Origin of the sequence: Roseivivax marinus (assembly GCF_900109705.1) — a bacterium.
In the GTDB taxonomy this organism is placed as follows: Bacteria; Pseudomonadota; Alphaproteobacteria; order Rhodobacterales; family Rhodobacteraceae; genus Roseivivax; species Roseivivax marinus.
On the sequence record NZ_FOAI01000001.1, the window covers coordinates 57,672 to 168,936 of the forward strand.

A 111,265-nucleotide genomic window follows, 5' to 3' on the forward strand; every position below is an offset into this window, starting at 1 on the left:
TTGCGGCGGGGCGGTGGCGACGACGGAATTTCGGGCGGTTCGCCATGTTCATCCTGCCCATCCTCTCGGGTGCCCGGTCGGTGCGGGTCTGTCGGGATCTGCTCCGAGCCGTTTCACCACGAAACTCCGTCAGAAATGGGACCTTTTCGCGGGGATTGTAGCCCCGCGCGGCCCTCGCGCGCCGTCCCCGCGATCAGAACCCGAAGAGACCGGCCTCGTCCACCGCGCGCCGCAGGAAGGCCTCTCGGTCGGTTTCGGGCGTCCAGCCCAAGACCTCGCGGGGCTTGTCGTTGGCGAAGGGCGACAGGTGCGCGCGGCTCTTCCAGTCCCGCAGGGAGGGCCGCAGCGCGTCGCGCCGTCCCAGCGCGTGGCGCTTGAGCGCGGTCTTGACCGCGTCCGCCGCCCAGAACGCCGTGAGGTTCCCCGGCGCCACCCGGATCCGCGCGTTGAGCCGGGCGTGGATCGCGTCGAAATAGTCACGCGCGCTCAGCATCGGCGGGCCGACGAGGTTGAAGTCCTCGCCCACCGCGCCGGGATGCGCGGCCATGCGGATCAGCCCGTCCGCCACGTCGTCGTTCAGCACGAAGGGCAGGCGGTTGTCGCCCCGCCCCCAGAGTCGCACCGCACTGGCGCCGTGCCATCGCCCGATGCCCCAGTGCTGGAGCGGCCCGCCCGGACCGACCACGATGCCGGGCCGCGCGATGGTCAGGGGCAGGCCCCTCTCGCGGTGCAGCGCCATCAGCTGCGCCTCGCACTCGGCCTTGGAGCGGGCATAGAGGTTGCGATCGGTCATGTCGGCACCGAAGCCCGTGGCCTCGGTGATCGTCGCGGACGGGTCCGACATGTCGTAGCTCGCGATGGTGCCGGTATAGACCAGCCGCGCCACCCCCGCCTCGAGCGCGGCCTCGGCCACGGTCACGGCCGGGCGCACGTCTCTTTCCAGGCAGTCGTCCCAGCTGGAGCCGAGCGCCCGGGCGAGGTTGTAGACCTCGCGCACGCCGTCCATCGCCGCGACCAGCACCGCCCGGTCGGTGAGCGAGGCAGACACGGTTTCGACGCGGTCGGGCAGATCGGGGAACGGTCCGTGCCGCCCGCGCGAGAGAACCCGCACGTCGCGGCCCTGCGCCACGAGGGTCCGTACCAGAGTGCGGCCGATGAAACCGGTCCCGCCGATCACCAGCGCATCCGGTTTCGGAGCGCGCGTCCGGACGGCGGGTGCCTTGGGGGTCAGCTCTGCCGGCGACAGTTTCGCCAGCGCGTCGTCGAGGGCTTGCATGACGTGCACGGCCGCGTCGGCGGCGAAGCGGGGATCGGGCGCGGGCGTGTCGGCCCTGCCGTGGATCGCCGCGCACATGCCTCGGAAGCTGCGGGCGTAGGGGCTCTGGCGGTTGAGCGACCGGCTGTGGACAGCGGCATTGGTGACACCGGCCCGGAGATGCTGACCGGCAAGGTCGAGCTGTCGGCGCAGCGGGTTCAGGATCAGGTCAGAGGTGTTCTCGCGGTCCACGACCAGCGTGTGGGCGGCGTAGTCGAGGCGCGCCCGGCCGGAGGAGCCGCGCAGGGTTACGGCGCGGTCGTCCACCGTCTCGACCAGCGACAGCCGCAGGGTGACGTCCACGTGGCCGGCGCGGGCGAGGATGCGCATCCCCTGCGGACGTGGATCGCCGCCGGGCAACTCCACAGGGTGCGACAGCACGGTCGCCTGCACATCGAGCGGGCCGAAGAGGTCCACCGCGAAGGCGGCCAAGTGGGGGCCGATCTCGAGCAGGAGGTTCTTGGGCTCGCGCAGCGGCCAGATGCCGTAGGGACCCGACCGCAGCGGTGCGAAGGGCAGCGCCCAGCGGATGTCTGCCTCGGCGATCCGGCCGAGCGCGCCCTCGGCCACCAGCCGCTTGAGCCGCAGGTAGGACGGCAGGCCGAGGAAGTTGTGCCCCGGGTGAAACCGGACCCCCGCTGCGCGCGCGGCCTCGGCCAGCTGCCGGGCCTCGTCGGCGCTGGTGGCCACTGGCTTTTCGATCAGGGTATGCAGCCCGGCGCCGAGACATGTCAGACCGAGGTCGAGGTGCAGGTGCGGTGGCGTCAGGACGTGGACCGCGTCGCAGGCCCGCGACTCGATCAGGGTCTCGAGTGCGGAGAAGATGCGTGCGCCATGACGATCGGCCAGCGCGCGGGCGGCGTCCGCGTTCGGGTCGCAGACCGCCGTGATCTCGACCCCCGGCGTGGCGGCAAGGGCGGCGGCGTGCCAGTCGGCGATGTAGCCGGCGCCGATCAGTCCGACGCGGGTGGGGATGGGCATCTCGGGCCCTCCTACTTGTATTCGATCAGGCGCATATCGGCGCGTGTGAGCCGGCGCAGATGAAACCGCGCCATGCCGATGAGGTTCGGACCTTTCGACAGGACGAGCAGCGCGCCCATCGCCCGGGCATCACCCGGCGGCACCCCGTCGCGCAGAAGCGCGCGGGTCGAGCCGCGCCAGTTCCACGCCCAGGCGAACGGGGCGATCAGCAATGCGGCGGGATGCAGCGCCATCGCAAGGACCAGCGCGACCAGCGGCACCGCCAGTGCGTAGACCAGCGCGCGGCGGCGTTCGGTCACGAAATAGTCCGGATGGAGGTGGCCCACCTGCGCGAAGCCATGGCCGGTGCGTTCGGCCCGCCGCCACCATTGAGCGAATCGGGTCATGGCGGCGTCGTGATGCGTCATGTCCCGCGCGATCCGCTCCAGTCGCCAGCCGGCCTTGCGCAGGCGGGTGCAGAACTCGTCGTCTTCGGCGGCAATCACGGTGGCGTCGAAGCCGCCGACCGCGCGGAACGCCTCGGCCCTCACCAGCATGTCGCCGCCGCAGGCCGCGATTTCTCCCGCCGGTCGCCGCCATTCCCAGTCGCAGAGACGGTTGAGCAGGCTCGCGCCCGGATGCCTCTCGCGGCGCCAGCCGGTGACGAGGGCAAGGGACGGGTCGGCGTCCAAGTGCGCGGTCGCGACCGCGATCCAGCCCGGTACGAGGGCACAGTCGCCGTCGATGAACTGCAGGTGGTCGGGGGGCGGCTGTTGAGCCAGTGCGCGACGGGCCCCGGCATTGCGGGCGCGGGCCGCGGTGAACGGCGTTTCGGCGTCGAGAATAACCACCTCGGCCCCCGCCGCGTGCGCGGCCGCGACGCTGTCGTCGGTCGAGCCAGAGTCGACGTAGATCACGCGCCGCGCCTCACCCTGCGCTGCATCGAGTGCAGCACGCAGCCGGGCGCCCTCGTTGCGGCCGATGAGGATGAGATCGACGACGCTCATCTCGTGGGCTCCGGGCGTTTGCGGGGCGTTTCACCGTTCTCGTAGGCCCGGATCAGATGCGACAGGCGCCGTGCCTCCCGGCCGGCATCGAAGCCCGCCGCGACGGTCGCGCGGCCGGCGTCGCCCATGCGCTTTCGCGTCCCGGGATCGGCCAGCACCTCCGCGACGGCGGCGCGCAGGGCGTCGGCGTCGCCGGGCGGCACGAGGCGTCCGTGGGTGCCGTCCTCGACCAGTTCGGGGATGCCGGCGATCCGCGTGGCGATCACCGGGAGGCCCGCGGCCATGGCCTCCATCAGAACCACCGGCACGCCCTCGGCAAAGCTCGGCAGCACGAAGAGGTCGGCGGATTTCAGTGCCTCGGCAACCTCGGCCTGCCCGCGATAGCCCGCGAAGGTGCAGCGGTCGGCGATCCCCAGCCCGGTCGCGCGGGCCTCGAGAGCCGCGCGGTCGGGCCCGTCGCCGATCAGGGTCAGGTGCAGGTCAGGATGGTCTGCCGCCAGTGCCGCTACCGCCTCCAGCAGGAGAGGCACGCCCTTCGCTGCCGCCATCCGCCCGACGAAGAGCAGCCGCGCGCCGCCGCTCGTGTCACGCGGTTCTGCGTAGCGGTCCGGTTCCACGCCGCAATGGATCACGTGCAGGCGCGGCCAGTCGGCTTCTGTCGCAAAGCACATGGTTTGCGCCCGCGCATAGTCCGAGATGCAGGCCACGAACCGCGACCGGGCGGCCTTGGCGTCGATGCGCCAGTGGTCGGGCGCGAAGAAGATGTCGGGGCCGTGGATGGTGAAGCTGAAGGGAATGCCCGACAGCGTCGAGGCCAGCATGGCCACCGTGCAGGAGGCCTTTGCGATATGGTTGTGCAAGTGCGCGACGCCGTTCTCCGCGAGGTGTTGCGCCAGTACGGCGGCCTCGGCGAAGTAGATCAGCTGGTATAGATGTCCCCGCCAGCCGGGTGGCGCGGTGCGCCACGCGAGCGCCAGAGCCGCGAAGTAGCGGCGGGGTGCGCGCAGCCAGCGCAGGTGGGCGCGCAGGCTGGTGCCGGGTCGGGCCGTGGTGGCGAGAACGTGGAAGGTCGATGCCTGCTCGGCGCGCTGTTCGGGGCCGACGAGATGCTCGGGCCCCGTGCGCCGGATCGAGCAGGTCAGTACCTCGTGCCCGGCGGCGCGCAGGCCCGCCACCTCGCGCTGGACGAAGGTGTCCGACGCGCGCGGATATTCCCCGGTCAGAACGGCGACGCGTGGCAGGCTCATGTCGCCTCCGACCGGCAGGCGACGGCGATCCGGTCCTCGAAAGACCCGCGGTCGCGGTCGGGAAAGGCCGCGCGCAGGGCGTCGTTCGGCCAGCGCAGAGGCATGTAGCGGGCGCGCAGTGTCGCTGCACGCAAGAGGCCCGGGCGGCTCTCGATGCCCGACAGCGCGCGAGCGACCGGCAGCAGGGCGCGCCAGGGGGCGGACACGGCCGGGCCGCAGGCGCCGTGTGTCCGGAGAGCGCGGACCATTCCGGCCCGGTCGGGCAGCGCGTCGTCGAGCAGGTTGAGATCGCCAAGGCCGCCCGGGGGCGGCGTTTCGGCAGCGTCGAGGCAGGCGCGGGCGACGCGCTCCACGTCGACCACCGGCACCTCGCCACCTCCGCCGAGGCGGAGCGTGAGCGGCCCGAGCCGCGCTCCGAGATGTGCGGTCCAGGTGCGGCCCGGCCCGTAGATCGCGCCGGCCCGGAATAGCCACGCCTCCGTGCCCGAGCGCTTGGCCCAGGCGCACAGGTCGCGGTCCTGGCGGGCCTTCGCCGCGGCGTATGCGTCAGGCGCGGTCTCCCCGGTGACGAGCGGGGTGGCCTCGGTCACGAGGCCCGACCCGTCATCGGCGAGCGTGCTCACGTCGTAGACCGCCACGGAGCCCAGCAGGACCACGCGGGCGATCCCTGCCTCTTCGGCCGCAGCCAATAGCGCCCCTGTCGCACGGTGGGTGTCGCGGTCGTGGGCGCGCGCGTCGTTGCCCATGTGTCCGGCGGCGTGGATCAGGGCGTCGGCCCCGTGGAGCGCGCGGGCTAGGGGGGCGCCTCCCTCTGCAAGGTCGAGGCGATGCACCTCCCCCTCGGTCGCGCCCTTCGGTACTGCGCCGCGCCGCAGGATCGCGCGCACAGACAGGCCGCGTCGCTGCGCTTCGCGCACGATTCGCTTGCCTATGAATCCGCCGGCGCCGGTGATCGCGATGGTCCTCACCGCGCCCACGGCATCGGCTCCATCGGAGGGCAGGTCACCTGCATGGTTTGGGCGCCCGAATGCTCTCCGGCGTTCTGGATCGCCAGCGTCACCTCGGTCAGGTGCACCGCGAAGGTCCCGGAAAGGCGGCTTTGGCGGCCCTCGCGGACGGCGTCGAGCATCTCGACGGGGCCAAGGAGGAAATCCATCGCCGCCGCGCCCCAGCGTTTCACCTTCGGAGGCGTGGGGCCGGTCAGGCGGATGCGGCGGGGCAGGGGCCATTCCATGAGGCGTCGCCGCACCGTCACACGCCGGGCGAAGCGCACCGGTGCCCCGTTGTCCCACGCGGCGTTGCAGCTCAGGACTCCCGCATCCCCGATCACGCGGATGCGGTGATCGTGCGGCGCGACGATGGAGCAGGTCAGCCGCGCGACCATGCCGGTGTGGAAGAACAGCGTCGCGACGGAGAGATCGGGTGCCATCGGACCGGCGCCGGTCTTGTCGGGCACGGTCTCGGCCGAGGCCGCCACGACCGTGCGGACCGATCCGAACCACGCGATCAGCCACGCGAGGTAGTAGCCCGCGTGTTCCAGCGTGCAGCCCGTGCGGAACTCGTCCTCGAAGGGCCAGGGCGCGCCGCTTTCCGAGATCCACTTGCGGTAGGCCGCTTGCGACACGAAGCCGTCGTCGAGCTCGGCGTAGATGGCACGCGGCGTACCGGCGATGCCGGAGCGCAGCGCGTGGCCCAGCGTCTGAGCCGCCTCTCCCAGCACCGAGCAGGGGGCCGACCCGAGTTGCAGGCCCTTCTCGCGCGCTGTCTCCGCCAGCTCGATCGCGTCCTCCACGCGAAGGGCCAGCGGTTTTTCGCAGTAGACGTGGTGCCCGGCGGCGAGGCAGGCGGCGTTGATCTCGAAGTGCGCGGACGGATTGGTGAGGTTCAGGACCAGCCCCTCCGGCGGAAGGGCCGCGAGCATCGCGTCGAGGCCGGAGGCCGCGGGCACGTTCCAGTGGGCGGAAAAGGCGGCCAGCCGGTCGGCGTCGCGATCCCACACGGCGGCAACGCGCAGGCCCGGATGCAGTCGAAGCGAGCGCATGTAGAGGTCGGCCACGAAGCCGCAGCCGACAAGACAGATCGTGCCTTCGGTCATCTTTGCCCCATTTCGGGAGCGATGTGGCCCGGTCCGACCATGCTTGAGGTGCCTCGATTCGGGGTTCGAACGCCTGCTCGTCGGCAAGACCATGAAAACGTGGCTTCAATAGGACCGGAAGGGGTCGCGGGACAGCCCAGAAAACGACACATTTTCCGCGCGATGTGATAGCGGGTGTGCGGGGCGGCAAAGCGGGCCGACCGGAGAGACGCATGGAATTTCATACCGGGGACGGAGCGGTGCGGGTGAACGTGCCGGATCTCGCCGCGCTCGAACGGGCGGTGGCGGAGCGGATCGACGCGCGGGCAGGCTTTGCCGTGGCCACGCTGAACCTCGATCACCTCGTCAAGCTGCGGTCGGATCAGGGCTTTCGCGCGGCCTATGCGGCCCATGACCTTGTCACCGCGGACGGCAACCCGATCGTGTGGCTGTCGCGCATGGCGGGGCGGCGGGTGTCGCTGGTGCCGGGCTCGGACGCGATCCTACCGCTCGTGCACGTCGCCGCGGCGGCCGGCGCGCCCGTGGGCTTCGTCGGCACCACCGCGCCGGCGCTGGACAGCGCGGCGGACTACCTCGAGCGACGGGTGCCTGGCCTGCAAGTGGCGGCGCGGATCGCGCCCGCGATGGGTTTCGACCCCGAGGGGGACGCCGCGGACGCGGTGCTCGACGCGCTCGAGGATGCCGGGGTGCGGCTGGCCTTCGTGGCCCTCGGCGCCCCCAAGCAGGAGAGGTTCGCGGCGCACGGCCGGCGCCGCCTGCCGGGAATGGGCTTCGCGTCCATCGGTGCGGGGCTCGACTTCTTCGCGGGAACGCAGGTTCGCGCCCCGGTTCCGGTGCGCGCCGCGGCGATGGAATGGGCCTGGCGCGCGTTGGGTGATCCGCGCCGTCTCGGCCCGCGATACGCGGCCTGCGCGGCGATCCTGCCGGGGCTCGTGACAGAGGCGATCGAGATGCGCAGACGCTCCGAACCCTAGTCGCGGCTTGGCCTTCCCGTCCGGAACCCCCATATGCGGCGCCAGACCAGAAGGAAGGACGCCATGAGCGAAGATACATTCCCGGGCTGGCACGGCACCACGATCGTGGGCGTGAAGAAGGACGGCCGCGTCGTCGTCGCCGGCGACGGACAGGTCAGCCTCGGGCCGACCGTCATCAAGGGCACGGCCCGCAAGGTGCGGCGGCTGTCGCCCGGAGGTTCGGACATCGTGGCAGGCTTCGCCGGCTCGACCGCCGACGCCTTCGCGCTGCTGGAACGGTTGGAGACCAAGCTGGAAGCGACCCCGGGCCAGTTGCAGCGCGCGTGCGTCGAGCTGGCCAAGGACTGGCGCACCGACAAGTACCTGCAGAAGCTCGAGGCGATGCTGATCGTGACCGACGGTGCCGAACTCTACGTCGTCACCGGTGCGGGCGACGTGCTCGAGCCGGAGGACAACGTGGCCGCCATCGGCTCGGGCGGGAACTACGCGCTCGCCGCCGCGCGGGCGATGATGGACACCGATCGGGACGCCGAGGCCATCGCCCGCCGCGCGATGGAGATCGCCGCGTCGATCTGCGTCTACACCAACGGAAATCTCACGGTCGAGACGCTGGACGCCTGACCGCCGGGCCGGCGCCGCCGCTGCGACACGCCGCGCGCGCCCCGGCCCGACTGCACGAAAGGACATCGAAGATGACCGACCTCACCCCGCGCGAGATCGTATCGGAACTGGACCGCTTCATCATCGGCCAGAACGACGCCAAGCGCGCCGTGGCGGTGGCGCTGCGCAACCGCTGGCGGCGCAAGCAGCTCTCCGACGACATCCGCGATGAAGTCTATCCCAAGAACATCCTGATGATCGGCCCCACCGGCGTCGGCAAGACCGAGATCAGCCGGCGTCTGGCCAAGCTGGCGCACGCGCCGTTCACCAAGGTCGAGGCCACCAAGTTCACCGAGGTGGGCTATGTCGGCCGTGACGTGGAGCAGATCGTGCGCGACCTCATGGACGCGGCGATGACCATGACCCGCGAGCGGATGCGCGAGGACGTGAAGGCCACCGCCCACGCCGCCGCCGAGGACCGCGTGATCGCCGCCATCGCCGGCGAGGACGCCCGCGAGAGCACGCGCGAGATGTTCCGCAAGAAGCTGAAGGCCGGCGAGCTCGACGACACGATGATCGACCTCGACGTGAAGGAGACCGCCTCGCCGTTCCCGGCGATGGAGATCCCCGGCCAGCCCGGGCAGGGCATGGGCGGCATGAACCTCGGCGATATCTTCGGCAAGGCGTTCGGCGGGCGCACCACGCGCAAGCGTATGACTGTCGCCGACAGCTACGAGACCCTGATCCAGGAAGAGGCGGACAAGCTTCTCGATGACGAGGCGGTCAAGATTTCCGCTCTCGATGCGGTCGAGCAGAACGGCATCGTCTTCCTCGACGAGATCGACAAGGTCTGCGCCAAGTCCGACGCGCGCGGCGGTGACGTGAGCCGCGAGGGCGTGCAGCGCGACCTGCTGCCGCTGATCGAGGGGACGACCGTCAGCACCAAGCACGGCCCGGTGCGCACCGACCACATCCTGTTCATCGCCTCGGGCGCGTTCCACGTAGCCAAGCCGTCGGACCTGCTGCCCGAACTTCAGGGCCGTCTGCCGATCCGGGTGAACCTGCGCGCGCTCAGCGAAGAGGACTTCGTCCGCATCCTGACCGAGACCGACAACGCGCTGACGCGGCAGTACACGGCGCTGATGGCCACCGAGAAGGTCGAGGTCAGCTTCACGGAGGGCGGCATCAAGGCGCTGGCCCGCATCGCGGCGGAGGTGAACGCCTCGGTCGAGAACATCGGCGCTCGCCGGCTCTACACGGTGATGGAGCGGGTCTTCGAGGAGTTGTCCTTCATCGCGCCCGACAAGGCCGGAGAGACCGTGGAGGTGGACGAGGCCTTCGTCGAGAAGCACCTCGGCGATCTCAGCCGGTCCACCGATCTCAGCCGCTACGTGCTGTAAGCGGGGCCGGACTCCCCGGGGTGTTCGCCAGGCGCGGCATCCGACGTGTTCTGGAGATCAACGCCCTCGCAGCAATCTGCGGGGGCGTTTTCATCCCGGATCAGCCCGAAGGGCGGCCGGAACGAAAGTCTAGCCCAATCCATCAACGACAATCGAGTTCAGGCTCGAGCCGGAACGCCGCAGGACTGCGAGCGTCTGGAACTCATCGGAATTCCAGAATGACAGCGCGTGCTCACGGTCGGGGAACTCGATGATGAAGGCCGCGTCCGGCAAAGGGTCGTCACCTTCCAGACGTGCGGGTTCGCCGCCACGAACCCGGAACGCCCCCTTATGCCGCGCTACGAGGTCGGGGATCCGCGAGAAGTATTCATCCATCCAGTCACGGCTTTGAATTGTCATCTGGCCGATGATGAATGCTGGCATTCGAACCTCTCCCTCGTGGACGGGTCTTGGTTCTCGCAGCGTAGGGGGCACCCATTCGCCCGGCAACACAGGCGAACCGAGCGTTGCTCTTTCCGCGCGACGCGCGGTGCGGTCGCAAAATGTGGAAGCGGCATCTGCGTGGTCCGAGGCTTCGCGAGCATCCAAACGTTCGATGAGGGGGTCTAGGGGGTCTTCTTGATCGCCGGGATGTGTCGCTGTCTCCGACGTTTTCGTCCATTACTCCGCGCGGTCGCAGTTCGCGGTTCCGGGGGTGATCCGCAGGCGCGCCGCGCTTTTCGGGCTCAACCGTAACGCTGAGGTCCGCGCGGACCCCGAGAAGGGAGCCTCTGGGGCCGATCAACTGACAGGGGAACAGACGACAACAGGTCTGGTGTCGGATCTTAGCGCTGTTTCTCATCCAATGGTGTTTTGTGCTGGCCTGTCCACGGGCGGGGCCATTCACGCAGGGTCTTGTAAAGCATTCCAGTTCAGTCGGTTACCAGGCCCTCGGTCGTGCTTGTGCGCCTCGCCTGCGAGCCAAAGGCAGGTGCCGGACCCGTTTCGGATCGCCCCCGTGATCGTGACACGCACTGGTGGAATGTCTTACTTGATGCACACGCTGACCTTGCGTCATCCTGCTGTCACTGCCTTTGACCGATCCGAATTCATTTTAATGCAGGAGACTTTCCCATGCTTGATAAGCACCCCGCACCGAGACAGCCCGCCCGCAGTGCCGGACCGGTTCAGCCGCCCCTTCCGCCCAATCGCCAGCAGGACGCCAGCGACCGTCGTGCCAAGGCCAGCGCGCTGCACGGGACAACGGCATTCGTCGCGCCCGAAGTGAACGGCGACGAGGTCACTCCCTACCTGTTCAGCTTTACCAAGGGCCTGCGGCATTCACGCCAAGGCATCGTCGAGGATCCCGCCCATTTCGAAACGTTCCGCTCCGGAACGGCATCGCCGGACCCGGGCGTGTTCGGGACCGTGCCGATCAACACCGATCCCACGGTGTTCGAAACCCCGGCGCCCGCGGGACTCGCCGGGCCGATCCGCAAGTGGGAAAGCCCGACCGCGGGCCATGCCTTCGTGCTTCAGGGCCCCGATCCGATGTCCATCGGAATGCCGCGTGCACCTGCCGCGCGCAGCGCCGAGCTCGCCGCCGAGATGGCCGAGGTCTACCAGATGGCCCTCTTGCGGGATTACCCGGTCGCCGCCTTCATGGACGAGGACCTCGTCGCCGCGCTCGACGATCCGTTCGCGTCGCAGGCGCTTTCGGACGTCTCCGACGCGGCGTCGCGGCTCGCTGGCCTGCGCTGGTTCTGCGGCGAGGCCGAAGACAACGATATCGACGATGCCGAGAAGCGCACCCGTCGGCGCTTCGGCCAGACCCAGACACCCCGCAACATGTTCCGTGGCATCGGCGAGGGCACCCATGACGGCCCGTTCGTGTCGCAGTTCATGGTCGTCGGTTCCAAGTCGGGCGGCGGCGAGGGCCGCCAGAGCGGTCACATCCGCTACGGAAACCAGCGCGTGCCGCAGACTGTGCGTATGGCGCGCCCCGGGCGTGACTTCATGACCTCGTGGAACGACTGGCTGGACGTTCAGAACGGCTACAACGCGCGTCACGGGCTGGAGCTTGCCGGGCACGATGCCGAATACCTCGGCGACACGCACCGGCCGCTGACCACGCTGCGGGATCTCGCGACCTACGTGCATGATGACGCGCTCTATCAGGCATATCTGAACGCGGCGCTGATCCTGCTGTCGGAGGGCGCGGCCGTGGACCGCGGCATCCCCTACCACGGCGGGGCGACGCGGACCTTCGGCGGCAACCAGGCGCCTTTCGCGATCTTCGGCGGGCCGCACCTGCTGACGCTCGTGACCGAGGTTTCGAGCCGAGCGCTGAGGGCGGTCCGGGCGGCCAAGTTCTCGGTCCACCGGCGCTGCCGTCCCGAGGTCCTCGCGGCGCGCTTCCACACGGTGTTCTCGGGCTACGATCCCAGCGGCACCGGCGCCTACGACGACGGCAATCCGCACGAACAGGCCGCCCGGCAGATGCTGTCGGACGACATCGCCTCCTACACGCACCCCACGGACGAGGACCCGCAAGAGCCGTCGCTCTACGACATCCTCTCCGACATTCGGGCGCACAACGCGGCCCAGAACGGCGCGGACGCGGCGCCAAGCTGGCTTCTGCCGATGGCCTTCCCCGAAGGCTCGCCAATGCACCCGGCCTACGGTGCGGGCCATGCCACGGTGGCGGGCGCCTGCGTGACGGTGCTCAAGGCCTTCTTCGAGATGGGCGACTACGGCAGCCGGACGCTTTTCGTGGACCCGGCGGCCGACGCGCCGGACGCGCGCAAGGCCTACGTGCCGGTGAGCGCGGGCCCCGACGATCCCGGCGGATTCCTCAAGGCGCTCGACGTGCCGGGCGGACTGACCCTTGTCGGGGAGCTGAACAAGCTGGCGTGGAACATCTCCAACGCGCGCAACATCGCCGGGGTGCACTACTACACCGACTACATCGAGTCGCTGCTGCTGGGCGAGGCGATCACCATCGGCATCCTGCGCGAGCAGATGTGCACCTACGACATGCGCGAGCAGGTCGAGATGACGCTGCCGCTCTTCGTGGAGCGCACGCTGCCGGACATACTGCTGACCGGCCCGGACGGCACGGCCTCATCGATCCAGCCGGGGGAACTGGTGAAGGAAATACGGATCCTGAGCGACGGCCGGATCGAGAAGGTGCACTGACGCAGCCTTAACCCGGAACGGAAAACGCCCCGCACATGCGGGGCGTTTTTTAATGTGTCGGGGATTGGGGCCGATCAGGCCTGCCACCACCGCTCCGCGAGGCGCGAGTTGTCCATCTGCCAGAGATTGCCGATGGTCTCGGGTGTGGCGATCTTGTTCGACACGGCCTGCACCCAGTTCGCGAACATCGGGATCACGACCCCGCCGTCGTCACGCAGGATGCGCTGCATCTCGCCGTACATGTCGGCGCGCTTGGCCGAGTCGAGTTCGGCGCGGGCCTCGAGCAGCAGGCTCTGGAAGCGCTCGCTGTTCTCGGCGCCCCACTGGCTGTCGTTCCACGCCACGCCTTCCTGGTAGGCGGACGAGAACATCCAGTCCTCGGTCGCGCGGCCGGACCAGTAGCTGGCGCACCACGGCTTCTTGATCCAGACGTTCGACCAGTAGCCGTCCGCGGGCTCCTGAACGACGTTGATGTTGATGCCGGCCGCGGCTGCGGAGGCCTGATAGAGCTGGGCCGCATCGACCGCGCCCTCGAACGCCGCGGACGAGGCCGACAGGTCGATCGACAGCGACTCCATGCCCGCCTGCTTGAGGTGGTACTTGGCCTGGTCGGGATCGTAGGGGATCGGCTCGAGCTGGGCCATGTACTGGTTCGCGGGGCCGATCGGGCTGTCGTTCGCCACCTGGCCATGACCGAAGAGAATCTTCTCGACCATCTCCTCGCGATTGATGCCGAACTTGAGGGCGCGGCGCACGTTCACATCGTCGAAAGGCGCGACGTTCGTGAGCATCGGGAAGGTGTAGTGCTGGTTGCCAGTCACCTCCTGGATGCGTGTGCCCGGGTTCTGGCGCAGCAGTTGCTCGGTCTTGAAGTCGATGCGGTTGATCGCATCGACCTGTCCGGTCAGCAGCGCGTTCATGCGCGCGGTGTTGTCGTTGATCGCGATGAACTCGATCTCGTCGAACCAGCCGGCCTGGCCGTCCTTGTAGTGGCTGTCGACGCGCTGGCCGACCCAGCGCACGCCGGGGTCTAGGCTGACGTTCTTGTAGAGACCGGTGCCGATGCCCTGTGCGATGGCTTCCTCGATCTGGCCCGCGGGATAGATCAGCAGGTGATAGTCCGACATCAGATAGGGGAAGTCGGCATTTCCCGCGTCCAGAACGAACTGGACCTGGTGCTCGCCCAGCTTCTTCATCTCGACGATGGGCTCGACCAGCGGCGCGGCGCCGGACTTGGCGCCCTCGGCCACGTGCATCTGCAGCGACTCGATCACGTCGTCGGCGCCGAAGCTCTTGCCGTTGTGGAAGGTCACGCCCTGGCGCAGATTGAAGGTCCAGGTCTTGGCATCCGACGAGGCTTCCCAGTCGGTGGCCAGCTCGCCCACGAGGCTGCCGTCGGCGGCGACCTCGGTCAGGCTGTCGAACACGGCGCCCTGCGCGGCCGAGATGATGAAGACGTCCGAATGCGTCCGGCCGTCCCAGCTGTCCGAAGTGTTGGCGCCCGAGAGGCCCACGACCATGCGGCCGCCGCGCTTGGCTTCCTGCGCGCGCAGCGGCAGGCCGGTGGCTGCCAGCACACCGGCGGCGGCGCCGGTCTGCAGAAGGCCGCGTCTGGAAATCGTTCTCATCGTCTTGCACTCCCTGGTTCTTGGTGCGGGGCGCATGGCCCCGCGCAGTCCGTCATGTCGGCGGGCCGGTCAGCCCATCTTGTCCACCGCCGCGTCGCCGATGTTCTCGCGCCCGCGTTCATCGAGCAGGCGGTTGAGCCAGTCGGGGTCCATCTCGGGGACCGAGCTGAGCAGCAGGTCGGTGTAGGGGTGATGCGGGGGGGTGAACATCTCAGTTTTCGGCCCCTGCTCCACGACCTCTCCGTCCTTCATCACCACCACCTCGTCGGCGATGGCGCGCACTGTGGCGAGGTCATGTGTAATGAACATGTATGACAGTTTGCGCTCATCCTGAAGCCGTGCCAACAGCTTGAGGATGCTCTCCGCGACAAGTTGATCGAGCGCCGAGGTGACCTCGTCGCAGATGATGAAGCGCGGTTCGGCGGCCAGCGCGCGGGCGATGCCGATGCGCTGTTTCTGTCCGCCCGAGAGCTCCGAGGGCAGGCGGTCGATGTACTCCGACGCCGGCAGTTCCACCTCGTCGAGCAGCTTCTCGACCTCGCGGCGGCGGGCGCGGCCCTTGATGTCCCGGTAGAACTCGATCGGCCGGCCGAGGATCTGGCCGATGGTCTTGCGCGGGTTCAGCGCGGTGTCGGCCATCTGGTAGATCATCTGCACCTGGCGCAGCTGTTCCTTGCTGCGCTTGCGGTAGTCGAGCGGCAGGTCCCGCCCGTCGAGCCGGATCACGCCGTTCGTCGGCGGCAGGAGGCCCGTGATGCAGCGCGCGGCGGTGGACTTGCCCGAGCCGCTTTCACCAACCACGGCGACGGTGCGGGCCTCGTGGATGTCGAAGCTGACATCGTGCAGCACCTGTGTCTTGCCGTAGGAGGCGTCGATGCCCGAAACCGAGATGACCGGCACCGCGTCGGCGGTCGGCGCGGGCTTGGCCGGACGCTCGAAGCTGCGGACCGCCCAGAGCGACCTGGTGTAGTCCTCCTGCGGGGTGTCGAGCATCTCGCGCGTGGAGGCCTCCTCGACTTCGTCGCCACGGAACAGCACCTTGATGCGGTCGGCCATCTGGGCGACCACCGCGAGATCGTGGGTGATGTAGATCGCCGCGGTGCCGAACTGCTCGACGATGTCGCGGATCGCGGTCAGCACCTCGATCTGGGTGGTCACGTCGAGCGCGGTGGTCGGCTCGTCGAAGATGATGAGGTCGGGACGGCAGGACATGGCCATTGCCGTCATCGCCCGCTGCAACTGGCCGCCCGACACCTGGTGCGGGAAGCGGAAGCCGATCTCCTCGGGGTTCGGGAGGCGAAGCTTGGCGTAAAGCTCCATCGCGTCCGCTTCGCTCTCTTTCCTGGACATGACGTCGTGGCGGACGGGGGCCTCGGTGTGCTGATCGATCAGCTTGTGCGCGGGGTTGAAGCTCGCCGCAGCGGACTGGGCGACGTAGGCGATGCGCTTGCCGAGAAGGCGGCGCTTGACGCTCATCCGGGCGTTCACGAGGTCGATGCCGTCGAACTCGACGGAGCCGTCGGAGATGCGCACGCCGTCGCGGGTGAAGCCCATCGCCGCGAGTCCGATGGTCGACTTGCCCGCGCCGCTTTCGCCGATCAGGCCCAGCACTTCGCCCTTGTGCAGGTCGAGGTCCACGCCGTTGACGATCTGGGTCCATTCCTCGTCGGACCGGCCTTCGAGCGTCAGGTTTCGGATCTTCAGCAGCGGCTCTGCCATGATGTCAGTCCTTCAGCCCCGAAGAGCGGTGCAGCATCCAGTCCACCACGAAGTTCACCGCCACGGTCAGCAGCGCGATCGCCCCGGCCGCCATCAGAGGCAGCGCGGCCGCGAGCGGCGAGAAGGCGGCGAAGTTGATGAACTGCGCGAGGTCGCGGACCATCGTGCCCCAGTCGGCCAGGGGCGGCTGGATGCCCACGCCGAGGAACGACAGCGCCGCGATGGTCAGGAACACGAAGCAGAAGCGCAGCCCGAACTCGGCCAGAAGCGGCGCGGTGGCGTTGGGCAGCACTTCCTTGAAGATCAGGTAGCCCAGACCCTCGCCGCGCAGCTTGGCGGCCTCGATGTAGTCCATCACCACGATGTTCTGGCCCACGGCGCGCGCCAGCCGGAACACGCGGGTAGAGTCGATCACGGCGATGATGAACACCATGTATAGCGTGAGCTGCCATTGCTGGCTTCCGGCCCACGCGCTGGCGATGGTCATCAGCAGGAGCGCGAAGATCAGGGACGGGATCGCCATCAGCACGTCCACGAGCCGCGCGAGGATGTTGTCGAACCAGCCGCCGATGATGGCCGCGAGAAACCCGAGCGACCCGCCGAGGAAGAACGCGATGCAGGTGGTCGCAAAGGCGATGCCCACGGTGTTCTGCGCCCCGTAGATCAGCCGCGAGAGCAGGTCGCGGCCGATCTGGTCGGTGCCCAGCGGATGCGCCGGATCGCCCCCGGTTGCGGGGTTGCCGCCGGGCAGCATGTTCACCGTGCCCACCACCTCTGACTGTCCATAGGGCGCAAGCACCGGCGCGAAGATCGCGAGGATCGCGTAGACGAGGATCGCGAGGATGCCGAAGGACGCCGTCAGCGGCATCTGCCGGAACGCCTTGCGGGTCACGCCGGGGCCGACATGCCGCCCCACGAGGCGGAACAGGAATGCCGCGATCGCCGCCGCGACGAAGAACTGCACCGCCCAGCGGAAGAACACCGCGCCGGGCTGGAACCACAGCCAGAGGCCACCTGCCACGGCCGCGACGGCGACCATGTAGCCGAAGGCCACGGTGAACGGCATGTCGCGGAAATAGGGGCGGTTTTTCGTGACGGCCGTCCCCGCCGCGCGGAACGCCCACGCTGCCGCCAGAAGTCCCGCAAGGATCAGGAATGCCCAGAGCCATCCGCTCATTTCGGGTGCCTCACGCGCGGGTTGGACAGGATCGACAGGATGTCGGCCAAGAGGTTCAGCAGGATGTAGGCGGCCGCGAAGATCAGGCAGCAGGCCTGCACCACGGGGATGTCGCGGATCTTCACGCTGTCCACGAAGAGCTGGCCGATGCCGGGATAGACGAAGACGACCTCCACGACGACGACGCCGGTGATCAGATAGGCGAGGTTCAGCGCCACCACGTTGATGATCGGCGCCAGCGCGTTCGGCAGCGCGTGGCGAACGATCACGTGCATGGGCTTCATGCCCTTGAGGCGGGCCATCTCGATGTAGGGGCTGGCCAACAGGTTGATGATCGCCGCGCGGGTCATCCGCATCATGTGCGCCGTGACCACTAGCGTCAGTGTCAGGGCGGGCAGGAGCGTGCGCTGCAACCGCTCGCCCAGCCCCATGCCGTCATAGATGTTCGACAGCGACGGCAGCCACGGGTTCAGCACCGCGAGAAACAGGATCAGCACGTAGGCGAGGAAGAACTCCGGCGAGCTGATCGAGGTCAGCGCGAAGATATTGGTGCCCTTGTCGAAGGCGGTGTCGCGGTAGAGCGCGGCAAGGATACCGAGCCCGACCGCGAAGGGCACCGCGATCAGCGCGGTGACACCGGCGAGGAACATCGTGTTCTCGAACCGCGGCGCGATCTGCTGCATCACCGTGGTGCCGCGCGCCGCGCCTTCGCCCACGAAGCTCGCGAAGTTGGCCTGCGCGAACGAGGTGCCGAGATCGCCCTGCACCGCGCCTGCAAGCCAGTCGAAGTATCGCAGGACCACCGGCTGATCGAGACCGAGGTCGCGGCGGATCGACTCGACCGCCTCGGGCGTCGCGCCTTGGCCGAGGATCACCTGCGCGAAGTCGCCGGGCAACAGGTTCACCGCCGCGAAGATCACGACGGAAACGACGAAGAGTGTGAGGATCCCGAGCGCGAGCCGTTGCAGGATTATTGTGAGAACGTTGGACACGAACCGGGCTTATTGTGCTTTCGGAGTGGCGCGTAACTTACCCCAATACCGTGCCGTGTAAAGCAGGACGGCGCGTCCCGACATCAAAGCGTCGCTATTGGGCGATTTCGTCCATCGCCCGGACAAGCTCGGCGCTGACGCCCGGCTCGGACAGCGCGTGCCCGGCATTTCGGATCATCCGCAGGTCGCCCGCGGGCCAGGCCTGGGCGAGGTTCCACGCCCGCACCGGGGGGCAGATCATGTCGTAGCGGCCCTGTACGATGACGCCGGGAATGTCGGCGATGCGGTCGGCGTGCTTGAGGATCCAGCCGTCCTGGTCGAGAAAGCCGCGATGGGTGAAGTAGTGGTTCTCGAGCCGTGCGAAGGCGCGCGCGTAGTCGCCCGGCGCCTCGCCGCCCTGACCGCTGGAATGGACCGAGGCAAGCGCGTTTTCCCAAGACGACCACGCGCGGGCGAACTTTGTCTCGATCCGCATGTCGCCCGAGAACAGCCGCCGGTGATAGGCCGCGATGAAGTCGTCGCGCTCGTCCTCGGGCACGAGGTCGGTGAACCGCGCCCAGGTCTCGGGCCAGAACATCCCCGCGCCGCCGCCGTAGAACCAGTCGAGCTCGGCCTGCGTCATCAGGAACACGCCGCGCAGGACGAGGTGGGTCACCGCCTCGGGATGGCTGATCGCGTAGATCAGCGCCAGCGTCGCACCCCAGGAGCCGCCGAAGACGATCGACGGGCCGAGGCCCAGTTCGGCGCGGATGCGCTCGATGTCGTCGACGAGATGCCAGGTGGTGTTGTGCTCGACGCTTGCATGAGGACGCGAGCGCCCGCAGCCGCGCTGATCGAACAGGATCACGCGATATACCTTGGGATCGAAATAGCGGCGCATGGCCGGCGAGCAGCCGCCGCCCGGACCGCCGTGCAGCACGATGACCGGACGCCCCCGTGGATTGCCGCATTGTTCGACATAGATCGTGTGGCCGTCGCCCACGTCCAGCATCCGCTGGTCGAACGGGTCGACGGGAGGGTAGAGGTATTGCACAGCGCGCTTTTGACCGAGGTCTCTGTCCATGCCCAAGCTATATGAGAAACCCGGCCCGAATGACCATGAGAAAGTCCGCGAGATGATGTCACGCTCTGTCGATCCAGCCGAGGTCGCGAAGTTCGATGCCATGGCCGCCGAATGGTGGGATCCGAACGGTCCGGGGCGGCCTCTTCACATGATGAACCCGTGCCGTCTGGACTACATCGTGGCGCAGGCGGCGGGCGAATTCGGCCGCGACCTGTCGCAGGCCGCGCCGCTTTCGGGGCTGCGGGCGATCGACGTGGGCTGCGGCGGCGGGCTTCTGTGCGAACCGCTTGCGCGGCTCGGGGCCGAGGTCACAGGCGTCGATGCCGCCGAGGCCAATGTCCGCGCGGCGGCAGCCCATGCCGAAGCCGGCGGGCTCGGGATCGATTACCGCGCGACCACGGCCGAGGCGTTGGCCGAGGGCGGGGCGCAGGCCGAGATCGTTCTTGCGATGGAGATCGTGGAGCACGTGGCGGACCCGGCGGAGTTCCTCGCCTCGGTCGCATCTCTGGTCGCTCCGGGCGGTCTGCTGATCGTGTCCACCCTCAACCGAACGGCGCGGGCCTTCGGAGCCGCCGTCGTCGGCGCGGAATGGATCATGCGCTGGCTGCCGCGCGGCACGCACGACTGGTCGCGCTTCATCGCGCCGGACACGCTCGAGGACATGATCCGCGCGGGCGGACTGGAACCCGTGGATCGCAAGGGCATGGTGCCCGACCTCGCGCGCGGTGGCTTCCGGTTGTCGGATCGCGACCTCGCGGTGAACTACGTGGTCACGTCGCGCCGCGAGGATGGCTGAGCGTCCGTGCGCTCCAGTCCCTGACGCAGGGCGCGCAGTACCGGCAGTGTGGCACGGACACGGGCCGGGTCCAGCGGGCCGGCCGCCTCCGCGAGGAACGGCGCGATGGCGGCGAACGCCGCGTCACGAGCACGCCTGCCGGCAGGGCTGATTGACACCCGCTTCTTGCGCGCATCGTCCCAGTCGGGGCGGATGTGCACGTAACCGGCAAGATCCAGACGCGTGAGCGTGTTGGTCATCGCACCGCGGGTCAGGTGGAAGGCGCGCGCCAGCTCCGCCGGTGTCCGCTCCGCGTCCGCGCGGGCGAGGTGGTTCAGCACCGAGACGTGGCTGAGTTCCATCCCGGCGGGCAGCACCCGCGCGATGCGCGAGCGCAGCAGCTGGTCCGTGGCGAGGATTTCGCTGACCAGCGACACCGCGAGGAGATCGCCCCGCTCGTCAGTCATGCCGCCCCCGGTCCCGCGCGGCCCGGCGCATCCGCTCAGGCCGCCAGCAGCGGGTCGAGCTTGCCGGCGCGTTCGAGCGTGTAAAGCTCGTCGCAGCCGCCCACGTGGGTGTCTCCCACGAAGATCTGCGGGACGGTGCGCGCCCCCTTGGCGCGGTCGATCATCTCGGGCTTGCGCTCGGGGTCGGCCCAGACGTCGATCTCGGTGAAGGTGATGCCCTTCTGGGTCAGCAGTCGCTTGGCGGCGTGGCAGAAGCCGCACATCGGGGAGGTGTAGATTTCCACGCTTTGCATGGTGGGTCCTTTCGTCGCGGGTTTCCCCGGATCTAGGGCTCTTTGGCGACGCGTGCCAGCGCAGCGATGCAGACCTCGGTTGCGCCAGCATCATGCGCCGCCTCCGTGGCGGCGGCGAAGGTCGCGCCCGAGGTCATCACGTCGTCCACCAGAAGCACCGGGCGCCCGGCCAGCAGGGTGCCGCGCGGCCCGGCCGTGATCGCCCCCGCGAGTGTCGCGAAACGATCCTCCCGGCCGAGCCCGTCGAGCACGGGGGTCGCCACGGGCCGTGCCAGCGCATCGGACACCACGGTGCGGGCGAGGCGTCTGGCCAGCGCCGCCGCCAGCAGCGCCGACTGGTTGTAGCGCCGCCACAATAGCCGCCAGCGGTTCAGCGGCACCGGAACGACCACCGTGTCGGGCCGGATGAGCGGCGTCACCGCCCGGGCAAGCCAGCCAGCCGCGGGGACCGCGATATCGTGCCGGTCGCCGTGTTTCAGGCCCAGCACCAGGCGCCGTCCCGTCGCGCGGTAGAGCAGCGCGGCGCGCCCCGCCCGCCACGGGCGCGGCGCCACGAGGCAGTCGTCGCACAGGACGCCGTGGCCGTCCGCCTCGCCGGGCAGGGGGGTGCCGCAGGTGTCGCACACCAGTCCCGAGATGAACGACGTATCGCGCCAGCACGGCCCGCAGAGGCCGAAATCGCTGTCGACGAGCCCGCCGCAGCCAAGGCACCGGGGCGGGTAGATCAGCCGTATCGCGGTTTGCAAGGCCGCCGCGCGCATCCTATTTCCCAACCATGACGGACACTCCGACCCTGACAGACCGAGACGCGTTGACCCGCTTCCGCGCCCGGGCCCGCGCCACCACTGACGGCCCCGCGCTGTTCCTGCACGAGATCGCCGCCGACGATCTCCAGGATCGCCTTGCGCTGGTTAAGAGGTCGTTTACCGCGCCCGCCGTGGTGACGCCGTTCCCCGAAGTGTGGGCCGAACGGCTGCCCGGCGCGACGGTCGTGCCCGACGACGAGGTGCTCGCGCTCACGCCCGGGGCGCACGACCTCGTGCTGCACTCGCTCGCGCTGCACTGGGCCGACGATCCGGTAGGCCAGATCATCCAGGCGCGGCGCGCGCTGAAGAACGACGGGCTGTTCATGGCCACCGCGTTCGGGGGGCGCACCCTGTCCGAGTTGCGCGCGGTTCTGGGCGAGGCCGAGATCGAGGTGACAGGCGGGCTTTCGCCGCGCGTCGCGCCGATGGCCGACATCCGCGACCTCGGCGCGTTGCTGCAGCGTGGCGGCATGACGCTCCCGGTGGCCGACAGCTTCGCGATGACCGTGCGCTATCGCACGGCTCTCCACCTCATGCGCGACCTGCGCGCCATGGGGGAGACCAACGCGCTGGCGCAGCGACACCGTCACCCGACGCGCCCTGCGGTGATCCGCCGCGCCGCCGAGCTCTACGCCGCGCATTATGCCGACGACGAAGGCTACGTGCCCGCGACTTTCGAATTCGTGGCGCTGACAGGATGGTCGCCCGACGCCAGTCAGCCGCAGCCGCTGCGGCCGGGCTCGGCCCAGGCGCGGCTGGCCGACGCGCTCGGCGCCGACGAGACGCCACTCAAAGATTGAACCGGACTGCCGGTCCGATACGTATCAGACCGGGAGCAACAGGACAGGACACGACGATGCTCGACGCTACCAAGGCCGCGACCAGGCCGGACCACGCCCCGGCGGACCATCCCAAGATCGCCGCCGAAAAGGTGGGCATCCTGCTCGCGAACCTCGGGACGCCGGACAATTACGACTACTGGTCGATGCGGCGCTATCTCAACGAGTTCCTCTCGGACCGCCGTGTGATCGACTACTCGCCGTGGCTGTGGCAGCCGCTTCTGCAGCTTGTGATCCTGTCCAAGCGCCCGTTCTCGAGCGGCGAGGCCTACAAGTCGATCTGGAACGAGGACAAGGGCGAGAGCCCTCTGATGACGATCACCAAGGACCAGACCGCCAAGGTCGCCGCCGCCATGAAAGAGCGGCACGGCGACAGGGTCGAGGTCGATTTCTGCATGCGTTACGGCAACCCGTCGACCAAGTCCAAGGTTCGCAAGCTGGTCGAGGCCGGCTGCCGCAAGATCCTGTTCTTCCCGCTTTACCCGCACTACGCGGGCGCCACCTCGGCCACGGCGAACGACGCGTTCTTTCGTGCGCTGATGTCCGAGACGTGGCAGCCCACCGCGCGCACCGTGGACCCCTATTTCGAACATCCGCTCTACATCGAGGCGCTCGCGCAGTCGATCGAGCGGGCCTACGCCAAGATGGAGACGCGGCCCGACATCCTCGTCTGCTCCTATCACGGCGTGCCCAAGCGCTACCTGCTGGAGGGCGATCCCTATCATTGCCAGTGCCAGAAGACGACGCGCCTGCTGAAGGAGCGGCTCGGCTGGGACGATACCGAGATCACCACCACCTTCCAGTCGCGCTTCGGCCCCGAGGAATGGCTCAAGCCCTACACCGTCGAGGAGGTCGCCCGGCTCGCCGAGGAAGACGGCAAGAAGAACATCGCCGTTTGCGCGCCGGCCTTCTCGGCTGACTGCATCGAGACGCTCGAAGAGATCAACGAGGAGATCAAGGAGAGCTTCGAGCACGCGGGCGGAGAGCACTTCACGTACATTCCCTGCCTCAACGACGATGACGCCCATATCGAGGCGCTGACCGCCGTCATCGAGGAGAATCTCGAGGGGTGGGTCGAGCGGAGCTGATCGCGGCGGATTCGCCACGTTCGCCGCGCCTTCGCCTCCGATCCGTCACCAAATGGGGCGGGCGTCCGTCCACCGTGTCACTCTGGGCAACAGCCGGGCGCGGTGGGGTCATGGGACTTTCACCTTTCCGGCGTTCAGATCACGCTTCGACGGATCGCGGCGGAAAGGGTTCTCCATGGCCCGACGGACGACAGAACAGAGGGACGGATTGCTGACGGCGCTCGGGCGGCGGATCGCCCGTCTGCTCATGCGCGGCGACGCGCGCGGGGGCACCAACGTGCCCTCGGACCTTGCGAAGCTACGCGACACGCTGCGCCCCGGCGACGTGCTGCTGGTGGACGGGCAATCCCTTGTCGGTCAGTCGGTCAAGTACCTCACCCAGTCCACCTGGTCGCATTCGGCGCTGTATGTCGGCGATGCGGGTGCGCTCGGTGCCACGGGCGCGGACGGCCTGGAACTGGTCGAGGTCAACCTTGGCGAAGGCTGCGTCGCCGCGCCCTTGTCGAAATACGCAAGCTACAACACCCGGGTCTGCCGGCCCGTGGGCCTCACCGAGGCCGAGCGGCGGGACGTGGCGCGGTTCATGGTCGAGCGGATCGGCACTGCCTATGACCTGCGCAACATCTTCGACCTCGCGCGCTTTTTCCTGCCGCGGCCGCCGGTGCCGCGGCGCTGGCGGCGACGGATGCTGGCGCTGGGTTCGGGCGATCCCACGCGGGCGATCTGTTCCTCGCTGATCGCACAGGCCTTCGCAGCGGTCGGTTACCCGATCCTTCCGAGGGTGCAGGAAGTGCGGCTGCGGACCCGCGATATCGGCACTCGGCGCGAAATCCTGCACATCCGGCATCATTCGCTCTACGCGCCGCGGGACTTCGACCTGTCGCCCTATTTCGAGATCGTGAAGCCTCACCTGGCCCAGGGGTTCGACCCGCACGCACTGGTCTGGGCGCATCACGTCCCGGACGAGGTCGGCGGGGCCGAGGCGCTTCAACTCGCCGCGGAGTAGGACGCCGGAACGAGAAAAGGCGGCGCCGAAGCACCGCCTTTCCTCATGTCGATACCGGATCCGATCAGTCGGATGCGACGGCGGCTGCAACCAGTGCGAGCAGGATCAGCGGCACGATGATGCCGGCCGACGAGGACTGCTGGTTGGTTTCTTCCACGACGACGACGGGCTCCATGACCACGTCGTTCTTCGCGTAGGAGCCGGCCATCGCCGACGAGCCGGCTGCTGCGAACGCAACGGCGAGTGCGAGTTTCTTCATGATTATCCTCCAGATAATTGCCCGCCACGACCACGAGAGGTCGTGAATGGCGGACACCCAAGACTTACCTCGTGAGTCGTTCTAAGCAGCAAAGTCTCGTCAATTCAATTTGCTCCGGAGGCGGTGGCCCGCCGAGCGGGCCGGCTGTCGTCAAATAAGCAACACTTGCGTGCCGACATTGGCCATTCCGTACAGCTCTTCAATGTGGTGGTTGTAGAGGCCGATGCAGCCGTTCGAGGACCGACGACCGATCTTGCGCGTGTCGTGGGTGCCGTGGATGCGGTAGTACTGCCAGCTCAGGTGCAGCGCGCGGGTGCCAAGCGGGTTGTCCGGGCCCGGGGGCACGTAGTCGGGCCACTCGGGGTTACGCTGCTTCATCGACGGCGTCGGACGCCAGTCGGGGGCCGGATCCTTCAGGGTCACCGAGGTGCGGCCGCGACGGGTCAGGTCCTCGGTCAGCGGCACCGAAGTCGGGTACAGCTTGTAGACCGTGCCGGCCTCGTTCCAGTAGTGCAGCGCCCGCGAGCGGATGTCGACGAGGATCGCACCGTTGTTCAGGTTCGAGAAGTAGGGCTGCCAGTCCAGCGTGCGGAAGCTCGACACGTTCCGGCGGACGACCGTGGACAGGTCGCGCTCCATCTCGGTCGTGTTTGCCCCGGTCTGCGCGAGCGCGGGGGCGGCGATCAGGGAGGCGGCACCGGCAACGAAGCCGCGACGTCCCATTGTGAAGGAGCTTTTCTTGCTCATAACAACATCTCCAGTAGGTCAGCGCGGATCGAGGCACGCGAGCACCCCGGTCACTCACCGCATTATGGCGCGCAGGACGCATCCGCAAATCAAAGCGGCGTTAACAGCATTTTCACGCCGAAGTGCGTTTGCCCGGCAACCAATACCCCGATATGGCGTTAAATACCAATCCGACAACGGGGGACAGGTTTATGACTCGCTTTCTTTCGCTCGCCTCGGCGGCGGCGCTCACTCTTGCGGCGTGCGCCCCGACGCCGGGCGCCATCGGGCCGGACGGGCAGCCGATCCAACGCGCCTACAACATCTCGAACTCCGAAGATTCGCGGATTTCGTACCGGATGCTCGACTCGGTGAACGCGCTGCGGTCGAACCAGGGCGTGCCGACGCTGCAGCTCAACTCGCAACTGCGCGCCGCTGCCGCGACCCACGCGCGCGACATGTCCGTGCAGAACCGGCCGTGGCACTTCGGCTCGGACGGCTCCTCGCCTGTGGACCGCGTCCGCCGCGCCGGCTACTCCGGCGAACTCGTGGGCGAGGCGATCTCGGAGACCTTCGAGACCGAGCTCGAGACGCTGGCGGCGTGGATGGACGATCCGGCGACCCGCGACGTGATCCTGAACCCCGAGGCGCGCGAGATGGGTTTTGCCTGGTTCCAGGAGCCCGGTGGCAAGATCTGGTGGACTCTGGTGACCGGCACTCCCGGCGGCACCGGGGTCTGATCCCGCCGCATCAAGCTGCCACGCGATCGAACGGGCGCCCCGGTCATCCGGGCGCCCGTTTTCGTTCAGTTGACCAGCATCGGACGCATTGCGCTCTTGCGGGATGGCTTGATGTAGATCGGCGTGCCGTTCTCCACCATCGCGTAGATCCGCTCGATCTGCTTGTCGGTCACCGCGATGCAGCCCCAGGTCCAGTCCTTGCTGCCGTCGATGCGCGAGCCCTTGGGGGGGCCGCCGTGCACGAAGATGTCGCCACCGGGATCACGGCCGAGCGCCAGGGCGTTCGCGATGTCGCGCTCGTTGGGATAGTTGATCCCGATCGACAGATGGAACTTCGAGTTCGGATTGCGCTTGTCGATGAGGTAGTGCCCCTCGGGCGTGCGCCCGTCGCCTTCGCGCTGCTTGTGCCCGTCAGGCTGGAAGCCAAGCTGCACCGGGTAGTGCTTGAGCACGCGCTTGTTGTGCATCAGGTACATACGCCGCGCATCCTTGTCGACGATGACCTGCGTGACCTCCGGCCCGTTGTAGGACTTGAACTTGCTTCCGCCCCCGCACGCCGACACCAGCGTGACGGCGAGAAGCACCATCAGAATCTTGGTGAGTTTCATATTTTCTGCCCGCTCGTTTTGGACGGAAATTACCCGAATCTGGTCCCTTAGCAAAGTGGCCAATCGCTCTTAACGCGGGTTTAAGATGGGCGCGTCACAGTGTGGCTACGCCCGCGAAAGGGCCGCGGCGATCTCGACATGTGTGGACCAGCGGAACTGGTCCACGACCTGCACCCAGTCGATTCGGAAACCGGCGCGCACCAGTGCGGCGCAGTCGCGTGCGAAGGTCTGCGGATTGCACGAGACATGGGCCACGCGTGCCACGTCCGAGGCCGCGATCTGGGCCATCTGCGCGGCGGCGCCGGCGCGTGGCGGGTCGATCGCCACGGCGTCGAAGCCACTCAGTTCCTCGGCTGTCAGCGAATCGCGGAACAGGTCGCGGGCCGCCGTCGAGACATGGCGCAGGCCCGTGCCGTGCCGCCAGCCGCGGTCGAGCGCGGCGCACATCTCGCGCGATCCCTCGACCGCCAGCACCTCGGCACGGGCGGCCAGCGGCAGAGCGAACGTGCCGCACCCGGCGAAGAGGTCCGCCACCCGCCGCGCGCCGTCCGTGGCCTCGAGAACCGCGTCCTGCAGCGCCGCCTCGCCCTGCGGCGTGGCCTGCAGGAAGGCGCCGGGTGGGGGCACCACGTCGGCTGTGCCCAGACGGTGACGCGGCGGCCGGCGTTCCAGCGTTTCGTCCACGCCCCAGCTCAGCCGGGCGAGGTCGTGGTGCCGCGCAAGGTCGGCCAGCGTCGTGCGCAGTGCGGCGTCGGCGGGCTTGCCGCCGGTCACCGATACGTCGAGCCCGGTGTCGCTGCGTGTCACCGAGACCGACAGCTCGCCCTTGCGGCTGCCACCTGCGACGGCCAGCGCTTCGGCGAGGGGCAGGGCGGCCAGAAGATCGGGATGCACCACGAGGCACCCGGGCACCGCGACCACGGTATCGGACTTCTTCTGGTGAAAGCCCGCGAGCGCTCCGGACTTGGTCCGCCGGGCCGAAAACGTTGCACGCCGCCGGCTGCGAGCGGGTGAGGTGGCCACAGGGCGCATCGGTGTCTCTAGGTCGTGCGCCGCCAGAGCTGCGACCACCACGTCGCGCTTCCATTCGGCCACGAAATCCTCGGCCGCATGCTGAAGCTGACAACCCCCGCAGGCCTTGGCATGGGGGCAGGGCGGACGCACGCGCACGGGCGCCGGCGTCACGATCCGCAGATCGGTCAGGACGTCGCTCCGGGGGCTGCCCGTCACTTCCTCGCCCGGCAGCGCGCCGGGGGCGAAGAGCGGCCCGTTTCCGGTGTCGGCGACGATGCCGTCGCCCAGGTGGCCGAGCCTGTCGATGGTGTAGGTGGTGCTCATGGCGCCGCACATGCCGCGAAACCGCGCCCGCGTCGAGTCGCCGCTCAGGCCGGGATTGTCCGGGCGCCGGGCGCGGCGCGCCGCGGTGCCTGCCCGTCAAGGAAGCGTCGCACCGCCCCGGGGCTGCGGAGAATGACGATCTCGGTCTCCGGTGTCGCCGCGGCGATCAGGGCGCCAAGCCGCGCCCGCGTCTCTTGCCGGGATGCCCAGACCCAGCGCCAGAAATCCATGCTGACATGCTCGGGGCAGCCATCGGCGAGGTCAGGGCGCACCTGTCCATAGCTCGTCGCCGTGCGCCGCAACACCCGCCAGAAGCGCAGTACCACCGGAATATCGAGAAGGATGACGGTGTCGGCGCGCGCGATCCGCGTGCAGGCGGTTGAAAAGTAGTTGCCGTCGATGATCCAGCGGGGTCCTTGCGCGGCCTCGAGCATCATGCGCTCGCGCTCCGGGCGGTCGCGCGGCACCCAGCCGGGCGCCCAGTAGAAGCGATCGAGATGAATCGCCGGAAGACCGGTTCGGTCGGACAGCGCCCGGGCCAGCCGCGACTTGCCCGATCCGGACTGCCCGAGGATCATCACACGCTTCACTCGGCGGCCTCCCGCGTGGTCCTGAAGCCCCCAGATTGCCGGTGCCAGTAGCGGGCGTAAAGCCCGCCGCGGGCCAGAAGTGCGTCGTGCGTGCCGACCTCGGCAATACGTCCCTGATCCAGAACGACGATTCGATCCATGTGCGCGATGGTCGACAGGCGGTGCGCGATCGCCAGCACCGTCTTTCCCTCCATCACACGGTCGAGCGCGTCCTGAATCTGCGCCTCGACCTCCGAATCGAGGGCCGAGGTGGCCTCGTCGAGGATCAGGATCGGCGCGTCCTTGAGGATGGCTCGGGCCAGCGCGATGCGCTGGCGCTGGCCGCCCGAGAGCTTCACGCCCCGCTCACCCAGATGCGCGTCGTAGCCGGACCGCCCCTCGTGGTCGTTCATCGACTCGATGAAATCGTGCGCCTCTGCCTTGCGCGCGGCGGCGACCACCTGGTCGAAGGTGGCGTCCGGGCTGCCATAGCGGATGTTCTCGAAGGCCGAGCGATTGAACATGGCCGTCTCCTGCGTGACCATGCCGATCTGCCGGCGCAGGCTTTCCTGCGTGACGTCCGAGATGTCCTGCCCGTCGATGGCGATGCGGCCGATCTCGGTGTCGTAGATCCGCAACATCAGCGCGACGAGCGTCGACTTTCCCGCGCCCGACGCGCCGACCACGGCGAGCTTCTCGCCCGGAGCGATGGTCAGCGAGATGTCCTCGAGCCCGCCGACCTCGTGGCCGTACCGGAAGGTCAGATCCGCGATCTCGACCTTTCCGTCCGTGACCTGCAACTCGGTCGCGTCGGGCCTGTCGGTCAGGGTGTAGGACGGCGTGAGCGTGCGCATCCCGTCCTCGGTCTCGCCCACGTTGGCATAGAGCGCCATGAGCGTGTGGCTGACCCAGCCGGTCATCTGCGCGAGGCGCAGGGCCACCGCGCCGGTCGCGGTGATGTCGCCCGCGGTGACCGACCCGCGCGACCAGAAGAACAGCGCGCCGCCGACCATCAGCACCGGCAGCAGGCCCGCGAGCGTCACCAGCCAGAAGCGGAACGCCACCGCGACGCGCCCATAGTCGAGCGTGCGGTCGCGAAAGGTGTCCATGGCGCGCAGGGCGTTGCGATCCTCGTGATCGGCGTGCGCGAAAAGCTTCACGGTCTTGATGTTGGTGACCGTGTCCACGATCTGACCCGACACCGAGGCGCGCGCCCCGGCCCGGGCCTTGGACGTGGACCGCACCCGCGGCATGTAGTGGCGGATCATCACGACGTACACGCCGAGCCAGACGACCAGCCCCAGCGCGATGGTGGTGTCGATGGTGCCGATCAGCAGGATCGCCCCGATCACCGAGGCCAGCGCCACCAGAACGGTGTGGATGATCTCGACGACCACGTCGGTAAGGGCGCGGGCGGTCTGCATTTCCTTCTGCGCAATGCGGCCCGCGAAATCGTTGTCGAAGAACGTGACGGCCTGACCGATCGTGTAGCGGTGGATGCGCGACAGCACGAGGTTGAAGACGTTCGGCTGGACCACGATCGTCTGGAAGTAGGTGCTGGCCGCGAAGGCTGCCGGCCGCAAAAGCATGAAGAAGGCGGCCGCCGCGATCAGCGTCACCGTGCCGTCGTCGAAGACAGACCCGGCGCCCGACGCCAGCGCCAAATCGACGACCTTGCCCAGAACCAGCGCGGCGGCGACCTCGACCACGCCGACGGCGATGGCAAAGACCGAGCCCGCGATCAGCACGCCCCAGGCCCCCGACAGTGCCCAGCGGAAGAAGGCCAGCAGCGTCTTGGGCGGGGCGCCCTCGGCAGGGGCGAACGGGGCGATCCAGTCGGCGGGGCGGTTCATCTCGGGCGTCTCCTCGGGTGACGGGCGCGGCGGCTGCGGCCCCCGCGCGGGGCCGTGGCGATGCGCGGTCCGGAGGTGCTGCCCGGACATGTCGGTCGCGACGCGAAAGGGGGGTGTCCGCGCCGTCCGGGATCAACCTAGACCTCGCCCGCCGGGGCGCAATGCGCGAAAGCGCACGGGGGGCCGTGCGTGGCGGCCGGTCGCGCGTGCGCTACTCGGCCGCTTCTTCCTCGTCCAGAGCGAGGAAGCCGCCCGATTGCCGCGCCCAGAACCCGGCATAGAGTCCGCCCCGGTCGAGCAACTCGGCATGAGTGCCGGCTTCGACGATGCGGCCCTCGTCCAGCACGAGGATGCGGTCGAGATGGGCGATAGTGGAGAGCCTGTGCGCGATGGCGATGACGGACTTGCCCTCCATCATGCCATAGAGCGTGTCCTGAATCGCTGCCTCCACCTCGCTGTCGAGGGCGCTCGTCGCCTCGTCCAGAACGAGGATCGGGGCGTCCTTCAGGATCACACGCGCCAGCGCGATCCGCTGCCGCTGTCCACCCGAAAGCTTTACGCCGCGCTCTCCGACGCGCGCATCGTAGCCTTGCCGTCCCTCGGAATCCTGCAGCCCAAGGATGAAGTCATGCGCCTGCGCGCGCTTCGCCGCCTCGATCATCGCGTCGTCACTCGCGTCGGGGCGTCCATAGAGTATGTTCTCGCGCACCGAGCGGTGCAGCAGCGCGGAGTCCTGCTGCACCATGCCGATGGCGCGGCGCAGGCTTTCCTGCGTCACGCCCGAAACGTCCTGCCCATCGATGCAGATCGCGCCGGATTCCGCGTCGTAGAACCGCAGGAGCAGCTTCACCAGCGTGGACTTGCCGGCGCCCGAGCGGCCCACGAGGCCGATCTTCTCGCCCGGCGCCACGTTCAGCGAGATCGCGTCGAGGCCACCGCGGCCTTTGCCGTAATGATGCGACAGGCGGTCGATCTCGATCCGGCCCTCGGTCAGGGCCAGTGGCTTCGCGTCGGGCGCGTCGGTCAGTGCGATCGGCTGGGCGATGGTCTCCATGCCCTCGGCGACGATGCCGAGCTGCTGGAAGAAGCTGGTCAGCGCCCACATGATCCATCCGGTCATCGCATTCAGCCGCAGGGTCAGCGCGGTGGCGGCGGCGACGGCACCCACCGAGGCCAGGCCGAGGCCCCAGAACCACAGCGCGATGCCGACCACCGACACGATCAGGAGGCCGTTCAGCGCGGTCAGGGCAACGTCCATGATCGTGTAGATCCGCATCTCGGCGGCGAAGGTCCTGCGCGCCTGTTCGATCGCTTCGCGCCCGTATTCGACCTCGCGGTCGTGGTGCGCGAACATCTTGACCGAGTGGATGTTGGTGTAGCTGTCCACCACCCGTCCGGTGACGAAGCTGCGCGCGTCCGACGCGGCTTTGGATGCCGGCTGCACGCGCTTGACGGTCCATCGCATGAGCAGAAGCCACAGCCCGAACCACACCACCAGCGGCACTGTCATCCAAGGGTCCGACCGGCCCAGAAGGAAGAACGCGCCGACGATGTACGCCAGCGAGTAGGTCAGCGCGTCGAAGATCTGGAAGACCGCCTCGCCCGCCGCGGGGGGCGTTTGCATGATGCGGTTGGCGATGCGCCCGGCGAAGTCGTCTTCGAACCAGCCAACGGACTGGCGCAGCACGTGACGGTGCGCGCGCCAGCGGAAGAGCGTGCCGTAGTTCGGCATGATCGCGTTGTTGAGGATCAGCACGTCGAGCGCCTGCAGCGCCGGACGGATCAGCAGCACGAAGACGCCGAGCGCGATGAGCGTCCAGCCGTGGTCGCGCCAGACCTCCTCGGGCGAGGCGGCGAGGATGTCGACCACCCAGCCCATCGCCCAGATCAGCAGCAGCTCGACCGCGGCGACCACCACGGACAACAGGCCCGCGACCGCGAAGATACCGCGGAACGGACGGGAATAGTCCAGCATGAAGGGCAGGAGCCGCCGCGGCGGCGCGTCCTGCTGGGGGTGCGCGACATAGGGGTCCACGAGACCTTCGAAAAAGCGGAAGAGGCGCACCGGAAGGCTCCTTGCGGGACGGGGCGTGCAATGACGTGTGTGTCGGAACGGTCCGGGCAGGGCGTGGCGGTCCGGCCCGGTCGACGCGCAAGGTAGACCCGCCCCGCCCGCGAGGCAAACCGCAAGCGGAGGTCCGGCGTCAGAGCGCGAGGAGCGCCGCCCGGTCCAGGGTGAAACGCGATGCGATCCATGCCTCTTCGAGCGTGGAGAGCCGCCGGCCCAATGCGGCGCCCTCGTAGTCCGGCATCAGATCGCGTGGACGGACCGGAAACTCCGCCCTGGCGCCTTCGTCGGCGGCGGCGAGATCCGCCGGATCCAGCGGCGCGCCCATGAGCGCGGCGCGGACGAGCAGCGCATCGCGTGCGGTCTCGGCCCCCAGCCGGTATCCCAGCGCATGGGCGGGCTCACCCTCCCGCGCGCCGGTGTCGATTGCGGCAAGCCGGCGCGCCTGGGTCTTCGACAGCCTGAGCATCGCGGGATCGACCTGCCCGACCGCCGCGAGGCGGCGCATCGGGGCGGGCGGGACTCCGGCCTCCGCTTCCATGTGCACGAGCGGGGCGAGAGGCGTGGCGTCTGCACCGGGCAAAACGGCGCCGAGCGCGCCTGACGCAGCCATGGCCGCCACGGCGGGGGCCGGGTCGGGGGCGGCCATCAGCTTGACGATCTCCGCGCCGACCCTTTCCCGCGAGAGCCTGGAGAGCCCCTCGAGGTTCGCGGCGATGGCGGCCAACGCCTCGGGGTCGATGCCGCCCGCGGGGTCGGCATACCACGCCGAGAACCGGAAGAAGCGCAGGATCCGAAGGTAGTCCTCCCGGATACGGCGGCCGGGATCCTCGATGAAGCGCAGGCGCCGCGCGTGCAGGTCCGGCAGCCCGCCCAGCGGGTCCACAACCTCTCCGCGCCGGTCGCAGTAAAGCGCGTTCATGGTGAAGTCGCGACGGCGCGCATCTTCGGTTGCGTCGTCCGAGAAGCGCACGACGGCGTGGCGCCCGTCGGTCTCGACGTCGGCGCGAAATGTCGTGACCTCGTGGCCGGTGTGGTCGGCCACCACGGTGACGGTGCCGTGGTCGATCCCGGTGGGGATGGCCTTAAGGCCCGCGGCTTCGGCAAGGTCCATCACCCGTTCGGGGCGGGCGTCGGTGGCGATGTCCACGTCGGTCACCGGCGCGCCGAGCAGCGCGTTGCGCACGCAGCCGCCCACGGCCAACGCCTGATGCCCGCCGTCCTCCAGCATGGCCATCACGGTCTGCGGGCCGGGTGCGGTCAGCCAGTCCGCCGCGGTCAGTCGCACGCGGCCATCCGATCTGCCAGACCGCGAAGCACGCGCGCGGTGGCGCCCCAGATGTAGTAGGGGCCGAACGGCACCGTGTAGTAATGCCGCCGCTGCCCCCGCCAGCGCCTGTACTGAACCGAGAACCGCTTCGGGTCGCAGACATGGTCCAGCGGCACGGTGAACACCTCGTCGACCTCACCCGCCTCGGGGACCGGGTCGAAGGCGCCGTCGATCCAGCCCACGGCCGGTGACATCTCGAAGCCGGTGACGGTCTCGTGCGGCGGCAGGTGGCCGAGGATCTCGACGCGGGTGCGGGGCAGGCCGATCTCTTCCTCCGCTTCCCGCAGCGCGGCGTCGGTGGCGTCCGCGTCCTCGGGTTCCTGCTTGCCCCCCGGAAAGGCGATCTGCCCGGGATGATGGGTAAGGCGCGAAGACCGCTTCGTCAGGATCAGGCGCGGGCCGTCATGACCGGCGAGAATGGGCACGAGGACACCTGCGGGGCGCAGCACGCGGCCGCCCGGCGGGGGCGCGACGGACGGTGTGAGGTCGAAATCGGTAGACCTCTCCGCGGGGTGGACCAGCGCCCGCGTCAGCCGCGCGCGCTGGTCCGAGATCGTGGCTGGGGCCGTGTCAGGCGTCGCCATGCCCCTTCGCCTCCGTTTCGGCCTCGAAGCCGAGCGTTTTCGGATCGAGCACGTAATGCGCGCCGCAGAACTGGCAATCCGCCGTCACGAGCCCGTCGTCGGTCGTCATCTTCTCGATATCCTTGGCCGAGTAGATCGACAGCGACTGGCGCACCCGGCCCTCCGAGCAGGTGCAGCCGAAGCGGACCGGCTGCGAGTCGAAGACGCGGGGCCGCTCCTCGTGGAACAGTCGGACCAGCAGGTCGGTCGGCGGCAGGCTCGGGCCGATGAGCTCCATCTCCTCGACGGTGTCGAGGTGGAGGTTGGCGCGGTTCCAGTCCTCGCCTTCCTCGTCGTCGAGAATATCGGTCGCCTCCAGCAGGCCGCCCTCGCCCGAGCCGCCCTCCTGCACGTGAGGCGAAGCCTTGGGCATGTGCTGCAACATCATCCCGCCGGCGCGCCAGTGCTCGGTGCCGCCGGCCTCGGTCGAGCGGCCGAACTTGAGCTCGAACCGCGTCGGCAGCTGTTCGGACTGGGCAAAATAGGTCTGCGCGGCATCCGACAGCGTCTCGTGCACGAGAGGGCTGATGCCCTGGTAGGGCGTGGTGCCCTTGCCCTGGTCGATCAGCACGGCGAAATAGCCTTCGCCGACGTTGTCCATCGGCCGCTGCACCACCCGGTCGCGGTCGAAGCTCGCGTAGGCCCGGATGCGCGCGGGCTCGCCCTCGGCCTCGGGGGCATAGAAGTCGGTGGCGATCATCCGGACCGGGCCCTTCGACTGCACTTGGAGCGACAGCTTCCAGCGCAGCTTCATGGTCTGGCCGATCAGCGCGGTGAGCAGCGCCATCTCGGCCACGAGGGCCTCGACCGGGGCGGGATAGTCGTGTTGTTTCAGTATGCCGTCCAGGACGCCGTCGAGCCGCGCCACCCGGCCGCGGATGTCCGAGCGGTCGAGCTGAAAGGGCAGGACGGTGTCGTCCCAGGCGAGCTTGGTGCCGAGAGTCATGGGGTTTCCTTCGGGGCCGGCGGTTGGCATATCGCTGCCATATATGCAGAACAGGCAGGCGTCCAAGGGGGCCGTTTCCCGATGATCCGACGTTTCGGACCGCCGCCCGAGGCCGGGCGCCACTACACGTTGCGCCCCGGCGCCTACGCGATCCTTCCGCGCGACGGCGACCTGCTGGTGACCCGGCAGGCGGATCCGGGACCTGAATACCAGCTGCCCGGTGGCGGAGTGGATGCGGGCGAAGGCCCCATCGCCGCACTGCACCGCGAGGTCTTCGAAGAGACCGGATGGCGCATCGCGCGGCCACGTCGGGTGGGGACGTTCCGCCGCTTCGTCTACATGCCGGAATACGATCTCAGGGCCGAGAAGCTGTGCATGATCTATGTCGCGCGTCCGGTGCTGCAGCTCGGCCCGCCAAGCGAGGCGGGGCATACCGCGATCTGGATGCCGCCCGAGGTCGCCGCCGATGCGCTGGGCAATTCCGGGGACCGCGACGCGGTGCGCCGCCTTCTGCGCGCCTGAGTATTTCACCCGTCATCCGGGTAGCACCGGTATTCCAGCAGGGCGGCCGACACGTCGTCGTCCGGCCGCGCACCGTTCGGCAAGCTGCCGGTCAGGTGCCAGAACATCTCGTCCAGAAACTCGGTTCCGCGACTGTCCCGGCAGGCGATGGCCATGTCGCGAAGTCCGTCCTCTCCCAACATCCGGCCGCTTTTATCGGTCGCCTCCGTGAAGCCGTCCGAGTAGATCAGCAGCCGGTCGCCCGCGTTCAGCGTCAGGTCCTGACGGTCGTGGCGGACTCCTTCGACAAGTCCTACGGGCACGCCGCCCCCGCCGACGAACTGAGGTTCCCCGTTCGCGCGGATCAACAGCGGCGCGGGATGGCCCGCCTGCACCAGCCGAACCTGTCCGCTGTCGAGGTCCGCGGCGGCGTAGAGCAGGGTCAGGTACTCGTCCACGCCCGGATCGGCCAGCAACCGCTCGTTGAGGCCGCGTGCGACGTCCTCGACATCGCGCAGGGCGTAGACACTTCCGCTGCACGGCACGAGCGCGATGTTCTGCTCGGGGTAGCGGGGGCTGAAGTATCCCGCCACCCGCGCGGTTACCATCGCCGACGTGATCCCGTGCCCCGATACATCGAGGCCGTAGAGGCCGACATGCCCCGTGCCGGGGCTGAACATTCCGACGAGGTCGCCCCCGATATGGCCGCAGGGCTTCATGAGCAGGCTGACCTGCGAGGTGCCGAAGCGGCGCACCCGGTCCGGCACGAGCGCTTGCTGGATCAGGCGGGCCTGCTGAAGATCGCGGTCGATCTCGGCGTGGACTTCCTGCAGGGCAGCGAGCGTTTCCGAGATCATCCGGTTCTTGGCGCTGAGTTCGCGCTGCATGGAGACGATCCGCACACCCGCGTTGATGCGAGCGCGCAGTTCCTCGGGGTTCACCGGCTTCGACACGAAATCGTCGGCGCCTGCGTCGAGACCGGCGGCGACGGCCGAGGTCTCCGATTTCGAGGTAAGAAGGATGAAGTAGGCATAGCCCGGCTGTCCCCGGGCGTGAAAGGCGCGGCAAAGGTCTGGGCCGGTCATCCCCGGCATCACCCAGTCCGAGAGGACGATGTCGGGCGGCTGTGCCTCGATCAGTGCGAGCGCCTCCGACGCGTCCGCGGCTTGCATCACGTCATAGCCCCACCGCCCGAGCAGCCGCGCCAGCATCGCACGATGGCCCGCGCTGTCGTCCACCACCATCACCCGCGATACGTCGCCCGGCACCGGCGGAGCGGCCACCTTCGCCGCGTGTTCGCGTTCCATCGCCGTCATGTGGTTTGCCTGCGTCTCGATCCCGGACCGCGCCTGGGAACGCGGATGCCTCACGCTAGTGCCGGGACATTAATTCCGTCTGAAGAACGTCTTCAGGAAATCTTAGGATCGCGTGCGCATGATGCACCGAGCGGGAAGGCAGGACGCGAGCGGGCGGATGATAGACTGGGATCAGGTCACGCAATTGCGGGCGGAAATCGGCGCGGACGAGTTCGAGGAGGTTGCGTCGCTGTTCCTGCAAGAAGTGGCGACTGCTCTCGATGCGCTCGATCCAGCCGCGCCGGGTCTGGCCGAGGACCTGCATTTTCTGAAGGGGGCGGCGCTGAACCTCGGGCTTGCGTACTTCGCTGCGCTGTGTGCGGCGGGCGAAAAGCAGGCTGCGAAGGGCGAACGCCCCGTGGGACTCGATTGTCTTGGCGCTGTGTTCCGCGACTCGCGCGCCGCCTTGCGCGTGGGGCTGAAAGCCCGTTTCGCGGCATGACGGAGCCGGAACGCAGCCTCCGATGGAGCGCAAGGCAGGCCGGTCAGATCAGGAACTGGGCCAGAGTCTCGTCGGTGGTGATGTCCTGGTACACGAAGCCGCGGGCGTCGAGCTTGGCGAACAACACCTCGAAATTGCGTGCGTTCGACGTCTCGATCCCGATCAGGACGGACCCGAAGTTGCGCGCCGACTTCTTGAGGTACTCGAACCGTGCCACGTCGTCTTCGGGGCCAAGGATCTCGAGGAAATCGCGCAGCGCGCCCGGGCGCTGCGGCAAACGGAGGATGAAGTACTTCTTCACGCCGGAGAACCGCTGCGCGCGCTCCTTCACTTCCGGCAGACGTTCGAAATCGAAATTACCGCCCGAGGTGATGCACACCACGGTGCGCCTGCGGATCGACTGGCCGAGGTCCTTCAGCGCGTCGATCGACAGCGCGCCAGCGGGCTCCAGCACGATTCCCTCGACGTTCAGCATGTCAAGGATCGTGGTACAGAGCCGGTCCTCGGGCACGGTCAACGTATTCGCTAGCCCGACGTCGCGCAGCCGGGCAAAGGTTGCCTCTCCGATCCGGCCCACCGCCGCACCGTCCGCGAAGGTGTCCACCCTCGGCAGGGCCACGGGCTCGCCCGCCAACAGCGCGGCACGCAGGCAGGCGCCGCCCGAAGGTTCGACCAAGGTGTACGCGATCTCGGGCCCGAAATAGCTCAGGACGCCCGCCGACAGTCCGCCGCCGCCCACCGGCACGACGATGTGGTCGGGGCGACCCAGCACCTCGTCGATCTCGGCCGCGACGCTGGCCTGCCCCTCGATCACGTCCTCGTCGTCGAAGGGCGGCAGGAACACGCCCCCGGCCTCGCTGCAGAAGGCCTGCGCGGCCTTCAGGCAGTCGTCGAAATAGTCGCCGACCATGCGGATCTCGATCGAATCTCCACCGAACATCCGGGTCTTCTGGATTTTCTGCTGAGGCGTGGTCACGGGCATGAAGATCACGCCGCGCGTGCCGAAATGACGGCACATGAAGGCCACGCCCTGCGCGTGGTTGCCCGCCGAAGCGCACACGAACAGCTCGGTTCCGGGCTTCTTGCGCATGGCGTTGAACGCGCCGCGCATCTTGTACGATCGCACGGGCGCCAGATCCTCGCGCTTGAGCCAGATGTCGGCGCCGTAGAGGTCCGACAGGTGCTGGTTCTTCGCAAGCGGCGTGGCCGGGAACACATCGCGCATCGCCGCCGCGGCGGCGCGGGCCCGTTCGGGAAAGTCTGTCATGGCTCCGCTCTGCCCCGTTCCGCCCGCCTTGGCAAGCGCCCGAAAAGCGGCTAAGCGGCCCGCCAGCATTTGCAAGGAGCCCCGCCTCATGCCCGCATCCGCGCCGAAGAAGGTCGTGCTCGCCTATTCCGGCGGCCTCGACACGTCGATCATCCTCAAGTGGCTGCAGACCGAGTACGGCTGCGAGGTGGTGACCTTCACCGCCGATCTCGGCCAGGGCGAGGAGCTCGAGCCGGCGCGCAAGAAGGCCGAGATGCTGGGCATCGCGCCCGAGAACATCTTCATCGAGGACGTGCGCGAGGAATTCGTGCGTGACTTCGTGTTCCCGATGTTCCGCGCCAACGCGGTCTATGAGGGGCTCTACCTGCTGGGCACGTCGATTGCGCGCCCGCTGATCTCCAAGCGGCTGGTCGAGATCGCCCACGAGACCGGCGCCGACGCCGTGGCGCACGGTGCGACCGGCAAGGGCAACGACCAGGTGCGGTTCGAACTCGCGGCCTACGCGCTCGACCCCGACATCAAGGTGATCGCGCCCTGGCGCGAGTGGGACCTGACCTCGCGCACCAAGCTGCTCGCCTTCGCCGAGGAGAACCAGATCCCGATCGCCAAGGACAAGCGCGGCGAGGCGCCGTTCTCGGTCGATGCGAACCTTCTGCACACCTCGTCCGAGGGCAAGGTGCTCGAGGATCCCGCCGAGGAGGCGCCGGACTACGTCTACCAGCGTACCGTCCACCCCGAGGACGCGCCCGACACGCCGGAATTCATCGAGGTCACCTTCGAGCAGGGCGATGCGGTCGCCATCAACGGCGAGGCGATGAGCCCGGCGTCGATCCTGACGCAGCTCAACGAATATGGTCGCCGTCACGGGATCGGCCGGCTCGACCTCGTCGAGGGGCGTTTCGTCGGCATGAAGTCCCGCGGTATCTACGAGACGCCCGGCGGCACGATCCTGCTCGAGGCGCATCGCGGGATCGAGCAGATCACGCTCGATCGCGGCGCGGCGCATCTCAAGGACGAGATCATGCCGAAATACGCCGAGCTCATCTACAACGGCTTCTGGTTCTCGCCCGAGCGCGAGATGCTGCAGGCGCTGATCGACCGCAGCCAGGCCCATGTCACCGGCACCGTGCGGCTGAAGCTCTACAAGGGGCTCGCGCGGACCGTCGGCCGCTGGTCCGAGCATTCGCTCTATTCCGAGGCGCACGTCACGTTCGAGGACGACGCCGGCGCCTACGATCAGAAGGACGCGGCAGGCTTCATCCAGCTCAACGCGCTTCGGCTCAAGCTGCTGGCAGCCCGCGACCGGCGCCTCGAGGGCTGAGGCCGCAGCGTCGCGCTTGCCCCGGTCGGTGCCCCGCGTCACGACTGACGATGGCACCGGGCCGGGGAGAGGGCGCATGACGCTTCAGGATATTGCAGACAAGTTCCAGCGCGGTCTCGACCGCAAGCCGCTGTCGGACAGCATCAAGTTCGACTGCGGCGATGACGGCGCGATCACGCTCGACGGCGATCGGGCGGCGGTGGCGGACGCGCCCGCGGACTGCACGATCCGCATCTCGCGCGAGAATCTGGACCGGCTCATCCACGGCAAACTCAACCCCATGACGGCCTTCGCCACGGGCAAGATCAAAGTGTCGGGCGACATGAGCGTGGCCATGAAACTGGCGCAGCTGCTGCGCTAGGCGGTTTTGCGGAAGGTCATGGGTGCGGCCCGACGCCGAAGCGCCGGGCCGTATGCCGGATTGGCCCTCAAGGGGGGCGCCTGGACCGCACCGGCAACGGGCCGTGACAGACCCGATATACAGCAACCACGGCGGCCCGCGCTGATTGGTTTCAGCACGAACGAAAAAAGTTCGAAAAACTTTTCAGATTTTTCGCGCGGCTAGGCGTCGATAGGCAGGCATCGCGGCCTCGGCCAGCTCCGCTGCTGCACCGTCGAGCTGCGGCAGGGGCCCCTCGGCCCCGGCGAACCCGGTCGAGCGGTGCACGGCGCCGTACCAGTGCGCGGCCCAGACCCCGTCCGCCGCGTGGCCGCCGGCTGGCCACGACAGCATTGCGGGGTCCAAACCGAGGCCGATGGCGGTGCAAAGGCGGCGCAGCATCTCCTCGGGCGCGGCGCGGATATCGTGGCTGTCGATCACCACGGGGGGCCGGCCGGCGGCATCGAGCTGCTCGAGCAATTCGGCCTGTTGCACGAAGCCGATCTCGTCCAGCGCCGGGTTCTCGTACTTCGCGGCAAAACTCGCGACGACGCGTGCGGGGTGGCGGATCAGGATCACATTGGTGCAGTCGGCGATCCAGTCGCGACGGATACCGGGGATCATGTGCTGGGCCATGTGCTTGTGGTACGCATGTGCCCGCCCGCCCGGGATCGGGCCGGTGAGATCGGCGATCACCGCTTCGGGATCCTCGGGCTGGGACGCGCGGATCGCGTCGCCCATCGGGTGGCTGCGCCCGGTCATGGCGAGGTAGGCGGCGTAGAAGGGCTCGTCCACGGCATGGACGTCCGACCGGTTGCCGAAGGCATACATCATGGCCGTCGAGAGGTTCCGCGGGCCCGACCAGACGGCGATCTTCATGCGCGACCCCCGCTTGCGACGAGGTCCTTGTAAAGCTCACGGATGCGCGTGGTGAGCGGTCCGATCTCGCCGGTGCCGATGGTGCGGCCGTCGATCTCGCCCACGGGGGTCTGCGCGCCGAACGTCCCGGTGAGGAACGCCTCGTCCGCGCCGTAGGTCTCGACCAGCGAAAAGTTCTTCTCGCGCACCGGAATGCCGGCATCGCGGCAGACCTCGATGACCTTCGCGCGGGTGATCCCGTTCATGCAGTAATCGCCGGTGGAGGTCCAAACCTCACCCCTGCGCACGATGAAAAAGTTGCACGTGTTCGTGGTGTTCACGAAGCCGTGGATGTCGAGCATCAGCGCCTCGTCCGCGCCGGCCTTCTCGGCGGCGATGCAGGCGAGGATGCAGTTCAGCTTGGAATGCGAGTTGAGCTTGGGGTCCTGCGTCATCGGCAGGCCGCGAATATGCGGCACGGTGGCAAGTCGGATAGGACGCGGCAGCCGGGGCACCGAATGCTCCATCAAGATGACGACGGTCGGCCCCTGCTGCGACAGCGCGGGATGCTGGAACGGACGCGCCTTGACGCCGCGGGTGACCATCATTCGGGCGTGGGCATCGGTTTCCATGCCATTGGCAGCGCGGGTTTCCTCAAGCGCGGACATCACGCCGTCCCTGTCGAGGCCGATATCGATGTCTACGGCGCGGGCGGCCTCGAAGAGGCGGTCGAGGTGATCGTCGAGGAACGCCCACCGCCCGTCATAGAGGCGCAGACCCTCCCATATGCCGTCGCCCAGCATAAAGCCGCTGTCGAAGACGCTGACCCGCGCGGCATCCCGGTGATGCAGCGTCCCGTCGATCCAGATGCGGATGTCCGCGTTGCGCGGATCGTCCTCGGACTGGTGTGTCGTGACGGTCTCGTTCATGCGCGCCTCCGGCCGTTTCGGGCCGACCGTAGGGGCGGGCGTTCAGGAAGGAAAGGTGGCGGCCACCGTCCGTGTCGGCCGTGAGTAAGGTCGGGGCGCGTCCGCTGCCCTCACGCGCCCACGAAGTTTTGGCCTATAAGAAGGTTCTCATGGCTGCGGAGCCGTGTCTTCGGCAGGCTGGCTATCGCCGGATTTCGGAGCATCGGCGTTGCGCCCGGCCAGCATGACGCTGATCGTGTAGGCCGTGGGTGGGGTCAGCCCGGCCATGATCGCGGCGGCGGCTTCGGGGGCCATGCGGCCGAGAAACCCCGCGGCGAAGTTCGGGTCCATCTCCTCGAAGAGCGCGGCGGCCTGGCGCTGCTTCATCCGGGCGTAGACGTCGGTGAGCTGGCGCAGGTCGTCCTCCGCCGCCGTGCGGGCGATCTCCAGCGTCGACCGCAGCTCGGCCTCGGCGTCTTCCAGTTGCTGCAAACGTTCGCGAATCTCGGTTTCGGCCACGCGCAGGGCCTGCATCCGGATTTCGATCTGACGCTCGCGCTCGGCGACGCGGGCTTCGCGCAGGTCGAGCGCCTCGAGCAGGGATGCTGGGTCGCGCGGCCTGTCCTCCGACTGCGGTGTTGCGCCGGAGGTTTCGGCGGCTACGGGGGCGCTGTCGGTCTCCGCCGCGTTCGCAATCAGTCGACTGGTATCGGCGCCGGCCCGGAAAAGCGCAGAGGCGATGAGCAGGCTGCCGATAAGCGCGAGAGCGCCCCGGCGCCGGCGCGGCATCCGGCGTTCCGCCGGGCCGCGGCGGCGGTCAGTGGGGCTGGGCGCGGGCTGTGTCCGGCCGGCATGCAACGCGCTGCGGTACCGCATCATCCCTCGGTTCCCGTACGCTGCCGGCGCGAGAAGACCGGCCCGGAAGGGGCTTCGTCAGGCTCCGTACGTGGCGCCGGTTCGGGCTCGCTTTCCGGCGTGCGAGAGGGCTGGGGCGCCTCGGGGAGGTCATGGAGTGACGCGACCAAAAGCTCGAGGCGTCGCGCGGCGTCCTCGGCCCGCTGCGTCAACTCCGCGAGCGAATCGCTGGACGTGCCAGCCGATGCGCGAGCCTGCGCGAGTGTCTTCGAGAGGTCGTCCACCTGCGCCGAGAGCACGGCCACCGCGCCGCCGACGCCGCGTTCGAGGTCGGTGAAGCGGGTCAGCCGCCGCGCAAGGACGAAGCAGTAGAAGCCCGCCCCGAGGGCGCCGGTCACGAGCAGGATGTCGGCGATCAGTTCCATGGTCGCTCCGTCAGTTGAGCACGAATTCGAGCACCAGCAGGTCGCGCAGCTTCTCTTCGCCCAGCACGAGTTGCACCCGGCGTGTAAGCTGTGCGCGGATCAGCAGCAGTGCATCCTGCGCCTCGATGTCCGCGGGCGATAGCGCCCGCAGGTAGCTGTTCATCGCGTCAAGCACGCGTGGCTGTAGGGTCGTCACCTCGGCGGCGTGACGCGAAGGCACCTCGAGCGTGGCGCGGAAGCGCAGGTGCGTGTTCTGCGCCCCCGGCCCCAGCGAGACGAGCAGCGGCGGCAGTTCGACGAACGCGATATCGCCGAGTTCGACCGGCGCGACCGCGGTCGGCGGTGCCTCTGCGCCGCCTTCGATGTCTGTATCGTCCTCCATCGGGGTGGCGGTTTCTTCGGCTGTGGCCTCATTCGCTGAAGCGGCCGCGGCGTCGCTGCCGCCGCCACCCAGAATCATCCCGGAACTGACCGCGAAGAACCCGCCGGCGGCGCCCAGGAGCGCAAGGACGACGCCCAGGATCAGGGGCAGCTTCGATTTCTTCGCGGTAACATCGGCCTCGTCCGCCGTGGCATCGGCCATCTCGGAATCCTTTCGTCTTGCCGGCAGGTCTTAACCCCAAACGAGCTAACCGTTTCTTAAGCGCGGAGCGGGCAGGGTCCGGCCTCAGTCGAAGAATTCGACGAAAGATTCGGAGGTGCCCGGTGCAGCAATTGCTGTCTGTGTGGAACGCGCTCAGCCTCACGCGGAAAGTCGTGGTGACCGGCGCGACCGTTCTGATGTTCGCGGCGGTGATCCTGATGTCGCGTCTCGCCGCGACGCCCGACCTGACCCTGCTCTATGCCGGCCTCGAAGGCGCCGAGTCGGGAGAGGTCGTCGCCGCACTGGAGCGCCGTAGCGTGCCCTATGAGGTGCGTGGCGGGGCGATTTTCGTTCCGGCCGCGGACCGCGACGCGCTGCGTATGACGTTGGCCGGCGAAGGGCTGCCCGCGAATGGCGCAGGCGGCTACGAGTTGCTCGATGGGCTGAGTGGATTTGGCACGACATCGCAGATGTTCGACGCCGCCTACTGGCGCGCCAAGGAGGGCGAGCTCGCTCGCACGATCCTCTCGGCACCCTACGTGACCGCGGTGCGGGTCCACATCGCGGCGGGCACCGCCAACCCGTTCCAGCGCGATGTCGAGGCTTCGGCCTCGGTGTCCGTCACCGGGGCAGGCGGGGCGATCGATACGGGCCAGGCGCGCGCGATCCGCTACCTCGTGGCCTCCGCCGTGCCCGGCCTCGCGCCCGAGGACGTGGCCGTGGTGGACAGCCGCGCCGGGTTGATCGGAGCCGAAGAGGAAGGCGTCGGTCCCAGCGCCGAGGACCGGACTTCCGGCCTGCGGGACCGCGTCCAGCGACTGGTGGAGGCACGTGTCGGCATGGGCAACGCGGTGGTCGAGGTCAGCCTGGACACGGTCACGGAATCCGAGCAGATCCGCGAACGGCGGTTCGACCCGGAGTCACGGATCGTGATCTCTTCGGACACCGAGGAGCGGCAGGAGCAGAGCGAGGATCAGGGCGGCGGCGACGTCACCGTGGCGTCGAACCTGCCCGATGGCGCGGCGGGCGGCGGGTCGGAAACCTCCAAGAGCTCCGAAAGCAGCACCCGCGAGCGGCTGAACTACGAGGTGTCCGAGACGACTCGCGAAGTGGTGCGCGCGCCGGGCGCGATCCGCCGGTTGAGCGTCGCGGTCCTCGTCAACGGAACGCTGGAGCCGGGACCGGACGGGGCGCCGCAATTCGTGCCGCTGGCGGATGCCGAGCAGGAGGCGCTGCGTGATCTGGTGGCCTCGGCCGTGGGATACGACGAGGCGCGGGGCGACACGATCACGATTCGCTCGTTGCCATTCGAGCAGGCCGAGGGCCTCGGCACGGCCGCGACCGAGCCGGGCATGTTCGCCCCGCTCAGGCTCGACCCGATGAGCCTTATCCAGCTTGCCGTCCTCGGGATCGTCGCGCTTGCTCTCGGTCTTTTCGTGGTGCGGCCCGTGCTGGCCGGCGGCGCGGCCGCGGCGCTCCCGGCGCCCGGTGCCGACGACGATCTGGAGATGCCGGCCTTCGGTATGGCGAATGCGCTGTCGGGCGAGATCGACGACGATACCGGCGGCGGATTCGGTGGCCTGCCGATGCTGGCCGACGGCGGCGGGTTCGAGCTTCCGGGGGAGAGCGGGGGCGGGTCGGAGGATCCTGTCGAACGCCTTCGGGGGCTGATCGACGACCGCCGAGAGGAAGCGGTGCAGATTCTCCGCAGCTGGCTCGACACGCCCGAGGAGGTGGAATGAGCCGCCTCGCCGCCCTCTTGCCCGACTTCAGCCAGCCCGCTCCTCGCGCGCCCGTCGGGCCGACCCTGACGGAGGCCGAGGTCGATGCCTGCGAGGCGCGCGCCTACGAAAAGGGATATCGTGCGGGCTGGGACGATGCCGTGGCGAGCCGTGACGCGGATCACGATCGGTTGTCGGCCGATTTCGCGCAGAATCTCAAGGATCTCTCCTTCACCTACCACGAGGCCTACAGCCACGTGCTGCGTGCCATGACGCCCCTGCTCGAAGACATCGTGACGACCATCCTGCCGGCGGCCCTGGACGACGCCCTCGCGGCGCATGTCGTTGGCGAACTTCAGAAACAGGCGGATCGGCTCGGCGGGATGTCGGTAAAGGTGTCGATGGCGCCCGAGCAGCTGCCGCTGGTCGAGCCAGTCGTGATGCGTGATGTGGGCTTCCCGGTGGAGCTTATGGCCGACGGGGCGCTGACGCCCGGCCAGGCCGACATCCGTCTCGCCGATCGGGAGATCCGCATCGACCTTGGCGAGATCGCCGAGGGGATCCGCACCGCGATCACCGAGTTCAACCACGCCGCGCAGGGAGCCCGCGCCCATGGATAACGCCGAAGACATTCAGTCCGCCCGCAGCGACGCCAGCGCCCTTGCGTCCGTCCCGATAGAGATCACCGTGTCGGTGGGCCGTGCCCGCCCGCTCATTCGCGACCTTCTGCATCTCGACGAGGGCTCCGTTCTGACGCTCGACAAGCAGCTCGACGATCCGGTCGAACTCTATGTCGGCGACCGGCTGATCGGCATGGGGGTGCTCGAGGTCATCGAGGAGGGTGGGCAGAGCCGCCTCGCCGTGCGGCTGACCGAGGTGGCCGATCTCAAGGCCCCGGCCTGAATGCGTCCTGCCCGCCCGCGCGCAAGGACCGGCACGGGTCCGGCTGCCGGGGGGTGCTTCGCTGTCCTCAGCGCGCTTTCGGTGGTGGCTCTCGCCGGCCCGGCCACGGCGCAAGAAGTGTCCGTCGATCTCGGGGACGGCGCCTCGCTGACCGGCACGACGATCCAGCTGATCGCCCTGATCACGCTGCTCAGCCTCGCGCCCGGCATCGCGATCATGATCACCTGCTTTCCGTTTATGGTGACGGTCCTCGCGATCCTGCGGCAGGCGGTCGGACTTCAGCAATCGCCGCCCAACATGCTGATCGTCTCCCTCGCGCTCTTCCTGACCTACTTCGTGATGGAGCCGGTCTTCTCCGAGGCCTACGCCGCGGGGATCGAGCCGCTCCTCGCTGATGATATCGCCATCGAATCGGCCCTCACGGCGGCGATGGAGCCTTTCCGCGACTTCATGGCGGCACGGGCCGATCCTGCGACCTACACCAGTCTCGCCGACCTGAGGCCCGATGCCGCCGGCACGACGCTCGCCCCGGACGCGCCGCTGTCGGTCCTCATCCCCAGCTTCATGCTGTCCGAGATCGCACGCGCCTTTCAGATCGGGTTCCTGATCTTCATGCCGTTCCTGATCATCGACCTCGTGGTGGCCGCGGTCTTGATGGCAATGGGCATGATGATGGTCCCCCCGGCCATCGTCTCCCTGCCGTTCAAGCTGGCCTTCTTCGTGTTGGCCGATGGCTGGTCGCTGCTCGCGGGAAGCCTCGTCCGAAGCTACTTCTGATCCGCAACCCACCGTCTCGCGCTCCGCAAACTGCTCAATCGAGTGGCATGCACTGTGTGTGCAAGCCCGCTGGGCCATCCCCCGCGCGCTTGTCCTTTCCTCTGGCGCGCTATCGTCTAGGCCGGAACGACGACCAGCGGCAGACAGCGGGAGACCCGCCATGGAGAACCGGCCCGACAGCGCCGAAAGCTACGATCTGTTCGTCATCGGGGGCGGCATCAACGGCTGCGGCATCGCCCGCGACGCCGCCGGACGCGGCCTTTCGGTCGCGCTCGCGGAAATGAACGACCTCGCCTCGGCCACATCCTCGGCCTCGACCAAGTTGTTCCACGGCGGCCTGCGATACCTCGAATACTTCGAGGTCCGCCTCGTCCGCGAAAGCCTGATTGAGCGCGAGACGCTGATGCGCGCGATGCCCCACATCTCGTGGCCCATGCGCTTCGTCCTGCCGTTCCACAAGGACATGCGGTTCGAATCCTCTACGCCCACCTCGAAGATCCTCAACACCGTGATGCCGTGGATGAAGGGGCGCCGCCCGTCCTGGCTGATCCGGCTGGGCCTCTTCATGTACGACAACCTCGGCGGACGTAAGATCCTGCCGGGCACCAAGACGCTCGACCTGAAGAACGCGCCCGAGGGTAGGCCGCTCGACGACCGCTTCCGCCACGCCTTCGAATACAGCGACTGCTGGGTGCAGGACTCGCGGCTCGTGGTTCTGAATGCCCGCGATGCCGAGTTGCGCGGCGCAGAAATCATGCCGCGTACGAAGGTCACCGTGGCCGAGCGTGACGGCGACGGGTGGCGCATCGAGGTGGAGGACCGCGAGACCGGCGCCGCGCGCAGCATCCGCGCCAAGGTGCTGGTGAATGCGGGCGGGCCGTGGGCCGGCGACATCATCCGCACCAAGATCCGCTCGAACTCGACCGAGACCGTGCGCCTGGTGCGTGGCAGCCATATCGTCTGCCGCAAGCTCTACGATCACGACAAGTGCTACTTCTTCCAGGGCACGGACGGTCGGATCATCTTCGCCATCCCCTACGAGCAGGACTTCACCCTGATCGGTACCACCGACAGCGAGCAGGAGGACCCCGACAAGCGACCCGAATGCACGCCGGAAGAGCGCGATTACCTGCTCAACTTCGCCTCGAACTACTTCAAGCGCGACCTGACACCGGAGGACGTGGTCTGGACCTATTCCGGGGTCCGGCCGCTCTACGACGACGGCGCCAGCAGCGCGACGGCGGCAACGCGGGACTACACCCTCAAGATCGACGATGCCGGCGGTGCTCCCGTGCTCAACATCTTCGGCGGCAAGATCACGACCTATCGCCGCCTCGCCGAGAGCGCGATGGAGAAGATCGCACCGTTCTTCGACGACCTGAAGGGCAAGTGGACCGCGGGCGTGACCCTGCCCGGCGGCGATTTCGAGGTGCGCGAGGCGCGCGACAAGATGAAGACGCTCGCCGCCGATTACCCGTTCCTGGGCGACAAGCAGGCTGAGCGGATGATCCGCCACTACGGCACGGAATCCTGGCACATCCTCGGCGACGCGACCGAGGCCGGTGATCTCGGCCGTGACTTCGGCCACGGCCTGACCGAGGCCGAGGTGCGCTGGCAGATGGACCGCGAATATGCCCGCGCCGCCGACGACGTGGTGTTCCGGCGCACCCGCCTCGGCCTGCGGATGACGCCTGACGAGATTGCAGCCCTCGACGCGTGGATGCAGGATGCCCGGCGAGAGGGGCGTGCCACCGCGGCGTCCTGACGGGAAACGACAAGAGGGAGGGGGCGATGCGCTACGTGCTTGCCATCGATCAGGGCACCACGTCGAGCCGGGCCATCCTGTTCGACGAGACTCTGAAGGTCACGGCCATCGCGCAGGAGGAATTCGCGCAGCATTACCCGGCGAGCGGCTGGGTCGAACACGACGTGTCGGACCTCTGGACGACGGTCGCCGCCACATGTCGCGGCGTGATCGAAAAGGCGGGCATCGATACCGCCGACATCGCCTCGATCGGCATCACCAATCAGCGCGAGACGGTCGTGGTCTGGGACAAGGACACCGGCCAGCCGATCCACCGCGCCATCGTCTGGCAGGATCGCCGGACCGCTGCGATAACCACCGAACTGCGCGAGGCCGGCCATGAAGATATGGTCACCGACCGCACCGGCCTCCTGCTGGATCCGTACTTCTCGGCGTCGAAGCTCAAGTGGATCCTCGACGAGGTCGACGGCGCGCGCGAAAAGGCCCGTGCCGGCAAGCTCCTGTTCGGCACGGTCGACAGCTTCCTGATCTGGAAGCTGACCGGCGGACGAAGCCACGTGACCGACGCGACGAACGCCTGCCGGACAATGCTCTACGATATCCGCAAGGGGCGCTGGTCCACCTCGATCGCCAAGCTGCTCGACATCCCGATGGAGATGCTGCCCGAGGTGCACGATTGCGCCGCTGAGTTCGGTGTGACCCGGTCGGACCTCTTCGGTCGCGAGATCCCCATCCAGGGCGTCGCGGGCGACCAGCAGGCGGCGACGATCGGGCAGGCCTGTTTCAAGCCGGGCATGTTGAAATCGACATACGGCACCGGCTGTTTCGCGCTCCTGAACACCGGCGATGAGCCAGTGCGCTCGGAGAACCGGCTGCTTTCGACCATCGCCTACCAGTTCGAGGGCAAACCGACCTACGCCCTCGAAGGATCGATTTTCGTCGCGGGTGCGGTGGTCCAGTGGCTCCGCGACGGACTCAAGATGATCCGCGACGCCAAGGAGACGCAGCCCCTGGCCGAGCGCGCGGACGACACCCAGAACGTCGTCCTGGTGCCGGCCTTCGTGGGCCTCGGCGCGCCGTACTGGAATGCCGAGTGCCGCGGCGCGGTCTTCGGTCTCACCCGCAATTCCGGCCCCGAGGAATTCGCTCGCGCCGCGCTCGAGAGCGTGGGCTACCAGACGCGCGACCTGATCGAGGCGATGCACGCCGACTGGCAGGCCCCGGGCGGCGACGCCACGCTGCGCGTGGACGGCGGTCTCAGCGCGTCCGACTGGGCGATGCAGTTCCTGTCCGACATCATCGGAGCGGCGGTGGACCGGCCGCAAGTGCTCGAGACCACGGCCATGGGGGCGGCCTGGCTCGCCGGAATGAAGGCTGGCGTCTATCCCGACATGGACGGCTTCGCCGACATGTGGGAGCGCGAGCGCCAATTCACGCCGGACATGGACGACGCCACGCGCGATCGGAAATACGACGCCTGGAAACGCGCTGTGGCCGCCGCCCAGCAGTTTTGATCGGAACGGGGCGGTTGGCCCGCGCGGTGCGCCCCCCGACGCCCGCCGGTCATGTATTCGGGCGCGCCACGACCTCGCAGGCCAGTTCGGACCATCCGTCACGACATTGAAAAAGGGGCGGACCGCCTCGCGCGACCCGCCCCTTCTTCTCGTTCCAAGTACTCCGGGGAGCGCGAGGGGCAGCGCCCCTCGGCCGTCATCCGATCAGGTTCAGGACCAGTCGAAGAGCTTCTTCGCGGCCTTCGCGGTCTTTTCGGCGATCTCGTCCGCCTCGGCCTCGGTCAGGCAGAACGGCGGCGCGAAGCCGAGAATGTCGCCCTGCGGCATCGCGCGGCCGATCACGCCGTCTTCCAGCAGCAGGCCGGCCAGCAGCGCGCCTATCTTGTCGGACGCCTCGAAGAACTCGCGGTTGTCCTTGTCCTTCACGAATTCGACGGCGCACATCATGCCTTCACCGCGAACCTCGCCCACGTGCGGGTTGTCGGCCAGCGCCTCGGCCATGACCTTGTTGAAGTAGGCGCCGGTCTTGCCCGCGTTGGTCACGAGGTCGAGCGTGTCGATCAGCTTCAGGTTCGCAACGCCTGCGGCCGCGCCGATCGGGTGGGCCGAGTAGGTCCAGCCGTGGCCGATCGGCCCGTTCTCGTCCGTACCCTGCTCGAGCACTTTCCAGACCTTGTCGGAGATGATCGACCCCGACAGCGGTGCGTAGGCCGAGGTCAGGCCCTTCGCGATGGTCATGATGTCGGGCTTGATGCCGTAATGCTCCGAGCCGAACATCGAGCCCAGACGCCCGAAGCCGGTCACGACCTCGTCGGCGATCAGCAGGATGTCGTACTTGTCCAGAACCGCCTGGATCGCCTCCCAGTAGCCGGCGGGCGGCGGCACGATGCCACCGGTGCCCAGCACCGGCTCGCCGATGAAGGCGGCGATGGTGTCCGGGCCCTCGCGCTCGATCAGCGCCTCAAGTTCGGACGCGCAGTGCTGGGTGAACTGCTCTTCGCTCATCGACAGGTCGTCGCGGCGGAAGTAGTAGGGCGCCTCGGTGTGGATCACCTGGTCGAGCGGCAGGTCGAACTTCTGGTGGAACAGGTGCAGACCGGTGAGCGAGCCCGACACCAGGCCGGAGCCGTGGTAGCCGCGCCAGCGCGAGATGATCTTCTTCTTCTCGGGGCGGCCGAGGATGTTGTTGTAGTACCAGACCAGCTTGACGTTGGTCTCGTTCGCGTCCGAGCCGCCGAGGCCGAAATAGACCTTGGACATGTGATCGGGCGCGCGGTCGAGGATCATCTTCGACAGCGTGATCGAGGCCTCGGTGCCGTGGCCCACGTATGCGTGGTAATAGGCCAGCTCCTTCGCCTGCTCGGCGATCGCTTCGGCGATCTCCTGGCGGCCGTAGCCCACGTTCACGCAGTAGAGGCCGGCGAAGGCGTCAAGCAGCTTGTGCCCGTCGCGGGTTTCGATGTGGCAGCCCTGGCCGGTCTGGATCACGCGCTGGGGCGCGTTGCCGCGGGCGAATTCCGCGAGGTGGGTCGAGGGATGGAAGAAGCTCTCCCGGTCCCACTGTTCGAGCATGTCGTTCTTGAGCATCGCAGGGCTCCTTTCGGTACTGGTCACGTCACGCGAGGGGCGCGTGGTGTCGGTCGTAGGGGAGGGCGGCGCGGCGGCCGCCCTGCCGCGGGGTCAGCCCCAGTCGCGGCACACGTACTTGATCTGGGTAAAGGCTTCGAGACCCTGACGGGCCCCTTCGCGTCCGAGGCCGGACTGCTTCATGCCGCCGAAGGGGATCGGCGCGCCGGTCACCTTGGTGCGGTTCACCGCGACCATGCCGAACTGCAGCGCCTTGGTCGCGCGGTAGATGCGGCGCGGGTCCTGGCTGTGGACATAGGCCACGAGGCCGTATTCGGTGTCGTTGGCGCGGCGCAGCACCTCTTCCTCGGTGTCGAAGGGGACCAGAGCCGCCACCGGGCCGAAGGTCTCCTCGTGCAGGATCGCGGCGTCCTCGGGCACGTCGGCCAGAACGGTCGGCTGGAAGAACAGCGGCCCGGCCGAGTGACGCTCGCCACCGCAGAGCAGCTTGGCACCCTTGTCCAGCGCGTCCTTCACATGCTCTTCCTGTTTCTTCACCGCCTTCTCGTTCATCAGCGGGCCGATGTCGGGATCGTCCATGCCGACGCCCACGCTCAGAGCTTCGGTGGCGGCAGTGAACCGCTCCACGAAAGAGTCGTAGATTTGGCGCTCGACATAGATGCGGTTGGCGCCGAGGCAGTCCTGGCCAGAGGTCGCGAACTTGGCCTTCATCGTTTCGGCCACGGCGTTGTCGAGGTCCGCGCCTTTGAAGACGATGACCGGCGCGTGGCCGCCCAACTCCATGATGAGCGATTTCACCGTGCCGGCGCACTGGCGATAGAGCAGCCGACCGACCTCGGTCGAGCCGGTGAAGGACAGCACGCGCACGCGCGAATCCTGGGTCCAGGGCTCGACGATGGTGGGGGCGTGGCCGGTGACGACGTTGAAGACACCCGGGGGCAGGCCCGCGCGCTCGGCCAGTTCGGCCAGCGCCAGCGCCGAAAACGGCGTTTCGGCAGAGGGGTGCGCGACCACGGTGCAGCCCGCGGCCAGCGCGGCGGCGGCCTTGCGCGTCAGCATGGCGGACGGGAAGTTCCACGGCGTGATGAGCGCGGCGACACCCATCGGCTCGCGCCACAGTTCGACCTCGGCGTCGGGCAGGTGGGACGTCACCCCCTCGACGTTCGGGCGGCGGGTCTCCTCGGCGTAGAACTCGATGAAGTCGGCGGCGTAATCGATCTCTCCCAGCGCCTCCGAGATCGGCTTGCCCTGCTCGATCACCATGATCCGGGCAAGGTCGTCCTTGTGCTCCTTCATCAGCTCGTACCAGCGGCGCAGCAGGCGCGCGCGCTCCTGCGGCAAGGTCACGGACCAGCTTGCGAAGGCGTCGTGCGCGGCGTCCACGGCGGCGCGGCTCTCTTCGGCCGAGAGGCTCGCGATCTCGCCAACCCACTCGCCATCGGCGGGGTTGGTGACGGCCACGGCCTCGCCCGAAGCGGCGCTCTGCCACTTGCCGCCGACGTAGGAGAAGTTGCGCACGAGCCGGGGATCGGCCAGCTCGGACAGCGGGGATTTCGGGAACGTGCGGTGCATGGTCATCGGGGACTCCTTGCGGGGTATGCCCGAAAACTGGACTGGAACTCTCAGAGAAGGGGACCAAAGATCATGGCCCCGGCAGAGGAATCCTCTGGCAAAGGCGCGATTCGCAGGCCGCGCGGTCGCTCAATCGCTCAGTCGCGTTCGAGCAGCGACAGTGGCAGCGCGGCGGAGTCCTTCACGCGCTTGGTGACGATGTAGGTATAGTAGCGCGCGAGCCCGATCCGCGCGTCGAGCAACCGGTCGATCAAGCGCTGGTAGGAGTCGATGTCGCGCGCCACGACCTGCATCAGGTAGTCGAAGCCGCCCCCCAGCGCCCAGACGAAGGTGATGTCCTCCTCGGCGCGCACGGCGTCCTCGAAGATGCGGAATTCGGACGCCTTGTGGCTCGACAACTCCACGGCGACGAAGACGGTGACGTGCGGCCCGAAGGCCGCGAGAGAGAGCCGCGCGCCGTAGCCCTCGATGATGCCGGCGGTCTCCAGCTTCTTCAGCCGCTCCCACGCGGGCGTGGGCGACAGGCCGACCCGCGTGGCCAGCTCGGTCTTGGTGATCCGGCCCTCGGCGGCGAGGACGCGCAGGATCTGCAGGTCGCGCGCGTCCAGTCGCATGGCGTCAGGCCCGGACGAGGGTGCCGGCGTCACCCAGCCGCGCAGCGACGTGGGTCGCAATGGCGGTGTCCTGCGCGCCGGTGCCGGTGAGGTCCGCGATGGTCACGTCGCGCGGATCCCGCCGACCTGTGGCCGATCCGGTGACGATGGCGCCCAGTTCGGGCGGGGTGCCGCCAGCCCATGCGCCGCCCGCGATGGCGCCGCGGAGTTCGCCCAGTTTCTCGGCCTGGCTCACGCGGTCGGCGACGTAAAGATCGGCCTGAGCGAGACACGCGGCCTCCAGCTCCTGCTTGCCCGCCTGGTCCGAGCCCATCGCCGTGATGTGCAGCTCGGGGTGCAGCCAGTCCGCCTTGAGCACCGGCTCGGTCGCGGGTGTCGTCGTGACCACCAGCTGCGAGCGGCGCACCAGCGTTTCGGGGTCGGTGCAGATCTCGGCCTCGATCTCCAGCCGTTCCTTGAGGTCGGCGGCGCAGGCGGCGGCCTTCTCGGGGCTGCGGCCCCAGACCAGCACCCGCTGGAATGGGCGGACGAGGTGCGCGGCCTCGATCTGCAGCCGCGCCTGCACGCCGGTGCCGATCACGCCCGCGGTGGTCACGTCCGCTGGCGCGAGGTGGCGCGCGGCCACGGCGCCCGCGGCGGCGGTGCGGATGTCGGTAAGGTAGCCGTTGTCGAGGAACACCGCCTCGACCAGCCCTGTCTTCGCCGAGAAAAGGATCATCAGGCCGTTCAGCGAAGGAAGGCCCAGCTTGGGGTTGTCGAAGAAGCCGGGCGAGACCTTGATCGCGAAGCCGTCGAAGCCCGGGATGTAGGCGGTCTTCACGTCCACCTCGCCATGCGCGGCGGCGAGGTCCATGGACATCACCGGGGGCATCACCACGTCGCCGCGCGCGAGCGCGACGAACGCGGCCTCGACCACGTCCACGGTCTCGAGGTCGAGGCGCACGACCTCGCGCAATTCGGCCTCGGTCACGATGCGGATATCATGCGGCATAGGGGCGCCCTTCGATCACGGTGTCGCCGAGGGTGACGTCCTGCCCGGCCACGATGCGGGTGAACACGTCCATGTCGAGGTTGCGACCGGTCAGGATGGTGCCGGTCGGCCCGGTCAGATCGACCTTGCCGGCCTCGACGGCGGCCATGCCCACCACGCAGGCGCCCTCGGCGATCAGGCGTTCCTCGTGGTAGAGCATCTGGAGCGCGTGGTAGATCTCGGCCTCGGTCACAAGCACCACGTCGTCGAGCAGGTCGCGACACATGGAGAAGGTCAACTGGTTCTCCAGCCCGATACCGCCGCCGAGGCTGTCGGCCAGGCTCTCGACCTCCTCGACCTCGACGGGCTTGCCGGCCTTCAGGCTTTCGTACATGGCCGCGCCGCGGTCCATCGTAACGCCGATGCAGCGAATGCCCGGGTTGATCGCCTTGGCCGCGGCCGCCACGCCGGCCGCGAGACCGCCGCCCGACAGCGGGATCAGCAGCGTGTCGAGTTCGGGGCAGCGGGCCAGCATCTCCAGCCCGATGGTGCCCTGTCCGGCGATCACCTTGGGGTCGTCGAAGGGCGAGATCGCGACAAGCCCCTCGTCACGTGCGAGCCGTTCACTCTCGGCGAAGGCGGCGTCCTGCGAGCGGCCGACGATCTTCACCTCGGCGCCCAGCGCGCGGATGCCCTCGACCTTCGGGCGGGGCACCAGCTCGGACATGCAGACCACCGCGCGCACGCCCCGCTCCTGCGCGGCATAGGCGACGCCGCGGCCGTGGTTGCCGGTCGAGCAGCACGTCACCCCGGCCGCGTCGGGCGGCAGCGACGCCACCGCGTTCAGCGCGCCGCGCAGTTTGAACGCGCCGATCGGCTGGGCGATCTCGAGCTTGAGCCAGAAGGGATGGCCGTGACGACCTTCGAAGAACACGGACGGCACCATCGGCGTGGCGTCGGCGCGGCCCCGGATCGTCGCGGCGGCGGAGAGAATGTCGGCGAGAGTCACGGTCATGCCCCGGACTATGGGTCGGTCGGGGGGCGAAGGGAAGGGTGCGCGCCGATCAGTTCCACCGTTGGGGCAAATGCGGCGCGTGAGGTCAGATTGTCAGGCGCAGGTGACCAGCCCTTGCCCGGTTCCGGTCAGGCCAGCAGGTGCGCGGGGAAGATCCGCGCACTGTGTTCGGCAAGGTAAATCCGCAGCCACGGCGTGTAGAGGTCGGGCCTGGCCTCCACGTCGCGCATGAGCGCGTCGAGCGGCATCCACGCGGTCGCCACCACCTCGTCGGGGGCGGGCGACAGCGGCAGGTCGGCCGGCGCCTCGGCGGTGAAGAGGTCCACCACCTCGTGCTCGGTCAGTCCGCCGCCCACGTCGGCGCGGTACTCCACCACGTCGCGATGCGCGAGGGTCAGGCCCTCGATCCCCAGCTCCTCCGACAGGCGCCGCGCGGCGCAGGTGGCCGGGTCCTCGTCCCAGTGCGGATGCGTGCAGCAGGTGTTCGCCCAGAGGCCGGGCGTGTGGTACTTGGACCGCGCGCGCTGCTGGAGGAGCACCGCGCCGTCACGCAGCACGAAGACCGAGACCGCCTTGTGGCGCAGTCCGCGGCGGTGCACCTCGAGCTTTTCCACGGGACGCAGCGTGCCGTCCTCCCAGGCGGGAATGGTGACGCTCACGTATGGGTCTCCGGCACCAGCCCGGCGAGGTGGCGCAGGTTCTTGAAGCCGATCTTCAGGTGCGCCAGCGGATTCGCGCGGACGAGCTTCTTGTTCATGTAGGCCTCGAAGGTCAGGCGCTGGACGTCGGGATCGTGGCACAGCGACACGAACCTCTCGCGCCGGCTGTCCGACCGGTAATAGGCGTTCTGCATGCTGGCCAAAACCCGGAAGACGGTCTTGTGTTCGCGCATGAAGAGCCGCCGGGCCAGCTTCAGGTCCGAGGCCCTGCCCGTGGACAGGCACGCCGCGCAGGCCGACGCCGCGGCGCGGCCCGCGACCATCGCGTAGTAAATGCCCTCGCCCGAGGACGGGGCCACCACGCCGGCGGCGTCGCCGGCCAGAACCACGTCGCGGCCGTTGTCCCAGCGGTCGAGCGGGCGGAGCGGAATCGGCGCGCCCTCCTTCCGGAGCGTCTCGCACTGGGCGAGCCCTGTGGCGCGGCGCAGGTCGGCGGTGGCCGCCTTGAGGTCGGCCTCGCGGTGCTCGGTGCCCATGCCGACGCTCACCGTGTCGCCATGGGGGAAGACCCAGCCGTAGAAGTCCGGGCTGATGCGCCCGTCGTAGATCACGTCGCAGCGCGCGGGATCGAAGGACGGGTCCGCCTGCGGGGCCGCGATGATCTCGTGGTAGGCGAAGACCAGCGGGATCGCGTCGGCCCCGGGCACCTCGGCCTTGCCGACGCGGCTGTTCGCACCGTCCGCACCGATCACCAGGCGGGTCGGAAGCGCGCGCTCCTCGCCGCTGGCTTTATCGCGGTAGATCACGCGGGTGGCCTCTTCGTCCCGCTCGATCCGCAGGAAGGTGCCGGTGGTGCGGATGGCGCCGGCGGACTCGGCGCGGGCGCGCAGGAAGGGATCGAAGTCCTTGCGGTCGACCATGCCGACGAAGCCGTTCTCGATGCTGATGTCCACGTGACGGCCCGTAGGCGACACCATCCGCGCGGTCGTGACCCTGGCCAGCAGTTGCTCGGGCCCGATGTCGAAATCCGCCATCAGCCGCGGCGGGATTGCGCCTCCGCACGGCTTTATGCGCCCGTCGCGGTCCAGCAGCGCGACACGGTGCCCCGAGCGGGCGAGATCCTCGGCTGCGGTGGCTCCGCAGGGCCCGCCCCCGATCACGACGACATCGAACATGGTCTCTCCCTCCGGCGGGCGGGCGTCATTCGCCCGGTTGCAGCATCGGGTCGGCAGAGCGGCCGCCCTCCATGATCACGAGCGCCAGAAGCCCCGCTGCGACGAACAGCGCGGCCTCTACGGTAAAGACTGTGGCGAAGGCGGGCGCGTCGGTGGTCAGGCCGCGCATCGTGTCCACGGCGGCGGCCCCGGCCAGCCCGCCGAACCCCGCGGCGATGGCCTGCGCCGCGCCCCAGAGACCCATGCGCGTGCCCTCGCGCGCGCCGCGGCCCTCTCCGGCCAGCTGCATCATCGACCCGATGGCAGCGACCGCGAACATGCCGTTGAAGAAGCCCAGCATCACCGAGGCCGGCAGCACCGGCGCACCGGGGCCCATCGGGCCGATCGCGGCAAGGGTCAGCAGCGCCGCGGCAGAGCCGAGACAGCCGGTCGCGACCCATGTCCGCAGCGATCCGAGCCGCAGTCCCGTCGCCAGCACGCCAACGGTCAGCATTCCGAGGAACACACCGCCGTTCTGGGCACCGGCGAGCTGCGTGGACTCGCCCGGCGTGAAGTCGAAGACGAGGCCCGCGTATGGCTCGAGGATCAGCTCCTGCATGAAGTAGGCGACCATCGACAGGAAGACGAACAGCGTGAAGTTGCGCGCCTTGCGCTCGGCCCAGACCTCACGCAACGCGACCCGGAAGGGCGGGGCCTCGGGCTCGGGCCGCGCCTCGATGCCGCGCTCCACGCCCCATACCGCGACGATGGTCAGAAGCAGCATCGCGGCGGCGGTGGCACCCACGATGGTCATGAGGCGCGCCGGGCCGTATGGGTCGAGAAGCCCGCCGACCACGCCCGCGGTCACCGCGATGCCGAAGATCATCATCAGCCACGTGATCGTAGCCGCCGCCGCCCGGCGGGCGGGCGCGGTCGCCGTGGCGAGAAGCGCCAGCAGCGATGTGCCCGAAGCGCCGACCCCCAGCCCGATCAGCGCATAGGAGACCACCGAGAGGGCGAGGCCCGCGCCGAGGCTACGCTCCAGCACGATGACGCCCGCCGCGGCGCCGAGGCCGCCGACGGCCAGCACCGCCATGCCGCCGATGATCCAGGGCGTGCGGTTGCCCAGCGTGTCCGATCGGAAGCCCCAGGTCGGCCGTGTGATCTGGATGCCGTAGTGCAGCGCCACGAGAAAGCCGGGCAGGGTGGCGGGCAGCGCCAGCTCCACCACCATGAGCCGGTTCAGAGTCGAGGTCGTCAGCACCACGATGGCCCCGAGCGCGAGCTGCACGAGACCCAGGCGGACGATGGAGAGCCACGACAGCGTCAAGCCACGATCCCCCGCAGCGCCACGGCGGCGACCATCATGCCGGACACGTAGAACAGCACCCCGGTGGCGTTGTACCACGGTGCGCGCGCCTTCGGGTCACGCAGAAGGACGCGCATGGCCCAGCCCTGCGCGGCGAGAAGGACGGCGATCAGCGCCGCGGCGACAGGTGCGCTCCACCACGCGAGCAGCGCGATGACGGCCACCTGCGGCAGTGCCATGACCACGCAGGCCGTGCGCGCCGCGACGGCGGGGCCGAGGGTCACCGGAAGGGAGTCGACGCCGGTCTCGCGGTCGCCCTCCAGCGCCTTGAAGTCGTTGAGGGTCATGATTCCGTGCGCGCCGATGCCGTAAAGCAGCGCGATCACCACGATCTCGGCCGCGGGCGCGCCCGCCGACAGCACGGCAGCGCCGGTGATCCAGGGAAGCGTTTCGTAGGACAGCCCGACAAGGCCCGGTCCCCAGAGGCCCGATCGCTTCAGCCGTACCGGCTCGGCCGAGTAGGCCCAGGCCGCCGCGACTGCCGCACAGGTCGCGCCGAAGCCCCACGGTCCCAGCGGCACGGCCAGGGCGAGCGCCGCGGCGGACATCGCGAGCGCGACCCAAAGGCCCCATCGGCCCGGCACGCGGCCCGAGGGTATCGGACGGTCCGGTTCGTTGATCGCATCGACGTGGCGGTCGCACCAGTCGTTCGCCGCCTGGCTCATGCCGCAGACCACGGGGCCGGCCAGCACGATGCCAAGCACCACCAGCGGCCAGTCCGTGCCCGGCGCCACGCCAGAGGCGGTGACGCCGCACAGATAGGCCCACATGGGGGGGAACCACGTCACCGGCTTCAGAAGCCGCAGCAGCGCCGCGGGGTCCGGCAGCCGGCGCGGGTGTAAACCTGCGCTGACACTCATGTCGAAAACTAGACACTCGAAACCGAGTCGGCGCAAGGGCCGCGATCCGCGGCCCGCCGGTTCAGGTCTCGTTGGGGTCGTAGTTCAGCAGGCCGTATTTCCGCAGCTTCACGTAGAGGCTCTGACGCGACAGGCCGAGCATTTCCGCCGCCGCCACCCGGTTGTTACGGGTGAGCTGAACGGCGGTTTCGATGCACATTTTCTCGACCACGTCGGTGGTCTCCGCGACGATCTCGCGCAGGGTTGCCGAGCCCACGAGCTCCATGACCGAACTGGCCGACTCCATGGCCGCCGGTGCGGGACCCGCGCGCACCGCCTCGCTGCGGGCGGCATCCCGGATCACGAGGCCGAGCAGCGGATCGGTCCTGTCGTTGAGGTAGGTCACCGACATTTCCACCGGCGTCTCGGCGCCCAGTTCGCTCACCATCCGCGTGGCGTAGAGCCGCATCGTGCCCGCGCGGCGCGCGTTCTCGGCGACGACGTTCAGATCGACGCGTCCGCGTCCGAGGAAACCCGCGAGGTTCTGGCCGCGCAGGTCCGCCAGCCGTGCCGCCCCCACGAGGTCGAGGAACGCCTCGTTGGCGGTGGCGATCTCGCCCGAGAGAGTGGCGAAGACCACCGCGTCGGTCGACCGCTCGAACAGCAGTGAGACGTCGGCGCTGATGCCGGGCATGCCGCCCGCCTCGGCGTCGGGATCGCTCAGGCGGCAGAGGTAGGAGCGTTTGCCGGCGGCGCGGAACAGTTGCGGGGCGATGGCGATGCCGCGCCCGGAGGCATCGGCCGCGGCCACGACGGGTTCGCGTGCATCGCGGGTTGCGGCGCGGTCGATCTCGTCCATCAGGCCGTCAGGAGCGGCATCGCCCAGGGCCTCGGCCAGTCGGGTTCCCATCAACCCTTCGCGGGTTCCGCCCAGAAGCGCCGCGGCCGGTTCGTTCAGATCGCCGATGGTGCCGTCGCCGGCCGATACGAAGGCCACCGCGTCGGTCACCGCGCGCAAGAGCATCCGGTAGCGGGTGTCGAACTCGCGCTGGGCCTCGTAGGTCCGTTCCAGCGTCAGTTGCGCGTCGACCAGCTGGCGCTGCTGTTCGGCGAGACCGGCCTGGTCGCGGCCCAGCAGCATCGCGCCGGCGCCGTAGGGGATCATGGTGTAGCGCATGGGCCGTTCGACCCCGTCGCCGAGGACGTGGGTCAGTTCGAGACCGCTCGGTAGCGGTCGCCCCGCTTCCAGTGCCTCGCGGGCGGCGATCAGCTTGGTGCGGCCCTCCGGCACGAGGGTCTCCTCAATTGGTCGGCCTTCCCAGCCGGCGACTCCGGCGTCGGCGCTCAGCGCGCCGCCGACGATCACCCGCGTCACGACGCCCGAGGCGTCGAGCACGAGGGCCAGGTCGCTGGCGGCGGCGACGATCCGTTCGAGGTCCGTGGTTTCGGAGTTGTCCGCACTCTCGCGCGCGGCGAGGGAGGGGATGCGGTGTTCACTGCCGGTCATGGTGCTGCCTGTGCCTGCCCCGCGCCCCGGGCGCGACACAGCGCCAGCGCGGTCCTTATGTCATTCGTCACGATGTCCACACCGGTCATGTGTTGCAAATCGCCGTCGAAGTCCAGAACGAGCCCGCCGAGCGCCACGAGACGTGGCGGCCTTGCCGACCGGTGGATCGCCTCGCAAAGCGTTCGGGCCGCCGGCAGGCGATGCTCGCTCGCGCACGAGATCAGGGCCATGTCGTAATCGCCGTCGGCGAGCGCACGCTCGGCCTCGTCGGGGTGAGCGGCGTGCAACGTCCTGACGGCGACTCCGCGGCGGACGAGTTGTGCCGCGGCCACCCGTGCCCCGAGCGTGTGGTGATCGCCCGGCACCGTCATCAGAAGCGCGGTCCGCCCCGTGCCGTCCGGGTCCTCTGCGGCATGTGGCTGGAGCCGGATCAGCAGTGCCTGGAGCCGGGCGGTGGCGATGGTGACCTCCGCGAACCCGCAGCGATCCTCGCACCAGGCGTCCCCGAACTGGCGCGCGACCTGGGGAATGCAGAAATCGACGATGTCGTCGTCCGGCACCCGCATTTCGGCCAGCGCCTCGTGGACCGCGTCCGGGTCGAAGCGCGTGGCCCCGGCGGCGATGCGCAGCCAGGCCACCGCGCGCGTCAGCCGCGTTTCGCACCGGCGCGTGCCATTCCCGTTGAGCAGCCGGACGATGCCGTCCGCCAGCGTGGTGATCTCGGGACTGAGGTCTCGGTCGGCGTCGATCATGGGAGTGCCTCCGTCTCCGTCGCCATCGACCGGCTGCGTCACGAAACGCACGAGCGCGCTCGCCGTCCGTCCGGTCAGCACCGTTATGTCAGATGTGGAGGACATGAGCTAGCTCCGCGTCCAGTAAAGATGACACGTCCCGTCGTGTCTCTGGCTTAATCCACAGTATTCCTTGTTGTTCCCTGCTGCCGACCTTCCGGCGTGTAAGTTTCAATTGACACTTTTCGGAGCCGCCCGCTACGCTTCCTGTCAAGCAAGCCGAGGAATCGCCAATGGCTGCCACGGGACGACTGGACGCGGATCTTGCCGCTCCGACGCACACACCGCTCTACACGACCGAGGAACGCCGCCGTCGCGACGGGACGGTCTGGACGCTGGTCCAGGGCGTGCTGGCGCCGCTGCAGTTCATCGTGTTCCTGGTCTCGCTGGGGCTGGTGCTGCGCTGGCTCGCCACCGGCGCGGGTTACGAGGCCGCGACCCTGTCGATCGTCCTCAAGACCTTCGTGCTTTACGCGATCATGGTGACCGGCGCGATCTGGGAGAAGGTCGTCTTCGGCCGCTATCTCTTCGCGCCCGCCTTCTTCTGGGAGGATGCGGTGTCGATGCTCGTGATCGCGCTCCACACCGCCTACCTCTGGGCACTGTGGAGCCACGCGCTCGCCCCGGAGGCTCTCATGTCGCTCGCGCTCGCGGCCTACGCCGCCTACGTGGTGAACGCGGCGCAGTTCGTGCTCAAGCTGCGCCGGGCCCGGCTTTCGGCGGGGGGCGTGGCATGACTGAACGCTTCGCCCAGGCCTCGGGACAGGGCTGCCGCAACGCCCCGGTCCTCAAGCAGCGCGGCCAGCACGAGGTGTTCTGCGGCCTGACCTCGATCGTCTGGCTTCACCGCAAGATGCCGGACGCGTTCTTCCTCGTGGTCGGCAGCCGCACCTGCGCGCACCTGCTTCAGTCTGCGGCGGGCGTGATGATCTTTGCCGAGCCACGCTTCGCTACCGCGATCCTCGAAGAGACCGACCTCGCCGGTCTCGCCGACGCGCACGAGGAACTCGACCGGGTGGTCCACGAACTGCTCGCCCGGCGTCCCGACATCCGCCGCCTGTTCCTGGTGGGCTCGTGCCCGTCCGAGGTCATCAAGCTCGACCTCGCCGTGGCGGCCGAGCGGCTGACCGCGGTCCACGCTCCGCAGGTTCGGGTCCAGTCCTATTCCGGCTCCGGCATCGAGACGACCTTCACGCAGGGCGAGGACACCTGCCTCGCCGCCATGGTCCCTGACCTGCCAGCCGGGCCCGAGGGGCCCGAGGCGCGGGAGCTGATCGTGGCGGGCGCGCTTCCCGACGTGGTCGAGGACCAGATGCGCGACCTCCTCGCGAAGATCGGCATCGACGCGGTGCATGTCCTGCCGGCCGCGCGCGAGGCCACGCGCTTCGGCGTCGGTCCGGGGTCGCGGGTGGCGCTGGTGCAGCCGTTCCTCGGTGACACGCTGGCCGCGCTGGAACGCCGTGGCGCCCGGCACGTCGCTGCGCCCATGCCGTTCGGCGCCGAGGGCACCACCGCCTGGTTCCACGCCATCGCCGAGGCCTTCGGAATCCCGCCCGAGGTGGTCGATCGCGCCGTAGCCGCGCCGAAGGCCCGCGCCGAACGCGCGGTGGCGCAGGCTGCCGAGGCATTGCGCGGCCGCTCGGTCTTCTTCTTCCCCGACAGCCAGCTCGAGGTGCCGCTCGCGCGTTTCCTCACCCGCGAATGCGGTATGGAGGCGGTCGAGGTCGGCACACCCTTCCTGCACCGGCAGGTGCTCGACGGCGATCTCGCGCTGCTCGACGAGGGGCCGACCCTGTCGGAAGGGCAGGATGTGGACCTCCAGCTCGACCGCGTGCGCGCGGCCCGCCCGGATCTCACGGTCTGCGGCCTCGGCCTCGCCAACCCGCTCGAGGCCGAGGGCCTGAGCACCAAATGGTCGATCGAGCTCGTGTTCACTCCGGTCCACTTCTACGAGCAGGCGGGCGACCTCGCGGGTCTCTTCTCGCGCCCGCTCCGCCGCCGCGACGCGCTGAAAGTGGGGGCCGTGCAGCCCCCGGCGATGCCATGAAGCTCACCGTCTGGACATACGAGGGCCCGCCCCATGTCGGCGCCATGCGTGTCGCCACTGCCATGCGCGACCTGCACTATGTCCTGCACGCGCCGCAGGGCGATACCTATGCCGATCTCCTGTTCACCATGATCGAGCGGCGCGACCACCGCCCGCCGGTGACCTACACCACCTTCAAGGAGCGCGACCTCGGCGCCGACACCGCCGATCTGTTCCGTCGCTCCTGCCAGGCCGCCTACGAACGGTTCCGCCCCGAGGCGATGATCGTTGGCGCCTCCTGCACCGCCGAGCTGATCCAGGACGATCCCGGCGGCATCGCCGAGCGCATGGGCCTGCCGGTGCCGGTGATCGCGCTGGACCTGCCGTCCTACCAACGCAAGGAAAACTTCGGCGCGGACGAGACCTTCTACCGCATCGCGCGCGCTCTGGCCCGGCCCTGCGAGAAGACCGCGCGCCCGAGCGTCAATCTCATCGGCCCGACAGCGCTGGGCTTCCGCCACCGCGACGACGTCACCGAACTGACGGCGCTCCTGTCGGACATGGGCGTCGAGGTGAATGTCTGCGCGCCCATGGGCGCGACGCCGTCGGACATCACGCGGCTGGGCGCGGCCCACGCCAACGTTCTGATGTATCCCGAGACCGGAGAAAGCGCCTGCCGCTGGATGGAGCGCGATCTCGGCCTGCCGTTCACCAAGAGCATCCCCATCGGCGTCGGCGGCGTGCGCGACTTCGTGGCCGAGGTGGCGGATCTTCTTGGCGTGGCGCCCGGGCTCGACACCGACCGGCTGCGGTTGCCGTGGTACTCGGCGTCGGTCGACTCCACCTATCTCACAGGCAAGCGCGTGTTCCTCTTCGGCGACGGCACCCATGTCCGCGCGATGGCCCGGGTGGCCCGCGACGAGATGGGCTTCGAGGTCGCGGGGATGGGCTGCTACAACCGCGAACAGGCCCGCGCCGTGCGCGCCGTGGCGACGGAGATGGGCGTCGAGGCGCTCATCACCGACGATTATCTCGAGGTCGAGGCGGCGATCGAGGCCGCCGCGCCAGAGCTGATCCTCGGCACCCAGATGGAGCGGCATATCGGCAAGCGGCTGGGCATTCCCTGCGCCGTGATCTCGGCCCCCGTGCACGTGCAGGACTTCCCCGCCCGCTACGCTCCTGTGATGGGGATCGAGGGCGCGAACGTGCTGTTCGACACGCTGGTGCATCCTCTGGTCATGGGACTGGAAGAGCACCTGCTGACCATGTTCCGCGCCGATCCCGAGTTCCACGACGCGGCCGGCCCGTCGCATCACGGCGGCCACGCGCCCCTGGTCGCGGCGGAGGAGGGGGGCGCTGGCCCTCGTGCGCCGGTGGCGGAGTCCCCCCGGGATATTTCGGCCAAGAAGACCGAGGGCGGAGGCGCGACTGGGGCGATCGAGGTCGTCTGGCTGGCTGCGGCCGAGCGCGAATTGAAGAAAATCCCGTTCTTCGTGCGCGGCAAGGCCAAGCGCAACACCGAGGCCTTCGCGGCCGCGCGCGGCGAGACCGAGATCAGCGTCGACACGCTCTACGAGGCGAAGGCCCATTATGCGCGGTGACGGCGTCCTGTCCGGGGCCCCCGTGCCCTACGAGGTGGCGATCCTCACCCTCGACAGCCATGCCGAGCGCGCGGTGGCGCGCGCCGAGGCGGTGCTGGCCGCGGACTTTCCCGGCCTGAAGATCACGGCGCTCGCTGCCGCCGAATGGGGCGAACGGCCCGAGGCTCTGGCCGAGGCGAAGGCCGCGATCGCGCGGGCAGACCTGATCGTCGTGTCGCTGCTGTTCCTCGAGGACCACGTGCAGGCGATCCTGCCCGATCTTGCTGCCCGGCGCGACGACGCGGACGCGCTGGTGGGCATCGTGGCCGACGCGCAGATCGTGAAGCTCACGCGCATGGGCAGCCTCGACATGGCGGCGCCGGAAAGCGCCACGATGGCGTTGCTGAAACGGCTGCGGGGGTCGTCGAAGCCCTCGACCGAGAGCGGTGCGAAGAAGATGCGGATGCTGCGGCGGCTGCCGCGGATCCTGCGCTACGTGCCGGGCAAGGCGCAGGACCTGCGGGCCTGGTTCATGGCCATGCAGTACTGGCTGGGCAGCAGCGACGAGAACGTGGTCGGCATGGTCCGCTTCCTGTTGTCGCGCTACGCCGCGCGTCCGGATTGGCGCGGTGCCGCGGCGCCCGCGCCGGTGGAGTATCCCGAGGCCGGGCTTTACCACCCCGACCTGCCGGGCCGGATCGGAAGCGATCCGGAGGCGCTGCCGGGGCCCGAGGCGCCGGTGGCGACCGTGGGCGTGCTGATGATGCGCTCCTACGTGCTCTCGGGCGACACCGCGCATTACGACGCGGTGATCCGGGCATTCGAGGCGCGGGGCCTGCGTGTGCTGCCGGCCTTTGCCGGCGGGCTCGACGGGAGGCCGGCGGTGGACGCCTATTTCCGCGACGAGGCCGGCCCGAAGATCGACGCACTGGTGTCGTTGACCGGGTTCAGCCTCGTGGGCGGGCCCGCCTACAACGACAACGATGCCGCCGTCTCGGTGCTGCGCGACCTCGACGTTCCCTACATCGCCGCGCACCCGCTGGAGTTCCAGACGCTGGGCCAGTGGGGCGAAAGCGGTCAGGGACTTGGGCCGATCGAGACCACCATGCTGATCGCTCTGCCCGAACTCGACGGGGCCACGCGACCGCACGTGTTTGCCGGGCGTCACGGCGAAGCCGGCTGCACGGGATGCCGCCAGGCCTGCCGCGGAGACGGCAGCAAGGCGATGGCCCCTTGTCCCGAGCGGATCGAGGCGCTGGCGGGCCGGGTCGCGCGCGCCGCCGCCCTGCGCCGCAGCCGCGTCGCCGAGCGGCGCGTGGCGGTCGTGCTGTTCGGCTTTCCTCCCAATGCCGGCGCAGCGGGGACGGCGGCGCATCTCGCCGTCTGGGAGAGCCTCTTCAACACGCTGCACGCCATGAAGCGCGAGGGTTACGACCTCGACCCGCCCGAGAGCGTGGAGGCGCTGCGCGCGGCGCTGCTCGAAGGCACGGCCCGGCAATACGGGCAGGACGCCAACGTCGCCGCCCACGTGAGCGCCGATGACATGGTGCGCGGAACGCCCTGGCTCGACGAGATCGAGGCGGTCTGGGGCCCGGCGCCCGGGCGCGCGCAGTCGGACGGACGTGGCGTCTTCGTGCTGGGCGCGCAGTTCGGCAAGGTGTTCGTCGGCCTGCAACCGGGCTTCGGCTGGGAAGGTGATCCGATGCGGCTGCTGTTCGAGGGCGGCTTCGCCCCGACGCATGCCTTCGCGCAGTTCTACCTGTGGCTCCGCCACGGCTTCGGCGCCGACGCGGTGCTGCATTTCGGGATGCACGGCGCTCTCGAGTTCATGCCGGGCCGGCAGGCGGGCGCGGGGCCGGGGGACTGGCCCGACCGGCTGATCGGCGATCTGCCGAACGTCTACCTCTACGCGGCGAACAACCCCTCGGAGGCGACGCTGGCCAAGCGGCGCTCGGGCGCGGTGACGGTCAGTCACCTGACGCCGCCTCTGCGCGAGGCGGGGCTCTACAAGGGACTGCTGGAGTTGAAGGAAAGCCTCGGTCGCTGGCGCGGGCTGGCGCCGGGCGATGCCCGTGCGCCGGAGCTGGAGGCCCTGATCGCCGAGCAGGCGGCGGCGGTGGACCTCGCGGGCGCGCCGGACGTGCTGTGGACGCGCTTGCTGGAGACCGAGGCGGCGCTGGTGCCGGACGGGCTGCATGTGCTGGGACGGTCGCTGTCCGCGGAGGCACGCGGGCGCTACCTCGACTTCGCGCCGGACGACGAGATCCGGGCGCGCATGGCCGCGGCGATGGAGGGCGATCCGGAAATGCGCGGCCTGATGGACGCGCTGGCCGGGCGGTTCACGCCGCCGGTCGCGGGCGGCGACCTGATCCGGTCGCCCGAGGTGCTGCCGACCGGCCGCAACATCCACGCCTTCGATCCGTTCAGGATGCCCACGGCCTTCGCCATGGAAGAGGGCCGGCGGCAGGCGGAGCTGCTGCTCGAGACCCACGGGACCGTGCCGCGCTCGGTGGCGCTGGTGCTCTGGGGGTCGGACAACATCAAGACCGACGGCGCGCCGCTGGCGCAGGCGCTGGCACTGATCGGGGCCGAACCGCGCTTCGACGCGTTCGGGCGCATCTGCGGGGCGGACCTCGTCCCGCTCGCCGCGCTCGGGCGGCCGCGGGTGGACGTGGTGATGACGCTGTCGGGCATATTCCGCGATCTGCTGCCGCTTCAGACCCGGATGCTGGCCGAGGCGGCTCTGAAGGCCGCGGAGGCCGACGAGCCGGAGGCGCTGAACCCGATCCGGGCCCATGCGCGTGCCCATGCCGCCGAAACGGGCTGTTCGCTGGAGGAGGCGGCCTTGCGCGTCTTCTCGAACGCCGACGGCGCCTACGGGTCGAACGTGAACGGGCTGGTGGAAAGCTCGGCCTTCGGCGACGAGGACGAACTGGCCGACGCCTACGAGGCCCGCAAGAGCTGGGCCTACGGCACCAACGGCAAGTCGGCGCCGCAGCCGGCGCTTCTGACGCGGATGCTGTCGGGGGTCGAGGTGGCTTACCAGAACCTCGAATCCGTCGAACTGGGGGTGACCACGGTCGACCACTACTTCGACACGCTGGGCGGCATATCGCGTGCGGTGCGCCGGGCGCGCGGCGAAGAGGCACGGGTCTACATCTCGGACACCACGCGCGGCGCGGGCAAGGTGCGGACCCTGAGTGACCAGGTGGCGCTGGAGACGCGCTCGCGGTCGCTGAACCCGGCCTGGTTCGAGGGGATGCTGCGCCACGGCGCCGAGGGCGTGCGCCAGATCGAGGCCCACGTCACGAACACCATGGGCTGGTCGGCGACGACCGGATCGGTGGAGCCCTGGGTCTACCAGCGGCTCTCGGAAACCTTCGTTCTGGACCCGGAGATGCGCGCGCGCCTGGCCGAGTTGAACCCTGTCGCGTCCAGCCGGATGGCGAACCGTCTTCTCGAGGCGCACGACCGGGCCTACTGGGCGCCCGACGCCGACACGCTGGATGCGCTGCGCGATGCCGCGGACGCGCTCGAGGATCGCATGGAAGGGGTGGCGGCGGAATGAGCGGTCTCGTGCATATCCGCCGGACCGGCGCTCGCGCTGGCGCGCATCGCCCCGCCCGCCGTCCCGCGGGCGCCACGGGCTCTGCGCGGGGCCGGACGATGGACCGCCGCACCGGGGCGCTGCCCTGGACCCCGGAGTATTTTCACCAAGGAGAGGCAGGGGCGAACGCGCTTGCCGGAAGGAGAGAGCCATGAGCCCGCTCGATAGCAAGACGCCGCCCGCCGCGCGGGCCGCGATGCGCGAGGCGGCGGGGCTGGAGGCCCGGCGCGACGACATGAAGGCGCCCCCGGTCCTGCGGGGGCAGGACGGCGAGGGGTCTGTGCAGGTGCACCAGGATCCCTCGGCGCGGATCGAGGGGGCGCAGGTCTTCGCGGTCTACGGCAAGGGCGGGATCGGCAAGTCGACCACGTCGTCGAACCTGTCGGCGGCGATGGCGAGCCTCGGCAAGAGGGTCCTGCAGATCGGCTGCGACCCCAAGCACGATTCCACCTTCACGCTGACCGGGCGGTTGCAGCCGACGGTGATCGACATCCTCAAGGAGGTGGATTTCCACGCCGAGGAACTGCGGCCCGAAGATTTCGTCACCCCCGGCTGGGGCGGCGTCCAGTGCATCGAGGCGGGCGGTCCGCCCGCGGGCACGGGCTGCGGCGGCTACGTCGTGGGCCAGACCGTGAAGCTTCTGAAGCAGCACCACATGCTCGACGACACCGACGTGGTGATCTTCGACGTGCTTGGCGACGTGGTCTGCGGCGGCTTCGCCGCGCCGCTCCAGCACGCCGACCGCGCGGTGATCGTGACCGCCAACGACTTCGATTCGATCTACGCGATGAACCGCATCATCGCCGCGGTGCAGGCCAAGTCCGCGAACTACAAGGTCCGGCTGGCGGGCTGCGTCGCCAACCGGTCGAAGGACACCGACGAGGTCGACCGCTTCTGCGACACGGTGGGGTTCAAGCGCCTGGCCCACATGCAGGACTACGACGCGATCCGTCGCTCGCGGCTGAAGAAGAAGACGCTGTTCGAGATGCCCGACGAGGAGGACATCCTGCTTGCGCGCGCCGAATACGTGCGGCTGGCGCAGACCATGCTGTCGGGCACCGAGCCGACATCGCCCGCGCCGCTGCCGGACCGGGACATTTTCGAACTGCTCGGGTTCGACTGAGGGGAGGGGGCATGAGCTACGAGATCACCCGGTCCCGCGTCGAGACCTATTTCGACCGCACCGCCACCGCGACCTGGGCCGCGCTGACCTCGGACGCGCCGGTGAGCCGCATCCGCGAGACGGTGCGCGCGGGTCGCGACGCGATGCGCGCGCGGCTCCTGGGCGCGCTGCCCGAGGACCTGAGCGGCGCGCGCGTGCTCGATGCCGGGTGCGGGGCGGGGCAGATGAGTGCGGAACTGGCCGCACGCGGGGCCGAGGTGGTCGCGGTGGACCTGTCGCCGCAGCTTCTGCAGGTGGCCGAGGCGCGGCTGCCCGACACGGTGCGGTCCCGGGTGCGCTTCGTTGCCGGCGACATGACGGCGCCGGAACTCGGGCGCTTCGACCACGTCGTCGCGATGGACAGCCTCATTTACTATCGCGCGGGTGACATCGACGCGCGGCTCTCGGGGCTGGCGCAACGTGCGAATGGCTCGATCCTGTTCACAGTGGCGCCGCGTACGACTCTGCTGATGGGGATGTGGTACGCGGGCAAGCTGTTCCCGCGCGGCGATCGGTCGCCCGTCATGGTGCCGCACGCACCGGGCGCGCTGGCGCGCCGGCTTGTCGGGCACGGGTCCGTGCGCGACGTGGGCCGGGTCAGCTCGGGCTTCTACATCAGTCATGCGCTGGAGGTCCGGCCATGAGCGGGGTGCGCATCGCAAAGCGGTTCCTGCCGTTCTCGGACGCCGCTTCCGATGCGCTGCCGCTGCCGCAGCTTCTGCGGCTGGCGCTGTTCCAGGTGTCGGTCGGCATGGCCGGGGTCCTGCTGCTCGGCACGCTGAACAGGGTGATGATCGTCGAGTTGTCGGTGGCCGCCACCGTGGTCGCGGTGATGATCGCGCTGCCGGTGCTGATCGCACCGTTCCGGGCGCTGCTGGGGTTCCGGTCGGACACCCATCGCTCGGCCATCGGTTGGAAGCGGGTGCCCTACCTGTGGTTCGGCTCGCTGTGGCAGATGGGCGGGCTTGCGGTGATGCCGATGGCGCTGCTGGTGCTGGGCGGCGACACCGTGCACGACGTGCCCTTCGCGGGCGAGGTGCTGGCCGCACTCGCGTTCCTGATGACCGGTCTCGGCATGCACATGACCCAGACCGCTGGGCTCGCCCTGGCGTCGGACCGGGCAACGGACGAGACCCGGCCGCGGGTTGTGGCGCTGCTTTACGTCATGTTCCTGCTGGGCATGGGCCTGTCGGCGCTGGTCGTCGGATGGCTCCTGCGGGACTTCACACCGCTCGGCCTGATCCGCGTGGTGCAGGGCGCAGCCGTGGTCGGCGTCGTCCTGAACGTGATCGCGCTGTGGAAGCAGGAGCGCGTGCGCCCGATGAGCGCGGAGGAGCGCGCGGCGCCCCGCCCGGCCTTCTCGGAGGCGTGGGCGGATTTCGCGCGCGGCGGTACTGCGGGGCGGTTGCTGGCGGTGGTCTTCCTCGGGACCATGGCGTTCAACATGCAGGACGTGCTTCTGGAACCGTATGGCGGAGAAATCCTCGGCCTGTCGGTCTCGGCCACGACCCTGCTGACGGCGATGTGGGCGGCGGGTGCGCTCGCGGGCTTCGCCTTCGCCGCGCGGATGCTCAAGCGGCAGGCCAATGTCTACCGCATGGCGGCGAGTGGCGTGCTGGTGGGCATCGCGGCGTTCTCGACGGTGATCTTCGCGGCGCCGATGGCTTCGCCCGCGCTGTTCTTCGCGGGGGCGGGTCTGATCGGGCTCGGCGGCGGCTACTTCGCGGTCTCGACGCTGACGGCGGCGATGACCATGCCCGCCGAAGGCGTCGCAGGACGCGGGCTGGCGCTGGGCGCCTGGGGCGCGGCGCAGGCCACGGCGGCGGGCCTTTCGACCGCGATCGGGGGCGGTCTGCGCGACTGGGTGAACCTGCACGCGACCGCCGGAGACCTCGGCACCGCCCTCGCCACGCCCGCGACCGGCTACTCGGTCGTCTACCACCTCGAGATCGGACTTCTCTTCGTCACGCTCGTCGCGCTCGGCCCGCTGGTCGGGCGGGCGATGCGCGGCCCCGATACGACCTCCACCACCGCGGACCGGCAGGGCATGGGCCTTGCCGATTTCCCCACCTGAGCCCACCGCACCAGAAGGAACCGGGTCATGATCAACGACTATCCCTTCGGAAACCTCGACCTCGCGAGTCTCTCGCTCTGGGTCTTCTTCATCTTCTTCGTGGGCCTCGTGATCTGGCTGCAGCGCGAGAACCAGCGCGAAGGCTATCCGCTGGTGGACGAGGACGGCACGCGCGCCGATGCCGGCGGCATCTGGCCGGTGCCCTCGGACAAGACCTTCATCCTGCCGCACGGCCACGGCGAGAAGAAGCTGCCGTCGCAGCAGAACGTCGACCGTTCGGACCTTGCGCTTTCGGCGGTGGCCAAGACCGGGGGCTTTCCGTTCATGCCGTCGCTCGATCCGATGAAGGCGGGCGTGGGGCCGGGATCGTGGGCGCCGCGCAGCGATCTGCCCGAGCTCGACGGTCACGGAAAACCCAAGATCGTGCCGATGTCGACGACGGACTTTCACCACGCCGCCGGGCGCGATCCGCGCGGGATGCCGGTGGTGGCCGGGGACGATGCCATCGTGGGCATGATCTCGGACATGTGGGTGGATGAGCCGGAGCAACTGGTCCGATACCTGCAGATCGACCTCGATCCCGAGTTCGGCGGCGGCGCGCGGCTGGTGCCGATGACCATGGCGCGGATCCGTTCGGACCGGGTGCAGGTGCGCTCGATCTACGGCGCGCACTTCGCCGGGGTCCCGACCACGGCGAAGCCGGGCGAGGTGACCAAGCTCGAGGAGGAGAAGATCATGGCCTATTACGGGGCCGGCCTTCTCTACGCCGATGAGGCGCGGTCGGCGCCGCGGTTGTAACGACACGAGCCGGCGCGCCCCAGCCAGGCGCGCCCGAACGACATTGGGGAGGGACGGGACATGAGCCAACATCACGACGATTTCGCGGTCGAGCCGATCCGCGGGCTGCCGGAGCTTCCGCCCGAGGGCGAGACGATCCTCTGGCAGGGCCGGCCGGACGCCTTCGCACTCTCGTGGCAGGCACTGAGCCTGCCGTGGATCGCGGGCTATTTCGTGGTGCTCGCCGCGTGGCGGTTCCTGTCGTTGGTGGACCTGCTGCCCATGGGGCAGGTGATCGGATACTCTGTGCCGTTCCTCGGCCTCGGCGCCATCGTGCTCGGGCTTCTCGGCGCGTTCGGTTACGTGCAGGCACGCAGCACGGTCTACACGGTCACGAACCGCCGGATTGCCATGCGCGTGGGCGCGGCGCTGACGGTGACGCTGAACCTGCCCTACACACGGATCGCGGCGGCGGACTTCGCGCCGGGGCGGCGCGGAACGGGCACAATCGCGCTGCACACGCTGGGCGGGCCGAAGCTGTCCTACCTTACGCTCTGGCCGCACGTGCGCCCGTGGCGCATCTCGGTGCCGCAGCCCGCGCTGCGCTGCATTCCCGACGCCGAGCGGGTGGCGCGGCTGATCGCCGAGGCCGCGGAGGCCCGCGTGGCAATGCCGCAAGTCGCACAGGCCGCTGCAACGGCCGCGGTCGCCGCTCCGCCGTCCGCGCCAGCCGCGCGTCCCACGCGTCCTGCGGCGGCCGCGGCCGCCGTGGCCGCGGAGTGAGGGCCGGGCGATGAGCACGCAAAACGCCGATTTCCGCGGATCGTCCGAGGACCTCGTCCCGCTTCCGCTGATCCGCGCACTCTGTGCGCTGGTGGTCTTCAGCCTCGTCACGGTGAGCTGGGCCGTGCTGACCGACCGTCCGCTCGACGCGACGCCGCCCGACAGCCGCGTGGTGGCGGAACGGGTGCTCTACCTCGACGGGGACCTCGCCGGCGCCGCGCGGATCACGGAGGCCGACGGCACGCTGGTCGCGGACCTTGCGCCGGAGGAAGGCGGGTTCATCTCCGGTGTCGCGCGCGTCCTCGACCGTGAACGCACCAAGGCGCGCGTCCCGCCCGACGGGCCGGTGCGCCTGATCGCCATGGAAAACGGCCGGGTGGCGATCCTCGATCCGTCCACCGGCTGGCGCGCGGACCTCATGGGGTTCGGCGCCGACAACGCGGCGGCCTTCGCCAGGCTGCTGCCGCAACCGACCGAATGAGGAGGGAAGTCTCATGGGTCTACTGACGAAAGAGGTCGAACGGGCACCCTGCACCGTCGAGATCAGCCACAAGTTCGAAAGCCTGCACGCCCACGTGCGGTTCAACAACGGCGCCGTGATTCATCCCGGTGACGAGGTGAAGGTCCACGGCCCCGAGATCATGGCCCCCTTCGGCGAGGTCGTGAGCGAGGACCGCGAGGCGACCATCGTCCGGGCCTCCAAGCTGGAGCGGCTCTGGACCCGCCTGACCGGCGACCTGGAAGTGATGGAGCTTTGCGAGTTCTCGTTCTCCGAGGAGGTGCGGCTATGAACGTCCATGCTGATCCCGTCGCCGACAAGCGCGCCGAGGCCCAGACCGCCGAGGAGGGCATCGCCCTTCAGGAGGAGCAGGCCAAGTACGACAGCGCCTTCGCCACCGACGTCGCCATGCAGAACACCCTGCTGACGCCGCGCTTCTACACCACCGATTTCAACGAGCTCGACGCCATCGATGTCTCGCCCGTGCGCGCCGACTGGGACGCGCTGATCGCCGAGATGGAAGCCGATCCGAACAAGGGTCACTTCAAGAAGACCGAGGCCTGGGACCACGTCGACTGGGACGGCATGGACCCCGCGCTCAAGAAGGAGTTCATCGACTTCCTGATCTCGTCCTGCACCGCCGAGTTCTCGGGCTGCGTCCTGTACAAGGAGATGAAGCGGCGCGGCACGAACGTGGACGTGACCAAGCTGTTCCAGCTCATGGCACGGGACGAGGCGCGGCATGCGGGCTTCATCAACGACGCGCTGCGCGAGGCGGGCGTGGCGGTGAACCTCGGGTTCCTGACGCAGAAGAAGAAGTACACCTTCTTCCGGCCGAAGTTCATCTATTACGCCACTTACCTCTCGGAGAAGATCGGCTACGCCCGCTACATCACGATCTTCCGGCACCTCGAGGCAAATCCGCAGCACCGTTTTCACCCGATCTTCAAGTGGTTCGAGGAGTGGTGCGGCGACGAGTTCCGCCACGGCGAGGCCTTCGCGCTGCTGATGAAGACCGATCCGAAACTGACCAGCGGCGTCAACGTCTGGTGGATCAAGTTCTTCCTGACGGCGGTCTATGCCACGATGTACGTGCGTGACCACCAGCGGCCGGCCTTCCACGAGGCGCTGGGCGTCGATCCGGACTGGTACGCCCACGAGGTGTTCACCAAGACCTCCGCCCTGTCCGAGCAGATCTTCCCGATCACGCTCGACATCGAGCACCCGCGCTGGCAGCGCACGCTGGAGACGCTGCACCGCGCCAACGTCGCCATTGCCGACGGCAAGGCCACGGGCGGCGTGGCCGGAAAGCTGAAGGAGCTGGCGAACTCGGCCAAGGCGGCGTGGTGCTTCGCGGCGCTCTACACCATTCCGGCGAAACGCCACGACCGGCCCGAAAGCGTGCGGCTGGAGCCGGTCTATTGATGCGGTCGGGGGACATGCGCGTCGCGCGCCGGGGGCTCTGCCCCCGCACCCCCGGAGTATTTGTCCCGAGAAGAGGGGGGGCGCCGTGAGCGGATCGGCCGGTTTCGCGGCGCTCTTCGCGCTTTTCGCCTGGTGGTTCTCGACCGGGGCGATCCTCCTGGTCGTGCGGTGGGCGGACCGCGGCGGCTCCGGCGGCGCGACGACGGTTGCTGCGCTGCCGCTCCTGGCCGCGGGGCTCGCCGGCGTGTGGCTGAGTGCCGGGGATGGCAGCGTGGCCGGGGTCTACGGGGCGTTCCTCTCGGCGCTGGCGGTCTGGGGATGGATCGAGCTGGCCTTCCTGACCGGCACGATCACCGGGCCGAACGCCCATATCTGTCCGCGCCACCTGCCGGAATGGGAACGCTTCATCCGGGCGTGGGGCGTGCTTGCCTACCACGAGATGCTGCTGGTCGCGACGCTGATCGCGCTCTGGGCGCTTACTCGCGACGCCGCCAACGCGGTGGCGTTCTGGACCTTCGCCGTCCTGTTCTTCGCGCGCGTTTCGGCCAAGCTGAACCTTTTCCTCGGCGTGCCGCGCATCAACACCGAGTTCATGCCCGCCGCGCTCGCGCACGTGCCGAGCCACTTCCGCAAGGCCGGCGTGAACGGGCTGTTCCCGGTTTCGGTCACCGCGCTCGCGGTCGCCACCGGGGCCTGGGGCGTGGAACTGGCGTCGGCGGAGAGTGCCGCGGCGGCCGCCGGGTTCGCGCTGCTGGCCGCGCTCACCGCGCTCGCCCTGCTCGAGCACTGGTTCATGGTGCTGCCGGTGCCTGACGAGAAACTCTGGCGCTGGATGCTGCCCGCGCCCACCACCAAGACGACCCGGGAGGATGCCCATGGACTTTGACGCCCTGTTCGCCAAGGAGCTCGACGCGCTGCGGCGCGACGGCAATTACCGCATCTTCGCGGAACTGGAGCGCGAGGCAGGCGCGTTCCCGCGCGCGACGAGCCACGACGCCGACGCGCCGGACCAGGTGACGGTCTGGTGCTCGAACGACTATCTCGGGATGGGGCAGCACGCCGATGTCATCGCAGCCATGTGCGACACCGCGCGGGCCTGTGGCACCGGGGCGGGCGGCACGCGTAACATCAGCGGCAACACGCACCAGCACGCGCTCCTGGAGGCCGAGCTGGCCGACCTGCACCGGAAGGACGCGGCGCTGCTCTTCACCAGCGGCTATGTCTCGAACTGGGCGGCGCTGTCCACCCTGGGCGCGAAGCTGCCGGACGCGGTGATCCTGTCGGACGAGAAGAACCATGCCTCGATGATCGAGGGCATCCGCCATTCCAAGGCCGACAAGGTGATCTGGCGGCACAACGATCCCGAGGACCTCGACCGCAAGCTGGCGGCGTGCCCGTCCAACGCCACCAAGATCGTGGCCTTCGAATCCGTGTACTCTATGGACGGCGACATCTGCCCCATGGACGAGATCGTGGAGGTCGCCGAGAAGCACGGCGCGATGACCTATCTCGACGAGGTGCACGCGGTGGGCATGTACGGCCCGCGCGGCGGCGGCGTCAGCGAACGGCTCGGGTTGCAGGACCGCATCACCCTGATCGAGGGCACGCTCGGCAAGGCCTACGGCGTCGTCGGCGGCTACATCGCCGGGTCGGCGGCCCTGTGCGATTTCATCCGGTCCTTCGCGTCGGGCTTCATCTTCACCACGGCGCTGCCGCCGGCGGTCGCCGCCGCGGCGCGGACCTCGATCGCGCATCTCAAGGAAAGCGACGCCGAGCGCCATCGCCAGCGCGGGCAGGTGGCCAAGCTGCGCGCGCGGCTCGACGCGCTGGGTATCCCGCACCTGCACAACGACAGTCACATCATCCCGGTGATGATCAAGGACCCGGTGAAGTGCCGCCAGATCGCCGACATCCTGATGAACGACTTCGGGATCTACGTGCAGCCGATCAACTATCCCACGGTGCCCAAGGGCACCGAGCGGCTGCGTTTCACCCCCGGGCCGCTGCATTCGGACGAGGACATCGAGTACCTCGTGCAGGCGCTGAGCACGCTCTGGAAGCGGTGCGCGCTGGCGCACGCGGTCGCGTAGGGTTTACCGGACCTGTTTTCCGGCGCACGGGAGCTTAGATCAGCGGTCTGACCCGACCCGAGACGTCTCCCCCATGCGCCGAATTCTGACCACCCTCTTACTGACCTTTTCCGCCGGCCTCCCGGTTGCGGCGCAGGACGCCGGGCGGGGCGCCGCCCTGTTCGGGCAGTGCGTCGCGTGCCACTCGGTCGTCACGCCGGACGGCACGGTGCTGCGCGGCGGGTCGCGGGTGGGACCGAACCTCTACGGCGTGGCAGGACGGCGGGCGGGCGGCGATCCGGGCTTCGATTACAGCCCGTGGCTGCGCGAGGCGGGGCGCACCGGCCTGACATGGACGCCCGAGACCTTTGCGGCCTACCTCAGGAATCCGACCGCCTTCACCAAGGACTGGCTCGGCGACGACAGCGCGCGGGCGCGCATGGCGTTCCGGCTGGAGTCCGGGGCGGGCGACATCCTCGCCTACCTGCGGAACCTGGAACGGTAGGCGTCCGACCCCGCGCCGGGGCGCAGGGCCGAGAGCCTATCAGGCCGAAACCTGTTCCCTCAGGATCGAGGCGGTGAGCGACACCATCAGGTAGATGCCCGAGAAGATCAGCAGGGCGAGGAGGGTGTTCTCGAAGGCGCGCGGATAGGACGGATCCTCGGAGGCCACCGGCACCACGGATGTGGTCAGGTAGCGCGCCTGGCTGTCGGCGTCGCGGCGCGCGGTCTCGAGCCGTTCGAGCGCTGACGACAGCATCATGTCGCGGGTGGCAAGGTCGGCCTCGGCCAGTTGCACCTGCACCGCCACGTCGGCGAGCGAGGTCTCGCCCTCCTGCGCGGTGGTCATCTGGGTGTTCAGTTCGGCCAGCACCGCCTCGAGCCGGCGGATGTCGCCTTCGGCGCCGTCGACGCGGCTCTGGTTCGGGCGGGCGTTGTCGAGCAACGCCTGAAGCTGCAGGCGCTTTTCGCGCAGCTGGACCTCGAAGGTGTTCATCTGGCTGCGCAGGGCGGCGATCCGGCCCTCGGGGTCGAGGAGCGAGCTTTCCTGCTGCAGGCGGACCAGCTTCTCCTGCGCGTCGCGACGAGCGACCTGTGCCTCTTCGAGCGCGGCCTCGGCGTCGATCACGGCGTTCGAGCGCTTGCGCTGTGACAGGTTGTCGACGCGCTCTTCGGCGTAGGAGATCAGCGCGCGGCTGAATTCGGCGGCGACCTCGGGGTCGGCGGCGGTTACCTCCATTTTCACCACCCCCTCGGTGGGGTCGTAGCCGATCTCCACGTTGCGCTGGTAGACATCGTAGGCTTCCTCGTTCGAGGCGGTTTCGTCCAGCCGCTGAAGCGGGTCGATGAAATCCTGGCTGAAATGCGTCTTGAAGCCCTCGTCGCGGTCGAGCCGCAGCATCGCGTCCTTCGAGGCGAGGTAGGATTGCACAGCGATGGCGTCCTGGTTGGTGGCGAACTGGGTGCCCGAGAACAGCCCGCCGACGCCGCCTCCGCCGCCGCCATCCGCCGCGAGGATGAGGAACTGCGACTTGGTCGAATAAAGCGGCGTGGCCACGTTGAAGAAATAGTGCCCGGCCAGCGCCGTCGGCACGGCGATGAAGAAGAACAGACGGGTGACGAGCAGCGCCATCTTGCGGCGGCGCCGGCGCGCGAGGTCGCGCTGCATCCGGCTGATTTCCTGCGCGCGGCGCTCGGCCGGGCTGGGGCCGGGATCGACCTCGGTCGAGGGGACCTGCTGCTTCTTGAACTGCATGGTCTGCGGCAGCTGCACGCGGGCGTCGTCCTTGCGCGCGGGGCGGCCGGGCGCATCCTGTTCCGCGGGTGCCTTGGCGCGCGCCTCGGGCGCGGGAGCAGCGGCGCTCTCGGTGCCATCGTCGTTACGGGTCACCACCAGCTCGAGCGTGTTGATGCGCTGGAACGGGTCGATGCCCTTGAGCCGCAGGAGCCGCACCGCGTCGAAGTCCGAGGTCGGCGCGAGCCCGTGCTTCTGCGCCACGCGGCGGGCCATGCGCAGCTGGCGGCCGGTCAGGCCCTCGGCGCGGATTGCCTGGATGTCGGTTTCGCCCTGCACCTCGGCGGCGGAGGACACGGCGCCGCTGCGGGGAGCGGCGGGTGTCTCTCCGGCTACGGCGCGGCGGCGCGGGGCTTCGGCGTTGGCCGCGTTGGCGGCCTCGGGGCGGGCCGCTGTGGCACGGCGACCGGCCGCGGCCGCTTCGGCGGTCTCGATATCGAGCGCATGGTCCGTGGTCTCTGCCGAGGCGGAGGACGAGCGGCGGATGCGGAATTTCCTAGCCTTGAGTTTCGTAGTCATAGAGCCGCTTCGCTTCTTCCAAACTCTCGAACATGTGCATCTGGCCGTCCATCAGCACGGCGGCCCGGCGGGCGAACTTCTCAAGGACCTGCGGCTGGTGGCTCACGATCACGATGGTCGTGGTGCGCAGCCGCTCTGCCAGCACTTCTCCGGCGCGCCGGTTGAACTCCACGTCGGTGGAGGACGGCATCCCCTCGTCGATGAGGTAGATGTCGAAATCCAGCGCCAGCATCAGCGCAAAGGAGAACCGCGCCTTCATACCCGACGAATAGGTGCCCAGCGGCTGGTCGAAATATTCGCCGAGGTTGCACAGCCACCGGCAGAACGCCTCGACGTAGTCGGGATCGAGCCCGTAGAGCTTGGCGATGTAGCGGGCATTCTCGCCCGCCGAGATCTTGGCGATCACGCCGCCCATGAAGCCAAGGGGGAACGACACCCGCGCGGTGCGGCGGATCGTGCCCTCGTCGGGTTTCTCCAAGCCCGCCATCATCTTGATGACCGTGGTCTTGCCGGTCCCGTTCGGGGCTAGGATGCCGAGGCTTTCGCCCAGATCGACCCGGAACGACACACGGTCGAGGATCACCTTGCGGTGCGATCCCGTCCAGAAGGACTTGCTGACCTGGTCGAATTCGAGCATCCGGAAGGGGCCTCGTGATGGGGGACGCGGCCGTGCCTTGCCGCACGGTTCGTTTGTAAAAGCGCTATTGCCAGATTTTGTTCGGAGTATGTCTGCTTCTGGAAACAAAAGGCAATCGTGCCGCCGTCTGTGCCTGACGCACCGGTGAATTGACCATGTCGACCGCGTACTATGTGGCAGCCGAGGTTCCGACAGGAGGGTCCCCCGCATGACACAGACACGCCGCCAGTTCCTCGTCACCGCCACGGCCACGGCCGGCGCGATGACGGTCCTGCCCTATTCCGCAATGGCCGAGCAACACATGAGCAACACATTCGCGACCGACGCCGGAGATCTGACGGTTCACCCGGTGAGCCACGCCTCCTTCGTCATGGAAACGCCGAAGGGCACGATCTACGTCGATCCGGTGGGGGATGCCTCGGCCTATGCCGACTTCCCTGAACCCGACCTGATCCTCATCACGCACGAGCACGGCGACCACTACAACGCGGAGACGCTTCAGGCGCTGATGGCCGACGGCACGCATCTGATCACCAACCCCGCCGTCTCCGAAATGCTTCCCGAAGGACTGGCCGAGGGCGCCGAGTCGATCGGCAACGGCGAGTCGACCGAGTGGGAGAGCCTGTCGATCGACGCGATCCCCGCCTACAACACCACCGAGGGCCGCACCGATTTCCATCCCGAGGGGCGCGACAACGGCTACGTGCTCGGCTTTGACGGCTTCCGCGTCTACATCTCCGGCGACACCGAGGACATTCCCGAGATGCGCGCGCTCGAGAACATCGACGTGGCTTTCGTCTGCATGAACCTGCCCTTCACCATGACCGCCGAGCAGGCGGCCGATGCGGTGAACGAGTTCCAGCCTGCCTATGTCTATCCCTATCACTACCGCGGCCGTGACGGCGGCACGCAGGACCCGCAAGAGTTCGCAGGCGTGGTCGAGGGCACCGAGGTGCGCACGCCCGACTGGTATCCCGAGAACGACGAGCTCTGATCCCGGCGGCAAGCGCCGTGCCGGCATTGAAAGCCTCCGCAGACCTCTGCGGGGGCTTCCTTGTTTCTGGTCGTTGACCGGGACAAATGCGTTGCGGCCCCGGCGCGAAAGTGCGGCCGCAGGCCGGCGCGCACCCCGGGCCGGCAATTTGTTGGCGCCGGCGGCCTTGTTCGGTGCCTGGCCGCTTTCAAGCGCGCCGCTCACCGGCCCGTCGCCGCGCAACTCGGATATTATCAGGCTCACGCCTCTGTGGTCAGGCGGCGGTAGCTCATCGAGATGTGCGCCCGGCGAACGAGGGCGGCGGCGCTCGGGTCGTCGGCGTCGAGGGCGGCGGCGACCTGCCGGATCTCCTGTGCGAAGGACGTTGCCTCGCGGCGCAGGTCCAGCCGCGGGATGGTCTGCAGCCAGATCCGCGCCGTCTGGTAGTAGAGCCGCTCGGACGTCTCGGCGAGCGCGGCGTTTCCGCAGAGCCTCAGGCCGAAGTCGAAGAAGTCCATGTTCAGCGTCGCGAAATCCCGTGGGTCGGGGCGTGCCACCAGCGTCTCGCTCCGGTCCACGAAGTCACGCGCCTCGGCGCGGATCGCGGCCGTGACGGGGCGCGGCGACAGGGTGCCGGCGAGCTGCGCCAACTCCATCCGAAGGGCGTAGACGTCGGACAACTCGCGTGCGTCGACGTCGGTGACGATCGTGCCGACACCGTGACGCGCCTCGACCAGGCCTTCGTCCGAAAGTCGTGCCAGCACCCGGCGCACGGGCGTGCGCGACACGCCGAACTCGGCGGCCAGCGCCTCTTCGCCCAGCTTGGTGCCGGGCGGGTAGTCGAGCAGGCAGATCCGTCCCCTGAGCTCGGCGTAGAGCTTGCGAAAGCGCTCTTCCGCGCTCAGGCGGCCAGGTTCCGCCGCAGGCCTTCGAGCATCGTCAGGCATTCGGACAACTGTGTGCGCGAGATGTATTCGTCGGGCTTGTGGGCCTGCGCGATCGACCCCGGCCCGCAGACCACGACGGACATGCCGAGCTCCTGGAAGAGGCCCGCCTCGGTGCCGAACGGCACCACGTCGGCGGAGTTGCCGCCGGTAAGCTGCGCGACCAGCGCGCGGGCCATGTTGTCGTCCATCGGCTCGAGGCCCACGACCTCGCCGATGGTCTCGACGCTGATGTCGGCCCAGGGCGTGATGGCGCGCATGGCCGGCAGAAGCTCGCCCTCGACGTAGGCCTGCAGCTGCTCCTTCACGAACTCGGCGTCGCCATACTGAACGGGCCGCATTTCCCACTCGACCTCGGCGCGGCCGGGGATGACGTTGTGCGCGACGCCGCCCGCCAGCTTGCCCACGTTGACCGTGGTCCAGGGCGGATCGAAGCGGGAATCGCGCGGGGCCCGAAGCTTCAGTTCCTCGGCCAATTCCATCAGTCGGGTCACGTATTTGACGGCGTAGGCGACCGCGTTGACGCCGCGGTCGGGGTTTGAGCCGTGCCCCTCGAGCCCGTGGAACCGCGCGGTGTATTCGCAGCAGCCCTTGTGGCCTTCGATGATGCGCATCTCGGTCGGCTCGCCGACCACCGCGATGGCGGGCAGATGCTCGCGCTGCTTCAGAAGCGGCACCAGCGCCTGTGCGCCGAGGCAGCCCACCTCCTCGTCGTGGGTGAAACAGAAGTGCACGGGCCGACGCAGCGACGTGGCGCCGTATTCGTCCGCCATCGCCACCGCGGCGGCGATGAAGCCTTTCATGTCGCAGGTGCCCCGACCCAGCAGAAGGTCGCCGCGCTCTGTCAGCTCCCATGGGTCGGTGGACCAGTCCTGATCCTTGACCGGCACCACGTCGGAGTGTCCGGACAGCAGAACGCCGCCCGCCACGTCCGGGCCGATCGTACCCCAGAGATTGGCTTTCTCGCCGGTCTCGTCCGCGAATATCTCGACGCGGGCGCCCGCGGATTCGAGGCGGTCGGCGAGATTGCCGATCAGCGCGGCGTTCGGATCGGACGAGACCGAGGGATGGGCGATCAGGTCGCGGAGGATATCTTCGGTGCGGTCGAGCATCTCAGTCCTTCACGAACATCTTGCGGGGACGGTTGCAGAAGGTCTCGGCCGCGCCGTCCTCCTTGATGAGGATCGACTCGGTGATCTCGAGACCCCAATCCGACATCCAGAGGCCTGGCATGAAGTGGAAGGTCATGCCCGGCTCGAGCACGGTCTCGTCTTCGGAACGCAGGGAGATCGTCCGCTCGCCCCAGTCCGGCGGATAACTCAGACCGATCGGGTAGCCGCAGCGGGCGCCGCGTTCGATGCCGGCCGATTCCAGCGGCGCGGCCAGCGCGTTGGCGATATCGCAGGCGCGATTGCCGGCGCGCGCTGCCTCCAGACCGGCCTCGAGGCCCTCGACCAGCGCCGCTTCCGCACGCTTGAAGATGTCCGACGGCTCGCCGAGGAAGATCGTCCGGCAGAACGGCGCGTGGTAGCGACGGTAGCAGCCGGAGATCTCGAAGAACGTGGCCTCTCCTGCATTGAACGGGTCGCCGTCCCACGTCAGGTGCGGAGCGGCAGCGTCCGAGCCCGAGGGCAGCAGCGGCACGATGGCGGCGTAGTCGCCCCAGTGCCCGTCCACGCCGGTGAGCGCATCGCGGTAGACCTCGGCCACCACCTCGTTCTTCGGGACGCCGGGTTCCACCCGCTCGATCAGGCCGTCGACGATCTTCTCCGAGATCTTCGCGGCGCGGCGAATGAACACCAGCTCCTCTTCGGACTTCACCGCACGCTGCCAGTTGGTCAGCGCGGTTGCGTCGATCAGCGTGGCGTTCGGCAATTCCTGCACGAGGGTCATGTAGGCCTTGGCCGAGAAGTAGTAGTTGTCGAGCTCGACCCCGATCCGGGCCTTTTCGAGTCCCATGCCGATCAGGCGCTGCGCGAGATCCTGCATCGGGTGGCGTTCGGTCGACTGCACGTAGTTGTCGGCGTAACCGATCACCCGGTCGTCGCCCATCCAGACGGTGCGGACGGCGCCGTTGGCGTCCTGGTTGCGGCCCCACCAGATCGGGTCGGCATCCGGAAGGACGATCACGCCTTGGTGCACGTAGAAGGACCAGCCGTCGTAGCCGGTCAGCCAAGCCATGTTCGAGGGGTCGGTGACGTAGAGGACGTCCACCCCGGCCCGATCCATCGCGGCGCGTGTCTTGGCCAGACGTCGGGTGTATTCGTCTTCACTGAAGGGCAGGTCCTTGGAGAAGCGGTGATACGCCATGGGCACGCCTTTCTGCCTTGCTGGGTCTTACTCCCCCAGTCTTTCCAAATTGTGTACATCTCACCTTGCCTATTCGCGACATGGCATGACGTTTCCTGACCTCAGGCCGATTTTCGATGAAAATTTCGGCGCCTGAAAGGGTCTCGGGGCGACCCTCCCGGCATGTTGTGTACAACCTCGGCCAAAGTGCAGAACGCCCGGCGGGGTGATTCCGTTTCATCCGGGGTGTCGCACGGGCCTTTGGAAGTCCTCTCCGGCGTCGGCCGCTTCGCTGCGAAGGACGGAAGCGCGCAGCCGATCCGCCTGTCAGGTGCCCCGAACTTGAGCAAATCTCCTGTTTGAGCCGCCAGTGCCTGCAAAAGCGGCATCAGCAGTTGCATCGCGCAATCCGCCGCGCTTTAGTCATGGCAATCAAACGCGGGACAACACCGCGAACGACAAACCAGGGAGCCAACGGTTGGCAGATACGGCGGCAAGCGACGCATTCGTCGCGTTTGAACGTGTGCAGAAAAGCTACGACGGCGAAACGCTCGTCGTGAAAGACCTCAACCTCGCGATGCCCAAGGGCGAGTTCCTGACGATGCTCGGGCCCTCGGGATCGGGCAAGACCACCTGCCTGATGATGCTCGCGGGCTTCGAGACCGCCACTCATGGCGAGATCAAGCTCGACGGCAAACCGATCAACAACATCCCGCCCCACAAGCGCGGCATCGGGATGGTGTTCCAGAACTACGCTCTTTTCCCGCACATGACGGTTGCCGAGAACCTGTCGTTCCCCCTCGAGGTGCGCGGAATGGGCAAGGCCGAGCGCGAACAGAAGGTGAAGCGCGCGCTCGAGATGGTGCAGATGGGTCGCTTCGGCGGGCGCCGTCCGGCGCAGCTTTCGGGCGGCCAGCAGCAGCGGATCGCGCTGGCGCGCGCGCTGGTGTTCGAGGCCGAGCTTGTCCTGATGGACGAGCCGCTCGGCGCGCTCGACAAGCAGCTGCGCGAGCACATGCAGTTCGAGATCAAGCGCATCGCCGACGACCTCGGCATCACCGTGGTCTACGTGACCCACGACCAGACCGAGGCGCTGACGATGTCGGATCGCGTGGCGGTGTTCGAGGCCGGCGTGATCCAGCAGCTCGCTCCGCCGAGCGAGCTTTACGAGGCGCCGCAGAACAGCTTCGTCGCGCAGTTCATCGGCGAGAACAACACGCTCGAAGGCGTGGTCGAGGAGATCGGCGGCAATCGCTGCACGGTCCGGCTCGACTCGGGCGACATCATCGACGCGGTTCCGATCAACGTCTCGCAGAAGGGCGAGCGGACGCGCGTGTCGATCCGCCCCGAGCGCGTGGAATTCGATCCCCAGCTCGGCGACGCGGCCCACACGCTGACCGCCGAGGTGCGCGAGTTCATCTACATGGGCGACGTGTTCCGCACGCGGCTGTCGGTGGCGGGCAACGACGAGTTCGTGGTCAAGACCCGTAACCGCGCGGACCAGAAGCGGCTGTCACCGGGCGAGACCGTCCGGATCGGCTGGCTGCCCGAGGATTGCCGCGCGCTCGACGCAACGTAAGGTTCGTTTGTCCTGCCGTCCCGATGCGTGCCCGAGGCGCGCCCGAACGGGGACGGTGGACCGAAGAAGGGTCCGAGCGTTCCGCCCGTGACACGGACCCACGACGCAAGACGGGTGCTACAGGGAGAAAGAGATGACCATCTCCAAGACGCTTCTGGCCACAACCGCGCTGACGCTCGCGGCAGGCACTGCGTTCGCACAGGACCAGGAAATGGCCGACAGCATGACCATCGTCAGCTGGGGCGGCGCCTACCAGAACAGCCAGCAGAAGGCCTATGCCGAGCCTTACATGGAGAACAATCCCGACGTGTCGATCACGTGGGACGAAAGCTCCAACGAGGCGGTGGCCAAGCTGCGTGCTATGAACGAAGCCGGCAACATCACCTGGGACCTCGTGGACGTGGTGGCTTCCGACGCCATTCGCCTCTGCGACGAAGGCCTGGCGATGGAATACGATCCCGACGACCTGCTGGCCGAAGCCCCCGACGGCACCTCGGCCGAGGATGATTTCGGCGACATGATCGTGTCGGACTGCTTCATCCCGCAGATCGCCTACTCGACCACCTTCGGCTACCGCACCGACATGGTCCCCGAGGGCGCCGACGCGCCGAGCGACATCTGCTCGGTCTTCGACCTCGAGACCTACCCGGGCAAGCGCGCGCTCGAGAAGCGCCCGATCAACAACATGGAGTGGGCGCTCCTGTGTGACGGCGTCGCCAAGGACGAGATCTACGACGTTCTGGCCACCGAAGAGGGCCAGGACCAGGCGCTCGCCAAGCTCGAGACCATCAAGGACGACGTCGTCTGGTGGTCGGCCGGCGCCGACACGCCGCAGCTTCTCGCCGACGGCGAGGTGTTCATGGGCTCGACCTACAACGGCCGCCTGTTCTCGCTGATCGAGGAGCAGGACCAGCCCGTCGCCATGATGTGGGACGCGCAGGTCTACGACCTTGACGGCTGGATCATCCCGACCGGTCTGCCGGACGACCGTCTGGCCCGCGTGCGCGACTTCGTGACCTTCGCCACCGACACCCAGCGCCTCGCAGACCAGGCCAAGTACATCTCGTACGGCCCGGCGCGCGAATCCTCGGCGCCGCTGGTGGGTCAGCACGCCGACCTGGGCATCGACATGGCGCCGCACATGCCGACCAACCCGGAGAACGCCGGCAACACGTTCCTCTACAACTACGAGTTCTGGGCCGACTATCGCGACGACATCGACGCGAAGTTCCAGGCCTGGCTCGCGCAGTAAGACGGGGCAGGGCGGGCCGGCGCGACCGGCCCGCCACGCACATCCGGAGGCGGGCGGTCCCGTCCGCCTCCGACATCGACCAGAACGACAGGCGCCGCCCGAACGGCGCAGGACACCGACAGGGAACGGCCGCAGGACACGGGCCATGCCGAAGGGCTACATCATCGCACATATCAGCGTTCGCGATCCGGAGGCGTATCGCGAATACGTCGAGCGCGACACGCCGATCCTCGAAGGGCTGGGCGGACGCTTCGTCGTGCGCGGCGGCCGTGCCGAGGTGATGGAAGGCGAGACCCACGACAGGCACGTGATCATCGAGTTCCCGACCTACGACGCGGCGCTCGCCGCCTATAACGACACCGCCTACCAGGAGGTCGCAGCCATCCGGCGCGCCAGCGCCGACAGCGTGATCCTGGTGGCCGAGGGGACGTGACAGACATGACCGACGCCACCCAGCATCCGATGGACGGGCCGACGCCCGACGACGCGCTTCGGCAGGCCAAGGCCGCCGACAGCGTCGACGACCAGGGCCGCCTTCTCGCGGCGGACGGCACGCCGCTCAAGCGCTCGCTCGCGCGCTCGCTCCGGGTCCAGAAGATCCGTGCACTTGCGCTGATCGCGCCGCTGCTGCTGTTCGTCCTCGTGACCTTCATCGCGCCGATTGCGGACATGCTGTTCCGCTCGGTCGAGAACGAGATCGTCCCCGAGACGCTGCCACGCACGGTTCAGCTCATCGGCGACTGGGACCACAACTCGGGCGAGGCACCCGACGCCGAGCTGTTCGAGGCCTTCTACTACGACATGGCCATCGCCGCGCAGCTCAAGAACCACACCCGTCTCGGCACGCGCCTGAACTACGAGCAGACCGGCATCTCCTCGCTGTTCCGCCAGTCCGGCCGCGACATCGAGGACATCGGCGACGTCTACGTCGACCAGTTCGAGGACCTCGACGAGGCGTGGGAAGAGCCCGCGACCTGGCTCGCGCTCATGGGCGATGCGGATTGGCGCGACAGCTACATGGAGTGGTTCGAGGGCGAGCAGGCGGGTGCGCCGCCGGCCTTCCAGCCCTCGGCGGCCGCCAGCGAGGCGCTGCCCCGCACGGTCGAGATGTACACGCTCTTCTCCGAGTTCACTGCCGGTGCCCGTCGCGACAGCCTCGCCGAGGACGAGCCGTGGCCCGTGGCCTACACCGCGCTCTACCAGGACCTGACGGCCCAGCCGAGCGCGACCGCCCCCTTTGAGGGCGAGATGGCGACGCTGGTCGGCGCCGCCGAGGACGCGGTCGCGGACTTCGAGACCGTGGACTTCCGCAGCTATTTCATCGACGAGATCGACGAGGACTGGGGCAACCCCGAGGTCTGGGCGACGATCCAGACATTCTCCGGGCCGTTCACCGCCGGCTACTTTCTGAACGCGGTGGACATGCAGGAGACGCCCGACGGCGTGGCCATGCAGCCCGACGACCAGCGCATTTACGGCCTTCTGTTCAAGCGCACTATGTTCATGTCGCTGACCATCACTTTCTGCTGCATCGCGCTGGGCTACCCGGTGGCCTACCTGCTGGCGACCCTGCCGATGCGGTCGGCGAACCTGCTGATGATCCTCGTGCTGCTGCCGTTCTGGACTTCGCTGCTGGTGCGGACCTCGGCGTGGAAGGTCATGTTGCAGCAACAGGGGGTCATAAACGACGTGCTCGTCTGGCTCGGTCTCGTCGGCGACGGCTCACGCCTGGTGATGATCAACAACCAGTTCGGCACCATCGTGGCCATGACCCACATCCTGCTGCCGTTCATGATCCTGCCGATGTACTCGGTGATGTCGACGATCCCGCCCTCCTACGTGCGCGCGGCCAAGTCGCTGGGCGCGACCAACTGGACGGCGTTCTGGCGGGTCTACTTCCCGCAATCGGTGCCGGGCATCGGCGCGGGCTCGATCCTCGTCTTCATCCTCGCCATCGGCTACTACATCACCCCCGAGATCGTCGGCGGCACCACCGGCACGTTCATCTCGAACCGGATCGCCTACCACATCTCCAGCTCGCTCAACTGGGGCCTCGCCGCGGCGCTGGGCACGATCCTTCTGGGCGTGGTTCTCATCCTCTACTGGGCCTACGACCGGATCGTCGGCATCGACAACGTGAAGCTGGGAGGCTGACGCGATGAACGACGTCGTCATCACCGAGACCAAGACCATGCCGATGGGCTTCACCCTGCCCGTGGTCGCCGCGGCGGGGGCCTTCTTCGGCCTCTTCGTGGGCACCGCGCAGGGGTCGGGCCTCCTCGGCATCCTGATTGCCGGGGTCCTCTGCGCCGCCATCGCCTACGTCGCGATCTTCGTCGTCGGCACCGCGCAGGAGCGCGCGGTCCGCTGGGCCTGTGTCGCGCTCTTCGCGCTCGGCGGGTTCCTCTTCGCCGGCATTCCGGCGGCGATCATGGGCGCGCTCTTCGGCTGGTTCATCGGCTGGTTCGCCTACTGGATCGGGCGCTGCCGTTACCGCATGACCCTGGCCCCCTACCTGACCTCGGGCCAGGTCCTCTGGCACTACAGCTTCCGCGTGCTCTGCGGGGCGATCTTCGTGTTCCTGATCACGCCGATCCTCGTGGTCATGCCGCTCTCGTTCAATGCCGAGAACTTCTTCACCTTCACCCCCGAGATGCTGTCCTTCGACCCCGAGGGCTACTCGCTGCGCCACTACCGCAACTTCTTCCAGTCCTCGGAATGGCAGCACGCGCTGCGAAACTCGCTTCTGATCGCGCCGGTCGCGACCCTGCTTGCGGTGAGCTTCGGCACGCTGGCGGCCATTGGTCTCAGCCAGCCCCACGTCCCGGGCCGGCAGGTCATCATGGCGATCCTGATCTCGCCGATGATCGTGCCGCTCATCATCTCGGCCGCGGGCATGTACTTCTTCTACAGCCGGATCGGCCTTCAGGGCACCTATGTCGGCGTGGTGCTGGCGCACGCGGCGCTCGGGATTCCCTTCGTCATCATCACCGTGACGGCGACGCTCGTGGGTTTCGACCGCTCGCTCACGCGGGCAGCGGCGAACATGGGCGCGAACCCGGTGACCACGTTCTTCCGCGTGCAGATGCCGCTGATCCTGCCCGGCGTGATCTCGGGCGGCCTCTTTGCCTTCATCACGTCGTTCGACGAGGTGGTGGTGGTCCTGTTCGTCGGCTCGGCCAACCAGCAGACGCTGCCGTGGCAGATGTTCACCGGCCTGCGCGAGCAGATCTCGCCCACCATCCTCGCGGTGGCGACGATCCTCGTGGGCATCTCCATCTGCCTGCTGACCACCGTCGAGATCCTGCGGCGCCGGTCCGAGAAGATGCGCGGCATGAGCCCGGGCTGACATGCTCAAACAGGCACTCGCCCGAATAGCGCACCCGGTCGAACAGGCGTTCGACCGGGTGTTTCTTCGCTCCACGCCCGACGAGGTGGTGATCGATCCCTACCTCGGCTACGCGACGCCCGAGCACATCCTCCTGCGCGGCCGCGTCTTGACGCATCTCAGACGAACCAACCCCGCGCCCGAGGCCAGCTGGTGGGTGAACCTGCGCCAGATGGCGGGCCTGTTCCTGACCCGCGAGGTTGCGGGAAAGACGGTGTGCTGGGGCGAGGTGACCGCGCAGACCGACGAGGAGGGCTATTTCACCCTCCACGTGCCGCGCGGCGAAGCCGCGCCCGGCTGGTTTTCGGCCGAGGTCGCCATCGATGGCGGCGAGGGCGCGACGCTCGAGGCGCTGGTTCCGCCTGCCGACGCGCCATTCGGCGTGATCTCCGACATAGACGACACGGTGCTCGAGACCGGGGCCTACTCGCTCCTGCGGAACCTCTGGACGTCGCTCACCGGCAACGCGATGACTCGGCACGTCTACGAGGACGCCGTGACGCTGATGCACGGCTTCGTGCGGCTCGGCGCGCCGGTCTACTTCGTGTCGTCGAGCCCGTGGAACCTGCACCATTTCCTGCGCCGCATCTTCGAGCGGCATGACCTGCCCAAGGGCCCGATGTTCCTGCGCGACCTCGGCATCTCGCGGACGCAGTTCATCTCGGGCACCCACGGCGACCACAAGGGGGCGGCCATCGACTCGCTGCTCGCCGCCAATCCCGATCTGCCTTTCGTGCTGGTGGGCGACACCGGCCAGCACGACCCGCAAGTCTACCTCGCCGCCGCCGAGCGTCACCCGGGCCGGATCGTGCGCGTCATCCTGCGCGAGCCGGGCAAGGGCGCCGACCGCCGAGACCTCGCCCGGATCGAGGCGATGGAAGAGCGCGGCATCGTCGTCGAGCACGGCACGGACTACACCGCCATCATCCCGGAGCTGCCATGACCATCCATGCCCCCAACCTGACCGATTGGGACACGCGCGCCGACCTTGCCGCGGCCCTGCGCTGGACCGCCCGGCTCGACATGCACGAGGGCGTCGCCAACCACTTCTCGATCGCGGTGAACGAAGCCGGCACGCGCCTCCTGATCAATCCGAACCAGCGCCACTTCTCCCGCGTCCGCGCCTCGGACCTCGTGGAGATCGACGCGGACGATCCCGCGACGCTCGATCGTCCCGACGCGCCTGATCCGACCGCATGGGGCCTGCATGGCGCGCTCCACCGCCGGGTCCCGCACGCGCGCTGCGCCATGCATGTCCATTCGACCTACGCCACCGTGCTCGCGACTTTGGCCGATCCCACCCTTCCGCCGATCGACCAGAACAGCGCGGCGTTCTTCGACCGCGTTGTGATCGACGACCAGTACGGCGGCCTCGCCTTCGAGGAGGAGGGCGCGCGCTGCGCCGCCCTCTTCACCGACCCGAAACGGAAGGTGATGATCATGGGCAATCACGGCGTGCTGGTGATCGGAGCGAGCGTGGCCGAGACCTTCGACCGGCTCTACCATTTCGAACGCGCCGCCCGCACCTACGTCCTCGCGCTTCAGACCGGACGCGCGTTGCGCGTGCTGTCCGACGAGATCGCGGAGAAGACCGCCCGTGAACTCGAGGCCTATCCCGAACAGGGCGACGGACATCTCTCCGAACTCCGCGCCATTCTGGACGCGGAAGCCTCGGACTACGCGAGCTGACGGCGCTGACGCGGCTCTTCTCGTCGCCAACACTCCGGGCGTGCGACGGGGGCAGCACACCCCCGCCCGCGGTCCGGCGTCCGCGCTCAGCCCGCGCGCAGGCCGGTCTCCACCAGCATCCCGCGCCGCTTGGCCTCGTAGTAGTAGCCGCGGGCGTACCAGCCGACCGCGCGGTCATAGCTTCCATCCGACACGAGCCAAGCACCGCGCAGATATTTCACCGCGTACTTGAGGTTCGTCTCGGCATCGAGAAGGTCGCCCGGCGCGCCCCGGAACCCCATGGTTCGGGCGGTGGCGGGCAGGATCTGCATGAGACCGTAATAGGGGCCGTTGCGTGCGCCGGGCCGGTGGGTGCTCTCGCGGATGATGACGCGGTGCACCAGCGGGCGCGGCACGCCATAGAGATCGGCGTACTCGTTGATGAGCTGCCGCAGCTCCGGCGTCTCGTTGGGATGGAGCGGCAGCTTTGGCTGCTGGACCGGGGCGAAGTTGGCCCGCTCGGCGGTGTCGAGCGGGGCGAGGCTGGCGCAGCCCGACAGGCCGAGGCCGGCCAGGGCGACGAACGCGGCGACGGTGAGGCGCATCGCGGGTATCTCCGAAAGAACTGTCCCTGCCTCGCTCATAGCCCAGGAACCTGCTCGCGGAAGCCGGAAGCTGCGCCGCGGGCTCTCGCTCGGCGGTCCTTCGCCGATCGCGGCAAATGCGCCGTCGCGTTCGCGCAATGCTTGCCAAACGATCCCGTGCGCCTCATCTTTGCGCCATGACCCAAACACGTCCCACGCTCCTCGCCCTCGGATACGGGTTCTCCGCCCGTGCGCTGGCCGCCCGCCTCCTTCCGGAAGGATGGCGGGTCCTGGGGACCACCCGCGACGACGACAAGGCCAAGCGGATGCAGGCCGAAGGTGTCGAGGCGGTCTCGTGGTCGGCCGAGGGCCTCGCGGATGCTCTGAGCGAGACCACGCACCTGCTCGTCTCCGCGGGCCCCGACGATGACGGCGACCCGAGCCTCCGCCTGGCCGGTGACGCCATCGCAGACGCCGCTCCGGCGCTGCACTGGGCCGGATACCTCTCGACCACCGGCGTCTACGGCGACCACCACGGGGGCTGGGTGGACGAGACCACGCCGCTCCTGCCGACGACCGAACGCGGAGAGAAGCGCGTCGAGGCCGAGGCGGCCTGGGGCGCGATTCCCGGCCTGCCGCTGCACGTCTTCCGGCTGGCGGGCATCTACGGTCCGGGCCGCGGGCCGTTCGAGAAGCTGCGCCGCGGCAAGGCCGAGCGGATCGTGAAGCCGGGGCAGGTCTTCAGCCGCATCCATGTGGACGACATCGCGCAGGTTCTGCACGCGTCCATCGAGCGGCCGAACTTCGGCGCCGTCTACAACGTCTGCGACGACGACCCGGCACCGCCGCAGGACGTGATCGCCTATGCCGCCGAGCTTCTCGGCGTGCCGGTGCCGCCCGAGGTTCCCTTCCACAAGGCGGACCTGTCGCCGATGGCACGCAGTTTCTACTCGGACAACAAGCGGGTTTCGAACGACCGCATCAAGACCGAGCTGGGTATCGAGCTGATTCATCCGAACTACCGCAGCGGTCTGGCCGCGCTCCTCGACACCGAACCGGCCTGACGACACGCGCCGCCCGCCGTCCGGAGGACTTTCGATGAGCGACACGGACGGCCCGCCGGTCACGTCCCTTGGCGAGCTTCTGACCCGGATCGCGCCCGCGGAGGGCGAGACCAGCGTGTCGGTGGCGGAGATTCTGGACAAGATCGGGGACCGCTCGTTCCCGGCGGCGATCCTTGTCCCCGCGCTGATCCTGGTTTCCCCGGTCTCGGGCATTCCCGGCACGCCCACGATAGGCGCATGCATCATCGCGCTGATCGTGGCGCAGGCGCTGCTGGGGCGCGATCACCTCTGGCTGCCGGGCCTCCTGACCCGACGCGAGATCGGTGCGAAGCGGCTGAGTCAAGGGCTGTCATGGCTGCGCAAACCGGCGGGATGGGTCGACCGGCACAGCCGCGACCGCTGGACGATCCTGACGTATCCGCCGTTCAGCACGGTGTCGCTTCTGTCGATTCTCGTGGTGGTGATGACGTGGCCGCTGCTCGAGCTTCTGCCGTTCTTCACCTCGTTCGGCGCCGGCGCAGTATCGCTCTTCGCCATCGGGCTGATGATCCGCGACGGGCTCTACATCATCGCGGGCTGGATCACGGTCGCGGGCGTGCTCGCCGTGGCGACCGCGATCTGGCAGGGCATCGTCTGAGCGCGGGTCAGGCCCGCCGTTCGCTCATCCGCGCCACGCCCATGACGTCCAGCACCTTGGCCTCGATGTCCTCGGCGTTCAGCTTGGCCACCGCGTACATGTCCGCGGGGCTGGCCTGATCGATGAAGATGTCCGGCAGCACCATCGAGCGGAACTTGAGGCCCTGGTCGAACACCCCTTCGTCCGCCAGAAGTTGTGCCACGTGGCTGCCGAAGCCGCCGACCGCGCCTTCCTCGATGGTGATCAGCGCCTCGTGATCGCGGGCGAGTGTCAGGATCATCTCCCTGTCCAGCGGCTTGGCGAAGCGCGCGTCGGCGATGGTGGGCGTCAGCCCGCGTGCCTCGAGCTTCTCGGCGGCCTCGCGGACCTCCTTGAGCCGGGCGCCGAACGACAGGAGCGCCACGCCCGAGCCTTCGCGGATCATCCGGCCCTTGCCGATCTCGAGAGGTTCGCCGCGCTCGGGCATCTCGACGCCGACGCCTTCACCCCGCGGGTAGCGGAAGGCGATGGGGCCGGAATCATGCGCCGCCGCCGTGGCGACCATGTGCACCAGTTCCGCCTCGTCGGCGGCGGCCATGACGGTAAAGCCCGGCAGGTTCGACAGGTAGGCCACGTCGTAGCTGCCCGCGTGGGTCGCGCCGTCGGCGCCCACGAGCCCCGCGCGGTCGATGGCGAAGCGCACCGGCAGCCGCTGGATCGCCACGTCGTGCACCACCTGGTCGTAGCCGCGTTGCAGGAAGGTCGAGTAGATCGCCGCGAAGGGTCGCATCCCGCCTGCCGCGAGGCCCGCGGCGAAGGTCACCGCGTGTTGCTCGGCGATGCCGACGTCGAAGCAACGCGACGGGTAGGCGTTGTTGAACAGATCGAGCCCGGTGCCGTCGGGCATGGCCGCCGTCACCGCGCAGATCCGGTGATCCTGCTCGGCCTCCTGCAACAGCGCCTTGGCGAAGGTCTTGGTGTAGGACGGTGCGTTCGAGGCGGCTTTCTTCTGCTCGCCCGAGGGGATGTCGAACTTGGCGGTGGCGTGGCCCCGGTCGGCACGATCCTCGGCGGGTTTGTAGCCCTTGCCCTTCTGGGTGATGACGTGCAGCAGGACCGGCCCGTGGGCGCGCGCCTTGATCGCGCGCAGCACCGGCAGCAGCTGCGTCATGTCGTGCCCGTCGATCGGGCCGAGATAGCTGAAGCCCAGTTCCTCGAAGAGCGTGCCGCCCATGGCCATGCCCTTGAGCATGTCCTTCGCGCGCTTCGCGCCCTCGCGGAAGGGCTCGGGCATGAAGGAGACGATGCCCTTGGCCGCGTCCTTGAGCGTGTGGAACGGCGCCTCGGCGTAGAGCCGCGACAGGTAGGACGACATCGCACCGGTGGGCGGCGCGATGGACATCTCGTTGTCGTTCAGGATCACGATCATCCGCTTGCCGAGGTGGCCCGCGTTGTTCAGCGCCTCGTACGCCATGCCCGCGGACATCGCGCCGTCGCCGATCACCGCGATGGCGTCGCCGTGGCCGGTCTCGGACTTGCCGTCGAGGTCGCGCGCCACGGCAAAGCCGAGCGCGGCCGAAATCGAGGTCGAGGAATGCGCCGCGCCGAACGGGTCGTAAGGAGATTCCGAGCGCTTGGTGAAGCCCGACAGCCCGTCCTTCTGGCGGATGGTGCGGATCCTGTCGCGGCGCCCGGTGATGATCTTGTGCGGATAGGACTGATGCGAGACGTCCCAGATCAGCTTGTCGCGTGGTGCGTCGAACACCGCGTGCAGCGCAACGGTCAACTCCACAACGCCGAGGCCCGCGCCCAGATGGCCGCCGGTCTCGCTCACCGCCGAGATCGTCTCGGCGCGCAGCTCGTCGGCCACCTGTCGCAGTTCGACGTCCGAGAACGCCTTGAGGTCGGCCGGCGTGGTCACGCGGTCCAGATACGGTGTGGCGGGACGGTCTGACATGGCTCGCGCCTCCTCTCTGCGCGTCGGCTGTTCGTCGGGAGGGGCCGCTCAGGTGCGACGGGCGATAACGAAGCGGGCCGCGCCGATCAAGCCCTGCGCCTCCGGTCCGAGGGGAGATAGGGCATCGCACGCGTCGTCCACCAGTGACGTTGCGCGCGCCTTGGCGCCGTCGAGTCCCAGCAGCGAAACGAAAGTCGCCTTGTTCCGGCCCTCGTCCTTGCCGACTGCCTTTCCCATCGCGTCCGCATCCCCCTCCACGTCGAGAATATCGTCCGCGATCTGAAAAGCCAGCCCGAGGGCGTCGGCGTAGGCGCGCATGGGGGCCGGGTCGGCACCGGCAAGTCGCGGCCCGGCCTCGGCGGCCCAGCCGATCAGCGCGCCGGTCTTGCCGCGCTGGAGCGCCACGATCGCGTCGAGGTCGAGCGGCGCGTCCGCCGCCTCGGCGGCGATGTCGAGGGCCTGTCCCATGACCATGCCCTCGGCGCCCGCGGCCCGCGCGAGGCTTAGCGCCAGGTCCGCGCGCACGCCCGCGTCCGGATGCGCCTCGGGGGAGAGGCAAAGCTCGAAGCCCAGCGTCTGCAGCGCGTCGCCGGCGAGGATCGCGGTCGCCTCGTCCCAGCGGCAGTGCACGGTGGGGTGTCCACGGCGGAGATCGTCGTCGTCCATCGCCGGCAGGTCGTCATGCACGAGCGAGTAGGCGTGCACCGCCTCGATCGCCATCGCCGGGTGCAGCGCGTCGGGAATGCCGTGCACCCGCGCGCCCTCCATCACGAGATAGCCGCGCAGGCACTTCCCGCCGCCGCAGGCATAGGCCATGGCCCGGTGCAGCGGCAGGTCGGGGAGGGCGGCAAAGCGCGCGTCAAAGCCCGCGCCGATCCGCGCGGCGGCGTCGGCGAGCCCGTCCTCGAACCGCATCAGAGCCCGTCGACGGGCTTCGTGCCGGTGGGGGTGCCCTGCGCGTCGAGGGTGATCGCGGCGACCTTTTCCTCGGCGTCCTTGAGTCGGGCCTCGCAGCGCTTCTTGAGCGCGGCGCCGCGCTCGTAGAGCCGGATCGAGTCGTCGAGCGGCACGTCGCCGCGTTCGAGCTGGGCGACCACGCGCTCGAGTTCGGCCATGGCCTGCTCGAACGTCATCTCTTCGACGGGGGTTTCCTCGGTCACGATCCGGCCTCCACCAATTGCTCTACATGCGCCTTCGCCGCGGCGGCGAGGGCGGTCAGATCATAGCCGCCCTCCAGTGTCGAGACCACGCGGCCGCCGCACGTCTCGGCGGCGATCGTGCAGAGCTCTCCGGTCAGCCACGCGTAATCCTCGGTCTCCCATTTGAGGTTGGCGAGCGGGTCGTCCACGTGGGCGTCGAAGCCCGCCGAGAGGATGACCAGTTCCGGCGCGAAGGCGCGGAGTGCCGGAAACACCTCCGCCTCGTAGACCCGGCGCATGGCATCGCCGTCCGAGCCCGGCGCCAGCGGCAGGTTCATCACGTTGTCATGGGCGCCGGTCTCGGTGCGGCTGCCCGTGCCGGGCCAGAGCGGCGACTGGTGCGACGAGACGAAGAGCGCGCGGCCCTCGTTCCACAGCAGGTCCTGCGTGCCGTTGCCGTGGTGGACGTCGAAGTCCACTACGGCCACGCGGTTCAGCTTGTGATGGTCGAGCGCGTGCTTCGCCGCGATCGCCGCCGTGCCGAAGATGCAGAACCCCATCGAGGTCGCGGTCTCGGCGTGGTGACCCGGCGGCCGGGTGGCGCAGAAGGCGTTCGGTGCCTCGCCGCCCAGCACCATGTCCACCGCCCGGATCGCGCCGCCGACCGCGCGCAGGGCCGCGTTCCAAGACCCCGGCGATAGCCACGTGTCGGCATCGAGGGGGACCGAGCCGCGCGACGGCAGCTTGTCGCGGATGCGGTCGATGTAGTCCTGCGGGTGGCACCGCAGCAGGTCGTCCTCGGTGGCGAGCGGCGCGGTCACCCGCGAAAGGCCCAGCGGTTCGAGGGCGTGCAGGACGTGTTCCAGCCGCGCGACCCGTTCGGGGTGACCGTCCGGGGTGACGTGCGCGAGGCCGTCGGCATGTGTGATGAGGGCTGTCATGGCGGCGAGGTAAGCGCGAAGCGGGGGGCGCGTGCAAGGGGGCGCGTCGGGTGAGGTGTCGCGCGGCCCGGTTCAGTCCGGCGACAGCATGTAGCCCGCACCGCGCACCGTCTGGAGATAGCGCGGCTGCTTGGGGTCGTCCTCGATCTTGCGGCGCAGGCGCGTGATCTGGACGTCCACGGCGCGCTCCTGGCTCTGCCCCCGGTCACGGCCGAGGTCCTCGACCAGTTGCGTGCGGCTCAGCGCCTCGCCCGGCTTGGCCGAGAAGATCCGCATCAGGTGCGCTTCGGTCGCGGTCAGGCGCACCGGGTCCTCGCCGCGCCACATCTCGCCGCGCTCGATGTCGTACCGGATCGGTCCCAGCGTCAGCAGCTTCGGCGTAGACGCGCCCGGTCCGACCTCGGGCATCCGCCGCAGGATCGCGTTGATCCGCAGCAGCAGCTCCTTCGGCTCGAACGGCTTGGCGAGGTAGTCGTCCGCGCCGGCCTCGAGCCCCGCGATGCGGTCGTCGGTCTCGGACTTCGCGGTCAGCAGAAGGATCGGGGTGGTGCGGCTCTCGCGGAGCCAGTGAGTGAGCGACACGCCATCCTCGCCCGGCATCATCACGTCGAGCACGATCAGGTCGAAGTCGAGCCCCGACAGGATGCGCCGCGCGTGTCCTGCATCGCGGGCGGTGGACACCATGAAGCCGTTGCGCACCAGGAACCGCTGCAAGAGCGATCGGATGCGTTCGTCGTCATCGACGATCAGCAGGTGCGCGTCTGGATCGCTCATCTGTTCCGGTCCTCCCTCGTGCCCAAATCAGGCACGCCCGTCGCGGAGCGCATGATACTGACGACGCTGCTCGGGATCCATCATTGCTTCCAGCACCTTGCGGAAGCCCGATACAGCCTCGGGTCCGACCTGCCGGTAGGCGGCGCGCATCCGGGCCCGCTGGGCGTCCGACAGGCGTTGCTCCAGCTCCTGCCCGGCCTCGGTCAGGAAGAGGTTGCGCTCGCGCTTGTCGGCGTGGCCGACGCGGCTTTCGATCAGGCCGTCGGCGACCAGCGTCCTGAGCACCCGGTTCAACGACTGCTTGGTGACGCCCAGGATCGAGATCAGGTTGCTGACCGTCGTTCCGGGCGCGCAGGCGCAGAAGTGCAGCGCCCGGTGGTGGGCGCGGCCATAGTCCAGCGTGGCGAGGATGCGGTCGGGGTCGGCGGTGAAGCCGCGATAGGCGAAGAACATCGCTTCGATGCCCTGTCTGAGCTGTTCGTCGGTCAGGAACAGCAGCGATTCGCCACCGGCATGGGGGGCGCGGTCGGGGTCGGCCATGGGAACCTCGTGCAGTCGCCGATCACTTTGCACGCACTTTAGGGCAGCCTTGTTGACATTCCAAGAAGCGGCTGATAGCGAAACTCGGCGATTTGCGACATTTTGTGTCCGTTGCGGACGTATCTGGCGCAATAAACGGAAATACTGGCGGAGGATGGCGTGATGGCCGGAGCCTATGACGATCGGGACGGAAAGATCTGGATGGACGGCCAGATGGTCGACTGGCGCACCGCCAACGTACACGTCCTGACGCACGCGATGCATTACGCCAGCTCGGTCTTCGAGGGCGAGCGGGCCTACGGCGGGACGATCTTCAAGTCGCGCGAGCATTCCGAGCGGCTGCACTACTCGGCTGGCGAACTGGACTTCGAGATCCCGTTCACCGTCGACGAGATCGAGGCCGCCAAGGCCGACGTGCTGAAGGAGAACGGCTTTACCGATGCCTATGTCCGCGCGGTGGCGTGGCGCGGCGTCGGCGAGGACATGGGTGTCGCGTCGAAGCGCAACCCGGTCCGGCTCGCCATCGCGGCGTGGGAATGGGGCAGCTACTACGGCGACGCGAAGATGAAGGGCGCCAAGCTCGACATCGCCAAGTGGAAGCGGCCCTCGCCCGAGACCGCGCCCTCGCACGCCAAGGCCGCCGGCCTCTACATGATCTGCACCATGGCCAAGCACGCCGCCGAGGCGAAGGGTTGCTCGGACGCGATGATGTTCGACTACCGCGGCTACGTGGCCGAGGCGACCGGCGCGAACATCTTCTTCGTCAAGGACGGCGAGGTCCACACGCCCAAGCCCGACTGCTTCCTCAACGGCATCACGCGCCAGACGGTGGTGGGGATGCTCGAGGACCGGCAGGTGAAGGTGCACGAACGCCACATCATGCCCGAGGAACTGGAAGGCTTCGAGCAGTGCTGGCTGACCGGCACCGCCGCCGAGGTCACCCCGGTCGGGCAGATCGGCGACTACAACTTCGAGGTCGGCGCGCTCGCACGTGAGATCGCTGAGGGCTACGAGACACTCGTCCGCAGCTGAGCGGCGGCTTAATCTATCCGATAGGGGCGCGTCCGTTGGGCGCGCCCTTTTTCATTGGTCTCCAAGCGGTCCACCCAACCGCCGGGCGGCCGGCGGACGAGAGCCCAACCGCGGCGTCGATCCGTTATTTGTGACGCCGCGTTCCGATCGTGCCAGAAGCACGGCGCTCGGTGCGCGCAGAGCCGGACCTCAGGTCGCTGGTTGAAGAAGATGCAGCAGCGCCGCCTCGGCCTGCCGCAAGCCACGGGTGTCGTCGGCGTCATCCAGAAGCTTCTGCCGGATATCCGCAGGCTCTTCGGCAAAGTCGATCACGTCCGGATGGATGTACGAGTTGCGCGAGATCGTCGGCGTGTTGTGCAACCGGTCGGCCGCGGCCTCGGACATCGCCTTGATCGTCGGCTTCTCCTCGGACAGTGCCACCTCCAGGGCCGCGACGCTGCCGGACCACGTGCGGAAGGTCTTGGCCGTCATCCCGTCGGTGCCGATCTGGCCCGAGAGGAAGGCGTTGACCTCGCCCGACGTGACCGCGCGCGAGGTGCCGTCCTCGTCGATCCACGACACCAGCGTCGGCCCCGGCAGGTCGTCGAGCTGCGCCAGCGTGCGGTGCAGGGTCCGGTCTCGCAGGGTCTTGGCAACGCGCTGGCCGCCCTTGGCCGCGTAGGTCAGGCGAAGTCCTCCTTCATGCAGGTCGAGGTGGCGTGGGCGCAGCGTGGTGGCGCCGTAGGTTTCGTTCTCGCGGGCGTAGTCGGGGTTGCCCACCCGCAGGTGCGCGCGGTCGATGAGCGCGAGGACGGCGGCGATTGCGAAGGACTGCTCGCCCGCCTCGCCCTCGCGCAGGTCGTGCTGGATGCGGCGGCGCAGGCCGGGCAGGGCCGCGCCGAACGCAGCGAGATGCTCGAACTTGCGGCGGGCGCGGTAGGCTGTCCAATCGGGGTGGTAGCGGTACTGCTTGCGCGCCCGCGCGTCCCGGCCCGTCGCCTGCAGGTGGCCGAGTGGTTCGGGGCAGATCCAGACGTCCTCGTAGGCCGGCGGCACGGCCAGCGCGTTCAGCCGCTTGCGCTCGGCGCGATCCTCGATCCGGGTGCCGTCGGGTGCGATGTAGGACCAGCCGCGGCCGCGCTTTTCGCGCCGGATGCCCGGTCGGTCGTCGGGGTAGTAGATCAGGTCGGGCACCGCTTTCATGCGGCTCGAACGCGACCCGGTCGCGGCGGTTCCGGCGACACGGCGCCGCGGCGGACGGGTCGCCTTGCGCCTGCCCGGGGTTGGTGTCACCGTCCGCCGCAATCGAAAACAGCGCGAAGAGGGCCGGGATGCAGGATCTGCCGTCGAACCTTGAGGTGAAGACCCCCGACGTGCCGGAGCCGGAGTTGTTCGACAATGCCGATGCGGCGGTCGATCGGCTGGCCGAGCTGTATGACGGGGCGCTCGACTTCCTCGTGGGTGGCTTCGACCGGGCGATGCAGAGCGGTCATCCCGGCACGCGATACCGCGCCTACTACCCCGAGGTGCGGATCACCACGACGAGCTTCTCGAAGATCGACAGCCGGCTGAGCTTCGGCCACGTCGCGGCGCCGGGCACCTATGCCACGACGATCACGCGGCCGGACCTCTTCCGGCACTACCTGCGCCAGCAGCTTCAGCTTCTGATCGAGCATCACGCTGTGCCGGTGCAGGTGGGGCCGTCCGAGACTCCGATCCCGATCCACTTCGCCGTTGCGGCGCGGTCGGACGTGGCGGTGCCGCACGAGGGGGCGGCGCAGTTCCCGCTGCGTGACATCTTCGACGTGCCGGACCTGACCTCCACAAACGACGACATCGTCAACGGCACGTTCCAGGCGGCGCCGGACGGGACCGAACCTCTTGCGCCGTTCACTGCGCAGCGCGTCGACTACTCTCTGGCCCGCCTCGCGCACTACACCGCGACCGATCCCGAGCACTTCCAGAACCACGTCCTGTTCACCAACTACCAGTTCTACGTGACCGAATTCGAGGCCTATGCCCGTGCCGCGCTCGCCGATCCGGACAGCGGCTACACCAGCTTCGTCTCGACCGGGAACGCCGAGATCACCGGCCCCGAGGACGAGCTGCCGCCGACGGTGAAGATGCCGCAGATGCCGACATACCACCTCAAGCGGCGAGACGGCTCGGGCATCACTCTGGTGAACATCGGGGTGGGGCCGTCGAATGCCAAGACGGCGACCGACCACATCGCGGTGCTGCGCCCCCATGCCTGGATCATGGTCGGCCACTGCGCGGGCCTGAGGAATTCGCAGTCGCTGGGCGACTTCGTGCTCGCCCACGCCTACCTGCGCGAGGACCGGGTACTGGACGACGACCTGCCGATCTGGGTGCCGATCCCGGCGTTGGCCGAGATCCAGGTCGCGCTCGAGACCGCGGTGGAAGAGGTGACCGAGCTCGAGGGCTACGACCTCAAGCGTGTCATGCGGACGGGCACCGTCGCCAGCGTGGACAACCGGAACTGGGAGCTGCGCGACACGACCGGTCCGGTGCAGCGGCTGTCGCAGTCGCGGGCCGTCGCGCTCGACATGGAATCCGCGACCATCGCGGCCAACGGGTTCCGCTTCCGGGTGCCCTACGGCACGTTGCTGTGCGTGTCGGACAAGCCGCTGCACGGCGAACTGAAGCTGCCGGGCATGGCCACGGACTTCTACCGGGCGCAGGTGGCGCGGCATCTGATGATCGGGATCCGCGCCATGGAGGAGTTGCGCGAGATGCCCTTGGAGCGTATCCACAGCCGGAAATTGCGCAGTTTCTACGAAACGGCGTTCCTCTGAGCGGGTTTCCCCGTGAAATCAGCGTGAAATCACACTGCCGCGACGCAATTTCTTGTGTTCTACCCCAAGATTGGGTTTATTCGCGGCCAGTAGGCCCAAGAGACGGGGCGGCAAGGAGACCATAGAACATGGCGAAAGCGATGACGAAGACCCAGCTCGTTGCGGCACTGGCCGACGAGATGGGAAGCGACAAGAAGACCGCGGGCGCAGCGCTGGACGCGCTGACCGGCATCATCACCAAGGAAGTCGCCGACGGCGGCGCGGTGACCCTGCCGGGCGTTGGCAAGTTCTACTGCCGCGAGCGTCCCGAGCGCATGGTGCGCAATCCCGCGACCGGCGAGCAGTTCAAGAAAGACGCCGACAAGCAGGTCAAGGTGACCGTTGCCAAGGCGCTCAAGGACAGCGTCAACGACTGACCCTTATCGCGACATCGTCGCGCGTGGCCCCGACAGGGGCCGCCCGAGGCCGCCAACTGGCGGCCTTTTTTCATGTCTTTCGACAACTTCCTTTCGATTGAGCCCGTGTCCGGGGAATTTCGGAACCGTCCGGTCTCGCGCCCGTTGAGGAAAATACGCGGCGCGCTTTGACGTCACCCGTGCCGTCCCTCGAACTGGCAAACAGGGATACTCATTGTGGAAGACCTCGCGCGCCGTCTCGGCCTCAAGACCGATCCCGTCATCTTCTTTTCCTCAGCGATATTCATGGTGGTCTTCGCCCTGATCCTCGTGATCTTTCCGGAGGGTATCGGCGACGCCTTCGCGGCCGCGCGGGAATGGATCGTCACCAATCTCGGGTGGTTCTTCATCCTCGGCGTGAATGTGTGGCTGGGCTTCCTGATCTGGGTATCGGTCAGCCGCTACGGCCATATCCGCCTCGGCGGACGAGACGCGCGGCCGGAATACAGCAGCATCTCGTGGTTCACGATGCTCTTCGCCGGCGGCATCGGCACGGTGCTGATGTTCTGGGGCGTGGCCGAACCCATGAGCCACTTCGCCACTCCGCCACTGCCGGGCATCGAGCCTCATTCCGAGGAAGCCGCCAAGGACGCCATCTCGATCGCGCTCTACCACCTGGGCCTGCACACCTGGACGATCTTCACGCTGCCGGGCCTCGCGTTCGCGTACTTCATCTACCGCTACAAGCTGCCGGTCCGCGTGAGCTCGGTGTTCTATCCGCTGCTCAAGGAAGGCATCCACGGCCCCATCGGCAAAACCATCGACGTGGTGGCGATCCTCGGCACGCTGTTCGGCGTGGCTGTGTCGCTCGGCCTCGGCTCCAGCCAGGTGGCCGCGGGCCTCGACGAACTGATGGGCACCGGGGACGGGCCGTTCGTGCAGATCGTCATCATCGCCATCCTGACCGCCGTCGCGGTGACATCGATCGTGGCCGGCCTCGACAGCGGCGTGAAGTTCCTGTCGAACCTCAACATCGGTATGGCCGTCGTCCTGATGGCGTTCGTGCTGATCGCCGGCTCCACCCTGTTCCTGCTGCGCGGCATCGTCGAAACGGCGGGTCTCTACCTGTCGAACCTGCCGCGTCTGGCCTTCTGGAATGACATGCTGTCCACGGTCCGCGCGGATGACGAATGGGGCTGGCAAGGCTCGTGGACGGTCTTCTACTGGGCCTGGACGGTGACGTGGTCCCCCTTCATGGGTCTGTTCGTTGCGCGCATCTCGTTCGGCCGCACGATCCGCGAATTCGTCATGGGCGTGCTGCTGGCCCCGTCGATCTTCACCCTTGTCTGGTTCGGGATCTTCGGCTGGCAGGCGATGGAGTTCGACGGAATCGGCGCCGCCGCGCGCGAGGCGATGGGAGATCAGGCCGGGGCTCTCAGCCAGGCCGTCGCCGACTCGATCCCGCTTGCGATGTTCGCATTCCTCGAGAACTTCCCGTTCACGACCTTCCTTCAGGGCTTTGCGGTCATCATCGTGGCGATCTTCTTCGCCACCTCGTCGGACTCCGCGTCGCTGGTGGTGGACATGCTTTGCACCGGCGAGGCCGAGGCCGGCCCGGTGCAGCAGCGGCTGTTCTGGGGGATCGCAGAGGGCACCATCGCGATCCTCCTGATCGTCCTGGCGGGGCAGGCGGGTCTGACCGCGCTGCAGCAGGTGATCACCGTCGTCGGTCTGCCGGTGTTCTGCCTCGTCTTCATGATGATCCCGTCGCTGATCATGGGGCTATTGGCCGAGGACATCGACTATATCACCGTGGGCCAACGGCCATTGCCGTCCGACCTGCACAGCGAGGAAAACGCGACCTCCACCTACGACAAGCCACATGGAACGGCGGGGGGCGCTGAACCGTCGCCAGCCGAGTAAGGTCTGTTCCGTGGAAGAAGAAAAGGCCGCGTCCGGGATGCCGGGCGCGGCCTTTTTCTTTTCCCGAGTTTCGACGGGAGCGCGCTAGCCGCGCAGTTCCCGGAGCGACCTGAGCTGCCGACCATCCTCAAAGTTCGTCGGATCGAGCCACGCGGCAAAGGCGGCCTTCACCGCGGGCCATTCGCCGTCCAGCACCGAGAACCAAGCCGTATCGCGGTTGCGCCCCTTCACCATTTGCGCCTGCCGGTGGGTCCCCTCGTAAGTGAAACCCAGTCGCTCGGCAGCGGCACGCGACGGCGCGTTGAGCGCGTCGCACTTCCACTCGTAGCGGCGGTAGCCCAGATCGTCGAAGGCACGGGTCATCATCAGCGCCATCGCCTCGGTGGACATGACGGTGCGCTGGACGCGCGGCGAAAAGCTGATCCATCCGACCTCGATGCTGGCGGCCTGCGGATTGATCCGCAGGTAGGAGCACGTGCCGACCGCGCGTCCCTCGGTGTCGAGGACGGTGAAGAAAAGCGGGTCGTCGCTGGCCGCCATGTCGGTCAGGCGCGTGCGCATCTCGTCCGCGTCCTTCGGCGGGTCGAGCGGCAGGTAGGTCCAGTTGGCTCCGTCCTCCAGCGCGTAGGCCTCGAAGAGGTCCTCGGCGTGGGACGGATCGCAGGGCACGACCGAGCAGGTGCGCCCCTCCATCGGGGTGCGGGGCGGGACCGGGCGCGGCAGGTTGAGATCGACCGCCGCGCCTACAGGCAGACCGAAGCCGTTGGTGGGGCTCATCCGAAGACGCGGCCCAGTGCCCCGTCCACGGCGGTCACGATCTCGTCGATGTCGTCCTTCGTGGCGATCAGCGCCGGCGAGAAACACAGCGTGTTGTTCTTGCCGGGCACCGAACGGTTGGTCGCGCCGATGATGACGCCCTGTTTCATGCAGTCGCCGACCACGGCCTTCACGCGGGCTTCCTCGACCGGGTCCTTGGTCTGGCGGTCGGTGACCAGTTCCGCGCCGAGGAACAGACCCTTGCCGCGCACGTCCCCGATGATCGCGTGCTTGTCCTTCAGTTCGGACAAACGCTCCATCATGTAGTGGCCCATCGCGGTGGTGTTCTCGAGCAGGCCCTCGTCCTCGATGATCCGCATGTTCTCGATCGCCGCGGCGGGCCCGGCGGTGCAGCCGCCGAAGGTCGAGATGTCGCGGAAGTAGTCCATCGGATCGGTCTCGTCGGACTTGAAGAGGTCGAAGACCTCCTCGGTCGTGACGCAGCACGCGATGGCCGCGTAGCCCGACGCGACGCCCTTGGCCATCGTCACCATGTCGGGTTTCACGCCGTAATGCTGGTAGCCGAACCACTCGGAGCCAGTGCGCCCGACGCCGCAGACGACCTCGTCGATGTGCAGCAGCACGTCGTACTTGCGGCAAATCTCCTGCACGCGCTGCCAGTAGCCCTCGGGAGGGCAGATGACGCCGCCGCCGGCGGTCACCGGCTCGAGGCAGAGCGCGCCCACGGTATCGGGGCCCTCGCGGAGAATGACCTCCTCGATCTGGTTCGCGGCCCATTCGCCGTAGTTCTCGTTCGGCGCGCCGTCCTGCTCGTGCTTGCGGTACTCGAGGCAGTGCGGCACCCGCACGAAGCCCGGCGCGAAGGGCCCGTATTGCGCGTTGCGCTCGTCCTGACCGCCCGCCGACAGGGCACCGATGGTGGTGCCGTGGTAGTCGCGGTCGCGGAAGAGGATCTTGTGCTTCTTGCCGCCGTAGCGCTTGTGCGCGATCTGACGGACCATCTTGAAGGCCTTCTCGTTCGCCTCCGAGCCCGAGTTGCAGTAGTAGACCCGGCTCATGCCCGGCATCTTCTCGATCAGCTTCTCGGCGAAGATCGCGCCGGGGACAGAGCCGCTGGCGCCGGCGAAATAGTTCATCTTGATGAGTTGGTCGTAGACCGCACGGGCAATGCTTTCGCGTCCGTAGCCCACGTTGACGGTCCAGACCGCGCCCGAGACGGCGTCGATGTGCTCCTTGCCCGCCTGGTTCCAGACGCGCATCCCCTTGCCCTCGATGATGACGTTCGGGTCCGACGTCTCCCACGGCTTGTGCTGGCTCAGGTGATGCCAGACGTGGCGTTTGTCGGCGGTGACGATGTGGGAAATGTCGTTGGCGGAGAGCGTGCCGTCCATGATGGCTCCTCGGAATGGATGTGTCAGGGGATGACGTTTGATCAAACCCTGCACCCTGCCCGGGGGCGGCGCAAGGGTCGGGCTTGACAAGTTCGGGGTCGCGGACGAAGTGGCCTCCATGTCGTTCACCCTTGTTCAAATCGCGGTCGGCGGCGCCGCAGGTGCGGTGTCGCGTTACCTGACCGGACTGGCCGCCATGCGCGTCATGGGGCCGGGCTTCCCTTGGGGCACGCTGACGGTGAACGTCGTGGGCTCTTTCGTGATGGGGGTGATCGTGGTCACCCTGGCCGAGTTGTCCGCGAACCGCATCTCGCCGCTTCTGGTGACCGGGTTCCTCGGGGCGTTCACGACCTTCTCCTCGTTTTCGCTCGATACCGCTTACATGTGGGAACGCGGCGAGACCGTGCAGGCCGGAGCGTATGTCGCGGCCTCGGTCGTCCTGTCGCTGGCGGCGCTCTTCGCTGGTCTCTGGGCGGCACGCGGGGTGATCGCATGAGCGGCGTTCAGACCATTACCGTCGGCCGCGGCGAAGGCAACCAGCGTCTCGACCGCTGGCTCAAGCGCCGCTTCCCGCACCTTGCGCAGGGCCGCATCGAGAAGATGTGCCGCAAGGGCGAACTGCGCGTGGACGGTGGGCGCGTGAAGGGTTCGCACCGGCTCGAGGAAGGACAGGCGGTGCGCGTGCCGCCGATCCCCGAACCGGGCGAGGTCGCTTCGCGCCCGAAACCGGGGGTGAGCGACGCGGACGCGGCGATGATCAAGTCCTGTGTGCTGTTCCGCGACGACCACGTGATCGCGCTGAACAAGCCGCCGGGACTGCCCAGCCAGGGCGGCTCGAAGCAGACCCGCCACGTCGACGGTTTGTCCGAGGCGCTGACCTTCGGATACGACGAGAAGCCGCGGCTGGTGCACCGTCTGGACAAGGATACGTCGGGCGTTCTGCTGATGGCGC

The 111,265-nt window shown here is 68.5% G+C and carries 108 protein-coding genes (2 of these 108 only partly in view); 50 read left to right on the forward strand and 58 right to left on the reverse strand.

Going from position 1 to position 111,265, the window contains the following annotated elements:
* The 6 genes from BMX29_RS00195 to BMX29_RS00220 all read right to left on the reverse strand — a co-directional run.
* On the reverse strand, positions 1-52 hold the 5' end (the start) of the coding sequence (locus tag BMX29_RS00195; RefSeq protein ID WP_244889110.1) for a CpsD/CapB family tyrosine-protein kinase. The gene continues 1,649 nt to the left of window position 1, outside the view; 52 of the gene's 1,701 nt are visible here — the first part of the coding sequence; the start codon lies at positions 50-52; the stop codon falls past the left edge of the window.
* 141 nt (positions 53-193) lie between these two features.
* Entirely contained in the window at positions 194-2,296 is a 2,103-nt protein-coding gene (locus BMX29_RS00200) for an NAD-dependent epimerase/dehydratase family protein (RefSeq protein WP_092809448.1), read from the reverse strand.
* An 11-nt stretch (positions 2,297-2,307) separates the two neighbouring features.
* Positions 2,308-3,282 carry a glycosyltransferase family 2 protein gene (locus tag BMX29_RS00205; RefSeq protein ID WP_092809450.1) on the reverse strand — a complete coding sequence of 325 codons (975 nt, stop codon included), beginning with the start codon at positions 3,280-3,282 and terminating at the stop codon, positions 2,308-2,310.
* The gene (locus BMX29_RS00210; RefSeq protein ID WP_092809452.1) at positions 3,279-4,529 is read right to left on the reverse strand and encodes a glycosyltransferase family 4 protein; all 1,251 of its coding nucleotides are present in this window, start codon (positions 4,527-4,529) and stop codon (positions 3,279-3,281) included. The genes BMX29_RS00205 and BMX29_RS00210 overlap by 4 nt, the downstream gene beginning before the upstream one ends.
* A complete protein-coding gene (locus tag BMX29_RS00215; protein ID WP_175471093.1) occupies positions 4,526-5,506 on the reverse strand; it encodes an NAD-dependent epimerase/dehydratase family protein in 981 nt (326 codons plus the stop codon). The genes BMX29_RS00210 and BMX29_RS00215 overlap by 4 nt, the downstream gene beginning before the upstream one ends.
* Positions 5,494-6,624, reverse strand: a complete 1,131-nt coding sequence (locus BMX29_RS00220; protein ID WP_092809456.1) for a Gfo/Idh/MocA family protein — start codon at positions 6,622-6,624, stop codon at positions 5,494-5,496. Before BMX29_RS00220 ends, BMX29_RS00215 begins: the two co-directional genes overlap by 13 nt.
* A 212-nt stretch (positions 6,625-6,836) precedes the next feature.
* Between BMX29_RS00220 and BMX29_RS00225 the strand changes: the two genes are divergently transcribed.
* From BMX29_RS00225 to hslU, 3 genes are all read left to right on the forward strand, one after another.
* Positions 6,837-7,598 (forward strand): WecB/TagA/CpsF family glycosyltransferase, encoded by a 762-nt coding sequence (locus BMX29_RS00225; RefSeq protein ID WP_092809458.1) that lies wholly within the window; start codon positions 6,837-6,839, stop codon positions 7,596-7,598.
* 63 nt (positions 7,599-7,661) lie between these two features.
* Positions 7,662-8,219, forward strand: a complete 558-nt coding sequence (hslV, locus tag BMX29_RS00230) for an ATP-dependent protease subunit HslV (RefSeq protein ID WP_043844792.1) — start codon at positions 7,662-7,664, stop codon at positions 8,217-8,219.
* 71 nt (positions 8,220-8,290) lie between these two features.
* Positions 8,291-9,598 carry an ATP-dependent protease ATPase subunit HslU gene (gene hslU / locus BMX29_RS00235; protein WP_043844793.1) on the forward strand — a complete coding sequence of 436 codons (1,308 nt, stop codon included), beginning with the start codon at positions 8,291-8,293 and terminating at the stop codon, positions 9,596-9,598.
* Between the two features lie 129 nt (positions 9,599-9,727).
* On the opposite strand, the gene BMX29_RS00240 is transcribed toward hslU, so the two are convergent.
* Positions 9,728-10,021 carry a DUF1330 domain-containing protein gene (locus BMX29_RS00240; RefSeq protein ID WP_092809460.1) on the reverse strand — a complete coding sequence of 98 codons (294 nt, stop codon included), beginning with the start codon at positions 10,019-10,021 and terminating at the stop codon, positions 9,728-9,730.
* A gap of 690 nt (positions 10,022-10,711) precedes the next feature.
* Here BMX29_RS00240 and BMX29_RS00245 point away from each other — a divergent pair.
* The gene (locus BMX29_RS00245; protein ID WP_092809462.1) at positions 10,712-12,775 is read left to right on the forward strand and encodes a phosphatase PAP2 family protein; all 2,064 of its coding nucleotides are present in this window, start codon (positions 10,712-10,714) and stop codon (positions 12,773-12,775) included.
* Between the two features lie 74 nt (positions 12,776-12,849).
* Here BMX29_RS00245 and BMX29_RS00250 read toward each other — a convergent pair whose 3' ends face one another.
* The 5 genes from BMX29_RS00250 to pip form a co-directional block, all read right to left on the reverse strand.
* Positions 12,850-14,403: an ABC transporter substrate-binding protein gene (locus BMX29_RS00250; protein WP_092809464.1), complete on the reverse strand. Its 1,554-nt coding sequence runs from the start codon at positions 14,401-14,403 to the stop codon at positions 12,850-12,852.
* A gap of 69 nt (positions 14,404-14,472) precedes the next feature.
* Positions 14,473-16,122: an ABC transporter ATP-binding protein gene (locus BMX29_RS00255; RefSeq protein ID WP_092809466.1), complete on the reverse strand. Its 1,650-nt coding sequence runs from the start codon at positions 16,120-16,122 to the stop codon at positions 14,473-14,475.
* Positions 16,123-16,126: 4 nt separating this feature from the next.
* Positions 16,127-17,299: an ABC transporter permease gene (locus BMX29_RS00260; protein WP_092809468.1), complete on the reverse strand. Its 1,173-nt coding sequence runs from the start codon at positions 17,297-17,299 to the stop codon at positions 16,127-16,129.
* Entirely contained in the window at positions 17,296-18,291 is a 996-nt protein-coding gene (locus BMX29_RS00265; protein WP_092809470.1) for an ABC transporter permease, read from the reverse strand. Before BMX29_RS00265 ends, BMX29_RS00260 begins: the two co-directional genes overlap by 4 nt.
* A 94-nt stretch (positions 18,292-18,385) precedes the next feature.
* A complete protein-coding gene (gene pip / locus BMX29_RS00270; protein ID WP_092809472.1) occupies positions 18,386-19,354 on the reverse strand; it encodes a prolyl aminopeptidase in 969 nt (322 codons plus the stop codon).
* A 55-nt stretch (positions 19,355-19,409) separates the two neighbouring features.
* Here pip and ubiG point away from each other — a divergent pair, with 55 nt between their 5' ends.
* Complete coding sequence (gene ubiG / locus BMX29_RS00275) at positions 19,410-20,150, forward strand: bifunctional 2-polyprenyl-6-hydroxyphenol methylase/3-demethylubiquinol 3-O-methyltransferase UbiG (RefSeq protein WP_092810129.1); 741 nt, start codon at positions 19,410-19,412, stop codon at positions 20,148-20,150.
* Here the strand turns inward: ubiG and BMX29_RS00280 are convergent.
* The 3 genes from BMX29_RS00280 to BMX29_RS00290 are packed head-to-tail and all read right to left on the reverse strand — an operon-like array spanning position 20,117 to position 21,650.
* Positions 20,117-20,596: a MarR family winged helix-turn-helix transcriptional regulator gene (locus tag BMX29_RS00280; RefSeq protein WP_092809474.1), complete on the reverse strand. Its 480-nt coding sequence runs from the start codon at positions 20,594-20,596 to the stop codon at positions 20,117-20,119. The two genes, ubiG and BMX29_RS00280, sit on opposite strands and share 34 nt — an antisense overlap.
* A gap of 35 nt (positions 20,597-20,631) precedes the next feature.
* Entirely contained in the window at positions 20,632-20,889 is a 258-nt protein-coding gene (gene grxC / locus BMX29_RS00285; protein WP_043844801.1) for a glutaredoxin 3, read from the reverse strand.
* Positions 20,890-20,921: 32 nt separating this feature from the next.
* Positions 20,922-21,650: a double zinc ribbon domain-containing protein gene (locus tag BMX29_RS00290; RefSeq protein ID WP_092809476.1), complete on the reverse strand. Its 729-nt coding sequence runs from the start codon at positions 21,648-21,650 to the stop codon at positions 20,922-20,924.
* Between the two features lie 14 nt (positions 21,651-21,664).
* Between BMX29_RS00290 and BMX29_RS00295 the strand changes: the two genes are divergently transcribed.
* The 3 genes from BMX29_RS00295 (at position 21,665) to BMX29_RS00305 (ending at position 24,628) form a co-directional block, all read left to right on the forward strand.
* A complete protein-coding gene (locus BMX29_RS00295; RefSeq protein WP_043844803.1) occupies positions 21,665-22,495 on the forward strand; it encodes a methyltransferase domain-containing protein in 831 nt (276 codons plus the stop codon).
* Between the two features lie 56 nt (positions 22,496-22,551).
* On the forward strand, positions 22,552-23,622 hold the full coding sequence (gene hemH, locus BMX29_RS00300; RefSeq protein WP_092809478.1) for a ferrochelatase: 1,071 nt from the start codon (positions 22,552-22,554) through the stop codon (positions 23,620-23,622).
* Between the two features lie 175 nt (positions 23,623-23,797).
* A complete protein-coding gene (locus tag BMX29_RS00305; RefSeq protein ID WP_092809480.1) occupies positions 23,798-24,628 on the forward strand; it encodes a C40 family peptidase in 831 nt (276 codons plus the stop codon).
* Positions 24,629-24,692: 64 nt separating this feature from the next.
* On the opposite strand, the gene BMX29_RS00310 is transcribed toward BMX29_RS00305, so the two are convergent.
* Entirely contained in the window at positions 24,693-24,887 is a 195-nt protein-coding gene (locus tag BMX29_RS00310) for a hypothetical protein (RefSeq protein ID WP_043844806.1), read from the reverse strand.
* Positions 24,888-25,037: 150 nt separating this feature from the next.
* Positions 25,038-25,634 carry a L,D-transpeptidase gene (locus tag BMX29_RS00315; protein WP_043844807.1) on the reverse strand — a complete coding sequence of 199 codons (597 nt, stop codon included), beginning with the start codon at positions 25,632-25,634 and terminating at the stop codon, positions 25,038-25,040.
* A gap of 191 nt (positions 25,635-25,825) precedes the next feature.
* On the opposite strand from BMX29_RS00315, the gene dalA reads away from it, so the two are divergent.
* Positions 25,826-26,353: a divisome-associated lipoprotein DalA gene (gene dalA / locus BMX29_RS00320; protein ID WP_092809482.1), complete on the forward strand. Its 528-nt coding sequence runs from the start codon at positions 25,826-25,828 to the stop codon at positions 26,351-26,353.
* A gap of 65 nt (positions 26,354-26,418) precedes the next feature.
* On the opposite strand, the gene BMX29_RS00325 is transcribed toward dalA, so the two are convergent.
* From BMX29_RS00325 to hslO, 8 genes are all read right to left on the reverse strand, one after another.
* Positions 26,419-26,961 carry a L,D-transpeptidase family protein gene (locus tag BMX29_RS00325; RefSeq protein WP_092809484.1) on the reverse strand — a complete coding sequence of 181 codons (543 nt, stop codon included), beginning with the start codon at positions 26,959-26,961 and terminating at the stop codon, positions 26,419-26,421.
* A gap of 105 nt (positions 26,962-27,066) precedes the next feature.
* Complete coding sequence (locus tag BMX29_RS00330; protein WP_092810131.1) at positions 27,067-28,299, reverse strand: class I SAM-dependent RNA methyltransferase; 1,233 nt, start codon at positions 28,297-28,299, stop codon at positions 27,067-27,069.
* A gap of 44 nt (positions 28,300-28,343) precedes the next feature.
* Positions 28,344-28,889, reverse strand: coding sequence for a P-loop NTPase family protein (locus tag BMX29_RS00335; RefSeq protein ID WP_092809486.1), 546 nt, complete (start codon positions 28,887-28,889; stop codon positions 28,344-28,346).
* The gene (locus BMX29_RS00340) at positions 28,886-30,721 is read right to left on the reverse strand and encodes an ABC transporter ATP-binding protein (protein ID WP_092809488.1); all 1,836 of its coding nucleotides are present in this window, start codon (positions 30,719-30,721) and stop codon (positions 28,886-28,888) included. The genes BMX29_RS00335 and BMX29_RS00340 overlap by 4 nt, the downstream gene beginning before the upstream one ends.
* A 211-nt stretch (positions 30,722-30,932) precedes the next feature.
* Positions 30,933-32,786: an ABC transporter ATP-binding protein gene (locus BMX29_RS00345; RefSeq protein ID WP_244889111.1), complete on the reverse strand. Its 1,854-nt coding sequence runs from the start codon at positions 32,784-32,786 to the stop codon at positions 30,933-30,935.
* 139 nt (positions 32,787-32,925) lie between these two features.
* Positions 32,926-34,077 (reverse strand): CCA tRNA nucleotidyltransferase, encoded by a 1,152-nt coding sequence (locus BMX29_RS00350; RefSeq protein ID WP_244889112.1) that lies wholly within the window; start codon positions 34,075-34,077, stop codon positions 32,926-32,928.
* Entirely contained in the window at positions 34,068-34,703 is a 636-nt protein-coding gene (locus BMX29_RS00355; protein WP_092809490.1) for a CoA pyrophosphatase, read from the reverse strand. Before BMX29_RS00355 ends, BMX29_RS00350 begins: the two co-directional genes overlap by 10 nt.
* Positions 34,690-35,688: an Hsp33 family molecular chaperone HslO gene (hslO, locus tag BMX29_RS00360; protein WP_092809492.1), complete on the reverse strand. Its 999-nt coding sequence runs from the start codon at positions 35,686-35,688 to the stop codon at positions 34,690-34,692. Before hslO ends, BMX29_RS00355 begins: the two co-directional genes overlap by 14 nt.
* Before the next feature lie 81 nt (positions 35,689-35,769).
* Here hslO and BMX29_RS00365 point away from each other — a divergent pair, with 81 nt between their 5' ends.
* On the forward strand, positions 35,770-36,210 hold the full coding sequence (locus BMX29_RS00365; protein ID WP_092809495.1) for an NUDIX hydrolase: 441 nt from the start codon (positions 35,770-35,772) through the stop codon (positions 36,208-36,210).
* Between the two features lie 5 nt (positions 36,211-36,215).
* Here the strand turns inward: BMX29_RS00365 and BMX29_RS00370 are convergent, their stop codons facing one another.
* Positions 36,216-37,496, reverse strand: coding sequence for a PP2C family protein-serine/threonine phosphatase (locus BMX29_RS00370; protein ID WP_092810137.1), 1,281 nt, complete (start codon positions 37,494-37,496; stop codon positions 36,216-36,218).
* Between the two features lie 166 nt (positions 37,497-37,662).
* On the opposite strand from BMX29_RS00370, the gene BMX29_RS00375 reads away from it, so the two are divergent.
* A complete protein-coding gene (locus BMX29_RS00375; protein WP_092809497.1) occupies positions 37,663-37,986 on the forward strand; it encodes an Hpt domain-containing protein in 324 nt (107 codons plus the stop codon).
* Between the two features lie 43 nt (positions 37,987-38,029).
* Here BMX29_RS00375 and ilvA read toward each other — a convergent pair whose 3' ends face one another.
* Complete coding sequence (gene ilvA / locus BMX29_RS00380; RefSeq protein ID WP_092809499.1) at positions 38,030-39,253, reverse strand: threonine ammonia-lyase IlvA; 1,224 nt, start codon at positions 39,251-39,253, stop codon at positions 38,030-38,032.
* An 88-nt stretch (positions 39,254-39,341) separates the two neighbouring features.
* Here ilvA and BMX29_RS00385 point away from each other — a divergent pair, with 88 nt between their 5' ends.
* Both BMX29_RS00385 and BMX29_RS00390 read left to right on the forward strand, forming a co-directional pair.
* Positions 39,342-40,574 (forward strand): argininosuccinate synthase, encoded by a 1,233-nt coding sequence (locus tag BMX29_RS00385; protein ID WP_092809501.1) that lies wholly within the window; start codon positions 39,342-39,344, stop codon positions 40,572-40,574.
* A 76-nt stretch (positions 40,575-40,650) separates the two neighbouring features.
* A complete protein-coding gene (locus BMX29_RS00390) occupies positions 40,651-40,935 on the forward strand; it encodes an SCP2 sterol-binding domain-containing protein (protein WP_043844818.1) in 285 nt (94 codons plus the stop codon).
* A 183-nt stretch (positions 40,936-41,118) separates the two neighbouring features.
* On the opposite strand, the gene BMX29_RS00395 is transcribed toward BMX29_RS00390, so the two are convergent.
* From BMX29_RS00395 to BMX29_RS00415, 5 genes are all read right to left on the reverse strand, one after another.
* A complete protein-coding gene (locus BMX29_RS00395) occupies positions 41,119-41,832 on the reverse strand; it encodes a sulfotransferase-like domain-containing protein (protein ID WP_092809503.1) in 714 nt (237 codons plus the stop codon).
* Entirely contained in the window at positions 41,829-42,740 is a 912-nt protein-coding gene (locus tag BMX29_RS00400; protein WP_092809505.1) for a D-amino acid aminotransferase, read from the reverse strand. The genes BMX29_RS00395 and BMX29_RS00400 overlap by 4 nt, the downstream gene beginning before the upstream one ends.
* A gap of 147 nt (positions 42,741-42,887) precedes the next feature.
* Complete coding sequence (locus tag BMX29_RS00405) at positions 42,888-43,508, reverse strand: MotE family protein (protein ID WP_092809507.1); 621 nt, start codon at positions 43,506-43,508, stop codon at positions 42,888-42,890.
* A gap of 86 nt (positions 43,509-43,594) precedes the next feature.
* Positions 43,595-43,999 carry a hypothetical protein gene (locus BMX29_RS00410; protein ID WP_092809509.1) on the reverse strand — a complete coding sequence of 135 codons (405 nt, stop codon included), beginning with the start codon at positions 43,997-43,999 and terminating at the stop codon, positions 43,595-43,597.
* 10 nt (positions 44,000-44,009) lie between these two features.
* Positions 44,010-44,582, reverse strand: coding sequence for a flagellar basal body-associated FliL family protein (locus tag BMX29_RS00415; protein ID WP_092809511.1), 573 nt, complete (start codon positions 44,580-44,582; stop codon positions 44,010-44,012).
* Positions 44,583-44,704: 122 nt separating this feature from the next.
* On the opposite strand from BMX29_RS00415, the gene fliF reads away from it, so the two are divergent.
* The 6 genes from fliF to glpK all read left to right on the forward strand — a co-directional run bounded on the left by fliF (position 44,705) and on the right by glpK (position 51,262).
* Positions 44,705-46,324 carry a flagellar basal-body MS-ring/collar protein FliF gene (gene fliF / locus BMX29_RS00420; RefSeq protein ID WP_092809513.1) on the forward strand — a complete coding sequence of 540 codons (1,620 nt, stop codon included), beginning with the start codon at positions 44,705-44,707 and terminating at the stop codon, positions 46,322-46,324.
* A complete protein-coding gene (locus BMX29_RS00425; protein ID WP_092809515.1) occupies positions 46,321-46,923 on the forward strand; it encodes a FliH/SctL family protein in 603 nt (200 codons plus the stop codon). The genes fliF and BMX29_RS00425 overlap by 4 nt, the downstream gene beginning before the upstream one ends.
* The gene (locus tag BMX29_RS00430) at positions 46,916-47,206 is read left to right on the forward strand and encodes a FliM/FliN family flagellar motor switch protein (RefSeq protein ID WP_092809517.1); all 291 of its coding nucleotides are present in this window, start codon (positions 46,916-46,918) and stop codon (positions 47,204-47,206) included. Before BMX29_RS00425 ends, BMX29_RS00430 begins: the two co-directional genes overlap by 8 nt.
* Positions 47,207-47,983, forward strand: a complete 777-nt coding sequence (fliP, locus tag BMX29_RS00435; RefSeq protein WP_092809519.1) for a flagellar type III secretion system pore protein FliP — start codon at positions 47,207-47,209, stop codon at positions 47,981-47,983.
* 160 nt (positions 47,984-48,143) lie between these two features.
* Positions 48,144-49,748: a glycerol-3-phosphate dehydrogenase gene (glpD, locus tag BMX29_RS00440; protein WP_092809521.1), complete on the forward strand. Its 1,605-nt coding sequence runs from the start codon at positions 48,144-48,146 to the stop codon at positions 49,746-49,748.
* Between the two features lie 26 nt (positions 49,749-49,774).
* The gene (gene glpK, locus BMX29_RS00445) at positions 49,775-51,262 is read left to right on the forward strand and encodes a glycerol kinase GlpK (RefSeq protein WP_043844827.1); all 1,488 of its coding nucleotides are present in this window, start codon (positions 49,775-49,777) and stop codon (positions 51,260-51,262) included.
* Between the two features lie 210 nt (positions 51,263-51,472).
* On the opposite strand, the gene BMX29_RS00450 is transcribed toward glpK, so the two are convergent.
* The 11 genes from BMX29_RS00450 to BMX29_RS00500 form a co-directional block, all read right to left on the reverse strand.
* Entirely contained in the window at positions 51,473-52,849 is a 1,377-nt protein-coding gene (locus BMX29_RS00450; protein WP_043844828.1) for an aspartate aminotransferase family protein, read from the reverse strand.
* A 93-nt stretch (positions 52,850-52,942) separates the two neighbouring features.
* On the reverse strand, positions 52,943-54,427 hold the full coding sequence (locus BMX29_RS00455) for an NAD-dependent succinate-semialdehyde dehydrogenase (protein ID WP_092809523.1): 1,485 nt from the start codon (positions 54,425-54,427) through the stop codon (positions 52,943-52,945).
* A gap of 131 nt (positions 54,428-54,558) precedes the next feature.
* The gene (locus BMX29_RS00460) at positions 54,559-55,035 is read right to left on the reverse strand and encodes an Lrp/AsnC family transcriptional regulator (RefSeq protein ID WP_043844986.1); all 477 of its coding nucleotides are present in this window, start codon (positions 55,033-55,035) and stop codon (positions 54,559-54,561) included.
* Positions 55,036-55,039: 4 nt separating this feature from the next.
* A complete protein-coding gene (locus BMX29_RS00465) occupies positions 55,040-56,026 on the reverse strand; it encodes a cyclodeaminase (protein ID WP_092809525.1) in 987 nt (328 codons plus the stop codon).
* On the reverse strand, positions 56,016-57,020 hold the full coding sequence (gene eutB / locus BMX29_RS00470) for a hydroxyectoine utilization dehydratase EutB (protein WP_092809527.1): 1,005 nt from the start codon (positions 57,018-57,020) through the stop codon (positions 56,016-56,018). Before eutB ends, BMX29_RS00465 begins: the two co-directional genes overlap by 11 nt.
* A gap of 128 nt (positions 57,021-57,148) precedes the next feature.
* Entirely contained in the window at positions 57,149-57,679 is a 531-nt protein-coding gene (gene idi, locus BMX29_RS00475) for an isopentenyl-diphosphate delta-isomerase (RefSeq protein WP_092809529.1), read from the reverse strand.
* Positions 57,676-58,854, reverse strand: coding sequence for a geranylgeranyl diphosphate reductase (locus BMX29_RS00480; RefSeq protein WP_092809531.1), 1,179 nt, complete (start codon positions 58,852-58,854; stop codon positions 57,676-57,678). The genes idi and BMX29_RS00480 overlap by 4 nt, the downstream gene beginning before the upstream one ends.
* Positions 58,855-58,879: 25 nt before the next feature.
* Positions 58,880-60,163, reverse strand: a complete 1,284-nt coding sequence (locus tag BMX29_RS00485) for a BCD family MFS transporter (protein WP_092809533.1) — start codon at positions 60,161-60,163, stop codon at positions 58,880-58,882.
* Positions 60,160-61,062, reverse strand: a complete 903-nt coding sequence (gene chlG / locus BMX29_RS00490; RefSeq protein WP_092809535.1) for a chlorophyll synthase ChlG — start codon at positions 61,060-61,062, stop codon at positions 60,160-60,162. Before chlG ends, BMX29_RS00485 begins: the two co-directional genes overlap by 4 nt.
* A gap of 61 nt (positions 61,063-61,123) precedes the next feature.
* Positions 61,124-62,548, reverse strand: a complete 1,425-nt coding sequence (gene ppsR, locus BMX29_RS00495; RefSeq protein WP_139196888.1) for a transcriptional regulator PpsR — start codon at positions 62,546-62,548, stop codon at positions 61,124-61,126.
* Positions 62,545-63,405: a cobalamin B12-binding domain-containing protein gene (locus BMX29_RS00500; RefSeq protein ID WP_092809539.1), complete on the reverse strand. Its 861-nt coding sequence runs from the start codon at positions 63,403-63,405 to the stop codon at positions 62,545-62,547. The genes ppsR and BMX29_RS00500 overlap by 4 nt, the downstream gene beginning before the upstream one ends.
* A gap of 167 nt (positions 63,406-63,572) precedes the next feature.
* Between BMX29_RS00500 and bchF the strand changes: the two genes are divergently transcribed.
* The 15 genes from bchF (at position 63,573) to BMX29_RS00575 (ending at position 79,846) form a co-directional block, all read left to right on the forward strand.
* On the forward strand, positions 63,573-64,076 hold the full coding sequence (bchF, locus tag BMX29_RS00505; RefSeq protein WP_092809541.1) for a 2-vinyl bacteriochlorophyllide hydratase: 504 nt from the start codon (positions 63,573-63,575) through the stop codon (positions 64,074-64,076).
* Complete coding sequence (locus BMX29_RS00510) at positions 64,073-65,386, forward strand: ferredoxin:protochlorophyllide reductase (ATP-dependent) subunit N (RefSeq protein WP_092809543.1); 1,314 nt, start codon at positions 64,073-64,075, stop codon at positions 65,384-65,386. Before bchF ends, BMX29_RS00510 begins: the two co-directional genes overlap by 4 nt.
* Entirely contained in the window at positions 65,383-66,966 is a 1,584-nt protein-coding gene (gene bchB / locus BMX29_RS00515) for a ferredoxin:protochlorophyllide reductase (ATP-dependent) subunit B (RefSeq protein ID WP_092809545.1), read from the forward strand. Before BMX29_RS00510 ends, bchB begins: the two co-directional genes overlap by 4 nt.
* Positions 66,956-70,513 (forward strand): magnesium chelatase subunit H, encoded by a 3,558-nt coding sequence (locus tag BMX29_RS00520; protein ID WP_092809547.1) that lies wholly within the window; start codon positions 66,956-66,958, stop codon positions 70,511-70,513. Before bchB ends, BMX29_RS00520 begins: the two co-directional genes overlap by 11 nt.
* A 274-nt stretch (positions 70,514-70,787) precedes the next feature.
* On the forward strand, positions 70,788-71,675 hold the full coding sequence (gene bchL, locus BMX29_RS00525; RefSeq protein WP_092810139.1) for a ferredoxin:protochlorophyllide reductase (ATP-dependent) iron-sulfur ATP-binding protein: 888 nt from the start codon (positions 70,788-70,790) through the stop codon (positions 71,673-71,675).
* 11 nt (positions 71,676-71,686) lie between these two features.
* On the forward strand, positions 71,687-72,358 hold the full coding sequence (bchM, locus tag BMX29_RS00530; RefSeq protein ID WP_092809549.1) for a magnesium protoporphyrin IX methyltransferase: 672 nt from the start codon (positions 71,687-71,689) through the stop codon (positions 72,356-72,358).
* Positions 72,355-73,788: an MFS transporter gene (locus BMX29_RS00535; protein WP_043844839.1), complete on the forward strand. Its 1,434-nt coding sequence runs from the start codon at positions 72,355-72,357 to the stop codon at positions 73,786-73,788. The genes bchM and BMX29_RS00535 overlap by 4 nt, the downstream gene beginning before the upstream one ends.
* Positions 73,789-73,815: 27 nt before the next feature.
* A complete protein-coding gene (puhA, locus tag BMX29_RS00540) occupies positions 73,816-74,586 on the forward strand; it encodes a photosynthetic reaction center subunit H (protein WP_175471094.1) in 771 nt (256 codons plus the stop codon).
* A 60-nt stretch (positions 74,587-74,646) separates the two neighbouring features.
* Entirely contained in the window at positions 74,647-75,348 is a 702-nt protein-coding gene (gene puhB / locus BMX29_RS00545) for a photosynthetic complex putative assembly protein PuhB (protein WP_092809551.1), read from the forward strand.
* 10 nt (positions 75,349-75,358) lie between these two features.
* Entirely contained in the window at positions 75,359-75,829 is a 471-nt protein-coding gene (gene puhC, locus BMX29_RS00550) for a photosynthetic complex assembly protein PuhC (RefSeq protein ID WP_092809553.1), read from the forward strand.
* 13 nt (positions 75,830-75,842) lie between these two features.
* A complete protein-coding gene (locus BMX29_RS00555; protein ID WP_092809555.1) occupies positions 75,843-76,139 on the forward strand; it encodes a hypothetical protein in 297 nt (98 codons plus the stop codon).
* Positions 76,136-77,272, forward strand: a complete 1,137-nt coding sequence (gene acsF, locus BMX29_RS00560; protein ID WP_092809557.1) for a magnesium-protoporphyrin IX monomethyl ester (oxidative) cyclase — start codon at positions 76,136-76,138, stop codon at positions 77,270-77,272. The genes BMX29_RS00555 and acsF overlap by 4 nt, the downstream gene beginning before the upstream one ends.
* 85 nt (positions 77,273-77,357) lie before the next feature.
* Positions 77,358-78,158, forward strand: a complete 801-nt coding sequence (gene puhE / locus BMX29_RS00565) for a putative photosynthetic complex assembly protein PuhE (RefSeq protein ID WP_092809559.1) — start codon at positions 77,358-77,360, stop codon at positions 78,156-78,158.
* The gene (gene hemA, locus BMX29_RS00570; protein ID WP_092809561.1) at positions 78,148-79,362 is read left to right on the forward strand and encodes a 5-aminolevulinate synthase; all 1,215 of its coding nucleotides are present in this window, start codon (positions 78,148-78,150) and stop codon (positions 79,360-79,362) included. The genes puhE and hemA overlap by 11 nt, the downstream gene beginning before the upstream one ends.
* Positions 79,363-79,435: 73 nt before the next feature.
* Positions 79,436-79,846 (forward strand): c-type cytochrome, encoded by a 411-nt coding sequence (locus tag BMX29_RS00575; protein ID WP_092809563.1) that lies wholly within the window; start codon positions 79,436-79,438, stop codon positions 79,844-79,846.
* 39 nt (positions 79,847-79,885) lie between these two features.
* Here the strand turns inward: BMX29_RS00575 and BMX29_RS00580 are convergent, their stop codons facing one another.
* Both BMX29_RS00580 and BMX29_RS00585 read right to left on the reverse strand, forming a co-directional pair.
* The gene (locus tag BMX29_RS00580; RefSeq protein WP_092809565.1) at positions 79,886-81,655 is read right to left on the reverse strand and encodes a KpsE/RkpR family capsule polysaccharide export protein; all 1,770 of its coding nucleotides are present in this window, start codon (positions 81,653-81,655) and stop codon (positions 79,886-79,888) included.
* On the reverse strand, positions 81,633-82,292 hold the full coding sequence (locus BMX29_RS00585) for an ABC transporter ATP-binding protein (RefSeq protein WP_043844847.1): 660 nt from the start codon (positions 82,290-82,292) through the stop codon (positions 81,633-81,635). Before BMX29_RS00585 ends, BMX29_RS00580 begins: the two co-directional genes overlap by 23 nt.
* A 208-nt stretch (positions 82,293-82,500) precedes the next feature.
* On the opposite strand from BMX29_RS00585, the gene BMX29_RS00590 reads away from it, so the two are divergent.
* Positions 82,501-83,286 carry an MBL fold metallo-hydrolase gene (locus BMX29_RS00590; RefSeq protein WP_092809567.1) on the forward strand — a complete coding sequence of 262 codons (786 nt, stop codon included), beginning with the start codon at positions 82,501-82,503 and terminating at the stop codon, positions 83,284-83,286.
* Between the two features lie 239 nt (positions 83,287-83,525).
* Here BMX29_RS00590 and BMX29_RS00595 read toward each other — a convergent pair whose 3' ends face one another.
* From BMX29_RS00595 to BMX29_RS00605, 3 genes are read right to left on the reverse strand one after another with little or no spacing between them, the layout of a single operon-like run.
* Positions 83,526-84,212 (reverse strand): GntR family transcriptional regulator, encoded by a 687-nt coding sequence (locus BMX29_RS00595; protein ID WP_092809569.1) that lies wholly within the window; start codon positions 84,210-84,212, stop codon positions 83,526-83,528.
* Entirely contained in the window at positions 84,167-85,321 is a 1,155-nt protein-coding gene (argE, locus tag BMX29_RS00600; protein ID WP_092809571.1) for an acetylornithine deacetylase, read from the reverse strand. Before argE ends, BMX29_RS00595 begins: the two co-directional genes overlap by 46 nt.
* A gap of 1 nt (position 85,322) precedes the next feature.
* Positions 85,323-86,519 carry a M24 family metallopeptidase gene (locus BMX29_RS00605; protein WP_043844850.1) on the reverse strand — a complete coding sequence of 399 codons (1,197 nt, stop codon included), beginning with the start codon at positions 86,517-86,519 and terminating at the stop codon, positions 85,323-85,325.
* Positions 86,520-86,976: 457 nt separating this feature from the next.
* Here BMX29_RS00605 and BMX29_RS00610 point away from each other — a divergent pair, with 457 nt between their 5' ends.
* The 7 genes from BMX29_RS00610 (at position 86,977) to BMX29_RS00640 (ending at position 94,406) form a co-directional block, all read left to right on the forward strand.
* On the forward strand, positions 86,977-88,077 hold the full coding sequence (locus tag BMX29_RS00610) for an ABC transporter ATP-binding protein (RefSeq protein WP_043844851.1): 1,101 nt from the start codon (positions 86,977-86,979) through the stop codon (positions 88,075-88,077).
* Positions 88,078-88,210: 133 nt separating this feature from the next.
* A complete protein-coding gene (locus BMX29_RS00615; RefSeq protein ID WP_043844852.1) occupies positions 88,211-89,329 on the forward strand; it encodes an extracellular solute-binding protein in 1,119 nt (372 codons plus the stop codon).
* Between the two features lie 145 nt (positions 89,330-89,474).
* Positions 89,475-89,762: a DUF1330 domain-containing protein gene (locus BMX29_RS00620; RefSeq protein ID WP_043844853.1), complete on the forward strand. Its 288-nt coding sequence runs from the start codon at positions 89,475-89,477 to the stop codon at positions 89,760-89,762.
* 5 nt (positions 89,763-89,767) lie between these two features.
* On the forward strand, positions 89,768-91,483 hold the full coding sequence (locus BMX29_RS00625) for an ABC transporter permease (RefSeq protein ID WP_092809573.1): 1,716 nt from the start codon (positions 89,768-89,770) through the stop codon (positions 91,481-91,483).
* A 4-nt stretch (positions 91,484-91,487) separates the two neighbouring features.
* Positions 91,488-92,678, forward strand: a complete 1,191-nt coding sequence (locus BMX29_RS00630; protein ID WP_051487753.1) for an ABC transporter permease — start codon at positions 91,488-91,490, stop codon at positions 92,676-92,678.
* A gap of 1 nt (position 92,679) precedes the next feature.
* The gene (locus BMX29_RS00635) at positions 92,680-93,660 is read left to right on the forward strand and encodes an App1 family protein phosphatidate phosphatase (RefSeq protein WP_092809575.1); all 981 of its coding nucleotides are present in this window, start codon (positions 92,680-92,682) and stop codon (positions 93,658-93,660) included.
* A complete protein-coding gene (locus BMX29_RS00640) occupies positions 93,657-94,406 on the forward strand; it encodes a class II aldolase and adducin N-terminal domain-containing protein (protein WP_092809577.1) in 750 nt (249 codons plus the stop codon). Before BMX29_RS00635 ends, BMX29_RS00640 begins: the two co-directional genes overlap by 4 nt.
* Before the next feature lie 86 nt (positions 94,407-94,492).
* Here BMX29_RS00640 and BMX29_RS00645 read toward each other — a convergent pair whose 3' ends face one another.
* A complete protein-coding gene (locus tag BMX29_RS00645) occupies positions 94,493-94,990 on the reverse strand; it encodes a lytic transglycosylase domain-containing protein (protein WP_043844856.1) in 498 nt (165 codons plus the stop codon).
* A 176-nt stretch (positions 94,991-95,166) separates the two neighbouring features.
* On the opposite strand from BMX29_RS00645, the gene BMX29_RS00650 reads away from it, so the two are divergent.
* Both BMX29_RS00650 and BMX29_RS00655 read left to right on the forward strand, forming a co-directional pair.
* Positions 95,167-96,033 carry an SDR family oxidoreductase gene (locus BMX29_RS00650; protein ID WP_092809579.1) on the forward strand — a complete coding sequence of 289 codons (867 nt, stop codon included), beginning with the start codon at positions 95,167-95,169 and terminating at the stop codon, positions 96,031-96,033.
* Between the two features lie 34 nt (positions 96,034-96,067).
* On the forward strand, positions 96,068-96,670 hold the full coding sequence (locus BMX29_RS00655) for an exopolysaccharide biosynthesis protein (RefSeq protein ID WP_043844858.1): 603 nt from the start codon (positions 96,068-96,070) through the stop codon (positions 96,668-96,670).
* 7 nt (positions 96,671-96,677) lie between these two features.
* On the opposite strand, the gene dxs is transcribed toward BMX29_RS00655, so the two are convergent.
* From dxs to BMX29_RS00685, 6 genes are all read right to left on the reverse strand, one after another.
* Positions 96,678-98,606, reverse strand: a complete 1,929-nt coding sequence (gene dxs / locus BMX29_RS00660; RefSeq protein ID WP_092809581.1) for a 1-deoxy-D-xylulose-5-phosphate synthase — start codon at positions 98,604-98,606, stop codon at positions 96,678-96,680.
* A 48-nt stretch (positions 98,607-98,654) separates the two neighbouring features.
* Positions 98,655-99,521, reverse strand: coding sequence for a polyprenyl synthetase family protein (locus BMX29_RS00665; RefSeq protein WP_092809583.1), 867 nt, complete (start codon positions 99,519-99,521; stop codon positions 98,655-98,657).
* Complete coding sequence (locus BMX29_RS00670; RefSeq protein WP_043844861.1) at positions 99,521-99,766, reverse strand: exodeoxyribonuclease VII small subunit; 246 nt, start codon at positions 99,764-99,766, stop codon at positions 99,521-99,523. Before BMX29_RS00670 ends, BMX29_RS00665 begins: the two co-directional genes overlap by 1 nt.
* Complete coding sequence (locus BMX29_RS00675) at positions 99,763-100,686, reverse strand: histone deacetylase family protein (RefSeq protein WP_092809585.1); 924 nt, start codon at positions 100,684-100,686, stop codon at positions 99,763-99,765. Before BMX29_RS00675 ends, BMX29_RS00670 begins: the two co-directional genes overlap by 4 nt.
* Positions 100,687-100,758: 72 nt before the next feature.
* Positions 100,759-101,460 (reverse strand): response regulator, encoded by a 702-nt coding sequence (locus BMX29_RS00680; protein WP_043844863.1) that lies wholly within the window; start codon positions 101,458-101,460, stop codon positions 100,759-100,761.
* 27 nt (positions 101,461-101,487) lie between these two features.
* Positions 101,488-102,000 carry a MarR family winged helix-turn-helix transcriptional regulator gene (locus tag BMX29_RS00685; protein ID WP_043844864.1) on the reverse strand — a complete coding sequence of 171 codons (513 nt, stop codon included), beginning with the start codon at positions 101,998-102,000 and terminating at the stop codon, positions 101,488-101,490.
* A gap of 162 nt (positions 102,001-102,162) precedes the next feature.
* Here BMX29_RS00685 and BMX29_RS00690 point away from each other — a divergent pair, with 162 nt between their 5' ends.
* Positions 102,163-103,032: a branched-chain amino acid aminotransferase gene (locus tag BMX29_RS00690; protein ID WP_043844865.1), complete on the forward strand. Its 870-nt coding sequence runs from the start codon at positions 102,163-102,165 to the stop codon at positions 103,030-103,032.
* A gap of 189 nt (positions 103,033-103,221) precedes the next feature.
* On the opposite strand, the gene BMX29_RS00695 is transcribed toward BMX29_RS00690, so the two are convergent.
* Positions 103,222-104,214 (reverse strand): DNA topoisomerase IB, encoded by a 993-nt coding sequence (locus tag BMX29_RS00695; RefSeq protein ID WP_092809587.1) that lies wholly within the window; start codon positions 104,212-104,214, stop codon positions 103,222-103,224.
* A 128-nt stretch (positions 104,215-104,342) separates the two neighbouring features.
* Between BMX29_RS00695 and BMX29_RS00700 the strand changes: the two genes are divergently transcribed.
* The 3 genes from BMX29_RS00700 (at position 104,343) to BMX29_RS00710 (ending at position 108,145) form a co-directional block, all read left to right on the forward strand.
* The gene (locus BMX29_RS00700; protein ID WP_043844867.1) at positions 104,343-105,827 is read left to right on the forward strand and encodes an AMP nucleosidase; all 1,485 of its coding nucleotides are present in this window, start codon (positions 104,343-104,345) and stop codon (positions 105,825-105,827) included.
* A 128-nt stretch (positions 105,828-105,955) separates the two neighbouring features.
* On the forward strand, positions 105,956-106,243 hold the full coding sequence (locus BMX29_RS00705; protein ID WP_043844868.1) for an HU family DNA-binding protein: 288 nt from the start codon (positions 105,956-105,958) through the stop codon (positions 106,241-106,243).
* Positions 106,244-106,459: 216 nt separating this feature from the next.
* The gene (locus BMX29_RS00710) at positions 106,460-108,145 is read left to right on the forward strand and encodes a BCCT family transporter (RefSeq protein ID WP_092809589.1); all 1,686 of its coding nucleotides are present in this window, start codon (positions 106,460-106,462) and stop codon (positions 108,143-108,145) included.
* An 84-nt stretch (positions 108,146-108,229) separates the two neighbouring features.
* Here BMX29_RS00710 and BMX29_RS00715 read toward each other — a convergent pair whose 3' ends face one another.
* Together BMX29_RS00715 and BMX29_RS00720 are read right to left on the reverse strand one after the other, a co-directional pair.
* Positions 108,230-108,922, reverse strand: a complete 693-nt coding sequence (locus tag BMX29_RS00715; protein WP_092809591.1) for a GNAT family N-acetyltransferase — start codon at positions 108,920-108,922, stop codon at positions 108,230-108,232.
* Positions 108,919-110,313 carry an aminotransferase family protein gene (locus BMX29_RS00720; protein ID WP_092809593.1) on the reverse strand — a complete coding sequence of 465 codons (1,395 nt, stop codon included), beginning with the start codon at positions 110,311-110,313 and terminating at the stop codon, positions 108,919-108,921. Before BMX29_RS00720 ends, BMX29_RS00715 begins: the two co-directional genes overlap by 4 nt.
* Positions 110,314-110,431: 118 nt before the next feature.
* On the opposite strand from BMX29_RS00720, the gene crcB reads away from it, so the two are divergent.
* Both crcB and BMX29_RS00730 read left to right on the forward strand, forming a co-directional pair.
* Positions 110,432-110,809: a fluoride efflux transporter CrcB gene (gene crcB / locus BMX29_RS00725; RefSeq protein ID WP_092810143.1), complete on the forward strand. Its 378-nt coding sequence runs from the start codon at positions 110,432-110,434 to the stop codon at positions 110,807-110,809.
* Positions 110,806-111,265, forward strand: partial view of an RluA family pseudouridine synthase gene (locus tag BMX29_RS00730; protein WP_092809595.1) — the 5' end (the start) only. It continues 587 nt past the right edge of the window; only the first 460 of its 1,047 coding nucleotides appear in the window; its start codon is at positions 110,806-110,808; the stop codon falls past the right edge of the window. The genes crcB and BMX29_RS00730 overlap by 4 nt, the downstream gene beginning before the upstream one ends.

Excerpts from the sequence above, each read along its gene's own strand:
- BMX29_RS00655 (WP_043844858.1), top strand. The coding sequence starts at position 96,068 with ATGAGCGACACGGACGGCCCGCCGGTCACGTCCCTTGGCGAGCTTCTG.
- glpK (WP_043844827.1), top strand. The coding sequence starts at position 49,775 with ATGCGCTACGTGCTTGCCATCGATCAGGGCACCACGTCGAGCCGGGCC.
- BMX29_RS00330 (WP_092810131.1), bottom strand. The coding sequence starts at position 28,299 with ATGAGCACCACCTACACCATCGACAGGCTCGGCCACCTGGGCGACGGC.
- BMX29_RS00520 (WP_092809547.1), top strand. The coding sequence starts at position 66,956 with ATGCGCGGTGACGGCGTCCTGTCCGGGGCCCCCGTGCCCTACGAGGTG.
- BMX29_RS00595 (WP_092809569.1), bottom strand. The coding sequence starts at position 84,212 with ATGCCTGACGATGCTCGAAGGCCTGCGGCGGAACCTGGCCGCCTGAGC.
- BMX29_RS00460 (WP_043844986.1), bottom strand. The coding sequence starts at position 55,035 with ATGCGACTGGACGCGCGCGACCTGCAGATCCTGCGCGTCCTCGCCGCC.
- BMX29_RS00590 (WP_092809567.1), top strand. The coding sequence starts at position 82,501 with ATGACACAGACACGCCGCCAGTTCCTCGTCACCGCCACGGCCACGGCC.
- crcB (WP_092810143.1), top strand. The coding sequence starts at position 110,432 with ATGTCGTTCACCCTTGTTCAAATCGCGGTCGGCGGCGCCGCAGGTGCG.
- hslV (WP_043844792.1), top strand. The coding sequence starts at position 7,662 with ATGAGCGAAGATACATTCCCGGGCTGGCACGGCACCACGATCGTGGGC.
- BMX29_RS00690 (WP_043844865.1), top strand. The coding sequence starts at position 102,163 with ATGGCCGGAGCCTATGACGATCGGGACGGAAAGATCTGGATGGACGGC.
- chlG (WP_092809535.1), bottom strand. The coding sequence starts at position 61,062 with ATGAGTGTCAGCGCAGGTTTACACCCGCGCCGGCTGCCGGACCCCGCG.
- BMX29_RS00365 (WP_092809495.1), top strand. The coding sequence starts at position 35,770 with ATGATCCGACGTTTCGGACCGCCGCCCGAGGCCGGGCGCCACTACACG.
- BMX29_RS00280 (WP_092809474.1), bottom strand. The coding sequence starts at position 20,596 with ATGACTGACGAGCGGGGCGATCTCCTCGCGGTGTCGCTGGTCAGCGAA.
- BMX29_RS00500 (WP_092809539.1), bottom strand. The coding sequence starts at position 63,405 with ATGTCCTCCACATCTGACATAACGGTGCTGACCGGACGGACGGCGAGC.
- BMX29_RS00425 (WP_092809515.1), top strand. The coding sequence starts at position 46,321 with ATGAGCCGCCTCGCCGCCCTCTTGCCCGACTTCAGCCAGCCCGCTCCT.
- BMX29_RS00580 (WP_092809565.1), bottom strand. The coding sequence starts at position 81,655 with ATGACTACGAAACTCAAGGCTAGGAAATTCCGCATCCGCCGCTCGTCC.
- BMX29_RS00680 (WP_043844863.1), bottom strand. The coding sequence starts at position 101,460 with ATGAGCGATCCAGACGCGCACCTGCTGATCGTCGATGACGACGAACGC.
- pip (WP_092809472.1), bottom strand. The coding sequence starts at position 19,354 with ATGGACAGAGACCTCGGTCAAAAGCGCGCTGTGCAATACCTCTACCCT.
- BMX29_RS00720 (WP_092809593.1), bottom strand. The coding sequence starts at position 110,313 with ATGGACGGCACGCTCTCCGCCAACGACATTTCCCACATCGTCACCGCC.
- BMX29_RS00575 (WP_092809563.1), top strand. The coding sequence starts at position 79,436 with ATGCGCCGAATTCTGACCACCCTCTTACTGACCTTTTCCGCCGGCCTC.
- puhA (WP_175471094.1), top strand. The coding sequence starts at position 73,816 with ATGATCAACGACTATCCCTTCGGAAACCTCGACCTCGCGAGTCTCTCG.
- BMX29_RS00410 (WP_092809509.1), bottom strand. The coding sequence starts at position 43,999 with ATGGAACTGATCGCCGACATCCTGCTCGTGACCGGCGCCCTCGGGGCG.
- BMX29_RS00535 (WP_043844839.1), top strand. The coding sequence starts at position 72,355 with ATGAGCGGGGTGCGCATCGCAAAGCGGTTCCTGCCGTTCTCGGACGCC.
- BMX29_RS00615 (WP_043844852.1), top strand. The coding sequence starts at position 88,211 with ATGACCATCTCCAAGACGCTTCTGGCCACAACCGCGCTGACGCTCGCG.
- bchB (WP_092809545.1), top strand. The coding sequence starts at position 65,383 with ATGAAGCTCACCGTCTGGACATACGAGGGCCCGCCCCATGTCGGCGCC.
- puhB (WP_092809551.1), top strand. The coding sequence starts at position 74,647 with ATGAGCCAACATCACGACGATTTCGCGGTCGAGCCGATCCGCGGGCTG.
- ilvA (WP_092809499.1), bottom strand. The coding sequence starts at position 39,253 with ATGACAGACTTTCCCGAACGGGCCCGCGCCGCCGCGGCGGCGATGCGC.
- BMX29_RS00450 (WP_043844828.1), bottom strand. The coding sequence starts at position 52,849 with ATGCTCAAGAACGACATGCTCGAACAGTGGGACCGGGAGAGCTTCTTC.
- acsF (WP_092809557.1), top strand. The coding sequence starts at position 76,136 with ATGAACGTCCATGCTGATCCCGTCGCCGACAAGCGCGCCGAGGCCCAG.
- dalA (WP_092809482.1), top strand. The coding sequence starts at position 25,826 with ATGACTCGCTTTCTTTCGCTCGCCTCGGCGGCGGCGCTCACTCTTGCG.
- BMX29_RS00205 (WP_092809450.1), bottom strand. The coding sequence starts at position 3,282 with ATGAGCGTCGTCGATCTCATCCTCATCGGCCGCAACGAGGGCGCCCGG.
- BMX29_RS00310 (WP_043844806.1), bottom strand. The coding sequence starts at position 24,887 with ATGAAGAAACTCGCACTCGCCGTTGCGTTCGCAGCAGCCGGCTCGTCG.
- BMX29_RS00260 (WP_092809468.1), bottom strand. The coding sequence starts at position 17,299 with ATGAGCGGATGGCTCTGGGCATTCCTGATCCTTGCGGGACTTCTGGCG.
- eutB (WP_092809527.1), bottom strand. The coding sequence starts at position 57,020 with ATGACCGTGACTCTCGCCGACATTCTCTCCGCCGCCGCGACGATCCGG.
- BMX29_RS00650 (WP_092809579.1), top strand. The coding sequence starts at position 95,167 with ATGACCCAAACACGTCCCACGCTCCTCGCCCTCGGATACGGGTTCTCC.
- ppsR (WP_139196888.1), bottom strand. The coding sequence starts at position 62,548 with ATGACCGGCAGTGAACACCGCATCCCCTCCCTCGCCGCGCGCGAGAGT.
- BMX29_RS00220 (WP_092809456.1), bottom strand. The coding sequence starts at position 6,624 with ATGACCGAAGGCACGATCTGTCTTGTCGGCTGCGGCTTCGTGGCCGAC.
- BMX29_RS00665 (WP_092809583.1), bottom strand. The coding sequence starts at position 99,521 with ATGCGGTTCGAGGACGGGCTCGCCGACGCCGCCGCGCGGATCGGCGCG.
- grxC (WP_043844801.1), bottom strand. The coding sequence starts at position 20,889 with ATGCAAAGCGTGGAAATCTACACCTCCCCGATGTGCGGCTTCTGCCAC.
- BMX29_RS00695 (WP_092809587.1), bottom strand. The coding sequence starts at position 104,214 with ATGAAAGCGGTGCCCGACCTGATCTACTACCCCGACGACCGACCGGGC.
- BMX29_RS00675 (WP_092809585.1), bottom strand. The coding sequence starts at position 100,686 with ATGACAGCCCTCATCACACATGCCGACGGCCTCGCGCACGTCACCCCG.
- BMX29_RS00480 (WP_092809531.1), bottom strand. The coding sequence starts at position 58,854 with ATGTTCGATGTCGTCGTGATCGGGGGCGGGCCCTGCGGAGCCACCGCA.
- BMX29_RS00390 (WP_043844818.1), top strand. The coding sequence starts at position 40,651 with ATGACGCTTCAGGATATTGCAGACAAGTTCCAGCGCGGTCTCGACCGC.
- BMX29_RS00585 (WP_043844847.1), bottom strand. The coding sequence starts at position 82,292 with ATGCTCGAATTCGACCAGGTCAGCAAGTCCTTCTGGACGGGATCGCAC.
- BMX29_RS00635 (WP_092809575.1), top strand. The coding sequence starts at position 92,680 with ATGCTCAAACAGGCACTCGCCCGAATAGCGCACCCGGTCGAACAGGCG.
- BMX29_RS00700 (WP_043844867.1), top strand. The coding sequence starts at position 104,343 with ATGCAGGATCTGCCGTCGAACCTTGAGGTGAAGACCCCCGACGTGCCG.
- hemA (WP_092809561.1), top strand. The coding sequence starts at position 78,148 with ATGGACTTTGACGCCCTGTTCGCCAAGGAGCTCGACGCGCTGCGGCGC.
- bchL (WP_092810139.1), top strand. The coding sequence starts at position 70,788 with ATGAAGGCGCCCCCGGTCCTGCGGGGGCAGGACGGCGAGGGGTCTGTG.
- BMX29_RS00325 (WP_092809484.1), bottom strand. The coding sequence starts at position 26,961 with ATGAAACTCACCAAGATTCTGATGGTGCTTCTCGCCGTCACGCTGGTG.
- BMX29_RS00430 (WP_092809517.1), top strand. The coding sequence starts at position 46,916 with ATGGATAACGCCGAAGACATTCAGTCCGCCCGCAGCGACGCCAGCGCC.
- puhC (WP_092809553.1), top strand. The coding sequence starts at position 75,359 with ATGAGCACGCAAAACGCCGATTTCCGCGGATCGTCCGAGGACCTCGTC.
- BMX29_RS00620 (WP_043844853.1), top strand. The coding sequence starts at position 89,475 with ATGCCGAAGGGCTACATCATCGCACATATCAGCGTTCGCGATCCGGAG.
- BMX29_RS00255 (WP_092809466.1), bottom strand. The coding sequence starts at position 16,122 with ATGGCAGAGCCGCTGCTGAAGATCCGAAACCTGACGCTCGAAGGCCGG.
- hslU (WP_043844793.1), top strand. The coding sequence starts at position 8,291 with ATGACCGACCTCACCCCGCGCGAGATCGTATCGGAACTGGACCGCTTC.
- fliP (WP_092809519.1), top strand. The coding sequence starts at position 47,207 with ATGCGTCCTGCCCGCCCGCGCGCAAGGACCGGCACGGGTCCGGCTGCC.
- BMX29_RS00555 (WP_092809555.1), top strand. The coding sequence starts at position 75,843 with ATGGGTCTACTGACGAAAGAGGTCGAACGGGCACCCTGCACCGTCGAG.
- BMX29_RS00225 (WP_092809458.1), top strand. The coding sequence starts at position 6,837 with ATGGAATTTCATACCGGGGACGGAGCGGTGCGGGTGAACGTGCCGGAT.
- BMX29_RS00340 (WP_092809488.1), bottom strand. The coding sequence starts at position 30,721 with ATGAACCGCCCCGCCGACTGGATCGCCCCGTTCGCCCCTGCCGAGGGC.
- ubiG (WP_092810129.1), top strand. The coding sequence starts at position 19,410 with ATGTCACGCTCTGTCGATCCAGCCGAGGTCGCGAAGTTCGATGCCATG.
- BMX29_RS00315 (WP_043844807.1), bottom strand. The coding sequence starts at position 25,634 with ATGAGCAAGAAAAGCTCCTTCACAATGGGACGTCGCGGCTTCGTTGCC.
- BMX29_RS00685 (WP_043844864.1), bottom strand. The coding sequence starts at position 102,000 with ATGGCCGACCCCGACCGCGCCCCCCATGCCGGTGGCGAATCGCTGCTG.
- BMX29_RS00705 (WP_043844868.1), top strand. The coding sequence starts at position 105,956 with ATGGCGAAAGCGATGACGAAGACCCAGCTCGTTGCGGCACTGGCCGAC.
- BMX29_RS00640 (WP_092809577.1), top strand. The coding sequence starts at position 93,657 with ATGACCATCCATGCCCCCAACCTGACCGATTGGGACACGCGCGCCGAC.
- BMX29_RS00295 (WP_043844803.1), top strand. The coding sequence starts at position 21,665 with ATGACGGACACTCCGACCCTGACAGACCGAGACGCGTTGACCCGCTTC.
- BMX29_RS00210 (WP_092809452.1), bottom strand. The coding sequence starts at position 4,529 with ATGAGCCTGCCACGCGTCGCCGTTCTGACCGGGGAATATCCGCGCGCG.
- BMX29_RS00370 (WP_092810137.1), bottom strand. The coding sequence starts at position 37,496 with ATGGAACGCGAACACGCGGCGAAGGTGGCCGCTCCGCCGGTGCCGGGC.
- BMX29_RS00630 (WP_051487753.1), top strand. The coding sequence starts at position 91,488 with ATGAACGACGTCGTCATCACCGAGACCAAGACCATGCCGATGGGCTTC.
- bchM (WP_092809549.1), top strand. The coding sequence starts at position 71,687 with ATGAGCTACGAGATCACCCGGTCCCGCGTCGAGACCTATTTCGACCGC.
- argE (WP_092809571.1), bottom strand. The coding sequence starts at position 85,321 with ATGCTCGACCGCACCGAAGATATCCTCCGCGACCTGATCGCCCATCCC.
- BMX29_RS00400 (WP_092809505.1), bottom strand. The coding sequence starts at position 42,740 with ATGAACGAGACCGTCACGACACACCAGTCCGAGGACGATCCGCGCAAC.
- BMX29_RS00375 (WP_092809497.1), top strand. The coding sequence starts at position 37,663 with ATGATAGACTGGGATCAGGTCACGCAATTGCGGGCGGAAATCGGCGCG.
- BMX29_RS00455 (WP_092809523.1), bottom strand. The coding sequence starts at position 54,427 with ATGACCATGCACCGCACGTTCCCGAAATCCCCGCTGTCCGAGCTGGCC.
- hslO (WP_092809492.1), bottom strand. The coding sequence starts at position 35,688 with ATGACTCTCGGCACCAAGCTCGCCTGGGACGACACCGTCCTGCCCTTT.
- BMX29_RS00645 (WP_043844856.1), bottom strand. The coding sequence starts at position 94,990 with ATGCGCCTCACCGTCGCCGCGTTCGTCGCCCTGGCCGGCCTCGGCCTG.
- BMX29_RS00250 (WP_092809464.1), bottom strand. The coding sequence starts at position 14,403 with ATGAGAACGATTTCCAGACGCGGCCTTCTGCAGACCGGCGCCGCCGCC.
- BMX29_RS00240 (WP_092809460.1), bottom strand. The coding sequence starts at position 10,021 with ATGCCAGCATTCATCATCGGCCAGATGACAATTCAAAGCCGTGACTGG.
- BMX29_RS00395 (WP_092809503.1), bottom strand. The coding sequence starts at position 41,832 with ATGAAGATCGCCGTCTGGTCGGGCCCGCGGAACCTCTCGACGGCCATG.
- BMX29_RS00605 (WP_043844850.1), bottom strand. The coding sequence starts at position 86,519 with ATGGCGTATCACCGCTTCTCCAAGGACCTGCCCTTCAGTGAAGACGAA.
- glpD (WP_092809521.1), top strand. The coding sequence starts at position 48,144 with ATGGAGAACCGGCCCGACAGCGCCGAAAGCTACGATCTGTTCGTCATC.
- bchF (WP_092809541.1), top strand. The coding sequence starts at position 63,573 with ATGGCTGCCACGGGACGACTGGACGCGGATCTTGCCGCTCCGACGCAC.
- BMX29_RS00715 (WP_092809591.1), bottom strand. The coding sequence starts at position 108,922 with ATGAGCCCCACCAACGGCTTCGGTCTGCCTGTAGGCGCGGCGGTCGAT.
- BMX29_RS00385 (WP_092809501.1), top strand. The coding sequence starts at position 39,342 with ATGCCCGCATCCGCGCCGAAGAAGGTCGTGCTCGCCTATTCCGGCGGC.
- BMX29_RS00465 (WP_092809525.1), bottom strand. The coding sequence starts at position 56,026 with ATGCCGCATGATATCCGCATCGTGACCGAGGCCGAATTGCGCGAGGTC.
- BMX29_RS00200 (WP_092809448.1), bottom strand. The coding sequence starts at position 2,296 with ATGCCCATCCCCACCCGCGTCGGACTGATCGGCGCCGGCTACATCGCC.
- BMX29_RS00415 (WP_092809511.1), bottom strand. The coding sequence starts at position 44,582 with ATGGCCGATGCCACGGCGGACGAGGCCGATGTTACCGCGAAGAAATCG.
- BMX29_RS00625 (WP_092809573.1), top strand. The coding sequence starts at position 89,768 with ATGACCGACGCCACCCAGCATCCGATGGACGGGCCGACGCCCGACGAC.
- dxs (WP_092809581.1), bottom strand. The coding sequence starts at position 98,606 with ATGTCAGACCGTCCCGCCACACCGTATCTGGACCGCGTGACCACGCCG.
- BMX29_RS00405 (WP_092809507.1), bottom strand. The coding sequence starts at position 43,508 with ATGCCGCGCCGGCGCCGGGGCGCTCTCGCGCTTATCGGCAGCCTGCTC.
- BMX29_RS00355 (WP_092809490.1), bottom strand. The coding sequence starts at position 34,703 with ATGGCGACGCCTGACACGGCCCCAGCCACGATCTCGGACCAGCGCGCG.
- BMX29_RS00290 (WP_092809476.1), bottom strand. The coding sequence starts at position 21,650 with ATGCGCGCGGCGGCCTTGCAAACCGCGATACGGCTGATCTACCCGCCC.
- BMX29_RS00510 (WP_092809543.1), top strand. The coding sequence starts at position 64,073 with ATGACTGAACGCTTCGCCCAGGCCTCGGGACAGGGCTGCCGCAACGCC.
- hemH (WP_092809478.1), top strand. The coding sequence starts at position 22,552 with ATGCTCGACGCTACCAAGGCCGCGACCAGGCCGGACCACGCCCCGGCG.
- BMX29_RS00305 (WP_092809480.1), top strand. The coding sequence starts at position 23,798 with ATGGCCCGACGGACGACAGAACAGAGGGACGGATTGCTGACGGCGCTC.
- BMX29_RS00245 (WP_092809462.1), top strand. The coding sequence starts at position 10,712 with ATGCTTGATAAGCACCCCGCACCGAGACAGCCCGCCCGCAGTGCCGGA.